106 protein-coding genes (2 of these 106 only partly in view) are annotated in these 113,587 nt (G+C 60.8%); 68 read left to right on the top strand and 38 right to left on the bottom strand.

The window, feature by feature from the left end:
- From ABWV42_RS02855 to ABWV42_RS02820, 8 genes are all read right to left on the bottom strand, one after another.
- A protein-coding gene (locus ABWV42_RS02855) for an aspartate kinase (RefSeq protein WP_255105122.1) crosses the window boundary here: on the bottom strand, window positions 1–447 show its beginning. 789 nt of this gene lie to the left of the window's left edge; only the first 447 of its 1,236 coding nucleotides appear in the window; it begins with the start codon at window positions 445–447; its stop codon lies beyond the left edge, outside the window.
- Window positions 448–610: 163 nt separating this feature from the next.
- Window positions 611–1,255: an SDR family NAD(P)-dependent oxidoreductase gene (locus ABWV42_RS02850; RefSeq protein WP_353338813.1), complete on the bottom strand. Its 645-nt coding sequence runs from the start codon at window positions 1,253–1,255 to the stop codon at window positions 611–613.
- Between the two features lie 76 nt (window positions 1,256–1,331).
- Complete coding sequence (locus ABWV42_RS02845) at window positions 1,332–1,790, bottom strand: DUF1178 family protein (protein WP_255105127.1); 459 nt, start codon at window positions 1,788–1,790, stop codon at window positions 1,332–1,334.
- Between the two features lie 80 nt (window positions 1,791–1,870).
- Complete coding sequence (locus ABWV42_RS02840; RefSeq protein ID WP_353338812.1) at window positions 1,871–2,353, bottom strand: NUDIX hydrolase; 483 nt, start codon at window positions 2,351–2,353, stop codon at window positions 1,871–1,873.
- Window positions 2,354–2,522: 169 nt separating this feature from the next.
- A complete protein-coding gene (locus ABWV42_RS02835; RefSeq protein WP_353338811.1) occupies window positions 2,523–3,629 on the bottom strand; it encodes a mandelate racemase/muconate lactonizing enzyme family protein in 1,107 nt (368 codons plus the stop codon).
- 3 nt (window positions 3,630–3,632) lie between these two features.
- Window positions 3,633–4,757, bottom strand: coding sequence for a mandelate racemase/muconate lactonizing enzyme family protein (locus ABWV42_RS02830; RefSeq protein ID WP_353338810.1), 1,125 nt, complete (start codon window positions 4,755–4,757; stop codon window positions 3,633–3,635).
- Entirely contained in the window at window positions 4,754–5,338 is a 585-nt protein-coding gene (locus ABWV42_RS02825) for a dimethylsulfonioproprionate lyase family protein (protein WP_353338809.1), read from the bottom strand. Before ABWV42_RS02825 ends, ABWV42_RS02830 begins: the two co-directional genes overlap by 4 nt.
- Window positions 5,335–6,456 carry an alcohol dehydrogenase family protein gene (locus ABWV42_RS02820; protein WP_353338808.1) on the bottom strand — a complete coding sequence of 374 codons (1,122 nt, stop codon included), beginning with the start codon at window positions 6,454–6,456 and terminating at the stop codon, window positions 5,335–5,337. The genes ABWV42_RS02825 and ABWV42_RS02820 overlap by 4 nt, the downstream gene beginning before the upstream one ends.
- 69 nt (window positions 6,457–6,525) lie before the next feature.
- Between ABWV42_RS02820 and ABWV42_RS02815 the strand changes: the two genes are divergently transcribed.
- The 9 genes from ABWV42_RS02815 to murD all read left to right on the top strand — a co-directional run bounded on the left by ABWV42_RS02815 (window position 6,526) and on the right by murD (window position 17,448).
- The gene (locus ABWV42_RS02815; RefSeq protein WP_353338807.1) at window positions 6,526–7,413 is read left to right on the top strand and encodes a MurR/RpiR family transcriptional regulator; all 888 of its coding nucleotides are present in this window, start codon (window positions 6,526–6,528) and stop codon (window positions 7,411–7,413) included.
- A 696-nt stretch (window positions 7,414–8,109) separates the two neighbouring features.
- A complete protein-coding gene (gene mraZ, locus ABWV42_RS02810; RefSeq protein WP_255105144.1) occupies window positions 8,110–8,601 on the top strand; it encodes a division/cell wall cluster transcriptional repressor MraZ in 492 nt (163 codons plus the stop codon).
- On the top strand, window positions 8,561–9,607 hold the full coding sequence (gene rsmH / locus ABWV42_RS02805; protein ID WP_353338806.1) for a 16S rRNA (cytosine(1402)-N(4))-methyltransferase RsmH: 1,047 nt from the start codon (window positions 8,561–8,563) through the stop codon (window positions 9,605–9,607). The genes mraZ and rsmH overlap by 41 nt, the downstream gene beginning before the upstream one ends.
- Entirely contained in the window at window positions 9,607–9,954 is a 348-nt protein-coding gene (ftsL, locus tag ABWV42_RS02800; RefSeq protein ID WP_255105149.1) for a cell division protein FtsL, read from the top strand. The genes rsmH and ftsL overlap by 1 nt, the downstream gene beginning before the upstream one ends.
- Window positions 9,951–11,735 (top strand): peptidoglycan D,D-transpeptidase FtsI family protein, encoded by a 1,785-nt coding sequence (locus ABWV42_RS02795; protein WP_255105152.1) that lies wholly within the window; start codon window positions 9,951–9,953, stop codon window positions 11,733–11,735. Before ftsL ends, ABWV42_RS02795 begins: the two co-directional genes overlap by 4 nt.
- 79 nt (window positions 11,736–11,814) lie before the next feature.
- Window positions 11,815–13,296: a UDP-N-acetylmuramoyl-L-alanyl-D-glutamate--2,6-diaminopimelate ligase gene (locus ABWV42_RS02790; RefSeq protein WP_353338805.1), complete on the top strand. Its 1,482-nt coding sequence runs from the start codon at window positions 11,815–11,817 to the stop codon at window positions 13,294–13,296.
- On the top strand, window positions 13,293–14,738 hold the full coding sequence (locus ABWV42_RS02785; RefSeq protein WP_353338804.1) for a UDP-N-acetylmuramoyl-tripeptide--D-alanyl-D-alanine ligase: 1,446 nt from the start codon (window positions 13,293–13,295) through the stop codon (window positions 14,736–14,738). The genes ABWV42_RS02790 and ABWV42_RS02785 overlap by 4 nt, the downstream gene beginning before the upstream one ends.
- Complete coding sequence (mraY, locus tag ABWV42_RS02780; protein ID WP_353338803.1) at window positions 14,739–15,821, top strand: phospho-N-acetylmuramoyl-pentapeptide-transferase; 1,083 nt, start codon at window positions 14,739–14,741, stop codon at window positions 15,819–15,821.
- Between the two features lie 220 nt (window positions 15,822–16,041).
- Window positions 16,042–17,448 (top strand): UDP-N-acetylmuramoyl-L-alanine--D-glutamate ligase, encoded by a 1,407-nt coding sequence (gene murD, locus ABWV42_RS02775; RefSeq protein WP_353338802.1) that lies wholly within the window; start codon window positions 16,042–16,044, stop codon window positions 17,446–17,448.
- Window positions 17,449–17,450: 2 nt separating this feature from the next.
- Here the strand turns inward: murD and ABWV42_RS02770 are convergent, their stop codons facing one another.
- Complete coding sequence (locus ABWV42_RS02770; RefSeq protein WP_353338801.1) at window positions 17,451–18,638, bottom strand: BaiN/RdsA family NAD(P)/FAD-dependent oxidoreductase; 1,188 nt, start codon at window positions 18,636–18,638, stop codon at window positions 17,451–17,453.
- Window positions 18,639–18,790: 152 nt separating this feature from the next.
- Here ABWV42_RS02770 and ABWV42_RS02765 point away from each other — a divergent pair, with 152 nt between their 5' ends.
- From ABWV42_RS02765 to ABWV42_RS02695, 15 genes are all read left to right on the top strand, one after another.
- Window positions 18,791–19,957 carry a peptidoglycan glycosyltransferase FtsW gene (locus tag ABWV42_RS02765; RefSeq protein ID WP_353338800.1) on the top strand — a complete coding sequence of 389 codons (1,167 nt, stop codon included), beginning with the start codon at window positions 18,791–18,793 and terminating at the stop codon, window positions 19,955–19,957.
- Complete coding sequence (locus ABWV42_RS02760) at window positions 19,954–21,051, top strand: UDP-N-acetylglucosamine--N-acetylmuramyl-(pentapeptide) pyrophosphoryl-undecaprenol N-acetylglucosamine transferase (RefSeq protein WP_353338799.1); 1,098 nt, start codon at window positions 19,954–19,956, stop codon at window positions 21,049–21,051. The genes ABWV42_RS02765 and ABWV42_RS02760 overlap by 4 nt, the downstream gene beginning before the upstream one ends.
- 3 nt (window positions 21,052–21,054) lie before the next feature.
- Window positions 21,055–22,452 (top strand): UDP-N-acetylmuramate--L-alanine ligase, encoded by a 1,398-nt coding sequence (murC, locus tag ABWV42_RS02755; protein ID WP_353338798.1) that lies wholly within the window; start codon window positions 21,055–21,057, stop codon window positions 22,450–22,452.
- Between the two features lie 96 nt (window positions 22,453–22,548).
- Window positions 22,549–23,736, top strand: a complete 1,188-nt coding sequence (locus ABWV42_RS02750; RefSeq protein ID WP_353338797.1) for an APC family permease — start codon at window positions 22,549–22,551, stop codon at window positions 23,734–23,736.
- Window positions 23,733–23,987 carry a DUF2484 family protein gene (locus ABWV42_RS02745; protein WP_353338796.1) on the top strand — a complete coding sequence of 85 codons (255 nt, stop codon included), beginning with the start codon at window positions 23,733–23,735 and terminating at the stop codon, window positions 23,985–23,987. Before ABWV42_RS02750 ends, ABWV42_RS02745 begins: the two co-directional genes overlap by 4 nt.
- A complete protein-coding gene (locus ABWV42_RS02740; protein WP_255105180.1) occupies window positions 23,984–24,235 on the top strand; it encodes a DUF2484 family protein in 252 nt (83 codons plus the stop codon). Before ABWV42_RS02745 ends, ABWV42_RS02740 begins: the two co-directional genes overlap by 4 nt.
- Before the next feature lie 66 nt (window positions 24,236–24,301).
- Window positions 24,302–25,228 (top strand): UDP-N-acetylmuramate dehydrogenase, encoded by a 927-nt coding sequence (gene murB / locus ABWV42_RS02735; RefSeq protein WP_353338795.1) that lies wholly within the window; start codon window positions 24,302–24,304, stop codon window positions 25,226–25,228.
- Between the two features lie 85 nt (window positions 25,229–25,313).
- The gene (locus tag ABWV42_RS02730; RefSeq protein ID WP_353338794.1) at window positions 25,314–26,228 is read left to right on the top strand and encodes a D-alanine--D-alanine ligase; all 915 of its coding nucleotides are present in this window, start codon (window positions 25,314–25,316) and stop codon (window positions 26,226–26,228) included.
- Entirely contained in the window at window positions 26,216–27,088 is an 873-nt protein-coding gene (locus tag ABWV42_RS02725) for a cell division protein FtsQ/DivIB (RefSeq protein ID WP_353338793.1), read from the top strand. Before ABWV42_RS02730 ends, ABWV42_RS02725 begins: the two co-directional genes overlap by 13 nt.
- Before the next feature lie 2 nt (window positions 27,089–27,090).
- Window positions 27,091–28,425, top strand: a complete 1,335-nt coding sequence (gene ftsA, locus ABWV42_RS02720) for a cell division protein FtsA (RefSeq protein WP_255105190.1) — start codon at window positions 27,091–27,093, stop codon at window positions 28,423–28,425.
- 323 nt (window positions 28,426–28,748) lie between these two features.
- Window positions 28,749–30,374: a cell division protein FtsZ gene (gene ftsZ, locus ABWV42_RS02715; protein WP_353338792.1), complete on the top strand. Its 1,626-nt coding sequence runs from the start codon at window positions 28,749–28,751 to the stop codon at window positions 30,372–30,374.
- 207 nt (window positions 30,375–30,581) lie between these two features.
- Window positions 30,582–31,502, top strand: coding sequence for a UDP-3-O-acyl-N-acetylglucosamine deacetylase (lpxC, locus tag ABWV42_RS02710; RefSeq protein ID WP_255105196.1), 921 nt, complete (start codon window positions 30,582–30,584; stop codon window positions 31,500–31,502).
- Between the two features lie 109 nt (window positions 31,503–31,611).
- A complete protein-coding gene (locus ABWV42_RS02705) occupies window positions 31,612–32,469 on the top strand; it encodes an outer membrane protein assembly factor BamD (protein ID WP_353338791.1) in 858 nt (285 codons plus the stop codon).
- 29 nt (window positions 32,470–32,498) lie between these two features.
- A complete protein-coding gene (recN, locus tag ABWV42_RS02700) occupies window positions 32,499–34,142 on the top strand; it encodes a DNA repair protein RecN (RefSeq protein WP_353338790.1) in 1,644 nt (547 codons plus the stop codon).
- 105 nt (window positions 34,143–34,247) lie between these two features.
- Entirely contained in the window at window positions 34,248–35,936 is a 1,689-nt protein-coding gene (locus tag ABWV42_RS02695; RefSeq protein ID WP_353338788.1) for a chloride channel protein, read from the top strand.
- Window positions 35,937–36,011: 75 nt separating this feature from the next.
- Here the strand turns inward: ABWV42_RS02695 and ABWV42_RS02690 are convergent, their stop codons facing one another.
- The 8 genes from ABWV42_RS02690 to ABWV42_RS02655 all read right to left on the bottom strand — a co-directional run bounded on the left by ABWV42_RS02690 (window position 36,012) and on the right by ABWV42_RS02655 (window position 45,069).
- Window positions 36,012–36,356: a DUF427 domain-containing protein gene (locus tag ABWV42_RS02690; protein WP_353338787.1), complete on the bottom strand. Its 345-nt coding sequence runs from the start codon at window positions 36,354–36,356 to the stop codon at window positions 36,012–36,014.
- Between the two features lie 79 nt (window positions 36,357–36,435).
- Entirely contained in the window at window positions 36,436–38,235 is a 1,800-nt protein-coding gene (locus tag ABWV42_RS02685) for an aminopeptidase P family protein (RefSeq protein WP_353338786.1), read from the bottom strand.
- A 61-nt stretch (window positions 38,236–38,296) separates the two neighbouring features.
- Window positions 38,297–40,171, bottom strand: coding sequence for a cobaltochelatase subunit CobT (cobT, locus tag ABWV42_RS02680; protein ID WP_353338785.1), 1,875 nt, complete (start codon window positions 40,169–40,171; stop codon window positions 38,297–38,299).
- Window positions 40,168–40,869 carry an aspartate/glutamate racemase family protein gene (locus ABWV42_RS02675; RefSeq protein WP_353338784.1) on the bottom strand — a complete coding sequence of 234 codons (702 nt, stop codon included), beginning with the start codon at window positions 40,867–40,869 and terminating at the stop codon, window positions 40,168–40,170. Before ABWV42_RS02675 ends, cobT begins: the two co-directional genes overlap by 4 nt.
- A gap of 19 nt (window positions 40,870–40,888) precedes the next feature.
- Window positions 40,889–41,875 carry a cobaltochelatase subunit CobS gene (cobS, locus tag ABWV42_RS02670; protein WP_255105218.1) on the bottom strand — a complete coding sequence of 329 codons (987 nt, stop codon included), beginning with the start codon at window positions 41,873–41,875 and terminating at the stop codon, window positions 40,889–40,891.
- A gap of 201 nt (window positions 41,876–42,076) precedes the next feature.
- Entirely contained in the window at window positions 42,077–42,691 is a 615-nt protein-coding gene (locus tag ABWV42_RS02665; protein WP_353338783.1) for a methyltransferase family protein, read from the bottom strand.
- A gap of 108 nt (window positions 42,692–42,799) precedes the next feature.
- Window positions 42,800–44,344, bottom strand: coding sequence for an adenylate/guanylate cyclase domain-containing protein (locus ABWV42_RS02660; RefSeq protein ID WP_353338782.1), 1,545 nt, complete (start codon window positions 44,342–44,344; stop codon window positions 42,800–42,802).
- Window positions 44,345–44,445: 101 nt separating this feature from the next.
- Window positions 44,446–45,069, bottom strand: coding sequence for a J domain-containing protein (locus ABWV42_RS02655; protein WP_255105224.1), 624 nt, complete (start codon window positions 45,067–45,069; stop codon window positions 44,446–44,448).
- Between the two features lie 74 nt (window positions 45,070–45,143).
- On the opposite strand from ABWV42_RS02655, the gene ABWV42_RS02650 reads away from it, so the two are divergent.
- A complete protein-coding gene (locus ABWV42_RS02650) occupies window positions 45,144–45,401 on the top strand; it encodes a BolA family protein (protein ID WP_255105227.1) in 258 nt (85 codons plus the stop codon).
- Between the two features lie 3 nt (window positions 45,402–45,404).
- Here ABWV42_RS02650 and ABWV42_RS02645 read toward each other — a convergent pair whose 3' ends face one another.
- The 6 genes from ABWV42_RS02645 to pepN all read right to left on the bottom strand — a co-directional run bounded on the left by ABWV42_RS02645 (window position 45,405) and on the right by pepN (window position 52,869).
- Window positions 45,405–46,217 carry a DUF4177 domain-containing protein gene (locus ABWV42_RS02645; RefSeq protein WP_353338781.1) on the bottom strand — a complete coding sequence of 271 codons (813 nt, stop codon included), beginning with the start codon at window positions 46,215–46,217 and terminating at the stop codon, window positions 45,405–45,407.
- 78 nt (window positions 46,218–46,295) lie between these two features.
- Window positions 46,296–46,781, bottom strand: a complete 486-nt coding sequence (locus tag ABWV42_RS02640) for a thioesterase family protein (RefSeq protein WP_353338779.1) — start codon at window positions 46,779–46,781, stop codon at window positions 46,296–46,298.
- A gap of 117 nt (window positions 46,782–46,898) precedes the next feature.
- Window positions 46,899–48,413 carry an Asp-tRNA(Asn)/Glu-tRNA(Gln) amidotransferase subunit GatB gene (gene gatB / locus ABWV42_RS02635; protein WP_255105235.1) on the bottom strand — a complete coding sequence of 505 codons (1,515 nt, stop codon included), beginning with the start codon at window positions 48,411–48,413 and terminating at the stop codon, window positions 46,899–46,901.
- Window positions 48,414–48,485: 72 nt separating this feature from the next.
- Window positions 48,486–49,784, bottom strand: coding sequence for a hypothetical protein (locus ABWV42_RS02630; RefSeq protein WP_353338778.1), 1,299 nt, complete (start codon window positions 49,782–49,784; stop codon window positions 48,486–48,488).
- Between the two features lie 107 nt (window positions 49,785–49,891).
- A complete protein-coding gene (locus tag ABWV42_RS02625; protein ID WP_353338777.1) occupies window positions 49,892–50,323 on the bottom strand; it encodes a hypothetical protein in 432 nt (143 codons plus the stop codon).
- On the bottom strand, window positions 50,320–52,869 hold the full coding sequence (gene pepN / locus ABWV42_RS02620; protein ID WP_353338776.1) for an aminopeptidase N: 2,550 nt from the start codon (window positions 52,867–52,869) through the stop codon (window positions 50,320–50,322). Before pepN ends, ABWV42_RS02625 begins: the two co-directional genes overlap by 4 nt.
- A 216-nt stretch (window positions 52,870–53,085) precedes the next feature.
- Here pepN and ABWV42_RS02615 point away from each other — a divergent pair, with 216 nt between their 5' ends.
- The 3 genes from ABWV42_RS02615 to ABWV42_RS02605 all read left to right on the top strand — a co-directional run bounded on the left by ABWV42_RS02615 (window position 53,086) and on the right by ABWV42_RS02605 (window position 56,562).
- Complete coding sequence (locus ABWV42_RS02615) at window positions 53,086–55,218, top strand: malate synthase G (RefSeq protein WP_353338775.1); 2,133 nt, start codon at window positions 53,086–53,088, stop codon at window positions 55,216–55,218.
- A gap of 76 nt (window positions 55,219–55,294) precedes the next feature.
- Window positions 55,295–55,720, top strand: a complete 426-nt coding sequence (locus ABWV42_RS02610; RefSeq protein ID WP_353338774.1) for a GlcG/HbpS family heme-binding protein — start codon at window positions 55,295–55,297, stop codon at window positions 55,718–55,720.
- Window positions 55,721–55,782: 62 nt separating this feature from the next.
- Window positions 55,783–56,562, top strand: a complete 780-nt coding sequence (locus ABWV42_RS02605; protein ID WP_353338773.1) for a gamma-glutamyl-gamma-aminobutyrate hydrolase family protein — start codon at window positions 55,783–55,785, stop codon at window positions 56,560–56,562.
- Here the strand turns inward: ABWV42_RS02605 and ABWV42_RS02600 are convergent.
- The 4 genes from ABWV42_RS02600 to ABWV42_RS02585 form a co-directional block, all read right to left on the bottom strand.
- Window positions 56,538–58,679 (bottom strand): Hint domain-containing protein, encoded by a 2,142-nt coding sequence (locus tag ABWV42_RS02600; protein WP_353338772.1) that lies wholly within the window; start codon window positions 58,677–58,679, stop codon window positions 56,538–56,540. The two genes, ABWV42_RS02605 and ABWV42_RS02600, sit on opposite strands and share 25 nt — an antisense overlap.
- A 230-nt stretch (window positions 58,680–58,909) precedes the next feature.
- Window positions 58,910–60,106, bottom strand: coding sequence for a kynureninase (gene kynU, locus ABWV42_RS02595; protein WP_353338771.1), 1,197 nt, complete (start codon window positions 60,104–60,106; stop codon window positions 58,910–58,912).
- Between the two features lie 149 nt (window positions 60,107–60,255).
- Window positions 60,256–60,636 (bottom strand): MmcQ/YjbR family DNA-binding protein, encoded by a 381-nt coding sequence (locus ABWV42_RS02590; RefSeq protein ID WP_353338770.1) that lies wholly within the window; start codon window positions 60,634–60,636, stop codon window positions 60,256–60,258.
- Between the two features lie 9 nt (window positions 60,637–60,645).
- Window positions 60,646–61,398 (bottom strand): SDR family NAD(P)-dependent oxidoreductase, encoded by a 753-nt coding sequence (locus ABWV42_RS02585; RefSeq protein ID WP_255105258.1) that lies wholly within the window; start codon window positions 61,396–61,398, stop codon window positions 60,646–60,648.
- 140 nt (window positions 61,399–61,538) lie between these two features.
- Here ABWV42_RS02585 and ABWV42_RS02580 point away from each other — a divergent pair, with 140 nt between their 5' ends.
- From ABWV42_RS02580 to ABWV42_RS02555, 6 genes are all read left to right on the top strand, one after another.
- A complete protein-coding gene (locus tag ABWV42_RS02580) occupies window positions 61,539–62,489 on the top strand; it encodes an MBL fold metallo-hydrolase (protein ID WP_353338769.1) in 951 nt (316 codons plus the stop codon).
- Between the two features lie 112 nt (window positions 62,490–62,601).
- Window positions 62,602–63,018, top strand: coding sequence for a rhodanese-like domain-containing protein (locus ABWV42_RS02575; protein WP_353338767.1), 417 nt, complete (start codon window positions 62,602–62,604; stop codon window positions 63,016–63,018).
- A complete protein-coding gene (locus tag ABWV42_RS02570; RefSeq protein WP_353338766.1) occupies window positions 63,015–63,467 on the top strand; it encodes a methyltransferase family protein in 453 nt (150 codons plus the stop codon). Before ABWV42_RS02575 ends, ABWV42_RS02570 begins: the two co-directional genes overlap by 4 nt.
- 134 nt (window positions 63,468–63,601) lie before the next feature.
- Window positions 63,602–65,173, top strand: coding sequence for a Re/Si-specific NAD(P)(+) transhydrogenase subunit alpha (locus ABWV42_RS02565; protein ID WP_353338765.1), 1,572 nt, complete (start codon window positions 63,602–63,604; stop codon window positions 65,171–65,173).
- A gap of 13 nt (window positions 65,174–65,186) precedes the next feature.
- Complete coding sequence (locus tag ABWV42_RS02560; RefSeq protein ID WP_255105268.1) at window positions 65,187–66,644, top strand: NAD(P)(+) transhydrogenase (Re/Si-specific) subunit beta; 1,458 nt, start codon at window positions 65,187–65,189, stop codon at window positions 66,642–66,644.
- Window positions 66,645–66,871: 227 nt separating this feature from the next.
- Window positions 66,872–68,152: a DUF3422 family protein gene (locus ABWV42_RS02555; RefSeq protein WP_353338764.1), complete on the top strand. Its 1,281-nt coding sequence runs from the start codon at window positions 66,872–66,874 to the stop codon at window positions 68,150–68,152.
- A 54-nt stretch (window positions 68,153–68,206) separates the two neighbouring features.
- Here the strand turns inward: ABWV42_RS02555 and ABWV42_RS02550 are convergent, their stop codons facing one another.
- From ABWV42_RS02550 to ABWV42_RS02535, 4 genes are all read right to left on the bottom strand, one after another.
- Complete coding sequence (locus ABWV42_RS02550; protein WP_353338763.1) at window positions 68,207–69,244, bottom strand: YeeE/YedE family protein; 1,038 nt, start codon at window positions 69,242–69,244, stop codon at window positions 68,207–68,209.
- Between the two features lie 204 nt (window positions 69,245–69,448).
- Entirely contained in the window at window positions 69,449–70,420 is a 972-nt protein-coding gene (locus ABWV42_RS02545; protein ID WP_353338762.1) for an ABC transporter permease, read from the bottom strand.
- The gene (locus ABWV42_RS02540; RefSeq protein WP_353338761.1) at window positions 70,413–71,420 is read right to left on the bottom strand and encodes an ABC transporter permease; all 1,008 of its coding nucleotides are present in this window, start codon (window positions 71,418–71,420) and stop codon (window positions 70,413–70,415) included. The genes ABWV42_RS02545 and ABWV42_RS02540 overlap by 8 nt, the downstream gene beginning before the upstream one ends.
- 128 nt (window positions 71,421–71,548) lie before the next feature.
- Window positions 71,549–73,249: a peptide ABC transporter substrate-binding protein gene (locus ABWV42_RS02535; protein ID WP_255105279.1), complete on the bottom strand. Its 1,701-nt coding sequence runs from the start codon at window positions 73,247–73,249 to the stop codon at window positions 71,549–71,551.
- A 294-nt stretch (window positions 73,250–73,543) separates the two neighbouring features.
- Here ABWV42_RS02535 and ABWV42_RS02530 point away from each other — a divergent pair, with 294 nt between their 5' ends.
- The 5 genes from ABWV42_RS02530 to ABWV42_RS02510 all read left to right on the top strand — a co-directional run bounded on the left by ABWV42_RS02530 (window position 73,544) and on the right by ABWV42_RS02510 (window position 80,450).
- A complete protein-coding gene (locus tag ABWV42_RS02530; RefSeq protein WP_255105281.1) occupies window positions 73,544–75,364 on the top strand; it encodes an ABC transporter ATP-binding protein in 1,821 nt (606 codons plus the stop codon).
- Window positions 75,365–75,548: 184 nt separating this feature from the next.
- Window positions 75,549–76,712 (top strand): acetylornithine deacetylase, encoded by a 1,164-nt coding sequence (gene argE / locus ABWV42_RS02525; RefSeq protein ID WP_353338760.1) that lies wholly within the window; start codon window positions 75,549–75,551, stop codon window positions 76,710–76,712.
- Between the two features lie 8 nt (window positions 76,713–76,720).
- Window positions 76,721–78,064: an NAD(P)/FAD-dependent oxidoreductase gene (locus ABWV42_RS02520; protein WP_353338759.1), complete on the top strand. Its 1,344-nt coding sequence runs from the start codon at window positions 76,721–76,723 to the stop codon at window positions 78,062–78,064.
- A 24-nt stretch (window positions 78,065–78,088) separates the two neighbouring features.
- Window positions 78,089–79,267, top strand: coding sequence for a M20 aminoacylase family protein (locus ABWV42_RS02515; protein WP_353338758.1), 1,179 nt, complete (start codon window positions 78,089–78,091; stop codon window positions 79,265–79,267).
- A 19-nt stretch (window positions 79,268–79,286) separates the two neighbouring features.
- Window positions 79,287–80,450: a M20 aminoacylase family protein gene (locus tag ABWV42_RS02510; RefSeq protein WP_353338757.1), complete on the top strand. Its 1,164-nt coding sequence runs from the start codon at window positions 79,287–79,289 to the stop codon at window positions 80,448–80,450.
- A 50-nt stretch (window positions 80,451–80,500) separates the two neighbouring features.
- On the opposite strand, the gene ABWV42_RS02505 is transcribed toward ABWV42_RS02510, so the two are convergent.
- Both ABWV42_RS02505 and moaA read right to left on the bottom strand, forming a co-directional pair.
- Window positions 80,501–81,778 (bottom strand): 3-deoxy-D-manno-octulosonic acid transferase, encoded by a 1,278-nt coding sequence (locus ABWV42_RS02505; RefSeq protein WP_353338756.1) that lies wholly within the window; start codon window positions 81,776–81,778, stop codon window positions 80,501–80,503.
- Window positions 81,778–82,782 carry a GTP 3',8-cyclase MoaA gene (gene moaA / locus ABWV42_RS02500; protein ID WP_255105294.1) on the bottom strand — a complete coding sequence of 335 codons (1,005 nt, stop codon included), beginning with the start codon at window positions 82,780–82,782 and terminating at the stop codon, window positions 81,778–81,780. Before moaA ends, ABWV42_RS02505 begins: the two co-directional genes overlap by 1 nt.
- Before the next feature lie 45 nt (window positions 82,783–82,827).
- On the opposite strand from moaA, the gene ABWV42_RS02495 reads away from it, so the two are divergent.
- Window positions 82,828–83,295 (top strand): hypothetical protein, encoded by a 468-nt coding sequence (locus ABWV42_RS02495; protein ID WP_353338755.1) that lies wholly within the window; start codon window positions 82,828–82,830, stop codon window positions 83,293–83,295.
- A 4-nt stretch (window positions 83,296–83,299) separates the two neighbouring features.
- Here ABWV42_RS02495 and ABWV42_RS02490 read toward each other — a convergent pair whose 3' ends face one another.
- The 4 genes from ABWV42_RS02490 to glmU are packed head-to-tail and all read right to left on the bottom strand — an operon-like array spanning window position 83,300 to window position 87,702.
- Window positions 83,300–83,977 (bottom strand): DNA alkylation repair protein, encoded by a 678-nt coding sequence (locus ABWV42_RS02490; RefSeq protein ID WP_353338754.1) that lies wholly within the window; start codon window positions 83,975–83,977, stop codon window positions 83,300–83,302.
- Window positions 83,967–84,524: a pyridoxamine 5'-phosphate oxidase family protein gene (locus ABWV42_RS02485; protein WP_353338753.1), complete on the bottom strand. Its 558-nt coding sequence runs from the start codon at window positions 84,522–84,524 to the stop codon at window positions 83,967–83,969. Before ABWV42_RS02485 ends, ABWV42_RS02490 begins: the two co-directional genes overlap by 11 nt.
- The gene (glmS, locus tag ABWV42_RS02480; RefSeq protein ID WP_353338752.1) at window positions 84,524–86,347 is read right to left on the bottom strand and encodes a glutamine--fructose-6-phosphate transaminase (isomerizing); all 1,824 of its coding nucleotides are present in this window, start codon (window positions 86,345–86,347) and stop codon (window positions 84,524–84,526) included. The genes ABWV42_RS02485 and glmS overlap by 1 nt, the downstream gene beginning before the upstream one ends.
- The gene (gene glmU, locus ABWV42_RS02475; RefSeq protein ID WP_353338750.1) at window positions 86,347–87,702 is read right to left on the bottom strand and encodes a bifunctional UDP-N-acetylglucosamine diphosphorylase/glucosamine-1-phosphate N-acetyltransferase GlmU; all 1,356 of its coding nucleotides are present in this window, start codon (window positions 87,700–87,702) and stop codon (window positions 86,347–86,349) included. The genes glmS and glmU overlap by 1 nt, the downstream gene beginning before the upstream one ends.
- A 135-nt stretch (window positions 87,703–87,837) precedes the next feature.
- On the opposite strand from glmU, the gene ABWV42_RS02470 reads away from it, so the two are divergent.
- Window positions 87,838–88,509 (top strand): HAD-IA family hydrolase, encoded by a 672-nt coding sequence (locus ABWV42_RS02470; protein ID WP_353338749.1) that lies wholly within the window; start codon window positions 87,838–87,840, stop codon window positions 88,507–88,509.
- On the opposite strand, the gene ABWV42_RS02465 is transcribed toward ABWV42_RS02470, so the two are convergent.
- The gene (locus tag ABWV42_RS02465) at window positions 88,482–89,792 is read right to left on the bottom strand and encodes an MmgE/PrpD family protein (RefSeq protein ID WP_353338748.1); all 1,311 of its coding nucleotides are present in this window, start codon (window positions 89,790–89,792) and stop codon (window positions 88,482–88,484) included. The genes ABWV42_RS02470 and ABWV42_RS02465 overlap by 28 nt on opposite strands.
- 154 nt (window positions 89,793–89,946) lie before the next feature.
- Here ABWV42_RS02465 and ABWV42_RS02460 point away from each other — a divergent pair, with 154 nt between their 5' ends.
- From ABWV42_RS02460 to nuoL, 27 genes are all read left to right on the top strand, one after another.
- Window positions 89,947–91,140, top strand: a complete 1,194-nt coding sequence (locus ABWV42_RS02460) for a DegT/DnrJ/EryC1/StrS family aminotransferase (RefSeq protein ID WP_353338747.1) — start codon at window positions 89,947–89,949, stop codon at window positions 91,138–91,140.
- A 184-nt stretch (window positions 91,141–91,324) separates the two neighbouring features.
- On the top strand, window positions 91,325–92,488 hold the full coding sequence (locus ABWV42_RS02455; protein ID WP_353338746.1) for an isovaleryl-CoA dehydrogenase: 1,164 nt from the start codon (window positions 91,325–91,327) through the stop codon (window positions 92,486–92,488).
- 49 nt (window positions 92,489–92,537) lie between these two features.
- A complete protein-coding gene (locus tag ABWV42_RS02450; protein WP_353338745.1) occupies window positions 92,538–93,038 on the top strand; it encodes a lysozyme inhibitor LprI family protein in 501 nt (166 codons plus the stop codon).
- Between the two features lie 19 nt (window positions 93,039–93,057).
- A complete protein-coding gene (locus ABWV42_RS02445) occupies window positions 93,058–94,665 on the top strand; it encodes a carboxyl transferase domain-containing protein (protein ID WP_353338744.1) in 1,608 nt (535 codons plus the stop codon).
- Between the two features lie 8 nt (window positions 94,666–94,673).
- The gene (locus ABWV42_RS02440; RefSeq protein WP_353338743.1) at window positions 94,674–95,333 is read left to right on the top strand and encodes a hypothetical protein; all 660 of its coding nucleotides are present in this window, start codon (window positions 94,674–94,676) and stop codon (window positions 95,331–95,333) included.
- 10 nt (window positions 95,334–95,343) lie between these two features.
- On the top strand, window positions 95,344–97,293 hold the full coding sequence (locus tag ABWV42_RS02435; protein WP_353338742.1) for an acetyl/propionyl/methylcrotonyl-CoA carboxylase subunit alpha: 1,950 nt from the start codon (window positions 95,344–95,346) through the stop codon (window positions 97,291–97,293).
- A complete protein-coding gene (locus ABWV42_RS02430) occupies window positions 97,290–97,949 on the top strand; it encodes a glutathione S-transferase family protein (protein ID WP_353338741.1) in 660 nt (219 codons plus the stop codon). Before ABWV42_RS02435 ends, ABWV42_RS02430 begins: the two co-directional genes overlap by 4 nt.
- Window positions 97,950–97,952: 3 nt before the next feature.
- Complete coding sequence (locus ABWV42_RS02425; protein ID WP_353338740.1) at window positions 97,953–98,618, top strand: glutathione S-transferase family protein; 666 nt, start codon at window positions 97,953–97,955, stop codon at window positions 98,616–98,618.
- The gene (locus ABWV42_RS02420) at window positions 98,611–99,468 is read left to right on the top strand and encodes a hydroxymethylglutaryl-CoA lyase (RefSeq protein WP_353338739.1); all 858 of its coding nucleotides are present in this window, start codon (window positions 98,611–98,613) and stop codon (window positions 99,466–99,468) included. Before ABWV42_RS02425 ends, ABWV42_RS02420 begins: the two co-directional genes overlap by 8 nt.
- A 40-nt stretch (window positions 99,469–99,508) precedes the next feature.
- Window positions 99,509–100,294: a crotonase/enoyl-CoA hydratase family protein gene (locus tag ABWV42_RS02415; RefSeq protein ID WP_353338738.1), complete on the top strand. Its 786-nt coding sequence runs from the start codon at window positions 99,509–99,511 to the stop codon at window positions 100,292–100,294.
- A gap of 473 nt (window positions 100,295–100,767) precedes the next feature.
- Window positions 100,768–101,133 (top strand): NADH-quinone oxidoreductase subunit A, encoded by a 366-nt coding sequence (locus ABWV42_RS02410; protein ID WP_255105337.1) that lies wholly within the window; start codon window positions 100,768–100,770, stop codon window positions 101,131–101,133.
- The gene (locus ABWV42_RS02405; protein ID WP_255105600.1) at window positions 101,133–101,657 is read left to right on the top strand and encodes a NuoB/complex I 20 kDa subunit family protein; all 525 of its coding nucleotides are present in this window, start codon (window positions 101,133–101,135) and stop codon (window positions 101,655–101,657) included. Before ABWV42_RS02410 ends, ABWV42_RS02405 begins: the two co-directional genes overlap by 1 nt.
- Entirely contained in the window at window positions 101,654–102,259 is a 606-nt protein-coding gene (locus tag ABWV42_RS02400; protein WP_353338737.1) for an NADH-quinone oxidoreductase subunit C, read from the top strand. Before ABWV42_RS02405 ends, ABWV42_RS02400 begins: the two co-directional genes overlap by 4 nt.
- Window positions 102,259–103,473, top strand: a complete 1,215-nt coding sequence (locus ABWV42_RS02395; RefSeq protein ID WP_255105340.1) for an NADH-quinone oxidoreductase subunit D — start codon at window positions 102,259–102,261, stop codon at window positions 103,471–103,473. The genes ABWV42_RS02400 and ABWV42_RS02395 overlap by 1 nt, the downstream gene beginning before the upstream one ends.
- Entirely contained in the window at window positions 103,473–104,615 is a 1,143-nt protein-coding gene (locus ABWV42_RS02390; protein ID WP_353338736.1) for an NADH-quinone oxidoreductase subunit E, read from the top strand. Before ABWV42_RS02395 ends, ABWV42_RS02390 begins: the two co-directional genes overlap by 1 nt.
- 3 nt (window positions 104,616–104,618) lie before the next feature.
- On the top strand, window positions 104,619–104,846 hold the full coding sequence (locus tag ABWV42_RS02385) for a DUF5337 domain-containing protein (RefSeq protein ID WP_353338735.1): 228 nt from the start codon (window positions 104,619–104,621) through the stop codon (window positions 104,844–104,846).
- A gap of 4 nt (window positions 104,847–104,850) precedes the next feature.
- On the top strand, window positions 104,851–106,149 hold the full coding sequence (gene nuoF / locus ABWV42_RS02380; protein WP_353338734.1) for an NADH-quinone oxidoreductase subunit NuoF: 1,299 nt from the start codon (window positions 104,851–104,853) through the stop codon (window positions 106,147–106,149).
- 12 nt (window positions 106,150–106,161) lie between these two features.
- Window positions 106,162–106,548: a hypothetical protein gene (locus ABWV42_RS02375; RefSeq protein ID WP_353338733.1), complete on the top strand. Its 387-nt coding sequence runs from the start codon at window positions 106,162–106,164 to the stop codon at window positions 106,546–106,548.
- On the top strand, window positions 106,545–106,958 hold the full coding sequence (locus tag ABWV42_RS02370) for a DUF5333 domain-containing protein (protein WP_353338732.1): 414 nt from the start codon (window positions 106,545–106,547) through the stop codon (window positions 106,956–106,958). The genes ABWV42_RS02375 and ABWV42_RS02370 overlap by 4 nt, the downstream gene beginning before the upstream one ends.
- Before the next feature lie 3 nt (window positions 106,959–106,961).
- Window positions 106,962–108,974 (top strand): NADH-quinone oxidoreductase subunit NuoG, encoded by a 2,013-nt coding sequence (nuoG, locus tag ABWV42_RS02365; RefSeq protein WP_353338731.1) that lies wholly within the window; start codon window positions 106,962–106,964, stop codon window positions 108,972–108,974.
- Window positions 108,975–108,980: 6 nt separating this feature from the next.
- On the top strand, window positions 108,981–109,397 hold the full coding sequence (locus tag ABWV42_RS02360; RefSeq protein ID WP_353338730.1) for a YNQ4 family lipoprotein: 417 nt from the start codon (window positions 108,981–108,983) through the stop codon (window positions 109,395–109,397).
- A gap of 6 nt (window positions 109,398–109,403) precedes the next feature.
- Entirely contained in the window at window positions 109,404–110,444 is a 1,041-nt protein-coding gene (nuoH, locus tag ABWV42_RS02355) for an NADH-quinone oxidoreductase subunit NuoH (RefSeq protein WP_353338729.1), read from the top strand.
- A gap of 1 nt (window position 110,445) precedes the next feature.
- Entirely contained in the window at window positions 110,446–110,940 is a 495-nt protein-coding gene (gene nuoI, locus ABWV42_RS02350; protein ID WP_255105362.1) for an NADH-quinone oxidoreductase subunit NuoI, read from the top strand.
- Entirely contained in the window at window positions 110,937–111,344 is a 408-nt protein-coding gene (locus ABWV42_RS02345) for a carboxymuconolactone decarboxylase family protein (RefSeq protein ID WP_353338728.1), read from the top strand. Before nuoI ends, ABWV42_RS02345 begins: the two co-directional genes overlap by 4 nt.
- The gene (locus ABWV42_RS02340; RefSeq protein ID WP_255105365.1) at window positions 111,341–111,949 is read left to right on the top strand and encodes an NADH-quinone oxidoreductase subunit J; all 609 of its coding nucleotides are present in this window, start codon (window positions 111,341–111,343) and stop codon (window positions 111,947–111,949) included. Before ABWV42_RS02345 ends, ABWV42_RS02340 begins: the two co-directional genes overlap by 4 nt.
- A gap of 37 nt (window positions 111,950–111,986) precedes the next feature.
- Window positions 111,987–112,292, top strand: coding sequence for an NADH-quinone oxidoreductase subunit NuoK (gene nuoK / locus ABWV42_RS02335; protein WP_255105368.1), 306 nt, complete (start codon window positions 111,987–111,989; stop codon window positions 112,290–112,292).
- Between the two features lie 6 nt (window positions 112,293–112,298).
- On the top strand, window positions 112,299–113,587 hold the 5' portion of the coding sequence (gene nuoL, locus ABWV42_RS02330) for an NADH-quinone oxidoreductase subunit L (RefSeq protein ID WP_353338727.1). The gene runs 853 nt beyond the window's last position; only the first 1,289 of its 2,142 coding nucleotides appear in the window; the start codon lies at window positions 112,299–112,301; its stop codon lies off the right edge, out of view.

Raw genomic sequence — 113,587 nt, 5'->3', positions numbered from 1 at the left:
CAGCGTGGTGATGCGGCCTTCGGGGCTGATGCCCTGGAAACCGGCGACCACGGCCACTTTCATGCCTTCGTCGAACTTGGCCATGATGTTGGCCGGCGGGATGTCTTCGATCCGTGCCTGGCTGTGCGCCGAGGTGGTCATGACCGGCACCTGCCAGCCCTGCCAGCTGCGTGCGGGCACGTTCATTTCCTGCAGGGTCAGCGCCATCAGGCCGGCGGTCACGTTTTCCCCCGAAGAGACGACAGCGTCGTATTCGCGGGCATCGAACAGCGGCGAGGTTTCATTGACCCAGCCGACCAGTTCGTTGGTCTTGCCGGACATGGCCGAGACGATGACGATGACGTCATAGCCCTTAGCCACCTCGACACCGATGCGCTTGGCGGCGCGTTTGATGCGGTCCAGGTTGGCGACGGAGGTGCCGCCGAATTTCATCACGAGAACGGGCATTGATCTTCCCTTGGTCTTTGATTGACGGGCGGTTTACGCGGATGCCGTCAGGGTGGCAAGCGCAGTTGGGGCCGTGGGTGCAATGATTGCGCTAAAAGTCGCGGCCACGTAGGTTTCTTTCGCGGAAAACCGGCCAATATTTTGGATATTTACCGTTATCGCCTCAAAAGGCGTGATCGCGCCCGTCCCAGGTGCGGAAACAGCCGGTGGTCTCAAGGTCGAGTTCATCGAACCGCCGCACCAACCCGTCGGCGCTTTCATCGACCGTGATGTCTGCGGCTTCGGTGCCCATGTCGGTCTTGACCCAGCCGGGGTGATAGATCCCCACGGCGATGCCGATATGGGCCAGATCGGTTGCGAGGTTGCGCCCCAGGTTCAGGGCCGCGGCCTTTGACGCGCGGTAGATATATGAGCCGCCCGGCGCGCGCTCTTGCGAGGCCATCTGGCTCGAGATGATCGCGATCTTCGGGGCCTTCGAGAGCTGCAGGTTCGGCAAGAGGTTCTGCACCGTGAGGAACACCCCAGTGACATTGGCCGCCATGGTCTCGGCCCACATCTCGGGCGGATAGCCATCAGCCAGACTCTCGTGCTTGTCGAAGTACACCCCGGCGTTGCAGACCAACAAATCAACCGGACGGCTGTCGAGTGTCTGGGCCATCGCCGCGTGATCGGCCTTGTTGGTGACATCCAGTGTCAGGAATTCGCCGCCCGCGCGGGAGGTGCCGGTAACCTCGTGGCCGGCGGCGCGATAGCGGCTTTCCAGAGCCTGTCCGATGCCACGGTTCGCGCCTGTGATGACAACATGCATGTGCGGTTCCTTCCTGCGGAGACTCGAAACGAGATCTCCCGCAGCTTAACCACGAAGCGACAATCAGGTGTAGGGTTTAGTTGCTTTTGCGGCCCGGACGGAACGGCAGCGGGGCCACCGGGATGCCATCTTCGATCAGCGCCTTGGCCTCGTCCGGCTTGGCCTCGCCATAGATCGCGCGTTCCGGCGCGTCGCCTAGGTGCATCGCGCGGGCTTCCTCGGCGAAATTGCCGCCGACATAGTCCGAATTGGCCTCGACCTGTTTGCGGAATTCGGCCAGCGCGGTTTCCATTTCGGTCTTGGGGCCGCTCAGCGGGGCCGGTGCGGCCTCTTGCCTGGCTTCCTGTGCAGGCTTTGCCGCGGCCTTGCGGGCGGGGCGCACACGCGGGGCCATGATCGCCTTTTCCACCTGCATATCCCCGCAGACGGCACAGGCCACCATGCCGGCCGCTTTCAGCTTGTCAAAAGCCTCTGCCGACTGGAACCAGCTGTCGAACTTGTGGTCCTTGCTGCATTTGAGCGTGTACTGGATCATGGCTGCCCGAAGTTGACCGGCCGTATCGTGGCCGTCTGACAAAGATAATGTCGGGCAGGGGGGCGATCAAGCCAAATGGATCATCGCAGGTGGCGCGCGTCGAATTTGCGCAGGATCTGGGCAAGTTCCGGCTCGCGCACCATTGCTGCCGCCTTCTTGGGGCGCATCCACTTGCGACGGCGTTCGCCGCGTTCGGGAAACTTGTCGGCGACCTTGGTGGCTTCGAGCGGGTAGACCGTGACCATCACCGGCATCATCATCTTGCCGCCGCGTGTCTTGATTTCCTTGGCATAGGTGTAAAGACCGATGGGCGCGTAATGCGCCACACCCTTCACGCCGGCCTCTTCCCAGGCTTCCTGTGCGGCGGCTTCGGCCGGGGTCAGGCCCGACATCGGCCAGCCCTTGGGGATGATCCAGCGCCGGGTCTGGCGGCTGGTGATCATCAGAACCTGGGTGCGGTCCTTGTGCACGCGGTAGACCAGCGCCCCGAATTGGCTTCGCAGGTCGGTCTTGCGTGCCGATTGCATGGCAATTGGCTTTGGTTTGTTGAGGTGCAGTGTCATGCTGTCCCCCGACTGCCCGTCTTGTTGTTCTTGTCCCAAGGATACGCCAGCTTGCCTGCCGCGCCAATGGATTCTTGGCAAGATCCTGCCTTGTGTGGCGAGGGGGCGGCATCAGGCAACCTGCGGTGCGTCGCCCAATGCCTTTGTTTTTATGGGAATTTTTGCCGCGTTAAGCCTCGTAGGTGGCGACCGGCGCGCCAAGGCTTTCAAAGTCCGGCGTGACACCAAGACCCGGCGTATCCGGTGCATATAGCTTGCCGTTCTTCACCGACGGGCCGCCGATTCCCGTGCTGCGGGTCACGTAGTGGTGCAGGTCGGTGGTGTTTTGCAGCATCTCTTCGGGGGTCGAGGTCGCGAAATGCGCCACCGCTGAAGAGGTGATCTGGCCGCCCCATGTGTCTTCGCTGATCACCGGAATGCCATGATCAATCAGGAAATCACGCACCCGGCGGGCCTTGGACAATCCCCCAAGGTTCGAGATTTTCAGACAGCAGATCTCTGCGCCGCGATCCTCCACAATGCGGCGTGCCATCTGGATGCCGGTCACGCATTCATCGAGCTTCATCGGCTGTTCGGCGACGCGGCGCACCTGCTGGCATTCCTCGTAGGTGTGGCAGGGCTGTTCGAGGATAAAGTCGAGATCGCGGGTGGCGCGGGCCACGCGGATCGCGTTGTCGACGCGCCATCCCTGGTTGGCATCCGCCATCGCCTTTTCCCCCGGTTTGAGAAGCGGCACGGCCTGGCGAATGCGGTCAATATCCGTGACCCAGTCACCGCCCACCTTGATCTGGAACTGGCGATAGCCGCTGGCCCGATGCGCTTCGAGTTCCCTGATGGTCTCGGGAACCGATTTCTGCGGTGCCACGCGGTACATCGGTGCGCCGTCGGTCAGCTTGCCCCCCATCAGCATCCAGACCGGCTGGTCCGTGGCCTTGCCCAGAATGTCCCAGAAGGCGGCATCAAAGGGGGCCTTGGCATAGCCGTGACCCTGCGTGATGCTGTCCATCAGCCGTTCCATCCGCCAAAGCTGGCGGGGGTCTTCGCCAAGAAGGCGCGGTGCGGCCAGTCGGGCAAAGGCCTCGACCCCTTCGGAATGCGCCACCATATAGTTCTCGCCACAGGGGGTGAATTCCCCACAGCCCTGAAGGCCCGCATCGGTATCCACCACCACGACCGAGGCCATGGCCGTCTCGATGGCATTTCCCGCCCCCCAAACATAGGCCCCGTCCACATAGGGCAGCGGGGTCTTGTAGATGCGAATACGGGTGATCTTCATGGCCTATGCCTCCCAAACGGCGACCGGGTCGCCCATCACGTCCATGTCCGGTGTCACGCCAAGGCCGGGGGCGTCGGGCGCTTCGGCCCCGCCGTCCTGCAGGGGCGCGTCAAAGGCGGCGGTTGTCACCGACACCATCGACCGCGTGTCCAGCGCCTGCCGCAGCATGTGGCGCGGCGTGGATTGCGCCATGTGCAGGATCGCGGCAAAGGCGATGTCCGATCCGGTGGTGTCCTGCACCGAGGCCACGAGGCCCGCCGCGCGGGCAATCTCGCGCTGGCGGCGCGTGCGGGTCAGCCCGCCCTGTTTCGAGATCTTGAGGCCGACACCGTCACAGGCATCACGATCAATCGCGTGGATGATGTCTTCCTCGCTCTGGACCAGTTCATCCAGCAGGATCGGCACGCGGCATCGCTGGCGCAGCGAAAGGGTTTCGCGCCATGTGGGGCAGGGCGCTTCCAGCACGAAATCAAGACCCTCTGGCAGCAGGGACAACAGCCGCAGCGCATGTTCCGGCGTCATGCCGTTGTTGGCATCGGCCAGAAACCATTCTCCGGGGCGACGATCTGCCAGACAGGCCTGGATGCGCTCGGCGTCGATCATCGGGCCGCCCTCTGCCTCCTCGGCACCGATCTTCACCGAATGCCCCATGAACCCCATCTCGCGATGGCGTGCCACGTTGGCCCGCATGGCCTCGGGGGTGTCGCTGCCAATCGACGAGATCATCGCGACCTTGCCGGGAATGCGCCCGCCCAGCAGGTCACAGACCGGCATGCCCGCCGCCTTGCCGAACACGTCCCAGCAGGCCACGTCGATCGGCGTCTTGGCGTGATGGTGCCCCATCAGCGCCATGTCCATCGCGTCATTGATCCGGTCCAACTGACGGGGGTCCATGCCCAGAACGGCAGGGGCCAATTCCTCAAGGCCTGCGCGTACGCCACGGGCATGGGCGGCGATATAGGTGCTGCCGAACGGCGTGCTTTCGCCCCAGCCATCGAGGCCGGTGTCGGTGACGATCCGCACGAAGGTCGCGTCGAAACTCTCGTAGGTGCGGCCCCCCGACAGGCGGTAGACGCCACCGGCATAGGGCAGGTCGACCTGATAGGCCTCAATCCGTTTGATCTTCATGCCGCATCCATCTTTGGCAGCCCCGCCAGACCGGCCCCGCGCCACAGAACAAGGGTCAGGATCGGCTGATCTGTGGTGACCATGGCATGGCTCTGGTTGGTTGCGTGGAACAGTGTTTCGCCCGCCGCCAAGTTTACCGGTTCGCGCCCCTCGGCATGGAAGGTCGCGCCGCCGGCAAGGCAGACATAAAGCTCTTCGGCCTCGTGGCGGTGCCAGTCATAGTTCAGCCCCGGCCCCCAGTAGGCGACATAGGCGCGAAGGCTGTCGCTCTGGAAATGCCCTGTCGGGCCGACCAGTTCGAAATAGCCATAGTTTTCGCGGAAATGCGCGCCGACCTCTTCCTCGGTGTAGGTGCGAATCCAGTAGCCATCCTGCGCCGCCGCCCTGATCGCGTTGACCAGGGGCTGGGTGCTGTCCGTTCCAGCACGGTCAAATGCTGCGACAATGTCGGTCGCCGGGATATGGCGCATCATCTTGCCGGTGCTGGGTGTGTCATCCGGCCAGTCGACAAAGGCCTGCATGTCGGGATGCGCCGCAAAAAGGGATTTCGCGGCGGCCAAAACACGATCCAGCCCGGTCATGGCATGACCACGATGTTGCCGGTGTGGGCTTTTTCGATGAACGCGGCCTGTGCCTCGCGCAGTTCGGCAAGCGGGTAGGTCGCGGCCAGCGCCGGTTTGATCTCGCCCGCCTCGATGTATTTCACGAGGTTCTCCGTCACCACTGGGTCGATCACGGTCGAGCCGGTAAAGGTCAGGTCACGCAGATAGAAGGTGCGCAGATCGAAGTCGACCATCGGGCCTGCAATCGCTCCGGAACAGGTGTAGCGGCCACCACGTTCAAGGATGTCGATCAGCTTGGGCCAGTAATCGCCGCCAACGACATCGGCCACCACGGTGATCTTCTCGTCGCCAAGCGCGGCGCGCAGGTCTTCGGGGCCGCGCGGCAGGATGCGATCGGGTCCAAGCTTGGCCACATCGTCATGTTTGGCTTCCGAGGCCAGCGCGATCACCCGCGCGCCCCGGCGTTTGGCCAGTTGCACCAATGCGCCGCCAACACCGCCCGATGCACCGGGCACCAGCACAGTGTCCTTGGCGCAGACATTGGCGCGGGTCAGCATGCCTTCGGCGGTCGAATAGGAGCAGGAAAAGGTGGCCAGTTCCGCGTCCGAAAGATCGGATTTCACGGCAATGACATTGGTCGCGGGAATGGTGGTGTATTCAGCATAGCCGCCATCGCATTCCGATCCGTAGTAGCCGGTCTTGTCCATGTTGGTCGGGTCTTCGGGATCGCGCAGCCAGTTGTCGGTAATGACGCGTTCGCCGATGCGCGCCGGGTCAACGCCGTCGCCCACGGCGACGATAACGCCGCAGACGTCCGCGCCCTGGATGCGTGGAAAGGTGAGGGGGCGGCCCCCCCAGGTGGGGTCTTCCTCGTTGACCTCGTCAAAGGCGCCGCCAGTGGTGGCTTCGTCCACGGCCTTGGAATACCAGCCCGAGCGCGTGTTCACATCGGTGTTGTTGAGGCCGCAGGCGCCTACCTTGACCAGCACCTCGCCGGGTGCGGCTGTCGGGGTCGGCCAGTCTTCTTTCCAGTGGTATTGATCCAGCCCGCCGTGACCCATGAGCACCATTGCTTTCATGGTTGCGGGAATGTCTGCCGCGCCGTTCCTGGTATCGGCAACGAGAGAATCTGACATGGCCTTGATCCTGTCCGTGTTTGCGTGTCTGATGGAGACGTTATTCAATCATATGTACCAAGGTCAACAATGAATGATACAAATGTATCCGACGCAGTTCTGAACCGCCTCAGTTCGGAGTGGGACGCCCTCACACCCGAAGCTCAGAAGGCGGCGCGCTACGTGCTCGAGAACCCGCGTGACGTTGGTGTATCGACGGTGCGCGAGATTGCTGAGGCGGCGAATGTGAAGCCCAACACGGTGGTGCGTATGGCGCGGCAGGTGGGGTTTGAAGGCTACGAGGATTTCCGCGAACCCTTCCGCGAGGCGATCCGCAACGGGCAGGCCTCTTTCCCGGACCGCGCGCGATGGTTGCAGGACACCCGCAAGAACGGCGCGCTGGGCGGGCTTTATGCCGATATGGTCTCGGCCGCGCTTCAGAATGTCGAGGATACCTTTGCCGGGATTGACGAGGCCGCGCTGCACGCCGCCGCCAAAACCCTGTGGGAGTCGCGCAGCGTCTATACGCTTGGGGTGGGGGTCAACAATGCCAACGCCCGCAACTTCACCTATCTGGCCCGCACTGGCATGGTGCAGTTCCACGCCATCCCGCGCCCGGGCTCTACGCCGGTGGATGACATCGCCTGGGCTGATGAACGGGACGTGCTGATTGCTATCACTTGCCATCCCTATCGCCGCGAAGTGGTTGAGGCGATGCAGGTTGCACGCGAGCAGGGGATGAAGATTGTTGGCATCTCCGACTCTCCGGCCTCGCCCATCGTGCGCAATGCCGATCACGGGTTTGTCGTGGCCGCAGACACGCCGCAGTTCTTCCCGTCCTCGGTCTCGACCATCGCCTTGCTGGAAACGCTCTTGAGTTTCGTGATCGCCACCGCCGACGACAAGATCGTCGATCGGGTCGAGAGGTTCCACAAGCGACGGCACGAGCTTGGTATCTACCAGGGCGATATCTCCTGACCCCCACGGCCCGCGATACTGCGGGCCGTTTTCGTTTGGGGGGTGATTTTGGGACGTCATGGGACGGTCGCCCGATTTTGATGGGTGTTATGGGAAATCATGGGTGAAGCCGGTCTTCTGGCAGGGTGAGTGCCGCGAATCACCTTGGTCCAGCATGGGAATTCGTGTCTGCGGCCCTGTTTCAGGGGCGCTTTGGGGTGGAAAATTTCAGCTCATCAAGATTTTTGGGAATTCATGGGACGGTCTGCGCTGCTTTCCTGATTTTGGCATATTGGGTAGTTATCTGAGATTCATGCACCAAATATGGTGTGTTGAGACTCTAATCTCGGCAATCTATCGTCGGATCGCGCCCCGATTCTGGGGGAGTCTCGGAAAAATTCCCAAACTTTTCAGTTGATTCCCATGCTTTCCCATGTCATTCCTTAATCACACGATGAGGACGGGAAATCAAAAGGGGCGACAAAGACCCCAAAGAAAATCCCAAGTCAGGTTTCATACAGGCCCCGCTTTCATCGAACCAAGAGATCCGGCGCGCGGGCGAGCAGACATCCCCCCAGGTGGCGCGCGCAGCTGGACACCCCGCTAGACGGGACGAGGGCGGCGGATTGATCAGTGGCAGCAGATCAATCCGCCGTTTCCCGTCTAAGGGGTCACGTAACAGGTAACCGGGGACAGGTAGAGAAGGGCCAGCAGGCAGTGGCACGCAGGTTCAGAGGCGAAAGCGACCACAAGGTCGACACGAAGGGCAGGGTGTCTATCCCGGCCTCCTTTCGTCGTGTGATCGAAAGCTGTGACCCCGACTGGACCGACGGCCTTCCGCCGCGCCTGATCCTTGTCTACGGCGGGGCGACCCGCGACTACATCGAAGGCTTTACCATCGAGGCGATGGATGAAGTCGATGAAAAGATTTCCAAATTCCCACGCGGTTCGGCCAAGCGTAAGGCGATGGAACGCCTCTACTCGGCGCAGTCGGTCGAGATCGTGGTCGATGACACCGGCCGCATTGTCCTGCCGGCAAAGCTGCGCGAGAAGATCGGCCTTGATGGCATGGCCCGGTTTGTCGCCTCTGGCGACACCTTCGAAATCTGGCAGCCCGAGGCCTATGACGCGTCGATAGACGAACTGGACGAAGACGGCTTCGACCCGGATGCCGATCCTTCGATCTATCTCGACGGGGACTTGGACTGAGATGGGGGCCGAACAGCCACATATCCCCGTACTCCTGACCCCCATCCTGAAAACCTGCGCCCCGATCCACGGCACATGGCTTGATGGCACCTTCGGGGCGGGCGGCTATACCCGTGGCCTGCTGGACGCAGGCGCCGACAAGGTGATCGGGGTTGACCGCGATCCGCTGGCCTTCGAGATGGCCGCGCCCTGGGTGGGCGACTATGGCGACCGGATCGAGATGGTGCAGGGCGTGTTTTCCCGCATGGACGAATATGCCCAAGGTCTTGATGGCGTGGTTCTCGACCTTGGCGTGTCGTCAATGCAGCTTGATCTGGCCGAACGCGGCTTTTCCTTCCTGCGCGACGGGCCGCTGGATATGCGGATGTCGCAGGATGGCCCTTCTGCCGCCGACCTCGTGAACGAGGCGGACGAGGCCGATCTGGCCGATATCCTGTTTCATTATGGCGAGGAACGCGCCAGCCGCCGGATTGCCAAGACCATCGTCAGGGCACGCACCGCCGCGCCGATCCGCACCACGCTGGAATTGGCCGAACTGATCGAAGGTTGCCTGCCGCGCGCCAAACCCGGCCAGTCGCACCCCGCCACCCGCAGCTTTCAGGCGCTGCGCATCGCGGTGAATGACGAATATGGCGAGCTGTTCCGCGGTCTCATGGCGGCCGAACGTGCGCTCAAGCCCGGTGGCCTTCTGGCGGTCGTGACCTTCCATTCGATCGAAGACCGCATGGTCAAGCGGTTCATGCAGGCGCGGGCCGGTCGCACCGGCAACGTCAACCGCTATGCCCCGGAAATGGAAACCGAAAAACCGGCGTTTGAGCTGATCACCCGCAAGGCGGTTGGGCCGGATGACGACGAGTTGGCGATCAACCCGCGCTCGCGTTCGGCCAAGCTGCGCGTGGCGCGGCGCACCGATGCCCCTTCGGGTGACGTGGATGGCAAACAGATCGGTATGCCGATGACCGGTCAGCAAGCCGGACAGCAAAAGGGACGGGGAGGACGCCGCTGATGCGCAGCATGATGTTTGTGATGACCGCCCTTGCCGTGATCGGCCTTGCCGTCTGGGCCTACCGTGAAAACTATCGCACCCAGCACGTGATTGACGAAACCGAGGAAATCCAGCGCGAGATCGGCACCGCCCGCGCGCGCCTTGCGGTGTTGCGTGCCGAGTGGGCCTATCTCAACCGCCCCGACCGCCTGCGCGATCTGGCCGAGTTGAACTATAACAGCCTGCAACTTTTGCCGCTGCGCGCCGAACAGTTCGGACGCGTCGATCAAGTGGTCTATCCCCAGCAGGAGCTGCAGTTCGATCTTGACGGCGCGGTGATGGTCTCGTCCGACGGGGCAGGCCAATGATCCGCACGCCGCTTCGCCCCCTGGCCCAGGTGCTCTGGGCGCGCGACACCGGCGAAAATCCGGACGTGATCGAGCGTGAAAACATCCGCCAGCGCCACGAGGAAATGCGCGGCGCCCTGCGCGTGCGCGCCGAGGGCCGCTTGCTTATCATGTCGGTGTTGTTCCTGTCGCTGTTCATCGTGGTGGGCGCGCGGATGGGCATGCTGGCCTATTCCGAGGCCACCGAACCCCGCGCCAGTGCCGCGGGTACCGCCATCGCCGCGCAACGGGCCGATATCGTCGACCGTCAGGGCCGCATTCTGGCCACCAATCTGGAAACCCACTCTCTCTATGCGCAACCGCCGCATATGATCGACAAGGAACGGGTGGCGGACGAGCTGATCAAGATCTTCCCCGATCTGGATCGCGCGCGTCTGGTGAAGGATTTTACCGGCAAGCGCAAGTTCCTGTGGATCAAGAAGAAAATCAGCCCCGAGCAGAAACAGGCGGTGCATGACATCGGCGATCCGGGCCTCATGTTCGGCCCGCGCGAGATGCGCCTTTATCCCAATGGCCGGCTGGCGGCACATGTTCTTGGCGGCTCTGGCTTTGGCCGCGAAGATGTGCGCGCCGCCGAGGTGATTGGCGTGGCCGGTGTCGAGAAATACTTTGACGAGGCCCTGCGTGATCCCTCGAACGGCGGCAAGGCCCTGACCCTTTCGCTGGACCTGACCGTACAGGCCGCAGCCGAGCGTGTGCTCTATGGCGGCATGAAGCTGATGAATGCCAAGGGCGCGGCGTCGATCCTGATGGACGTGCACACCGGCGAGGTCATTTCCCTTGTGTCGCTGCCCGACTTTGATCCCAATGATCGCCCGCGTCCGCTGACTGAAGGTGACCAGAGCGACAGCCCGCTGTTCAACCGCGCGGTGCAGGGGGTTTACGAACTCGGCTCGACCTTCAAGATCTTCACCGCCGCGCAGGCGATGGAGCTGGGTCTGCTTGGTCCGGACACTGTGATCGACACCAAGGGGCCGATGAAGGTTGGCGGGCACCGCATTGGCGAGTTCCAGAACAAGAACTATGGCAAGCTTTCGGTGACCGACATCATCGTTAAAAGCTCGAACCGTGGCACCGGGCGCATGGCGCTCAATATCGGGCCGCAACGCCAGCAGGATTTCCTCAAGAGTCTTGGTCTTTTCGAAGCGACCCCGATCCAGATCGTCGAGGCCTCGGGCGGCAAGCCGCTCTTGCCGTCGCGCTGGACCGAGCTGTCGGCGGTGACGGTCTCTTATGGGCACGGCATCTCGAGCAGCCCGATGCACCTTGCCGCCGCCTATGCAACGATTGCCAATGGTGGCCGCCAGATCAAACCGACGCTTCTGAAACAAAGTGGTCCGCAATACGGTCCGCAGGTCGTGTCTGAGCGGGTTGCCGCCGAAAGCGTGCGCATGTTGCGCAAGGTGGTCACCGAAGGCACCGCCAGCTTTGGCGAGGTCGAGGGCTATCACGTGGCGGGCAAGACCGGCACGGCGGACAAGCCCAAGCCGACCGGTGGCTACTATGACGACAAGGTCATCAACACATTTGCCTCGGTTTTTCCGGCACATGACCCGAAATACGTGCTGATCGTGACGCTGGATGAACCGGTTGAGACTTCCGGCCCCGAACCCCGCCGCACCGCCGGTTGGACAGCGGTTCCGGTGGCCGCCGAAATGATCGGCCGCATCGCGCCGCTTCTGGGGCTGCGTCCCGAAGTTGAACCCACCTCGTTGACTGGTATAACGCTGACATCGAACTAACGCATGTTGTGCGGAGGCAAACGCCGCTTTGCCGACCTCTGACATGCGATCCTCAAAAGCCGAACCAAGGGCAGAGCAGATGGCAGCAGATTCCAAACCCCTCCATGAACTCGGGCTGACGGCTGCCGCCGGACGCGATCCGCAGATCACCGGCCTTGCGGTTGACAGTCGCGAGGTGAAAGAGGGCTTCCTGTTTGCTGCCCTTCCCGGCACCCGCGTGCATGGTGGCGAATTCATCCAGTATGCACTGCGCATGGGGGCCGCTGCCGTCCTGACCGATCCCGAAGGGGCCGAGATTGCCCGCGGCGAACTCGATGCCTCTGATGCCGCGCTGATCGTGGCCGAAGACCCGCGCCAGACCCTCGCCATGACGGCTGCGCTGTGGTTTGGCGAACAGCCCGGTATCATGGCCGCCGTCACCGGCACCAACGGCAAGACCTCGGTCTCGACCTTCCTGCGCATGATCTGGCAGGAAATGGGGCTTGAGGCGATCAACCTTGGCACCACTGGGGTCGAGGGCGACTTTACCGCGCCCCTGAACCACACCACGCCCGAACCGATCACCCTGCACCGCACGCTCAAGGCCGCCTGTGAGGCGGGGGTTGAGTTTGCCGCGATGGAGGCCTCCTCCCACGGCCTTGAACAGCGCCGCCTTGACGGGGTGCAGCTGCGGGCCGCCGGTTTCACCAACTTCACGCAGGATCACCTCGACTATCACGAGACCTTTGACGACTATTTCGACGCCAAGGCCGGGTTATTTGCCCGTGTCCTGCCCGAAGACGGTGTTGCCGTGATCAACATCGACGATCCCCGCGGCGTCGACATGGCCGCCATTGCGCGCGCCCGTGGCCAGGAGGTGATCACCGTTGGCCGCGATGGGGCCGATCTCAACCTTGATGCCCAGCGTCTCGACAGCACCGGCCAGGACATCCGATTTACCTTCCGCGGCAAGGCCTATACCGCGCGCCTTAACCTGATTGGCGGTTTTCAGGCCGAGAACGTTCTCTTGGCCGCTGGCCTCGCCATCGCCTGTGGGGCCGAGCCGGAACGCGTGTTCGAAGTGCTGCACGAGCTGAAAACCGTCCGTGGCCGGATGCAGCTTGCCGCCACCCGCGAAAACGGCGCAGCAGTGTTTGTCGACTACGCACATACGCCCGATGCGGTGGAAACCGCGCTCAAGGCGATGCGCCCGCATGTGATGGGCCGCCTTGTCGCCATCGTCGGCGCCGGGGGCGACCGCGATGCAGGCAAGCGCCCGCTGATGGGGGCTGCGGCCACCGCCAACGCGGATGTGGTCTTTGTGACCGACGACAACCCGCGCACCGAAGACCCCGCCGCCATCCGCGCCATGGTCATGGAAGGCGCCCCCGGTGCCACCGAAGTGGGCGACCGCGCCGAGGCCATCCTGCGTGCCGTGGATGCGCTGCAACCGGGCGATGCCCTGCTGATTGCGGGCAAGGGGCATGAGACCGGGCAGATCGTCGGCGATGACGTGTTGCCCTTTGATGATTGTGAACAGGCAAGTGTGGCCGTCTCCGCACTGGATGGAGGGATCGCATGAGCCTTTGGACCGCGAAGGACGCCGCCGCCGCCACCGGCGGCACCGCCACGACCGATTGGGAAGTAAACGGCGTTTCGATCGACACCCGCACCATTGCCAAGGGCGATCTGTTTGTTGCCTTGACTGCGGCCCGTGACGGCCATGATTTTGTCGCGCAGGCGCTTGAGAAGGGCGCCGCCGCCGCGCTCGTGTCGCGCATCCCCGAAGGTGTTGCCCCGGATGCACCGCTGCTGATCGTCGATGACGTGCTGGAAGGGCTTGAGAAACTGGGGCAGGCGGCGCGTGCCCGCACCGATGCGCGTGTGGTTGCCGTGACCGGCTCGGTCGGCAAGACCTCGACCAAGGAAATGCTGCGCTCGGTGCTGGAGGGGCAGGGGCGCACCCATGCCTCTGTCGCCAGCTACAACAACCATTGGGGCGTGCCGCTGACGCTGGCGCGGATGCCCGCAGACACCGAATTCGCGGTGATCGAGATCGGCATGAACCACCCCGGCGAAATCGCACCGCTGGCCCGTTTTGCGCGCCCGCATGTGGCGATTGTTACCACCGTGGCCGCCGTGCACCTCGAGGCCTTTGAAAGCGTCGAGGGCATCGCCCGCGAAAAGGCGTCGATCTGTGAAGGTCTGGAACCGGGTGGCCTTGCGATCCTGAACGGCGACGTCGACACCGCCGCGATCCTGACCGACACCGCCAAGGCACTTGGGTTCGACGCGCAGACCTTTGGCGAGGCCGACACTGCGACCCACCGCGCCACCGAGATCACGCTACAGGACGACACAACCGTGGCCCGCGCGGTCACCAGCGGCACCCCGATCCTGTTCAAGGTCGGCTCTGCCGGTCGCCACTTTGCAATCAACGCCCTTGCGGTTCTGGCCGCAACCGAAGCCATGGGTGGCGATCTGGCCAGGGCCATCATCGACCTTGGCCATTGGCGCCCCGGTGGCGGGCGTGGCGCACGCGAGACCATCCTGCTTGATCCGGTGGAAACCGACCGGACGCTGACCCTGCTGGACGATGCCTATAACGCCAACCCCACCTCGATGGGGGCCGCGCTTGAAGTTCTGGCTGCCGCCGAGGTCCAGAACGGCATCGGCCGCATCGGCAAGGGACGCCGCATCGCCTTTGTTGGTGACATGAAGGAACTGGGGCCGCAGGAAAACGCCATGCACGCGGCACTTGCCGATCTTCCGGCGATGGATGCCATCGACACCGTGCATTGCATTGGTCCGCTGATGAAACATCTCCACGACGCGCTACCGATGGACAAACGCGGCGAATGGCGAGAAACCAGCGCAGAACTCGCGCCAAAGGTGCGAAATCTGCTTGATGCAGGCGATTGTGTGCTTGCCAAGGGCTCTTTGTCGATGGGGCTTGCGCAAATTGTTGACGCGATCCGCAAATTGGGTCATCCCGCCCCGCAATCGAATAACGAGGACGCATAAATGCTCTATTGGCTCACCGAATTGTCGGATGGCGGCGATTTCTTCAATCTGTTCCGCTATATCACCTTCCGCGCCGGTGGTGCCTTCATGACAGCCCTGATCTTCGGCTTCATCTTTGGCCGTCCGCTGATCGACGTGCTGCGCCGCAAGCAGGGCAAGGGTCAGCCGATCCGCGAAGACGGCCCAGAGGGCCACTTTGTCAAGGCAGGGACGCCGACGATGGGCGGCTTGCTGATCGTCGGTGCGCTTGTGACCTCGACGCTGCTGTGGGCGCGGCTGGACAACGGGTTTGTCTGGATGGTCCTCTTCGTGACGCTGGCCTACGGCCTGATCGGCTTTGCCGACGATTACGCCAAGGTCTCCAAGCAGAACACCGCCGGTGTTTCGGGCAAGGTACGTCTGGCGCTTGGCTTTGCCATTGCCGCGCTGGCGGCGTGGTGGGGCACCTACCTGCAACCGGAAGAGATGCAGATGCACCTTGCGCTGCCCTTCTTCAAGGACGCGCTTATCAACCTTGGCTTCTTCTTTGTGCCCTTTGCGATGATCGTGATCGTTGGGTCGGCCAATGCCGTGAACCTGACCGACGGCCTTGATGGTCTGGCCATCATGCCGGTGATGATCGCCGCAGGCACGCTGGGCATCATCGCCTATGCCGTGGGCCGCGTCGACTTTACCGAATACCTTGACGTGCACTACGTGCCGGGCACTGGTGAAATCCTGATCTTTACCGCAGGCATTGCCGGCGGTGGTCTTGGCTTCCTGTGGTACAACGCACCGCCCGCCGCCGTCTTCATGGGCGACACCGGATCTCTTGCTCTGGGCGGTGCCCTTGGTGCCATCGCCGTGGCCACCAAACACGAGCTGGTTCTGGGCATCGTCGGCGGCCTCTTCGTGGTCGAGGCGCTCTCGGTCATCATCCAGGTGCTCTATTTCAAGCGCACCGGCAAACGGGTCTTCCTGATGGCCCCGATCCACCACCACTACGAGAAAAAGGGCTGGTCCGAACCGCAGATCGTGATCCGTTTCTGGATCATCGCCCTGATCCTCGCGATGGTCGGATTGGCAACGCTGAAAGTACGGTAAAGATACGGGCGGGGTTTCCCGCCCTTTTCATTTCCATATCCCTGCGCACGCCCGATTAACCCGCTGTTGGAACGGTCCCCGCACCTCCGCAATACCGACGTTATACCGACGCAAAACCGATGCCCGTTTTGCAGAAATGCAGCCCGTTAACTTGCGTCCCTGCGCCGGGGCGGGCATTGTCTCGGCCAAGACAAACACGGCAGGACAAGAGGGCCAGACCATGATTCCAGTCACCGGCTACACAGGTGCAAACGTTGCGGTTCTGGGCCTTGGCCGCTCGGGCCTCGCCACCGCGCGGGCGCTGCGCGAAGGCGGTGCGATCCCGGTCTGCTGGGATGACAATCCCGCCGCCCGCGAGACCGCAGAGGGCGAGGGGTTCACCTGCCAGAACCTTTTGAAACAAGGCGCGTTTGACGACATCGCCTGCCTGATCGTCAGCCCCGGTATCCCGCATCTCTATCCCGAACCGAACCCCGTGGTCGCCGCCGCCCTTGCTGCGCGCGTGCCGGTCGACAACGACATCGGCCTGTTCTTCCGCTCCTTCGCCACGCGCGAGTGGGAAAACTATGACGTCACCCCCAAGGTGGTCGCGGTGACGGGATCGAACGGCAAATCCACCACCTCTGCGCTGATCCATCACGTGCTTGATCAGGCCGGTCGTCGCACCCAGTTGGCTGGCAACATCGGCCGTGGTGTGCTGGATATCGAACCGGCCGAAGACGGTGAAGTCGTGGTGCTGGAGCTGTCCTCATACCAGACCGATCTGGCCCGCCACCTGACGCCGGATATTGCCGTGTTTTCAAACCTTTCACCTGATCATCTGGATCGCCACGGCGGCATGGGTGGCTATTTCGCCGCCAAGCGCCGCCTGTTCGCCGAAGGTGGGCCGGACCGTGCCATTGTCGGCGTCGACGAGATGGAAGGCCAGTTCCTTGCCAACCAGCTATCTATGGGGCCCGCCGACGACCGCGTGATCCCGATTTCCGTCGAACGCAAACTCACCGGCCCCGGCTGGCAAGTGTTTGCGAAAAAGGGCTTCCTGTCCGAATACCGCAAGGGCCGTCAGGCGGGGTCCATCGACCTGCGCGCCATCAAGGGGCTGCCGGGGGAACACAACCACCAGAACGCCTGCGCCGCTTATGCAGTCTGCCGTGCGCTTGGCCTTGCGCCACGGGTGATCGAGGCGGGTTTTGCCTCGTTCGGAGGCCTGCCGCACCGCTCGCAGATCGTGGCAGAGGCGGGGGGCGTGACCTATGTCAACGACAGCAAGGCGACGAACGTGGACGCGGCGAGCAAGGCCCTGAAGGCGTTCAAGAAGATCCGCTGGATCTGTGGTGGTTTGGAAAAGGAAGGCGGGCTTGGCGACCTTCCGGACCATGCGGGCGAGGTGATCAAGGCCTATGTGATCGGCCGCGAAGCCGCCGGTTTTGCTATGCAGCTGAAAGGGGTCGAGGCCGAGGTTTGCACCACGATGGACATCGCCGTGGCCCGCGCCGTCGAAGATGCGCAGGACGGCGAGGTTGTCCTCCTCGCTCCGGCGGCGGCCAGTTTTGACCAGTACAACAGCTTTGAACGGCGCGGCGAGGACTTTGTCCGCCTCGTTAAGGAGTTGGTAGGCGGTTCGTGATCTTATGATGCGTGTTTGGTTCGGATGGCCGTTCCGGCGGCCCAGCCCGAACTCCACGCCCATTGAAAGTTGAAACCGCCCAGCCAGCCGGTGACATCAACCGCTTCGCCAATGGCATAAAGGCCGGGAACGGTTTTGGCCTCCATGGTTTTTGACGACAGGGCATCGGTGTCGATCCCGCCCAGCGTGACTTCGGCAGTGCGATATCCTTCGGTTCCTGCGGGCGTCATCTCCCAGCCGTGCAACTGATCTGCCAGCGCCTGCAACGCCTTGTCGGACTGATCGGCAAGGTTGCCTTTAAGCGCCCAGACCTCGCCCAGATGATCGGCAAGACGCGCCGGAAGCAGATGGCCCAGAACCGTGTGCATCTGCCGCCGCCCGTCTGTCTGCCGCTTGGCTTTCAGGGCCTCAAAGGCGTTCCCGTCCGGAAGAAGGTTGACCGTGATCGCTTCGCCCTCGCGCCAGTAGGAGCTGATCTGGAGCATCGAGGGGCCGGACAGGCCGCGATGGGTAAACAGCAGCGCCTCGTCAAAGCTCTTGCCACCCGCCGAGGCACGCACGGGCAGGGCCGTGCCGGAGAGGGGTTTGAACCGCCCGTCAGGAAAGGTAAACGGCACCAGACCGGCCCGCGTGGGCAGGATGTTCAGCCCGAATTGCCGTGCAATATCATAGGCCAGACCGGTAGCGCCCATCTTGGGGATGGATTTGCCGCCGGTGGCCAGAACAAGGTTGGTGGCCCTGAATGTGGCGGGCTTGCCGTGCTGTTCGGTTTCCACAACAAAGCCCGACCCATCCTGTGTCACGGCCGTGATCGTGGTCTCAAGCCGCAGTTCGGCCCCGGCCTTGGTCATCTCATCCCGCAGCATGGCGATGATGTCCTTGGCGCTGTTGTCGCAGAACAGCTGACCAAGGGTTTTTTCGTGATAGGCGATCCCATGCCGCGCGACGAGGTCGATGAAATCCCATTGCGTATAACGGCTTAGCGCGGATTTGCAGAAGTGCGGGTTGGCGGAGAGAAAGTTCTCGGGGCCGGCATACATGTTGGTGAAGTTGCAGCGCCCGCCGCCGGAAATGCGGATCTTTTCGCCTGGCGCCTTGGCGTGATCCAGCACAAGCGTGCGCCCGCCCGTGTGGGCCGCGCACATCATGCCGGCCGCACCGGCGCCAAGGATGATCGTGTCATAACGCATGGGCGCGGCCTGCCTGATTGGCGGGCGCGGGTCAAGGGGGCGGAGAATTGCCTTCGTTACAAAGCGATTCTTTGCTTTGGCGAATCGCCGTGGTATGATCCCGCACAGACCCGGAAAACGGGCGTTTTGAGGCACAGATCGGCAGGTTTCCGATGACAGAAATGGTATATGGTTCGCTCCCCGTGCAACGCGGTGAGCCGGTTCTCCCGAAATGGTGGCGGACGCTGGACAAGTGGACACTTGTCGCGATCCTGCTTTTGTTCGGGGTTGGTATCCTGCTTGGCATGGCGGCCTCGCCGCCGCTGGCCGCCAAGAACGGCTTTTCGGCCTTCCACTACGTACAGAAACAAGTGATCTTTGGCGGCATGGCGCTGATGGCCATGCTGATCACCTCGATGATGAGCCCGACCCTGGTGCGGCGTCTCGCGGTGATCGGATTTATCATTACATTCATTGCCTTGCTGGGGCTGCCGTTCTTTGGCACCGACTTTGGCAAGGGCGCGGTACGGTGGTATTCGCTTGGCTTTGCCTCGCTTCAGCCTTCGGAGTTCCTGAAACCCGGTTTCGTGGTGGTGGCTGCCTGGATGATGGCCGCCAACGAAGAGATCAATGGCCCTCCGGGGCGGCTCTGGTCGTTCATGCTGATGGTGACGATCGTGATCGTCCTCGCCCTGCAACCCGACTTTGGCCAGGCCTGCCTGATCCTGTTTGGCTGGGCGGTGATGTATTTCATCTCCGGTGCGCCGATGCTGCTGATCGTTGGCATCATCGTGTCGATCTATCCGGCCGCGCGCTTTGCCTATAACAACTCGGAACACTTTGCCCGCCGCATTGATGGCTTTCTGGACCGGTCCATCGACCCCACGACACAGCTTGGCTATGCGACCAACGCCATCCGCGAAGGCGGTCTTTACGGTGTCGGGGTGGGCGAGGGGCAGGTGAAATGGTCACTGCCCGATGCGCATACCGACTTTATCATCGCGGTTGCGGCAGAAGAATATGGCCTGCTGCTCGTGCTGGCGATCATCCTGCTTTATGCCACCATCGTTGTTCGGTCATTCTTCCGCCTGATGCGCGAACGCGATCCCTTTACCCGCCTTGCAGGCACCGGCCTTGCGGCCATGTTCGGGGTTCAGGCCTTCGTCAACATGGGCGTTGCCGTGCGTCTTTTGCCCGCGAAAGGCATGACTTTGCCGTTCGTAAGCTATGGCGGCTCATCTTTGATCGCAGGTGGTATTGCAGTCGGCATGCTTTTGGCGTTTACCCGCACCCGGCCTCAGGGCGAGATCGGTGATATTCTGCGGGGACGTGTGAGATGAGAAAACAGCCATTGCTGGTCATTGCGGCGGGCGGCACCGGGGGGCATATGTTCCCGGCGCAGGCGCTGGCCGAGGTGATGCTGCGCAAGGGGTGGCGGGTCAAGCTGACCACGGATGCCCGCGGCGCGCGTTATACCGGCGGCTTTCCGCATACTGTCGAGATCGAACAGGTGTCGTCGGCGACCTTTGCCCGGGGTGGGGCGCTGGCGAAACTGGCCGTGCCGTTCCGCATTCTGGGCGGTGTTCTTGCGACTTCGTTCAAACTCTACCGCGACCGCCCCGAAGTGGTGGTCGGCTTTGGTGGCTATCCCACCATTCCGGCGATGGGCGCGGCCTGGCTGTTGCGTCTTCCGCGCATGATCCACGAACAAAACGGCGTTCTGGGGCGTGTGAACCGCCTGTTTGCCTCGCGTGTGCATGGCGTAGCCTGTGGCACCTGGCCCACCGATCTTCCCGAAAACGTTGAGGGCATCCACGTTGGCAATCCGGTGCGCGGCGCCGTGCTTGAGCGTGCCGGTGCGGGCTATATCAGCCCCGGTGACTATCCGATGTCGATCCTCGTGATCGGCGGCAGCCAGGGCGCGCGCATCCTGTCCGACACGGTGCCGGGCGCGATTGCCTCCCTGCCGCCGGAAATCCTACGCAACATTCGCGTGGCGCATCAGGCGCGTGACGAGGATGGCGAGCGTGTCGCCGCATTTTATGCCGAACACGGCATCAGCGCCGATGTGCAGCCCTTTTTCCATGACGTGCCCGCCCGCATGAGCGAGGCGCAGCTTGTCATCTCGCGTTCGGGCGCATCGTCGGTGGCGGATATTTCTGTCATTGGCCGCCCCTCCATCCTGATCCCCTTTGCCGCCGCCACCGGCGATCACCAGACCGCGAATGCCCGTGGCCTGGTCGAGGCAGGCGGGGCCATTCGTATCCCTGAAAGCAAGCTCACCGTCGAGGCGCTGGCCGAACAGATCGCCCTGATCATCGGCAATCCGCGTGGCGCCACCCAGATGGCGCAGGCCGCCCTGTCGGTGGGCAAACCCGAGGCGACAGACAACCTTGTCGCGCTTGTGGAAATGCTGGCAAGCAAGGAAGAGTAAGACATGAACGCAGCAACCAAACTTCCCGGTGACGTCGGTCCCATCCACTTTGTCGGCATCGGCGGGATCGGTATGTCGGGCATCGCCGAGGTGCTGTTGAACCACGGTTATACCGTGCAGGGGTCTGACCTGAAGGCATCAAAGATCACCCAGCGTCTGGAAGAACACGGGGCCAAGGTCTTTGTCGGACAGGTGGCCGAGAACCTGCAAGACGCCGAAGTTGTTGTCATTTCCTCTGCGATCAAACCGGGCAATCCCGAGTTGGACGAAGCCCGTCGCCGCGGGCTTCCGGTGGTGCGCCGCGCCGAGATGCTGGCCGAGTTGATGCGCCTGAAGTCGAACATTGCCGTTGCGGGCACCCACGGCAAAACCACCACCACAACCATGGTCTCTGCGGTGCTGGACCACGGCAAGTTTGATCCCACCGTCGTCAACGGCGGCATCATCCACGCCTATGGATCGAATGCACGCGTTGGGGATGGCGAATGGATGGTGGTCGAGGCCGATGAGAGTGATGGTACCTTCAACCGCCTGCCGGCGACGATTGCCATCGTGACCAATATCGACCCTGAGCACATGGAACACTGGGGCACCGTCGAGGCGCTGCACAAGGGGTTTTACGACTTCGTGTCGAACATTCCCTTCTATGGTCTGGCGGTCTGCTGCACCGATGATCCGGATGTTCAGACCCTTGTGGGCAAGATTACAGATCGCCGTGTCGTGACCTTCGGATTCAATGCGCAGGCCGACGTGCGGGCGGTGAACCTGACCTATAAGGCCGGTGTCGCGCATTTCGACATCCAGCTGCAGAACGAAGGCACCGTGATCGAAGGTTGCACCCTGCCGATGCCGGGGGATCATAACGTTTCCAACGCTTTGTCGGCCGTGGCCATTGCCCGCCACCTTGGCATGAAACGCGCCGAGATCCGCGAGGCGCTGGCCAAGTTCGGTGGCGTGAACCGCCGGTTCACCAAGGTTGGCGAGTGGAAGGGTATCCCGATCATCGACGACTATGGCCACCACCCGGTTGAAATCGCCGCTGTTCTCAAGGCCGCGCGACAGGCCAGCGAGGGGCGCGTCATCGCCGTGCACCAGCCGCACCGCTATACGCGTCTGTCTTCGCTGTTCGAGGATTTCTGCTCGTGTTTCAACGAGGCGGATTTTGTCGGCATCGCCGAAGTCTTTGCCGCCGGTGAGGCACCCATTCCGGGGGCGACCCGCGATGATCTGGTGGCGGGGCTCGTGGCGCATGGCCATCGCCATGCGGTTGCGATCAACAATGAAGATGATCTTGAGGCGCTGGTGCGGGACAAGGCACAGCCGGGCGACATCGTTGTTTGCCTTGGGGCCGGTACCATCAGCGCATGGGCCAACGGGCTGTCCAAACGTCTGAACGGTTAGGCAACAATGTGGCCCACGCCGCCGCGTCGCCCTTGCATACCTTGATCGCAATCGAGAGACTTGCAGCAAGGGAATTTGGGCCAAGCGGGGCATGTGATGGCAGAGCACCTCAAACGGCGGATCGGTCTTGGGCTTCTGACAGCTTATGGTGTCGGGGTGATGATCGGGGCCGGTATTTACGTGTTGGTCGGCGCGGTTGCCGCCGACGCGGGCATCTGGGCCCCCTTGGCCTTTCTGGTGGCCGGTTTGATCGCGGCTCCGACGGCGCTGAGTTATTCCGAGTTTTCGACGCGTATTCCTGAAGCTGCCGGTGAGGCGGCCTATGTTGGCAAAGGGCTGAACTCACAGGTTTTGGCGGTCGTGATCGGTCTGGCCATCGTTGCGGCAGGCACCGTTTCCGCCGCAGCTGTGTTGCGGGGCGGCGTGGGCTATCTGACGCTTGTCGTGGATGTGCCCTATGTCGCGGCGCTTGTGGCAATCGCGCTTTTGCTGACGGGGGTGGCCGTGTTTGGGGTGATGGAAAGCCTTGCATTGGCTGCGATCTTTACGGTGATCGAACTGGTCGGGCTGGGTCTGGTGGTCTGGGCCGGAACCGCGGCCGAGCCGGTTGCCGACTGGGTCTCGCAGCCGGAGATTGTCTGGAGTGGGGTCGGGGCAGGGGCGGTTCTGGCCTTTTTTGCCTTCATCGGTTTCGAGGACATCGTGAACATGGCCGAGGAGGTCTCGGAGCCGGAGCGCACCATGCCACGCGCCATACTGATTGCGCTGGTTGTGACAACGATCATCTATGCCGTTGTGGCCTGGGTCACGGTGCGGGCCGTACCACTGGAGGCGCTTGGCAGCAGTGAACGCCCCTTGGCGCTTGTCTGGCAGGCGGGCACCGGCGGGGATGCCAAGTTCCTTTCAACGATTGCGGTCTTTGCGGCGTTGAACGGGGTTCTGGCGCAGATCGTCATGGCCTCGCGGGTTCTGTTCGGACTTGGCAAGCGCAATCCGTCGCTTGCCATCTTTCACCATGCGAACCCACGCACCGGCACACCTGTTCTGGCGACGGTTCTGGTTGGTGGCATGGTCCTGATCGGGGCGCTGGTTCTGAATGTCAGCCAGCTTGCGGAAATGACATCCTCCATCCTTCTGTCGGTCTTCGTGATCGTGAACCTTGCCCTGATTTTCGAGAAGCGTCGCAATCCCGAGGCACCGTTCCGCGTGCCGATGATCGTGCCCGTCGCGGGCCTTCTGCTGGCAGGGGCGGCGCTTGTCTTCAATATCCAGAGCGCCCTATGAGCCTGACCCTGATCCTTGCCTGCCTTTGGGTGCTTGCGGCGACGGGTGTCGCCGTGCTGCCGATGCGGCACCAGTATGCTCCGGGTGTCGGTCTGCTGATCCTCGCGCCGGTTCTGATCGGGGTGATCTGGTATGAGAACGGCATCTGGCTTGCGCTGGTCGCCGTTTTCGGATTTGTCTCTATGTTCCGGCGGCCGCTGCTCTATTTCTGGCGCAAGGCCCGCGGGGAAACATCGGAGACACCTGAATGAGCACACCTTTCACACTTGCGCTGATCTGGATGTTGGTTGCCAACGTCCGGGCCATGTTCCCAAGCAAGGATCACCACTGGCGGTTCGCCTATGCGATGATTGCGATCGGTCTGCCGATCCTGGCATGGCTCTGGTATGAAAACGGCGTGTGGATGGCGTTGGTCTTCCTGTTGGCGGGCATGTGGATCATGCGCTGGCCGGTGATCTATCTCTGGCGATGGGCAAAGCGGCAATTTGGGGCCGAATGAGCCTTGAGGGGCTTGCCTTGACCGGATCATTTCGCGCAAAAGGGCGCGAGTTTTCGGAGAGATTGCATGACCCAGATGCCCAGCCCGCGCGGCAAACTGACCCCAAACCGTGTGCTGGCTGATCTGACGTGGCTCCGCGTTGGCGGCGAGGCCGACTGGCTGTTCCAGCCTGCCGATGTGGAGGATCTCGCCGCGTTCCTGCGCGACTTGCCGGACGGGATCGAAGTGTTCCCGATGGGCGTGGGGTCGAACCTCATCGTGCGGGATGGTGGCTTGCGGGCTGTAGTGGTGCGCATGGGGCGTGGGTTCAACCAGATCGAGGTTGCGGGAAATCGGGTCACGGCGGGTGTGGCGGCGCTGGATGCGCATGTTGCCCGCAAGGCGGCAGAGGGCGGTGTCGATCTGACCTTCCTGCGCACCATCCCCGGCGCAATTGGGGGGGCTGTGCGGATGAACGCAGGCTGCTATGGCAGCTATGTTGCCGACGCTTTTGTCAGCGCCAAGGCCGTGACGCGCGCGGGCGAGGTTGTGACGCTGACGGCCGAAGACCTGAATTTCCAGTACCGGCAGACGGATTTGCCCGAGGGTTGGGTAATTGTTGAGGCCACGTTTGAAGGCCCGTCGGGTGATCCCGAAGAACTGGCGCAGCGCATGGAAGATCAACTGGCCAAGCGCGATGCGACCCAACCCACCAAGGACCGCACCGCAGGCAGCACCTTCCGCAATCCGGCGGGTTTTTCGTCAACCGGACGGGCGGATGACGTGCATGATCTGAAGGCCTGGAAGCTGATTGACGATGCCGGGATGCGCGGGGCGCAGGTTGGTGGCGCGCAAATGTCCGAGAAGCATTCCAACTTCATGATCAACGTCGGTGGCGCAACTGCCGCGGATCTGGAAAATCTTGGCGAAGAGGTTCGAAAAAAGGTTTTCCAAAACAGCGGAATAACGCTAGAATGGGAAATCAAGCGTGTTGGAGAACCGCGCGCACGATAATCCCCGGCCACAGGCACAATAACAAGGCCGGAATTGCAGAAAAAACAGGGCCTTAAGGTCCGGGGAAAACGAGGCACAGTCGGGTATGTCGAGCAGGGCAAACCCCAAAGTGGCGGTATTGATGGGTGGCCCCTCGGCCGAACGCGAGGTGTCACTGACGTCGGGTCGCGAATGCGCCGCCGCACTGCGGGATGGTGGATATGAGGTAATCGAGGTCGACGCCGGCCGCGATCTTGCCTTGCAGCTTTCTGAAATCAAACCTGATGTCGCCTTCAACGCGCTGCATGGCCGTTGGGGTGAAGATGGTTGTGTGCAGGGCATCCTTGAATGGATGGGTATTCCCTATACGCACTCCGGTGTGCTGGCTTCGGCCCTTGCGATGGATAAACAACGGTCGAAGGATGTGTACCGCGCCGCAGGTTTGCCCGTTGTCGATAGCGTGATCTGTCCCCGCGAAGAGGTGAAAGCGCGCCACGTGATTGCGCCGCCCTACGTGGTCAAGCCCAACAACGAAGGGTCGTCGGTTGGTGTCTACCTCGTCAACGAGGCCGCCAACAGCCCACCACAGCTTGCCGACGACATGCCGGATTTCGTGATGGTCGAGACCTTCGCGCCGGGGCGCGAGATGACAACCACCGTGATGGGGGATCGGGCGCTTGGGGTGACCGATATCCTGACCGACGGCTGGTATGACTATGACGCCAAGTACAAGACTGGCGGATCACGGCACGTGCTGCCCGCGGAAATTCCCACCGAGATTTACGACGCCTGCATGGACTATGCGGTGCGTGCGCATGAGGCCCTTGGCTGTCGCGGTGTGAGCCGCACCGATTTCCGCTGGGATGAAGAGCGGGGGCTTGAGGGTCTCATTCTTCTCGAAACCAACACCCAGCCCGGCATGACGCCAACCTCGCTGGCGCCGGAACAGGCGCAGTTGATTGGCATGAGTTTCAGCGAATTCTGTTCGTGGATGGTGGAGGACGCGTCTTGCAACAGGTAGGCGCCAAATGTGATCCGGCCCCATCCCGCTGGGTCTATCGCTACGAGCGGTTGATGCTGACGCCGCTGTTCCGCCTGTTTCTTCGGGCGGTTTTGCCGTTTGTCGTGGTGTTTGGTGCCGGCGCGATCTGGCTGTCGAGCGAAGAGCGCCGTGATACCCTGAATGCAGCGATCCACGATATCCGCACCAGCATAGAGACCCGCCCCGAATTCATGGTCAATGTCATGGCCATTGATGGCGCGAGTGCGGGCATTTCCGAAGATATTCGGGAAATCCTGCCAATCGACTTTCCAATCAGCTCGTTTGATCTGGACCTTGCGCAAATTCAGGACAGCATTTCGGGCCTGCCCGCCGTTGCCGGTGCAACCGTGCGTATCCGCCCAGGCGGGATCATGCAGATCACTGTAACCGAGCGTGATCCGGTGATCCTCTGGAGGTCGCAGGATGGTCTGGAACTGGTCGATAACGAGGGCTTTGTTGTGGCTCGCGCAGATAGTCGCGCCGCCCATGGCACCCTGCCGTTGATGGCCGGGAAGGGGGCGGAGAACCATGTTCCCGAAGCCCTGGCGCTTTACGATGCCGCGGGGCCGCTGTCGGGCAAGATGCGCGGCCTTGTGCGTGTGGGCGAGCGGCGCTGGGACGTGGTTCTGGAACGCAACCAGCGCATTCTTCTGCCCGAAGTGGGCGCCGTACAGGCGTTGGAACGCGTGATCGCACTAAATCAGGCGCAGGATCTTTTGGAGCGTGACCTTGCGATTGTCGATATGCGCATCGCGTCGCGCCCGACCATAAGAATAGCCCAAAGGGCAGTGGAAGAGTTGTGGCGTATTCGCCAGCTGCAGGTTGAAAAGAAAGAATAATAATGATCGAGCTTTACGAGTCCCAGAGAGCGATGCGCAACATGCGCAAGGCCGCAATGCAACGCGGGGTCGTTGCCATTCTGGATGTGGGAACATCCAAGATTGCCTGTCTTGTCCTGCGCTTCGATGGCACCGAGCGCCTGTCCGAGGTGGAAGGCATTGGTTCTATGGCGGGGCAAAGCGGGTTTCGTGTGATCGGTGCTGCGACAACCCGGTCGCGTGGCGTGCGGTTCGGCGAAATCGACGCGATGCAGGAAACAGAACGCGCTATCCGCACAGCCGTTCAGGCGGCGCAGAAGATGGCCAAGATCCGTGTCGATCACGTGATCGCCTGTTTCTCCGGTGCCGCGCCGCGCTCTTATGGTCTGGCGGGCAAGGTTGATCTTGAGGGACAGGTTGTCAGCGAACAGGATGTCGCGCGCGTTCTGGCATCCTGCGACGTGCCGGACTATGGCGATGACCGCGAGGTGCTGCACGCGCAGCCCGTGAACTTTGCGCTGGACCATCGCTCTGGCCTGTCCGATCCGCGCGGCCAGATGGGCCAGCAACTGACCACCGACATGCACATGCTGACGGTTGATGCGCCGGCAGTTCAGAACCTTGCGCATTGTGTCAAACGCTGTGATCTGGAACTGGCCGGTATTGCTTCGTCTTCCTATGTGTCCGGCATGTCGGCGCTGGTCGAGGACGAACAGGAACTTGGCGCGGCCTGTATCGACATGGGTGGTGGGTCGACGGGCTTGTCGATCTTCATGAAAAAGCACATGATTTATGCCGATGCGGTGCGCATGGGCGGCGATCACGTGACCTCAGACATTTCCATGGGCCTTCAGGTGCCTGCTGCTGCGGCGGAACGGATCAAGACCTTCTATGGCGGCGTGCATGCGACCGGCATGGATGATCGCGAGATGATCGAGCTTGAAGGGGATACCGGCGACTGGGAGCACGATCGTCGCACGGTGAGCCGCGCCGAGTTGATCGGGATCATGCGTCCGCGTGTCGAGGAAATCCTCGAAGAAGTACGCGCGCGTCTGGATGCGGCGGGGTTCGAATACCTGCCCAGCCAGAAGATTGTCCTGACCGGTGGCGGCAGCCAGATCCCGGGGCTGGATGGGTTGGCGTCAAAGATCCTTGGCCAGCAGGTACGCCTTGGGCGACCGATGCGTGTGCATGGTCTGCCGCAGGCGGCAACCGGTCCCGGATTCGCCAGTGCGGTTGGGATGTGTCTCTTTGCAACACATCCGCAAGATGAGTGGTGGGATTTTGACCTTCCGGTCGAACGTTACCCGGTTCGTTCGCTGATGCGGGCCATGAGATGGTTCCGGGATAACTGGTAACGGCGAATTTCCGCCCGTTGTCGCCGCTATGCCGGATTGGGCGAAATTGCGGGCGGAAAAATACATAATATCCTAGAGGGTTGCGCGAAATAGCTGATCTAAAAGGTTAAGATTTTTCCGCCAATTTTCCCGACTCCAGATATCGTCTTTCGAGCTAAATAGCGGGGCTTGAAGGGAAAAATCTCTATATTTTGCGGTGCTACGCGCTTTTTTGACGTGACGATTCCTGCTGCTTTGGATAATATCGCAAGCGAGTAGGGATAATAATCACCCGGAATTCGGGGCACATCACCCGAACACGGGAACAAGACAGGCGGAAAACCATGACTCTGAATCTGACTATGCCCGAGCAGGCGGACCTGAAGCCGCGCATCTCGGTTTTTGGTGTTGGTGGCGCAGGCGGTAACGCGGTCAACAACATGATTGAAAAGGCGCTGGAAGGTGTCGACTTTGTTGTCGCTAACACCGACGCGCAGGCGCTTCAGCAAAGCCGCTCCAAATCGCGCATCCAGCTTGGTGTGAAAGTCACCGAGGGCCTGGGCGCGGGCGCACGGGCAACCGTCGGCGCTGCGGCAGCCGAAGAAAGCATCGAACAGATTGTTGACCAGCTGGCCGGCGCGCACATGTGCTTTATCACGGCCGGTATGGGCGGTGGCACCGGTACCGGCGCGGCTCCGATCATCGCGCAGGCCGCGCGTGAGTTGGGTGTTCTGACCGTGGGTGTTGTCACCAAGCCGTTCCAGTTTGAGGGTGCCAAGCGGATGCGTCAGGCCGAAGAGGGTGTCGAAGCCCTTCAGAAGGTCGTGGACACGCTGATCATCATCCCGAACCAGAACCTGTTCCGTCTTGCGACTGAAAAAACCACCTTCACCGAGGCGTTCTCGCTTGCCGATGACGTTCTGTATCAGGGTGTGAAGGGCGTAACCGACCTTATGGTTCGTCCGGGCCTCATCAACCTCGACTTTGCCGACGTTCGCGCCGTAATGGACGAGATGGGCAAGGCGATGATGGGCACCGGCGAAGCCGAAGGCGAAGATCGTGCGATCCAGGCGGCCGAAAAGGCCATTGCCAACCCGCTGCTGGACGAAATCAGCCTGCGTGGCGCGCGTGGTGTTCTTATCAACATCACCGGCGGCCACGACCTGACCCTGTTCGAACTGGACGAAGCGGCCAACCGTATTCGCGAAGAGGTTGATCCCGACGCCAACATCATCGTGGGTTCGACGCTGGATGACACTCTGGATGGTGGCATGCGGGTTTCTGTGGTTGCGACCGGCATCGATGCTTCGGAAGTTCCGGCAGAACTGCCGGTGCGCCGTCCGATGTCCAAGCCACTGGCGACCCATGTTCTTGAAGAGCCCAAGGTTGAAGCTGCCCCGGTCGTAGAGGAAACCCCGGCCGTTGCCGAGGCTCCGGTTGAGGAAGAGCCCTCGCTCTTCAATGCGCTGGACGCAGAGCGTGCCGCGGCAGAAGACCAGATGGAAGATATCTTCGAAGAGGCTCCGGCCGCCGTGCAGCAGGATGATGATCTGCCGCCGCCCGCGTACCAGCCGCAGGTTGCCAGCTTCAACCCGCAGCCTGAAGCCTATGAAGAAGACGAACCCGAGACTTTCGTGGCACCCAAGGCCCGCCCTGTCGGCACCCCGTCGCCAGAAGTTCTTCAGCGCCTTCGCGCCGCTGCTGAAAAGGCACCTTCGGCCCCTGCGGCCCGCCCTGCGGCAGCTGTTGAACCCGAAGCCCCACTTCAGCAGCCGCGTGCTGAAGAGCCGAAGCGAGGTGGTTTCGGCCTGAACTCGCTGATTGGCCGCATGACCGGACACGGTGCGGAGACCGCGCCTCAGGCCGCACGTCAGCAGCCGACGGTTCAGGCAGTACAGTCGGAGCCCGAGTATGACGAGGATCAGGAGCGGATCGAGATCCCCGCTTTCCTGCGTCGCCAGGCAAACTAACGTAAAGAAACTACATTGAAAGGGCCGCCAAATTGGCGGCCTTTTTCTTTTCGTTTCAGGTGTTTACATGGGTGTGAGCGGCGATTTGCCGATTTGTTTCAGCGATGTTTCAGTCCGTTACAATGTTTGAATTGTGAAGCACTGCGCGACCAAGTAGGTCAGGATTGCGGTACCACTGGGGGCGTATCGCGCCATTCGGAGAAAAGCGTGCAACACACGGTCAAATCATCCATTCGCTTTACAGGGACAGGCCTGCACTCGGGTAAACCGGTTCACATGACGGTTCATCCGGCGTCTGCCGATTACGGCATCTGGTTCCGTCGGACGGATATTTTGATTGGTGACGCAATGATCCCCGCCCGCTGGGATGTGGTTGAACAAACCGCTCTGTGCACGCGGATTGTGAATGACGCTGGTGTGACCGTTTCCACCATCGAACACATCATGGCTGCACTCGCAGGTACCGGCGTTCACAATGCGCTGATTGAAATTGACGGCCCCGAGGTCCCGATTCTCGATGGCAGTTCGGCCGAGTTCGTTCGCGGGATCCTGCGTGCGGGCCTTGTTGGTCAACGCCAGCGCACCCGTGTGATCGAAATTCTCAAGCCGGTTTCCGTGACCCGTGGTGATGCGACTGCCTCGCTTGCACCGGCAAACGAAATGAAAATCGATTTTCACATCGATTTCGAGGATGAGGCCATCGGCGTTCAGGACAAGTCGCTTGTCATGGCCAACGGCAGCTTCGTACGCGAGCTTTGTGATAGCCGCACATTCTGCCGCAAGGCCGATGTCGACATGATGCACGCCAATGGCCTTGCCCTTGGAGGCACGCTGGAAAACGCGGTTGTGGTTGATGGTGCAGATGTTTTGAGCCCGGGTGGCCTGCGTCACCGTGACGAGGCCGTGCGCCACAAGATGCTGGATGCCTTGGGGGATCTGGCTTTGGCGGGGGCGCCGATTGTTGGTCAGTACGTTGGCCATCGTGCAGGCCACGCCCTGACCAATGCTCTCTTGCGCGAGCTTTTTGCGCATCCGGATGCGTATCGTTTCGTTGAAGTCGACGAAATGACGGCTGCGCGTCTGCCCGGTGCCGGCGTGCATATCGCAGAAATGCCTGCCGTCGCCTGAACTTGTCTGCGATTTCCTGCCAAAGACGTTTTGCACCGCGATTTTCTGTGCTAACAGCTTTTGAAAGGGCAGTGTTGGTCTGCCTTAACCGGATAAGAGGTTGTGCAGTATGACAGGTGTCGGATCGCGTTTGGGAGTTTGCGGTGCGATTCTCGCAACAACTTTGCTTGCCGCCTGTGGCAAAGGAAGTGTTGCCGATCAGGTGAAACGGGGCGAGTTGCCAATCGAATCGTTCTCGGCGGAACAGATTTATGAGCGCGGCGAATATGAGTTGACTGAAAACAACGAGGAAACCGCTGCCTTCTATTTTTCGGAAGTGGAACGTCTTTATCCCTATTCAGAGTTGGCCAAGCGGTCTCTGATCATGCAGGCCTTTTCCTACCACGAGGCTAAAGAATACGAGGATAGCCGCTCTGCCGCGCAGCGTTTCATCGACTTTTATCCGGCGGATGACGACGCGGCCTACGCGCAGTATCTTCTTGCCCTCAGTTATTATGACCAGATCGACGATGTTGGACGTGATCAGGGTCTGACCTTCCAGGCGCTGCAATCGCTGCGCACAGTGATCGAGAACTATCCCGACAGCGGCTATGCCAAGTCGGCCAAACTCAAGTTCGATCTCGCCTTTGACCACCTCGCTGGCAAGGAAATGGAAGTGGGGCGCTACTACTTGCGCCGTGACCACTTTGGTTCAGCCATCAAACGGTTCCGTGTTGTTGTTGAGGACTTCCAGACCACAACCCACACCCCCGAGGCGCTTCACCGTCTGGTCGAAGCCTATCTGTCTCTGGGCCTTGATGCAGAAGCCCAGACCGCTGGTGCAATCCTTGGTCACAACTACCGTTCGACCGAATGGTACGAAGACAGCTACAAGCTGCTGACGGGCCGTGGTCTCGAGTTGGAAGCGGCAAGCGATGGCTGGCTGAAACAAGTGTATCGCCAGACCGTGCAGGGCAGATGGCTCTGATCAACCCGGACAGGATCTGAGGTTGTCCCATGCTGCGTTCGCTTGATATTCGCGACATGCTGATCATTGACCGGCTGGACCTTGGGTTCCAGCCGGGTTTGAATGTGCTGACCGGGGAAACTGGGGCTGGCAAGTCGATCCTGCTGGATTCACTTGGCTTTGTTCTCGGCTGGCGAGGACGTGCCGAATTGGTGCGCTCCGGGGCCGAGCAGGGCGAGGTTGTCGCCGTGTTTGATTTGCCCGAGGGCCACGCAGCCCATGCCATCCTTGAAGAGGCGGGGTTGCCGGGTGGCGATGAGTTGTTCCTGCGCCGTGTCAACGGACGGGATGGGCGCAAGACGGCTTGGGTCAATGATCGTCGCTGTTCAGGCGAAGTGTTGCGCCGTTTGTCCGAAACGCTGATCGAACTGCATGGACAACATGATGACCGTGGCCTTCTGAACCCGCGCGGGCACCGCGACCTTCTGGATGAATTCGGCCGCCTTGAAGGTCTGCGCAGTGATACGCGTGCGGCGTGGGCCGGCGTTTCCAAGGCCCGCAAAGCCCTGAGTGCAGCGGAAGAGGCGCTGGCCGCTGCGCGTGCGGAAGAAGATTTCCTGCGTCATGCTGTTGGCGAGCTGGATCAACTTGATCCGCAACCGGGCGAAGAAGCCGACCTCGATTCCCGCCGCCGCCTGATGCAGGGCGCTGAAAAGGTGCGTGAAACAGTGACGCTGGCGCATAACGCTCTCTCTCAGGGCGCAGAGAGTGCGATGGGGGATGCGCTTCGTTGGTTGGAAAGCGCAACAGAGGGCACCGAAGGTCGCCTTGACGGGACACTGGCGGCGCTTGAGCGTTCGATGAACGAATTGGCCGAGGCCGTTGATGGCGTCGAGCGATGCCTCGAAGCACTCGATTTCAATCCGCACGAGTTGGAGCAGGTCGAGGAACGACTTTTCGCAATCCGGGCATTGGCGCGCAAACATGGTCAGGCTCCGGACGAACTGGGCGCTTTCGCCGATGACCTGCGCCAGAAACTGGCGGCGCTGGATGCGGGCGAAGGCAATATAGACGCATTAAGCAAGGCGGTGAGCGCGGCTGAGGCGACATATGAGGCAATGGCGGCCAAACTGCGTGCAGCGCGTACAGAGGCGGCACAGCGGCTTGATGTTGCGGTGTCAGAGGAGCTGGCACCGCTCAAGATGGAGCGAGCGGTCTTTACCACGCAGGTGAGCGAGGCCGAGGCCGGGCCTGATGGTACGGAAACCGTTGCCTTTACCGTTGCGACGAACCCGGGCGCGCCCGCGGGTCCACTGGCCAAGATCGCCTCTGGTGGCGAACTCAGCCGATTTCTTCTGGCGCTCAAGGTATGTCTATCGGCTGGCACCACCGGTATCACCATGATCTTTGACGAGATCGACCGTGGCGTTGGTGGGGCCACGGCCGATGCAGTTGGTCGCCGTCTTGCCGCCCTGTCTGAAGGTGGGCAGGTGCTTGTTGTCACTCACTCGCCGCAAGTGGCGGCGATCGGCGCGCATCACTGGCGCGTGGCCAAGCGGGTTGAAAACGATCAGACGCTGTCCGAGGTGACACCGCTGTCCGAGGGCGAACGCGTGGATGAAATCGCCCGCATGATCTCGGGCGACAGCATCACCGATGAAGCACGTGCCGCGGCGCGGTCGTTGCTGGGCTAACTTGCCCAAATTTTCCGTTTCGCAAGAAATCGTTACGGCCGCCCCCTTTGCCTTTTGCGGTGAAACCCCTAAAGCTGGGAGAAACCTTAGCAAAACCATTGGCTCATGGCGAAAACCACGCGATCCTTTCTGGCCCAAAGTGCCCGTGAAGCTGTCACGACCTGTCGGGGTGGATGGAAGGTTCTGGTCGAGAAAGGGCCGAGCCAGTTCCAATTCTGGCTGATCGCGCTGCTGATCGGGATAGCCGCCGGGTTTGCCGCGCTGTTCTTCCGCAAGGGCATCACCTGGCTACAGTCCACACTTTACGGCACTGAAGATGTGAACCTCCTGCACAGTTTTGCGGGAACCTTGCCTTGGTACATGCTTTTGGTGATCCCTACGGTTGGCGGCCTGGTGGTCGGGCTGATCTTGCACAGGTTCACGCCGGACGGGCGCGTGCGCTCGGTCGCTGACGTCATCGAAGGCGCGGCGTTGCTGGAGGGGCGGGTCGAAAAGAAAGAAGGTATCGCCTCGGCCTTTGCCTCACTCATTACCCTGTCTTCGGGCGGCTCGACCGGGCGGGAGGGACCTGTGGTGCACATGGCGGCGGTCATCTCGTCTTGGGTCAGTAATCGGATCAAGGCTGACGGGATCACGGGGCGCGATTTGTTGGGCTGCGCTGTGGCGGCGGCCGTGTCCGCGTCTTTCAATGCGCCGATTGCGGGTGCCCTGTTTGCTCTCGAGGTGGTTTTGCGGCACTTCGCGGTGCACGCCTTTGCCCCGATCGTGATCGCCTCTGTTGCCGGAACAGTTATCAACCGGCTGGAATTTGGGGATGTTACCGAATTTGCGCTGCCCACGTCCGGGGCCCTACAGTTCTATCAGGAGCTCCCGGCATTTCTCATGTTGGGAGGACTTTGCGGTTTTGTCGCCGTGGCCCTGATGTGGACGATCTTCTGGGCCGAGGACATGGCCACGCATATTCAGGACCGTACCCGGATGCCGCGTTGGCTGCGTCCAGCGGTGTCTGGGGCCTTGCTTGGCGTACTCGCGATATGGTTCCCGCATATTATCGGTGTCGGCTACGAAACGACCTCTGCGGCGCTGACAGGCAAGCTGGTGCTGCACGAGGCTGTAGTCTTCGCGATATTGAAGGTTATTGCCGTGTCCATCACCATGGCCGGGCGCATGGGGGGCGGCGTGTTTTCACCTGCGCTGATGGTTGGGGCGCTTACCGGGTTGGCCTTTGGTCTGATCGCGACGGGGATCTTCCCCGAGGTGTCCGGCACGGTGACCCTTTATGCTCTTGCCGGCATGGGGGCGGTGGCCGCGGCGGTTCTCGGGGCACCGATCTCGACAACGCTGATCGTGTTCGAACTGACCGGGGACTGGCAGACTGGTCTGGCCGTGATGGTGTCGGTGTCCATCTCGACAGCCCTTGGGTCGCGGTTGGTGGATCGCTCGTTCTTCCTGACGCAGCTGGAACGGCGCAATGTGCATGTCGCTGCGGGCCCCCAGGCGTACCTATTGTCCATGTTCCGTGTGGCGGGCGTGATGCGATCCAAGGATGATCCGCGAGCAGCCTCAGAGGACACCTGCTGGGAGATGATCGCGGATGGCATCTATGTCGACGGAAACGCCACGCTCGAATCCGCGATGCCGATCTTCGACAAGGCTGCCGTGCCCTTTATCCCTGTTGTCACGATAGCGGGCGAGGGGCAGCCGCCGGAACTCTGGGGGGCACTGTTCCATGTGGATGCCCTCAAGGCCTACAACCGCGCCTTGGCCGCGACGGCAGCGGAAGAGCACAGCTGAAATGAAAATTGCGCCGGTGGCACCGACGCAATACCGACGGAATACCGCCGTGATACATATGGCTGTTTTGGGCGCTTAGATACGCTCTACGGTGACGCCGTCACCCGTGTAGAAAGCCAGGTGATCCTTGATGCGCGCGACGTCTTCAATCGGAGCCTCATAGCTCCAGACGGCGTTCTTAAGTGTCTGGCTTTTGGTCACAATCGAGAAATAGCTGGCATCGCCTTTCTTGGGGCAATGGGTGCTGTGATCGCTGTCGTCCAGGAACGCCATCGCGATGTCTTCACGCGGGAAATAGATCACCGGCGGCAGGTCACCCTCGCTCAGCTCAAGCGCATTCGAGCTCTCTCCCAGAATCGCGCCCCCTGCGCGAACAGTCCAGTTTCCTTCCGCTTTGCGGATCGTGATATTGTTGCCCATGCTTGTCCCCTTAAAGTCTTGCGACATCCTTTCGGATGCGTATGACACCGATGTGTCATCCTCCCGAGCGCGTACTGTGTCACAGTGGCGCGGTCGCGCGATCCAACCACATCTGTACTTCTTTGGGAAGCCTTGGTCCCAGAACGTGACGACACGTCTCATGATAGGTGTCGATCCAAGCGCGTTCTTGGTCGGATAACAGCGATGTCTCGATCATGCGACGGTCGATCGGGCACCAGGTCAGGGTGCGGAAGCATAGGATGTCCCGGTGAGAATCACCTGTTGGCAGTGCAGGAGCATCTTCGACGACGATGAGATTCTCGATGCGGATACCGAACGCGCCGGGGCGATAGTAGCCGGGTTCGTTAGACAGGATCATTCCCGGTTTCAGGGGCACATCGCTCAGGCGGCTGAGGCGTTGCGGGCCTTCGTGGACGCAGAGATACGAGCCGACACCGTGACCGAGGCCATGGTCGAAATCCTGTCCTGCCTGCCAGAGCGGCACGCGACCGATGGCTTCGAGATGCATCCCGGCAAGGCCCTTGGGCCAACGTAGTTCGGAGATCGCGATCATGCCTTTCAGAACGCGGGTGAAGGCCTCGCGTTCGTCCTGCCCAACCGCGCCGACCGGAAGGGTGCGGGTGATATCGGTGGTGCCGTCGCGATACTGGCCGCCGCTATCGAGGACAAGAAGGTCGCCCGATGCCAGGGTGCGGTTGGTGTCTTTGGTCACGCGGTAATGGATCACGGCACCATGCGGACCGGTTCCCGAGATTGTCTCGAAACTGATGTCGAGAAGCGCGTTGGTGTCACGGCGGCACTGTTCGAGTTTTTCGACAACGTCGATTTCGGTGATGCCCGTTTCCGCGTTTTCGTCATACCAGTGCAGGAAATGGCACATGGCCGCGCCATCTCGCAGGTGGGCTTCGACGCTGCCAGCGACTTCTGCGGGATTCTTGCAGGCCTTGGGAAGCGCGCAGGGGTCATCGCCCCATTGGATCTCGATCCCGGCGGTTTCCAAGGCGTGCGCCACCTTGTAGGGGGTTGTCGCCTTGTCGAGCCGGATTGGACCCGCCATGGAAATCAGCAGTTTCAGAAGCAGGTCTGGCGCATGAACGCGGATATCCGGGCCAAGATGATCGGCCACGTCTTCGAGTTTGACCGGATCCATGAACAGATCAACGGTCGCGTCGTCATTCAGCAGGGCCATTCCGTGTGCAACGGGATTGCGGGGGATGTCTGAGCCGCGAATGTTGAGCAACCAAGCGATGCTGTCGGGTTGGCTGATCAGGGCCGCGCGATGACCTTTTTGGACGAGTTCCGAAGCAAGGCGTGCACGCTTGGAGCCATGCTCTTCACCTGCGAATTCAATGGGTTGCGTAGAGGCGCGGGCACGAGGTGGATCGGGTTGATCCTCCCAGACGCGGTCAACCATGTTGTCACATGCCACCAGGGTGATGCCGCTGCCTTGTAACTTCGCTTCGAGGGTTTCGATCTGTCCGACAGTATGCAGCCACGCGTCATAGCCGATCACACCCGTGCCCTTGACATTGTCCAGAATCCATTGCCCGAGAGACACCTCGGGCCAGTCAACGGGCGTGAAGTCATCCGCGACCTGTGCCTTGACCTGGGTGCGGTAGCGGCCATCAACGAACACGCCAGCACAGTTTGCCAATGCGATACAGTAGCCCGCGGAGCCCGTGAAACCGGTCAGCCAGGCGAGGCGCTCGTCGCGGGGGGCGACGTATTCGCCCTGATAGACATCGGCACGGGGGATGATGAAGCCGTTCAGCCCTTCGCGGGCGAGTTCCTGGCGCAGGGCTGCGAGACGGGGCGGACCTTGTTCCGGGCGCGCCAATACATTGAAATCCTGGAACACAGGCTTCCCCTTCAATCAATTTCTCAAGGGTGCCCTGTTGGAATGGGCACCGAAAGACGTATTAGCCGACTTTGCGCATTCCCAGAACGCGGGCGCGTTTGCGCGGGTCGCTGTCAAACAGGCTTGCCAGTTGTTCGGTCATGGCACCGGCCAGCTGCTCGACATCGGTGATCGTCACCGCGCGTTCATAGTAGCGGGTCACGTCGTGGCCGATACCGATGGCCAGCAGTTCGACCTGACGGCGCTTTTCGACCATGGCAATCACGTCGCGCAGGTGTTTTTCCAGATAGTTGGCTGGGTTGACCGACAGGGTCGAGTCATCCACGGGCGCACCATCCGAGATCACCATGAGGATCTTGCGCGCCTCGGGGCGGCCGATCATGCGGCGGTGTGCCCATTCCAGTGCTTCGCCGTCGATGTTCTCTTTCAAAAGGCCCTCTTTCATCATCAGGCCAAGGTTGTCGCGCGATCGGCGCCACGGGGCATCGGCCCCCTTGTAGATGATGTGGCGCAGGTCATTCAGGCGACCGGGCTGCTGGGGGCGGCCTTCGTTCAGCCATGCCTCGCGGCTTTGGCCGCCTTTCCACGCGCGGGTGGTAAAGCCGAGGATTTCGACCTTGACGTTGCAGCGTTCCAGCGTGCGGGCGAGAACGTCGGCGCAGATTGCGGCGATCGAAATCGGCCGGCCGCGCATCGAGCCGGAGTTATCGAGCAGCAGCGTCACGACGGTGTCGCGGAATTCGGTGTCTTTCTCGACCTTGAACGAAAGTGGCGTTGTCGGGTTGGCGACCACGCGGGCCAGACGGCCGGCATCGAGGATGCCTTCTTCGAGGTCGAATTCCCACGAGCGGTTCTGCTGGGCTTGAAGGCGGCGTTGCAGTTTGTTGGCAAGGCGGCTGACGGCACCTTTAAGCGGTTCAAGCTGCTGGTCGAGGTAGGCGCGCAGGCGTTCCAGTTCCACTGGCTCGGCCAGTTCCTCGGCCTTGATCTCTTCGTCGAACTCGGTGTTGAAAACACTGTAGTCCGGATCGGCTTCGGAAATCGGCTGCGGGGCAGGCGGCTCAAGCGGGGCCTCGCCGTCGGGCATCTCGACATCTTCGCCCAACTCGTCCTCGGCCATCTCGTCCATCGAGACCTGGGCCTCGGACATATCCTGCTGTTCTTCCTGCGACTGTTCCGGATTGGCCTCGGCTTCGTCGTCCTGGCTGTCGTCCTGGCCGCTGCTGTCGGGATCGGGCTGTTCTTCGGAATCCTCTTCCGCCTCGTCCTCCTGATCCTCTTCCTGATCCGGATCGTCGCCAAGCTGATCGCCATAGCCAAGGTCTTCGATGACCTTGCGGGCGAACTTGGCAAAGCCCTGCTGGTCAGACAGCAGTTCGTTCAGATCGCCAAGGGTGTCGCCAGCCTGCTGTTCGATATAGCCCTGCCAGAGTTCCATGACATTGCGGGCGGCATCGGGCAGATCGCGGCCGGTCGCAAGGTGACGAATGAGATAGCCTGCGGCGACGGGCAGGGGGGCGTCGGACGAACTCTTGATCTGGTCATAGCCCTTGCCACGGGCCTCGTGTTCGATCTTGGCGTCGATGTTGCCGGCGGTACCGGGCATGTCGCGCGCGCCCATCGCTTCGCAACGGGCGGTTTCCATCGCCTCATAGAGGTCACGCGCCATGCCCTGTTGCGGGGCATAGCGTGCGTGCATGCCGTCGTCGTGGTACTTGAGACGCAGCGCCAGCGCATCGGCGGTGCCGCGGGCCAGCAAGACCTCGTCGCGGGTCATGCGGCGCGAGACCTGCGGCAGACGCACCTGATCGCCGGAGACACCCGAAGGATCAACGGTGTAGGTCACCGACAGATCGGGTTCGTCGGCCATGACCTTGGTGGCCTCGGCCAGCGCCTTCTTGAACGGATCGGCGGGGTTGTCGTTAGTTTTTTTCATCGCGTCTTCGTCACTTCATCCAAGCTGATCCGGCCAGTCGCAAGATCCGACAGGACCGCCACATGCACATCCAGCGCATCAATTACTTTATATCCCGGTTCCTGACCGTCAAAGGCCAGATTGAGATCCGTTCCCGCAAGTACAACTGCTTCGGCGCCCAGTTCCTTTGTCATACGCCGCCCCGCATCGAGAAACATGGCGCGTTGCTCTGGCGTGCAATGGCCTGCGACTGCCATGTCTTGATAGGTTTGACCTAGTTCATCGACTTCCGCATCCAAGGCGACTGCCCGTGTTTTGACAAGCTGCCCATAAAGGCGTGTCTGCATGACAACGCGGGTTCCGAGCAGTCCCACACTCTCGATCCCTTGTTCAGAGAAGTACTTGTCGAGAGGGGCAACGGCGGAAACAAGCGGGAGCGCAGAGAGCGGTACTGTTTCGTCAAAACAGAAATGCCCACCCAAAGACGTTATCGCTGCACAATCGCATCCAGCAGCTTTCAGCCTGTCGATCAGCTTTGCGTAAACCGCCGCTTGCGGGGGCCGGTCATCTGCAAGGTTGTTGCGGATCAGCTCATGCACATCGGCGTGGACGATGGTGAGGTCTAGTGTGCCACCTTTCGCCTCTACCGCCGCAACGAGGCGCTGGTAGTAGACGACGGTCGCGGCAACGCCGATCCCACCAATCAAACCTATGTGCATGGGCTCATTCCCGAACTGATTACCCCAGGCTCACGCTTGCGGCGCTTTCCGGCAGTTCTTCGTCGAACAGGCGCTGGTAGAATTCGGCCACGGTCTGGCGTTCGAGTTCGTCGCATTTGTTGAGGAAGGTCAGGCGGAAGGCATAGCCCACGTCACGGAAGATTTCCGAGTTTTCGGCCCAGTTGATCACGGTCCGCGGCGACATCACGGTCGACAGGTCGCCGTTCATGAAGGCGGTGCGGGTGAGGTCGGCAACGGTGACCATCTGCTTGACGATCTTGCGGCCCGCTTCGGTGTTGAAATGCGGGTTCTTCGCCAGAACGATGTTGGTTTCGGCGTCGATCGAGAGATAGTTCAGCGTGGCGACCAGCGACCAGCGGTCCATCTGGGCCTGGTTGATCTGCTGGGTGCCGTGATAGAGGCCGGTGGTGTCACCAAGGCCCACGGTGTTCGCGGTGGCGAACAGGCGGAAATGCGGGTGCGGCTTGATGATCTCGTTCTGGTCCAGAAGGGTCAGCTTGCCGTCGGTTTCCAGAACGCGCTGGATCACGAACATCACGTCGGCACGGCCCGCGTCGTATTCGTCAAAGACGATGGCGACAGGGTTGCGCAGTGCCCAGGGCAGAATGCCTTCGTGGAATTCGGTGACCTGCTTGCCGTCGCGCAGTTTGATCGCGTCTTTACCGATCAGGTCGATCCGGCTGATGTGGCTGTCGAGGTTTACACGCACGGCGGGCCAGTTCAGGCGCGCGGCAACCTGTTCGATGTGGGTCGATTTACCGGTGCCGTGGTAGCCCTGGATCATCACGCGGCGGTTACGGGCAAAGCCTGCGAGAATCGCCATCGTGGTGTCCGGATCGAACTTGTAGGTCGGGTCCACTTCGGGCACACGGTCGCTGCGCTCTTCAAAACCTTTCACGGTCATGTCGGTGTCAAAACCGAATACATCGCGGACCGAAATCGTTTCGGTGGGTTTCGCGTTCATGTCGAGCGTGCCGTCAGCCATGCCTATTGTCCTTATGCCTTGCCCTGGGTGAGGGGTTCAAACCCGCACTTCGTGCCTGATCTTTGGAACGTTAGCAAGAGGAAGAGCGCGGAATGTGAACGTGACGTGGTGAATGTTCCAGAACTGGATATATAACGCGATCCCGGCATTGCAAAAGCGCCCCCGGATTGAGGACGCTTCGGGCATTTTTGCAAAGCGCGATCAGAGTGACAGGCGCAGGTCGTTGCGTGCACGCATCAGGCTGCGTTCGTCAAGAAAGCGGGGTGTTGAGCGCATGTAGTCGTGAAACGCCTGTCCGTAGCCCTTTACCAGCCAGCGTTCCTCGTTGAGGACAAAGAGGAAATAGAGGGCAAAGAGGGTGGCGGCGAAGGCAAGTGTCAGGAAAGAGCCGCTGGTGATGCCAAGGCCGACGGTGGCCAGAACCGAGGTCACGTATTGGGGGTTGCGGGAATAGGCGTACATGCCACCCGTGACGAGGCCGCCGCTCTCGCAATAGGTGTTGTCGAGGCCAAGAAAGCGATAGCCCCAAAGTGTGATGCCAAAGGCCGTGACCATGATCGGGAGACCCACGGCATAGCGCAGCCAGTGGCCCCATCCATTCACGCCGATTTCGCAGAGCGCAAAGACCACTGTCGCGCCGCAGAACAGGCGGAACAGGCCAAAGGCGAGGTGGTGGCGCCAACCATCAGAGGCGGGCCAGAGGCCAAGGTCCGGGCGTGCGAGGCTGAGCGAGAGATGACCGCCGAGGGCCAGCGCAGACAGGATTGCGGTGATGAGGGAAATCGTGTGGGCAGTGGAGAAAATGTCGAACAGCACGGCAAGAGGACTCCTTTGAATGCGCCCGGCACGGTGCCTGTGCCCGGCATCTTCAAATCGGCTAGCAAGCGGATGTAACAGTTCGTTTTCGGTTTGGTGACGCTTGCGTCACCCTGCATCTTGCGTTTTGTGCAACGCCTCGTGAACGGCCTGGGCCACCTTTTCACGCATGGTTTCGCTCATCCCTTCAAGGTCCACGACAAGTTTGTCGCCCTTGGGAACAGGGGCCGTTCCTTTTGCCTTGCGCAGAACGCGGTAGGGGGTGATGTCACGGGCAATGCCCTTGAAACGTGTCGGCTCAAGGGCTTCGGCCTCGATCAGGTCGCGGACATGGGCGTAGGTTTCATAGCTCATGACAATGCCGCCGGGTTCGGCGATGCCCTCAAGGCGGGCCGCCAGGTTCGCCTCGGCCCCGATGATGGTATAGTCCATCCGCGCGTCAGACCCGAAGTTGCCCACGTTGCAGTAGCCGGTGTTGATGCCCATGCGTGCGCGGAAGGGGTGTTCCAGTCCCTTGGCGCGCCAGACATCGTCCAGTTCGTCAAGCCGCGACTGCATTTCGAGTGCCATACGAACGCAGGCACGGGCATCTTCGGCGGTGCCATTGGTGGTTGGATCGCCAAAGAAGGCGACGATGGCGTCTCCGATGAACTTGTCGATAGTCGCGCCGTGGGCTTCGGCGATCTTGCTCATTTCGGTGAAATACTCGTTCAACAACTCGGTCAGTTCTTCCGGCTGCAAGAGTTCCGTTGTGGCGGTGAAATCCTTGATATCAGAAAAGAAAACCGTGAGTTTCTTGCGCTCGGTCGAGATGGTGACATCCTTTTCACCGGAAAAGATCGAGCGGTAGACCTGTGGCGGCAGATACTTGGAAATCTTAAGCGACACATCGGCAAGGAAGCTGTTGTTCGCGGCCAGTTCGTTGTTCATCTGGCTGAATGAGCGGGCCAGACGAAACTGCATGGCAGCGAAAACAAGGCCTGCCGTTCCGGCAAGCGCGAGGTAGGTGAGCATCCAGCGAAAGGCCCAGAGGTTGCTTGCGATCGGTTGGTTGATGGTAACGCTCTGAACGCCACGCACGTCGCCAACGGCCCAATCCTTGTGCGTGCTTTCCGGGTGGGCGTTGTGGCAATCGACGCAGGCCTGTTCCATCAGGATGGGCGTGGCCAGTGTCAGGGTATGGTCGAAGAACGTGGCGCCGCCCATGGTGACGATTTCACGGGCCTCGGGGTTGGTCCGGAAGGTTTCAAGCGCTTGGCTTTCGAATGGAGAGAGTTCGTGAGCGGTGCGGTTCATGAAGGGAAAGTCCGAGACAAACCGGTACGTGACCGCTTCCTCTGCATCGGCGACGAGTTGGCCGAGTTCAATCGAAAGCGTCGCAGGAATCGGGATGGCGCCGGGCGTATCTCGGTAATTGTGCATCGCGAGTGAATTGCCATCGTGCAGTTTGACCGGATCGACGACGTTTTCGGCATAGTAGGCGCGCACAGCCGACAGGATGGCGTTCATGCTCTGGGTCTGGCGTTCCATGTGGTTGTCGGACAGGGCGTCCATGTCCTGCCAGAGGGCCAGCGGCAGCCCGGCCAGTGCGGCCAGAACAAGGCCAAGCACCCACACGGGGCGATCAATGAAAAATCTTCCAAGCCGTTCCATGAAAGTCTCCGTCCATCCTTGTCCTAAGGGATAGGGCAGGGGCAGGTTTCAAATCAACTATACCAAAAGAAAGGGCGACCATTTGGCCGCCCTGTCGAAACTCATTTGAAGTTCCGGCTGTCCTTGATCTGGTCCCATGCCCAGACAACCTCTTGAAGCTGTTCTTCCTGGCTGCGGTCGCCGCCGTTCATATCCGGGTGCAATACCTTGATCAGCTTCTTGTAGGCCTTGCGCACCTCGGCCTTGGTCCAGGTGTCCTTGGCTTCGAGGATCTCGATCGCGCGGCGTTCCGTGGGCGGCAGACGACGGCCAGCGCCGGCACCCTTGCCGGGGTTCTGTGTCGCGTTGGCGCCAAGAACCTGATGCGGGTCTTCGATGCCGAGACGGGCCCAGGCACGGGCTTCGGGGTCGGTGAATGTCTTGGTTTCACGCTCCCACACCTTGTCTTTCGACTTCTGGGCATTCATCTCGGCTTCGGTCTTGCCGTCGAAGAAGTTCCATTTCAGGTTGTATTCGCGAACGTGTTCCTTGCAGAACCACTTGAATTCATCCAGCACGTCTGGCGCCCTTGGGGCGCGATAGAGGCCAGGTTCGTTGCACCCCTCATGTTCGCATACACGGGTCGAGGTTTCACTGGCTCCAGACATGCTGCGCCGCCCGCGCGGGTTCTTCTTCTTGGCAGAAGACACGGACATATCGAAACCGAATGGATCTTCTTTTGGCATGGACTCACCTTTTCGACTCAGGGCGCAGAGTTTAGTCTAACCGGCGGCAGATAGAAGAGGCTGAGGGTAAAAAAATGTCAGTGACACAGGAAATTCATACTCGGCTGGAAGCGGCCTTTGCGCCAAGCGAGTTGCAGGTCGTTGATGATAGTGAACGTCATCGCGGTCATGCGGGCTATCAGGAAGGTGGCGAAAGTCACTTCAATGTCAGGATTCGGTCTTCGGCCTTCGAGGGGCTGACGCGTATTGCGCGTCACAGGGCCGTTCACAAGGCGCTGGGGGCGGAACTGGTGGCGCGAATCCATGCGCTGGCGCTGGACATCGACGTCTGAGGGCTATTCGGCTGCGAGGTCGGATTTCTTGTCAGGCTTGCCCTCTCCATCGTCTGAAACGCGTCGCGCGCGCGCCAGGAGAGCGGCAGGAAGAGCATTCGGGAACGGGTCATCGCTGCCTTCGTCTTCATCTGGAACAAAGCGGGTGGAGGCTGCCGCATCTGAGACAAACGCCTCTTCTTTCGGAGCAGCTTTGGGCGCAGGCTTTTCGGGTATCGAAACAGGGTCCGTCAGCATCAAATGCCCGTCTTCGGGGGATCTTTGCCAGTCGAACTGCTCGGGCAGCTGGTCTTCTGGAAGGGTCGAATTCCAGGGGAATTGGTTAGGTGTCTCGGTTTCGGCGGTTTCGAGGGCTTCGATTTCCTCGTCTTCCGGGGGCTGATGTGGCGCAGTTTCGGCCTCCGCCGCCTCGGGAGTACGCTCTTCGGGCGGGAGAGCTGGTGTTTGCACGTCCTGCTCTGATGGCGTCTCTTCGGTGAGGTGATGTTCCGGAATTGACGGCACTGGCACCGCTGGCAACGCATGGCGGGCAACAGCCTCGGCCAGTTGTTCGAAGGGGGCCTGTAGGTCCTCTGCCTCGGCCGACGTTGAACGGCGGAATATCAGGATGGATTTGTAGGATGTCCGGCTCGACGTCAGACCGGTTCGTTCCTCGCATGGCAGCGTATCCGAGCGCCAGTATTCCCAGCCATCAGCGGCCAGTTCGTTCATCACACACTCAAGCGCATGGGCAAACCGCCCATCCGTGCCCTTTACCCCACGCGCCCGTTTTCCCCGGTCCGGGGCAGGCACAACTTTGTACTCGTAGTTCGTCATTCCGAAATCGGCTCAGTCACTTAATGACATGACTATAGCAGGCGGAAGTGTGTCCGTCTGCATCCGAGTTTCGGTGGTTCACGTTGGTTTCTTGGGAATTCCCATTGGTCTTCCGACGCGGTCGGGCACGGGCAGGTCGGCATGTGCTTTCGCCAAAGCGCGCATGTTTTGCCGAATGTCTTCGGGCATGGGGGCGACTTTTGGGCCGCTCATGTCGATGTGCAGGCCAAGGCCCTCGCCGGTGGCGGAAATCCAACCGTCTTCGTGGATCAACTCCTGATAGAAGTGAAACCGTTTCTCATCGTGATCCAGAAGCTGGAACGAGGCCCGTACGCGGCTGCCAAGGTGCACCTCGCGGAGATAGCAAATGTGGAACTCCGCCGAGAAGGTGGTAAAGCCCCGTTTCTCGCGGTACCCGGCACCAAATCCCAGACGCTCCCAGATCTGATCGACACCACGGTCAAACAGCACGCTGTAATAGGCCATGTTGAGGTGGCCGTTATAGTCGATCCAATCTTGTTCGAGCTCCATGAAGTCAGAGAGGAAGGGGGCGTCGAATTGCATGAGAAGCCTGCTTTGGTTGATCTCTTGCCGTCACGTTAGGGAGAAACCGGGGACGGCGCAAAAAAATATCGCGCCGGTGGGGCACCGACGCGACGTGACTTTTCTTGGGGCGTGAAATCAGGTGTTCAGCTTTTGGGCGACCAGCTGGTTTACAGCCTTCGGGTTGGCCTTGCCGCCGGTGGCTTTCATGACCTGACCCACGAACCAGCCCGCGAGCTTGGGGTTCACCTTGGCTTTTTCGACCTGCGCCGGGTTGGCGGCGATGATCTCGTCCAGCGCCGCTTCGATGGCGCCGGTGTCGGTCACCTGCTTCATGCCACGCTCTTCGACGATCTGCTCGGGGTCGCCGCCTTCGGTGTAGACGATTTCGAACAGGTCCTTGCCGATTTTGCCCGAGATGGCATCCGACTTGATCAGCTTGATGATACCGGCCAACTGAACGGGCGACACCGGGCTTTCGGTGATGTCGTGGTCTTCGCGCTTGAGGCGGCCGAACAGTTCGTTGATGACCCAGTTGGCAGCCTGCTTGCCGTCACCTGCTTCGCTGGCAACCGCTTCGAAATAGACGGCGTTTTCGGCTTCGGCGGTCAGAACCGAGGCGTCATAATCGCTCAGGCCGAAATCTTCGAGGAAGCGGGCCTTCTTGGCGTCGGGCAGTTCCGGCAGGTTGGCGGCGATGTCGTCGACCCAGCCTTGCTCGATCTCGAGCGGCAGAAGGTCGGGATCGGGGAAGTAGCGATAGTCGTGGGCTTCTTCCTTGGAGCGCATCGAACGGGTTTCGTTCTTGTCCGGATCGTAGAGGCGGGTTTCCTGTTCGACTTCACCACCGGCTTCGACGATTTTGATCTGGCGCTCGGCCTCAATCATGATCGCCTGCTGGATAAAGCGCATGGAGTTCATGTTCTTGATCTCGCAGCGGGTGCCGAGATGGCCGAAGTCACCGGTTTCGCGGTATTTCTCGTAGGCGCCGGGCGAGCAGATCGAGACGTTGACGTCTGCGCGCAGGTTGCCGTTTTGCATGTTGCCGTCACAGGTGCCGAGGTAGCGCATGATCTGGCGCAGCTTGGCGATATAGGCGGCGGCTTCTTCCGGTCCTCGGATGTCAGGGCGGGACACGATTTCCATCAGCGCAACGCCGGTCCGGTTGAGATCGACGAAAGACATATGCGGGTCCATGTCGTGGATCGACTTGCCCGCGTCCTGCTCAAGGTGGATGCGCTCGACGCGCACGTTGCGTGCGGTGCCGTCGCCCATTTCGACCAGCACTTCGCCTTCGCCCACGATCGGGTGATAGAGCTGCGAAATCTGGTAGCCCTGCGGAAGGTCGGGGTAGAAATAGTTCTTGCGGTCGAAAGCGGAGAACAGGTTGATGTCCGCCTTGAGGCCAAGACCCGTGCGCACAGCCTGTGCGACGCATTCCTCGTTGATGACCGGAAGCATGCCGGGCATGCCCGCGTCAACGAAGGCCACGTTCGAGTTCGGCTCGGCGCCGAACTTGGTGGATGCACCCGAGAACAGCTTGGCATTCGAGCTGACCTGCGCGTGGACCTCCATACCGATGACCAGTTCCCAGTCCTGCTTGGCGCCAGCGACGATCTTGGGCTTGGGGGATTCATATGTCAGGTCGAGCATGCCAGACTCCTTTGAACGCAATTGGATCGCGTTCTAGGGCAGAGCTTGGACAGGAGCAAGAGGGCAGGCGGCTCAGGAGTTGCTTTGGGTGATGCCATCCGGGCCAAAAGTGACCGTGTGCCCTTCCTGAAGGCGCTTGAGGAAGGGCATGGCCACGGCCTTGAGGGCGGTTTGGCGACCCTTGTCGGCGAGACGCTCTTCCGAAATGATCCGCGCGGTGTTTTCGAAGCCGATTTCCGCGTGGCCCCAGATGAGCGGATGCACCTCACGCAGGTGATGCGTGATGATGTCTTCGAACCCCTGTCGCAGGTTGGCCGCGATCTCGGGGTTTTGGCCCGTTTCGTTGTAGCGCGAGCGCGCGATCTGCCAGCTTTGATAGAGGTGGGCCGCAAGCAGGTTGGCAACGTGCTGGTCCTGACGGCGGGCGAGGATGTCGCGCACACCATCGAGGAAGTAGTCCATCTCGATCATGTCAAAGCCGTCGGGATCGACCAATACGGCATCGAACCAGACCCAGGTATAGGCGCCAGCGCCCCAGTCTTCGTAGGTGCGGGCTGCCGTGCGGCGGGCTTCGAGATCGAGGGCCTGAAAATCTCCGTACCAGCGCGGCAGGAGGTAGTTGCCAAGCGCCCGCATGTGGCGCGGGTTCATCGGATCAAGGTCAATCAGACGTTCGAACTCGCGCGAAAGGTACAGCGCGGGGTTGGTCTGACCGGGTAACAGGGCACAGCGGGCGGCAGACAGGGCAGGTGATCCCTGTGCTTCCGGGCTGAAACTGTCGAGGATGGTCTGGGCGCGTTCGAAATGCGCCTCAAACGCTTCGCGATTTATCGGGTGAATGTCTTCATTGGATTTCGCACCACGCCATGCCCAGCCAATATCGATGTGCATATGAGCAACAACGAGGGCCAGCGGATAGCAGTCGGGATGGTCTTCAAGAACGGACTCGAGGGCCTCTACGCCATGAAAGAATTGTGAGTCATTGGCGGGGCGGCCATGCAGAAGCGAGTGTTCGGCGGCGCGCACCACATCCGAGCGCGCACCATAAGCCAGCAGTTCGGCAATCGCGAGGCCGGCCTGCGTTGTATCGCGGCACTGGTCAGCGTCATAAATCCGGTTGGCCAATTCGCCCCATTCCTCCTGACGGGCGCAGCGTAGGCCAAGCTCTTGCGCAATAACGCCTTCCTTCTGGTCCTTGGGTGCCGAAATCACGGGAATATGCAGTTGTCCGAGCATCTTACGGTAGGTCACGTTGCCGGGGGCAAGGGCGGGGCCGGGTACGGAAACTTCAGGGGGCTTGCGCGAAAATGCACGCAATGAGGGCGACAGCAGGTCGGCAATCTTGGACGTTGGTTTAGAAAACAGTGACATTCGGGTTCAGGCTCCATCCGTTGCGATACAACTTGACGGAGCATTCAGGCCGAAACATGGCACCTTGTGGGAATGTTGCTGGCGATTTTGGCGTGCAAATGGCGCAGTCAGATCACCCTGAAATGGTGTCTCTCTACCTTGATGCCACGTGCTTTCATCGCCTCTTCAAGGATTTGATGCGGGGGCGTCGCATTCTGGGGGATGCGTTGTTTGCGCTTGCCCGCAAGGATCAGGGTCACGCGCACCGAGAAATCCCAGCGGGTATCGAAACGGGCCTTTTCGATATGGGAGAGACCGACTTCTGCATCCTGGCCCGGTGCCTGCCACAGGATGGCCGTGTCATTCAGTTCGAACCGCGTGGTGGGGTTCTTCACCAGATCCCAGATCGCCGGAAGGATCGGAAGCGCAAATAGAACCAGAAGCCAGGGCAGTGTCCCGACCGAATAGAGACCGGCGAGGATCGCAAGGGCGAAGAGAACGGCAATCCAGGTGCGGGGCGTGCGGCCTGACGAAGTGTGGACAAGGGGAGGCTTGGTCATCCCAGAATCCGCGTGATCATTTCGTTTGTGTCGCGGCTGAGGTTCGGCGTTGCGAGAATGCGCTCCAGCTCTGTCTTGATCCGCGACTGGCGCGTCTCGTCATAGCGCCGCCACGTCTGGAACGCGGAGCACATGCGTGCGGTTGTCTGGGGGTTCAGCGGGTCGAGTTTGATCAGCCAGTCGGCCAGCAGGGTATAGGCCGCGCCGTTGTCGTGATGGAACCCTGCGTGCTGCATCTGCATCGCGCCCATGACGGCGCGGAACCGGTTGGGGTTCTTCATGTCGAAATCGGGATGCGCGGTCAGGGCGCGGGTTGTGGCGGCCACGGCCTCGGGTTTGGCCTGAATGATCTGCAAGCTGAACCATTTGTCCATGACAAGGCGGTCGTGCTTCCACTGGGTTTCGAAAGCGACCAGTTCGTCCTGGCCCTTGCCGGCGTCCAGAAGGGCGCTGAGGGCGGCGAGTTGCAGGGTCATGTTGTCTGCGGCCGCATACTGTTTCGCCGCCGCCGCGCCACCATCCAAACGGGTCAGGAGAGAGAGGGCGGCGTTGCCAAGGGCGCGTTTGCCGGATTGTTCGGCGTCCGGCGCGAACGGCGCGGTCACGGTGTTGTCGCTATAGAGATCGGGCAGAATGTCAGCCAGCGCAGACGCCTTGGCGTCGCGTAGGGCTTCGCTTGCGAGGTGGATTTTGGCCGGGTCAGGGGTGACGCCCTGTTCATGCAGAAGCGCGGCCAGTTCCGATTGCGTCGGCTGCCCAAGCATCAAGGCGCGGTAGGAGGCGTCAAGGTTGGCATCGCGCACGACGGCCTTGAGGCCTTCAAGGTAGGCCGGATTCGGGGCTGCGTCGTTGATGATGGCATTCAAGAGTGAGTCGCGCGCCAGCATCCGGCCCGCTTCCCAGCGGTTGAACGGATCGGTGTCATGCGCCAGCAGGAAGGCGCGGCGGTCATTGTCGATATCCTGCTCGAGCGTAACGGGAGCCGAGAAGCCGCGCAGGACCGAGGGGATCGGGCGGGTTGCGTGGCCGGTAAACGCAAAGCTCTGCTCTGCCTTGTCCAGTTCCAGCACGCGGGTTTCCATCACTTCGTCGCCATTGGGGTTCAGAAGACCGACGGCAACGGGGATGACTTGTGGGTGTTTCTCTTCCTGCCCCGGAGTGGGGGCAGAAGTCTGCGTCAAATGCAGGGTGAAAGTGTCCCCTTCATATTCCTCGCGAACAGCAACCCGTGGCGTGCCGGACTGTGAATACCACAGTTTGAATTGCGTCAGGTCGCGCCCGGTGGCGTCCTCAAATACTTTCAGCCAGTTTTCGATGGTTGCGGCGTCACCGTCGTGGCGGTCGAAATAGAGGTCGAGGGCCTTGGCATAGTCTTCGTCACCGACAAGCGTTTTCAGCATACCGATGACTTCGGCACCCTTCTCATAAACAGTCGCCGTGTAGAAATTGTTGATTTCCTGAAAGCTCTCCGGGCGTACGGGGTGGGAAAGCGGCCCTTGATCCTCGGGGAACTGACGGCCACGCAGGGCCAGCACGTTGTCGATGCGCGCCACCGGGGCTGAGCGCATGTCAGCGGTGAACTGCTGGTCGCGGAAAACGGTCAGGCCTTCTTTCAGGCAGAGCTGGAACCAGTCGCGGCAGGTAATTCGGTTACCGGTCCAGTTGTGGAAATACTCGTGGGCGATGATGGCTTCGATGCGCTCAAAGTTGGCATCGGTCGAGGTTTCGGGTGAAGCCAGAACGCAGGACGAGTTGAAGATGTTCAGCCCCTTGTTTTCCATCGCGCCCATGTTGAAATCGTCAACCGCAACGATGTTGAAGATGTCGAGGTCGTATTCACGGCCGTAAGTGTCTTCATCCCACTTCATGGATTTCTTGAGGGCTTCCATTCCGAAGGCACATTTGTGCTCGTCTCCGGGGCGGACATAGATGTTGAGCGCGACGGCGTTGCCCGACTTGGTCGTGAAGCTGTCGGGATGCGCGACAAGATCTCCGGCCACAAGGGCAAACAGGTAGGCGGGTTTGGGCCACGGATCGGACCACTCGGCAAAACCCTTGCCGCTGGCACCGGGATTGCCGTTGGACAACAGAACAGGTTCTTCGCCTTCGATACGCACGTTGAACGTGGCCATGACGTCGGGGCGGTCGGGGTAGAAGGTGATCTTTCGGAACCCTTCCGCCTCGCATTGGGTGCAGTACATGCCATTTGACATGTAAAGACCTTCGAGGGCGGTATTGGCTTCGGGGTTGATCTCGACTTCGGCCTCCCATGTGAATGGGGCGTCAGGGGCGGTGACTTCGATGCCGCCTTCGACCTTCATGGGCGAAACCTCGGTGCCGTCAATCTTTGCCGAAATCAGCTCAAGTTGTTCACCATGCAGGAAAAAACGCCTGTCATTGGCATCCGGGTTCGGGCGGAAACGGATGGTGCTGAGGACGCGGGTCTTGGTGGGATGCAGGCGGAAGACCAGATCGACGCTGTCGATCAGATACCCGAAGGGGGTGTAATCCTTGAGATAGATCGTCTGAGGGGCCGCATCGCGCATCGGGAACTCCTGAGTTGTGGTTGCGTTGAAACCTAATGGAATAGAGCGCGGCTTCAAGCGGCGAAAATCGGCTGTTTTGAATTCAAGGAGAGTGTTTGATATTCGCTTGAAAATTTTGAAGGTAACTTTGGTAAGAAAAAATAACCAATTTTGTTGCCTATAGGAAACTTCTGTTCTACATCGGATCGCGAGAGAGTGGAGTTGGAAGGGATAGTCATGTCCGAACGTATCGAGAAACATGGGCTCAGGGTCGATCCGGCCCTTGTGGCTTTCATCGAAGAACGTGCTTTGCCGGGGACCGGCGTATCGGCTGATGCTTACTGGTCGGGCCTGAGCGCACTGGCGCACGAACTGGGGCCGGAAAATCGCAGGTTTCTGGCGGTGCGGGAAGAGGTGCAGCAGAAACTTGATGCCTGGCACATGGCCCGCAAGGGGGCAGAGCATGATGCCGAGGAATACAAGGCGTTTCTGAAGGAAATTGGCTATCTGGTCGAAGAAGGCGCGGACTTCGAGATCGAAACCGCCAATGTCGATCCCGAGATTGCCAAGGTTCCCGGGCCGCAGCTTGTGGTGCCGATCACTAATGCCCGCTTTGCACTGAATGCTGCGAATGCGCGCTGGGGATCGCTTTATGATGCGCTTTACGGCACCGACGCGCTGGGCGACCTGCCGACCGGAAAGGGCTATGACGCAGACCGTGGTGCGCGGGTGATCGCATGGGCCAAAGGGTTCCTGGATGATGCGATTCCGCTTGCCTCGGGCTCGTGGAAAGATGTGTCGGGCATCTCGGTTGAAGGGGGTGTTCTGGCACCGGCGTTGAAGTCGGTTGACCAATTTGCGGGTTACGTTGGCGACGCGGCGGCACCAACGCGTGTTCTTTTGAAGAACAAGGGTCTGCATGTCATCCTTGAAATCGACGCCAGTGGTGCGATTGGTGCGACCGATCCCGCAGGCATCAATGATGTGACATTGGAATCTGCCCTGTCGACCATCATGGATTGCGAAGACTCGGTTGCCTGTGTTGATGCCGAAGACAAGGTCGTGGCCTATGGTAATTGGCTTGGCCTTATGAAAGGCGACCTTTCGGAAGAGGTTTCCAAGGGCGGCAAGACCTTTATCCGCGTTCTGAATGATGACGTTGCCTACATTACGCCGGAAGGTGAGGAGAAATCGTTAAAGGGGCGTTCCCTGATGCTGGTGCGCAATGTGGGGCACCTCATGACGAACCCTGCTGCGCTTGATCGCGAGGGTAACGAAATCGGCGAAGGGCTCATGGATGCCCTGACCACCGTGATGATCGCGATGCACGATTTGCAGCGCGACAGCGGGAACTCGGTGCATGGCTCGGTCTATGTCGTGAAGCCGAAGATGCACGGGCCGGAGGAAGTGGGTTTTACCGATCGCATCTTTGACAAGGTTGAAGACATCCTTGGCCTGCCGCGCCACACCGTGAAGATCGGCATTATGGATGAGGAACGCCGCACCAGTGCCAACCTGAAAGAGTGCATTCGCGCCGCAAAGCATCGCGTTGCCTTTATCAACACCGGTTTCCTTGACCGGACGGGCGACGAAATCCATTCCTCGATGGAAGCCGGTGCTTTCCTGCGCAAGGGTGCGATGAAAACCACGCCCTGGATCCTGTCTTACGAGGATCGCAACGTGGACATCGGTCTGGCCTGTGGTCTGCAGGGCAAGGCGCAGATCGGCAAGGGCATGTGGGCAATGCCCGACATGATGGGCGCAATGCTGGAACAGAAGGTCGGCCACCCGAAATCCGGTGCGAACTGTGCTTGGGTGCCTTCGCCGACGGCAGCGACGCTTCACGCGACGCACTACCATGCGATTGATGTTCTGGCCCGTCAGGACGAGATCAAGGCCGGTGGTGCACGTGGGACGCTGGATGATCTGCTGACCATTCCGGTCATGAGCGGTGAAAACCTGAGCGACGCCGAGATCCAGGAAGAGATCGAGAACAACGCCCAGGGTATCCTTGGATACGTGGTGCGCTGGGTCGATCAGGGTGTTGGCTGTTCCAAGGTGCCGGATATCCATGACGTGGGCCTTATGGAGGACCGCGCGACCTGCCGGATTTCTTCGCAGGCGCTGGCGAACTGGCTGCATCACGGTGTGGTCAGCGAGGCGCAGGTCATGGAGGCCATGCAGAAGATGGCCGGTGTCGTGGACCGTCAGAATGCCAGTGATCCCCTGTATCGTGCGATGGCGCCGGGCTTTGATGGCGTGGCGTTCCAGGCGGCCTGCGACCTCGTGTTCCGTGGGCGGGTTCAGCCCTCGGGGTATACCGAACCGGTACTGCACGCGCGCCGCCTTGAGCTGAAGGCCAGCTTGTAACGCAAAAAATCACAAAGGAGGGTGCGTGCCCTCCTTTTCAACATGTTCAAATCTCCGTTGAAGGGACACAAATCTCATGGCCATCTCACTCCGTAAGGCCCGGACAATCATTCGTAAGGCGCTTGAAAAAGGGCGCGAACTGGAACTGAAACCGCTTTCGGTTGTCGTGCTGGATGCCGGTGGAAACGTACAGGCGTTCGAGCGTGAGGATGGGGCAGCTCCCGGGCGTTTCGCGATTGCGCACGGCAAGGCCTATGGCTCGGTCATGCTGGGGATGGCGGGCACGGCGCAGATGGCGCGTGCGGAAGGCCAGGCCTATTTCATGGCAGCGGTTAACGGCGTTTACGGCGGTCAGGTGATCCCTGTGCCTGGTGGCGTTCTTGTCCGTGACAAGAAAGGCGAGGTAATCGGAGCGGTTGGGGTGACCGGTGACACCTCGGACAATGACGCGATTGCCGCTCTTGCAGGCATCGAGGCGGCAGGGCTGACCGGCGAGGCCTGATCCCCTTTGCCATTCCGGCGGGGCGTGCTTATGTTGAGAGCGACTAAAGGCGCGAGGACACCATGACACGGCCCGTCGTAGGGATTATCGGCAACCAGTATCTTATCAATGACCAGTACCCGGCGCATGCCGGAGGCACCATGAATTCCGAAGCGATTTCAGGGGTGTCTGGCTGTATGCCGATTTTGGTTCCGGCTGATCCACGTTTTGTTTCCGTAGATGAACTGCTGAACATCTGTGACGGTTTCCTGCTGACCGGGGGGCGTCCGAACGTGCACCCCGAACATTACGGCGAGGTGGCGACAGATGCGCATGGCGAATTCGACCGTGCGCGCGATGCCATCACCCTGCCGCTAGTGCGGGCCTGCGTTGAGAGCGGGCAACCGTTTTTCGGGATTTGCCGTGGCTTTCAGGAAGTGAACGTCGCCATGGGGGGATCGCTTTATCCGGAAATCCGCGATCTGCCGGGGCGTGACAATCACCGGATGCCGCCCGATGGCACGCTGGAAGAAAAATTTGCGCTGCGCCACGTGGTGACCTTCTCGGAAGGTGGGGTGTTCCACGAGTTGATGGGGTCGCAGAAGGTGATGACCAATACCCTGCACGGGCAGGGGATCAAGCGGGCTGGTACCCGTGTTGAAGTGGACGGTCATGCGCCGGATGGCACGCCGGAGGCAATCTATATCAAGGATGCGCCGGGCTTTACCTTGTCGGTGCAGTGGCATCCGGAATGGGATGCCGCCAACGATCCGGTGTCTCGCCCCCTGTTTGAGGCGTTTGGATCAGCAGTGCGCGCTTGGGCCGAAGAACGGCGGCCTCAGAAGGTATTGCGCAGCGCCTGACCTGTGTCGGGTTGTTGCGGGGCATTTGCGGGAAACAGCAGGCGGGCCTCGTGCGCCTTGAGACAGGTCCGCGCGGTCGGGCCATAGGCCGAAACATCCCCACGCAACTCTGGAAACGCCGAGAACATGGCGTCGCGTGTCGCGGGCCCCATGCCTGACAGCGCATAGTCGGCAGCATGGAAGCTTTCGGTAGCGACGCCCTCGGCATAGACGATCTGGTGCCGGTCGAACATCATGTGGATATAGGTCACCTTGGGGCAGGGCAGTTGCATCACGCTGTGGTCGTTGATCATGTGCTTGGCGGCAACCAGAACCTCTTGTTCTGCAAACAGAAGATCCGCGTGCCAGTCGTCGACGAGGAAGCGGTGTTGCGGCGAGACGATCAGCGGGCGATTGGCGCCTTCAAGGGCATCCTGGCCAAGGTAGATCGGGGCAAAGGCGCCCTGGCCTTCGACGGTGGTGGCCCCGATCCAGCGGATCGGTTGCAGTCCGTCGTCGCGGGTCAGGACAAGGTCGCCTGCCTGTAGGCTTTCGATCGGGCGTTCGCCTTTCGCCGTCAGGATGCGGGTGCCGGGGGTGAAACAGACGACAGACTTGAGGTTTTCATCGAAGATATTCTCGATTTCCGAGAAGGTGACGACGGTTCCGTCATTGAGCTGGATGGTGCCGCTGTAGCCGCCTGCAACGCTGTCTTCGGATGTGATGACGAGGGTGCTGACGTCTGCGATGTCGCCGAGGTATAGGAGATCGCCGCCGGTTTCGTCGCCTTCGCCGCCGGTGATGGAGATCCCGTCGGTGTTGCCTTCGCCAAGGTCCAGAAGCAGGAAGACGTCATCACCGTCGCCCCCCTCGACCGTGTCGCCGTGGCTGACTTCGAAACGGTCATCCCCGGCGCCGCCATAGGCCTGATCCGCACCTGTGCCGCCGACCAGCGTGTCGTCGCCGTCCTGACCATGCAGGATGTCGTCGCCTTCGCCGCCGTCGATAGAGTCATTACCGTTGCCGATTTCGACCATCGTGGTGAAGTGGACGTCACTGACCCAGAGGGCCTGGCCGGAGGAACCGCCGTTTTCATAGATGATTTCGATCGAGGACACAGGACCCGCGATTTCGATCAGGGCGGAACCGTTGGCGCTTGAGCTGCTGTCCGAGGAGGCCCCTGCGGTTATGGTGTTGCCGGACAGGGTTTCGTTGCCGTCCAGCGAAATGGTGACAGGGACGGGGTTTCCCTCGGCGTCAAAGGCGTTGACGGTGACGATGTCCTGCCAGCCGGATTGGTCGATGTCGTTGATCCGGAAGGAAACGTCCTGAACCGAGTCGCTGATGCCATCGGTGTTCGAGGAAAAGTCGATGTTTGTCGTCGAGGTGGTGCCAACGCCCGATCCGGTCAGGCTGAGGTTTGAGTTGGCGTCGAAGGGTTCGCCGGTCTCGGTATAGACAGTGTCGGTGCTTTCGACCGTGATACCAGTGGTTTGCGCTGTGGTGTCAAAGCTGACGGCGACATCCATGTCGCCCGTGGTTTGCGTAAAGCCGCCGCTGAGGTCGCTCTCGTCGGCCCCTGCGGCATCCCAATTCAGGCTTTCCGCGGTGCCACTATCAAAGCCGTCGCCGTAGAGAACGTCATCCCCGCTGCCGCCGTTGATGACGTCGTTGCCTTCGTCGCCATAGACGGTGTCATTGCCCGCTCCGGAAGAGATCGTGTCGTCGCCATCCGCGGCGCGGATGCTGTCGCCAAGCCCGCCGGTACCTGATCCGGTGCCGCCGTCGACGCTGTCTCCGTCGGCGTCAGAGTAGGTGGCGTCGATGGTTTCGCTTGCGTCGGTGCCGTCGATCTCGCCGTCCGTGGTACTGAAGGTCGGAGCACTTGTGACCGAAGCACTGGTGATGGTGTCGACCGGGCCATAGTCGGGGACGAAATAGACGTTTCCGTTGGTCGCGAGGTAGTAGACGCCGGGCTCCGAGGTGTTGGTATAGGTGGTGCCGGCATAGGTGCCGGACCAGACCCAAGTGCCTGACCCCAGAACGCTATCGGTGGAAAAGGAAACCAGACCGCCGCCGATGGAATCGGTGGGGTCGAGGCTGCCGTTTTCCAATGTGACGAGATAACCGTTTGGCATCTTCGCTCGCGCTCCTTCGGGGGACGGGATCGTCCGATTGTTTCCAAATTGGTAACGGAGCGTTTTGGCGGAAAACGGAGAGTATTAAGGAAAGATTAAGGTTTGTGCCGCGGATTGCGGCAAAAATGGGGCCACGGCCTAAACCGTTCAGAGTTTCCGGATGTTGTTTTCTTGGGGGTGGCTGATTGGCCTTAAACCCGTGAGGCGAGATTAAGGCGCAGGGTTTAACGTTAGGTTACTTTCGAGCGCGTCTTGAACTCGGGGCGATCCCAGAGGGCATTGGTCATGACGTCTTCGAGGATATCAACGGCCGCGCGAACGTCTGTTTCGTCGATGTAGAGTGGTGTGAAACCAAAGCGCATGATGTCGGGGGCGCGGAAATCACCGATCACGCCGCGCGAGATCAGGGCCTGCATGGCGGCGTAGCCCTGTTCGAAGTGGAATGAGACCTGGGAGCCGCGTTTGGCGGGATCCCGAGGGGTGGCCAGTTGCAGTTGGGGGCACCTGCTTTCGACCTCGGAAATGAAAAGGGCGGTCAAGTCTTGGGATTTCTGCCGAACGTCGGAGATCGTGGTCAAGTCCCAGATATCCAGTGCTTTTTCCAGGGCGGTCAGGGCAAGAACCGGTGGTGTGCCGACCCGCATGCGTTCGATGCCTGCGCCGGGGCGGTAGTCGAGGTCGAAGGCAAAGGGGGCGTCGTGGCCAAGCCAGCCGGAGAGGGCAGGGCGGGCGGTGTCGGCGTGTCGCGGGGCGACATAGATGAATGCGGGCGCTCCGGGGCCGCCGTTGAGGTATTTGTAGGTGCAGCCGACAGCAAAGTCTGCGTTGCACTCGGACAGGCGGACGTCGGTGGCGCCGGCGGTGTGGGCGAGATCCCAGACCGTGACGACGCCTTTCGCGTGGGCGAGGGTGGTGAGGGCCTTCATGTCGTGCAGGCGACCGGTGCGATAATCGACCTCGGTCAGCATCAGAACGGCGACATCTTCGGTGATGTTTTCGGCCACGTCTTCGGGCGCAACGATGCGCAATTCGTGGTTTTGTTTCAGGGACTTGATAAGCCCGTCTGCCATGTAGAGATCGGAGGGGAAGTTGCCGGAATCCGAGAGGATGACCTTGCGGCCTTCTGGGGCGAGGTCGAGGGCGGCGGCGAGGGCCTGATAGACCTTGATGGACAGGGTATCGCCCATCACGACGTGGCCGGGTTCCGCGCCGATCAGGCGGGCGATGCGGTCGCCGACGCGGGTGGGCTGATCCATCCAGCCGGCCTTGTTCCAGCCGGTGATCAGCATCTCACCCCATTGATTTTGCATGACGTCCTGCATGGCGGCAGAGGCGGCCGAGGGCAGGGGGCCAAGCGAATTCCCATCAAGATAGATAAGGCCCTCGGGCAGGTCGAACATGGCCTTGGTGGCTTGGAAATTCGTCATCTTAGGCTCCCTCACTCGCAAGGCATCACACTATCGGTTAACCGGTGTGGGGCAAGGCAAAACCAACGTCGGTATTACGTCGGTATCGTGTCGGTATTGCGGAGGTGGCGATACCGACGCATCGCGGTTTTACACCGGTTGCCAGAGGGTTAATCTGACGGGTGCGGGAATTCGAGGGGGATACCGAGTTCGATCCGTTTTTTCCTGGACAGCCCCTTGGAGACGAGTTCGTAGCTGATCGCGATGTGCCGGCGCAGCTCTTCGTCGGAGAGGCCGGGGGCCGCATAGTGTTGCAGCCACTTCATGCCGCGCGAGGCAAGATAGGGGGCGGGGCGAATGCCGGGGGTTTCCTGGAGCACTTCGAAAGCGATTTCGCTGACCTTGAAGGTGAAGGCATCCACCTTGTCTGCCCAGCCACAGATGGCAAAGACCTTGTCCGCGACTTTCCAGACGTCGGAGTTCCCCCACTGCACCACATGGGATGTTGCCGGGAAGGTGGCGCAGTAGGTGTTGAACTCGTCGCGGGTCATGGGGCGAGGTTACATCTCGCCGCCGGAGATTTGAATGGTCTGTCCGTTCATCGAGCCGGAATTCGGCGCGCAGAGGAACATGGCGGCTTCGGCGACCTCTTCCGAGGTGATCAGCCGGCCATGCGGGTTGACGCCAACCATCAGCTTGTGGGCTTCCTCTTCGGAGAGGCCGGTGCGCTGCATGATCTTCTGTGTGTTGGAGGTCACGATGTCGGTGTCGACATAGGCGGGGCAGAGCGAGTTGAAGGTGTAGGGCTTGCCCGCATAGTCGGCCGACAGCGCCTTGATGAGGCCGTTCAGCGCATGTTTCGAGGCAGAGTAGCAAGGCGCGCCCTTGAGACCGCGCAGACCCGCGATCGAGGAGACACCGATAACGCGGCCCCAATCTGTCGTGACCATGGACTTGAGGCTTTCGCGGATGGTCAGGAACGCGCCATCGACGTTGATACCCATCATGTGACGCCATTCGTCCAGTGTGGATTTGTGCAGGGCTCGGCCTTCGGCGACGCCGGCATTGGCGACACAGATCTGGATGGGTCCACGGGCTTCAACGGCGGCGGCAACGCCGTTCACTACCGAGTCTTCGTTGGCCACATCCATCTGAAGAGCGTGCAGACCGTTGCCCGCGTTTTCCTCGAGTACGCTTTGACGGCGGCCCGTGATGGTGACCTGCGCCCCTTCAGCGGCCAAGGCGCGGGCAATGGCGAGGCCGATTCCGGTGCCGCCGCCGGTGACAAGTGCATGTTTTCCTTGCAGATGCATATCTCTCTCCCTGTTTTGAAAGCAGGGTACATACCCGTCGGTATGTTTCAAGGTGCGCCGTTCCGTCACTTTATTACTTATTCACAGTTGCGAATTTGTACATTATTGCTTTGGGAATGACATTTTCAGGGAGGGCGAGGATGACTCGTTTTGCAGTTTGGGCCGCCGCGATGGCGTTTGGCACCGCGGCGTTGGCCAGTGAGGACATTGCCGATCAGTATCCGCAGTCAGAGCTTTATTCGAAGCCGGTCGAGGTAATCCCGCACGTGTTCTCGGCGATCGGGGCGACGGCACCGCCGACCTACGAGAACTCGGGGCATAACAACAACCTGTCCTTCGTGGTGACGGACGAGGGGGTTGTCGTGGTGAATGGCGGGGCGTCGGTGCGGCTTGCCAAGGCGCTGCATGACGAGATCAAGGCGGTGACGGACCAGCCTGTGAAACTCGTGATCAATGAAAACGGGCAGGGGCACGCGATGCTGGGCAATGCCTATTGGATGGACCTTGGGGTCGACATCCTTGCCCATGTGGATGCCATCGAGGCCTTTACCTCGGAAGCGGATTTCATCCTTCAGGGCATGGAGCGTTACAACCGCGACAAGGCGGAAGGCACGCGGACCGTCACGCCGAACCTGTCGTTCGAGGACGAGTACAAGTTCACGCTGGGCGGGGTTGAGTTTCATGTCATGTACATGGGCCCCTCGCATGATCCGGGTGACGCGCAGGTCTGGTTGCCGCAATGGGGTATGCTGATTGCGGGGGACATTGCCTTCCACGAGCGCATGTTGCCGATTTTCGAAGGCATCTGCACCAGCTGCTGGATCGAGACATGGGATGAAAAGCTGGAACCGCTGGCACCGACTTATGTCATTCCGGGGCACGGCCACCCGACCAACCTGGCGCAGGTGCGCCGGTATACTCGCGACTATCTGGTGGATCTGCGCGAGAAGATTGGCGCGCATATCGATGAGGGTGGTGACCTTGCCGGGGCCTATTATGTCGACCAGGAACGCTGGAAAACGCTTGATACCTTCGAGGAACTGGCGACCAAAAACGCGGGCCGCGTGTTCGAAGAGATGGAATGGGAGTAAATCCCGAAACGCCCGTACCAATGCTGTGGCACGGGCGTAACTTTTTCCTTTTTGTTGCGCAGGGTCAAAATACGACATTGCGGACGCTGTAAACGTCGTTAAAGGAGATGTCATGAAACGACTGGTGTCGGCAGTTCTGGCTTTGGCCTTGGCCATGCCCGCTTTGGCGGACGAGGAAATCGTTCTCGAAGCGGTTCAGGACTATATGGATTTTGCCACCTATGAGGCGGGTATCATCCTTCCTGCACAACTGACGCAGGACGTATTCGAAGCTGCGACTTTTGTCGATACCCGTGATGCCGAACAATTCGAGTCCGGCCATATTCCGGGCGCCATGCATATGGAATGGCGCGAAGTGGCTGCCCGTCTTGACGAAATTCCGGACAGCGGAATGGTGGTTTTTTACTGCAATACCGGCACCTTGTCATCGCAGGCCACTTTCGCGGCGCGTCTTTTGGGGCGGGAGAACGTGGTTGTGTTGCAGACCGGCATGAGAGGCTGGTCAGAGACGGCGGCGTATAAACCATGAAGCAGTGGATTGATCTTCCTCCCGTATGGCTGGCGGGTGCGCTGGTGCTTGCCTGGCTTCAGGCCAGCCACTATGCGCTGGGCCTGTCCTTCGGGCCGGTCTGGGCCGACCTTGTTGGCGGGCTTTGCGTGGGCGGCGGGATTGTCCTGATGCTGCTTGCGGTGACGGAAATGCGCCGCCAGAAAACCACGCTGATCCCGCATCGCGACGCGGATCGCCTGGTTCAAAGCGGGATTTTCTCGCGCACGCGCAACCCGATCTATATCGGTGATGCGCTGATCCTGTTGGGATTGATCCTGTACTGGGACGCTGTTCTTGCGCTGCCGCTGGTGCCGATCTTCGTCTGGGTCATCGAAAAGCGCTTTGTCATCCCGGAAGAAAACCGTCTGCGCCGCAAGTTCCGTGCGGATTTCGCCCGCTATTGCCAGAAAACACGGCGGTGGGTGTGATGACGTGGCGGCGCAGAAATCGGGGAGATGCCATTTTGCTTGTGCAGCATTTGGGATGTCGTTAAAACTTTTCGCAACCGCAGCATGGGTTGCGCGAAATAATCTTGCTCTTTGACCGAAGGGGGATAGGAAACGTGAAAATCGGTACACCAAAAGAGGTGTTTGACGGGGAAAACCGGGTCGCAATGACACCGGACTCTGCCAAGCAGCTTCAGAAACTGGGTTACGAATGTGCCATTGAGACCGGCGCCGGTTTGGCAGCCGGGTTCTCGGATGCCAGCTATGAAGAGGCGGGCGTCGAGATCATCAAGACCCCGGCTGCTTTGTGGAAAGCGGTTGATATCGTGGCCAAGGTGCGTCAGCCGAATGAAACCGAGCTGAAGCGCCTGACCAAGGACAAGACGCTGATTTCGTTCTTCAACCCGGCAGGGAATGAAGACGGCATGGAAGTGGCCAAGTCCAAGGGCGCGAACGTGATCGCCATGGAAATGGTGCCGCGTATTTCGCGTGCGCAGAAGATGGACGCGCTTTCGTCGATGGCCAACATCGCCGGTTACCGCGCGGTGATCGAGGCGGGCAACAACTTTGGCCGTTTCTTCACTGGCCAGATCACGGCGGCGGGCAAGGTTCCCCCGGCCAAGGTTCTGGTTGTGGGTGCTGGTGTTGCCGGTCTGGCAGCGATTGGTACCTCGACCTCGCTTGGCGCGATCACCCTGGCATTCGACGTGCGTCCGGAAGTGGCCGAGCAGGTTGAATCGATGGGCGCCGAGTTTGTCTACCTCGACTTCGAGGAAGAACAGCAGGATGGCGCGGCGACCGGCGGTTACGCCTCGGTGTCGAGCCCTGAGTTCCGCGAAGCTCAGCTGGCCAAGTTCCGTGAATTGGCGCCGGAAGTCGATATCGTGATCACCACGGCCCTTATTCCGAACCGCGAAGCGCCGGAACTGTGGACCGAGGACATGGTTGCCGCGATGAAACCGGGTTCGGTAATCGTCGACCTTGCCGCCGAGAAGGGTGGTAACTGTAAGCTGACCGTCATGGACGAGAAGATCGTGACCGAGAATGGCGTGACCATTATCGGCTATACCGACTTCCCGAGCCGCATGGCAGCGCAGTCGTCTTCGCTTTATGCCACCAACATCCGTCACATGATGGCCGACCTGACCCCCGAGAAGGACGGTCAGATCAACCACGACATGGAAGATGACGTGATCCGCGGCGCGACCGTGACCTTTGAGGGTGACATCACCTTCCCGCCGCCGCCGCCGAAAGTGCAGGCGATTGCCGCCAAGCCCAAGGCCGAGGTCAAGGAACTGACCCCGGAAGAGAAGCGCGAGCAGGAAGTAGCGGCCTTCAAGGCGCAGACCAAGCAGCAGGTGACCCTGCTGGCGGTAGGTGCGGCGCTGATGATGGGCGTGGGTCTCGTGGCCCCGGCAAGCTTTATGCAGCACTTCATCGTGTTCGTTCTGTCGGTCTTCGTGGGCTTCCAGGTGATCTGGAACGTCAGCCACTCGCTGCACACCCCGCTGATGGCCGTGACCAACGCGATTTCGTCGATCATCATCCTGGGTGCCGTCCTCCAGATCGGGTCGGGCAGCTTCCTGGTGATCCTGCTGGCCGCGATTTCGGTGTTCTTTGCCGGGATCAATATCTTCGGCGGCTTCCTCGTAACACGGCGCATGCTCGCCATGTTCCAGAAATCTTAAGGAGGCCGGGACTATGGAATTGGGCTTCACTACTGCCGTTTACGTTGTTGCGGCTGTTCTTTTCATCCTCAGCCTGGGTGGCCTTTCGGGGCAGGAAAGCGCGAAACGTGCCGTTTGGTACGGCATTGTCGGCATGGCGCTGGCGGTGTTTGCCACGCTGATCGGCCCCGGTGCCGGCCTGTGGTGGCTGTCGGTCATCCTGATCGCCGCCGGTGGCGTGATCGGTTATCAGCTGGCGTCGAAGGTCGAAATGACCCAGATGCCGGAACTGGTTGCCGGTATGCACGCGCTGGTTGGTCTTGCGGCCGTGTTCGTTGGTTTCAACGCGCACTTCGAGCTGGGCAACGTCATGGCTATGAGCCCCGACGGCACCCTGCCGCTGAGCAAGGATCTGGCCAAGGGGCTTGAGGGTTTCGCGGCGCTTCTGGCCAAGAAGACCCCGGTTGAGATCAACATCCTGCGTGTCGAGGCGAGCCTTGGTATCTGGATCGGTGCCGTGACCTTTACCGGGTCTGTCATCGCCTATGGCAAGCTTTCGGGCAAGGTGACGTCGGCGGCGACCAAGCTGCCTGGTGGTCACGCGCTGAACGCAGGCGCGGCGGCGATCTCGCTTGTCTGCCTGATCTGGTACCTGAACTCGGGCAGCCTGCTGCCGCTGCTGATCCTGACCATCGCGGCGCTGTTCATCGGTTATCACCTGATCATGGGTATCGGCGGTGCTGACATGCCGGTGGTTGTGTCGATGCTGAACTCGTATTCGGGTTGGGCCGCGGCCGCGATTGGTTTCTCGCTGGGCAACGACCTGCTGATCGTGGTGGGTGCGCTTGTGGGTTCCTCGGGTGCGATCCTGTCCTACATCATGTGTAAGGCGATGAACCGTTCGTTCGTCAGCGTTATCCTTGGTGGCTTTGGTGGCGCGGCTGGTCCGGCCATGGAAGTGGAAGGCGAACAGATCGCCATCGACGCAGACGGCGTGGCAACCGCGCTGGAAGAGGCCGACAGCATCATCATCATCCCGGGCTACGGTATGGCCGTTGCGCAGGCTCAGCAGAACGTGGCGGAACTGACCCGTCGTCTGCGTGCCAAGGGCAAGACCGTGCGTTTCGCGATCCACCCGGTTGCGGGCCGTCTGCCGGGCCACATGAACGTGCTTCTGGCCGAAGCCAAGGTGCCTTATGACATCGTTCTGGAAATGGACGAGATCAACGAGGACTTCCCGGAGACCGATGTTTCGATCGTTATCGGTTCGAACGACATCGTGAACCCGGCGGCACAGGAAGACCCGAACTCGCCGATCGCAGGCATGCCGGTTCTGGAGTGCTGGAAGTCGAAGCAGGTGTTTGTTTCGAAGCGTGGTCAGGGCACCGGTTACTCGGGCATCGAGAACCCGCTGTTCTACAAAGAGAACACCCGCATGTTCTATGGTGACGCGAAGCAATCGCTGGATACCCTGCTGACCATGATCAACTGATCCGGTTGCAGAAAAGACAGGAAAGGGCGCCCGTTGCGGCGCCCTTTTTGTTTTGCGGGTGTGGGCGCGATTTGACCGAATGGTTGGGCATTGGGGGAATATGCTTGTTTTTTAGGGTGTTGAGGCGGTTTGTATACCATTGCATTCGCGTAACATGTTGAAATAAAACATTTTTGTTTACATGTGGTCAAAATTGGCTAGGGTGCGGGGACTTCAGGAGAGTGCCCATGGCCCCGATTGCCGATCACCCGCTGCGATACAAGCTGACCAACGAGTTGCACGCGCGCCCCTTCCCATCGCTGGAGGAGCCCTGCACGGCGGTGTTCATAGCCATCAAGAAGCCGGTCAACGCGGTGGGGCGGGACCGGGGCGAGGACCTCGCGCATCTGTGCGATCTTCTGGATCGTCACGGGGGGGCGCATCCGCAACCGGGGGCTACGCATTACTCGGGGCAGATCGGGCGTCATGCGCTGAAGTGGGAGCAGCACACGGAGTTCGTGACCTACACGGTGTTCACACCGGGTCTGAGTGCGCGGCCGTTTGATCCCGCGGAATTCGAGGTGTTTCCGGAAGACTGGCTGGCGCAGGCGCCCGGTGTGCGGGTGACATCGGCGTTGATCCGGGTGGAGGAGCGGCCGGAGGAAGAGGTGATCATCCGGAGCCTGCGGGACTGGTTTGTACCCGAAAGCCTGGCGGTCTCCGAAGTGCTGGATGGCTCTGCCGTGGTGGGAACGGACTTTCGGATCAACCCGTCAGGACATATGCGGATGGGGGTTTTTGTAACGCCGGGTACGGGTGCGCGGCGGATCGGGCGGATCGTGCAGCGGCTGTGCGAGATCGAGACCTACAAGAGCATGTCTATGCTGGGCTTCAGCCGCGTGCGGTCGATGACGGGGCCGCTTGGGGCGCTGGAGAGCGAACTGACCGCCTTGATGGGGGAAATCAGCCGCGGGGATGCACCGCCGGAGGAGACGCTTGAGCGTCTGTTGCAGGTCTCGGCGGAGCTGGAGAACATGATCGCAGAGAGTGCTTTTCGGTTTGGAGCCACGGGGGCTTATGAGACCATCGTGCACCAGCGCATCGAAGTCATGCGGGAAGAGCGTTATGACGGGCGCCAGATTTTCTCGGAATTCATGATGCGCCGCTATGATCCGGCGATGCGGACGGTGGCCTCAACGCAGAAGCGCTTGGAAGACCTGTCGCAGCGGGCGACGCGGGCGGGCGAGTTGCTTAGGACCAAGGTGGATGTTTCGCGGTCTGCGCAGAACCAGGCCTTGCTTGAGAGCATGGACCGGCGGGCGGATCTGGCGCTGCGCTTGCAGGAGACGGTGGAAGGCCTGTCCGTGGTCGCGATCAGCTACTATGCGGTGTCGCTGGCCTCATACGCGGTGTACCCGCTGGCCAAGAGCCTTGGTCTCAGCAAGGGCGAGGTGACGGCGGCTTTGGTTCTGCCGGTGGTTGGCCTTGTCTGGTGGATGGTGCGCCGTATCAAGCAGAAGATGCACTAGGGGCAAAACCTTCTCGAAGGTTTTGCCCGGGGAGATTTTTCCCGAAAAATCTCGTTACTCGGCAGGGATGGCCGCGGTACGTGGGCTGGCGGTCAGCAGGCTATGTGTGACCAATGCGCCAGCGACGATGGCCGCCACCGCGGTGATAGCCGAGAGCGAGAGGGTCGGGATGCCCGACAGGCCTGCGCCGACGGTGCAACCGCCTGCCAGTACACCACCGAACCCCATGAGCGTTGCGCCCAACAGGTAACGGCCGGTTTGCGCCGGGGTTTCGAAACTCTGCCAGCGGAAGCTGCGGAAGGCGAGCGAGGAGAGCAGGCTGCCCGCGAGCACGCCGCCGATCAGGGCTGCTCCGAAGTTCGCAGAAACCGCGCTGGAGGCCACCGTGAAGAACAGGGCGTCTGCGGCGGGGGCGGTGAAGGCGAGGCTTTCGAAGGGGACGGGATCAAAGTCGTCGTAGAAGACAAAGCCGGTGCCAACCCATGCCAGCGGCACCAGTGCGCCGATCAGGGCCGCGCCTAGGAGGGTGGCGGGACGGTTGCCCGAGCGCAGCGCGATGAAACCTGCCGCGCCGACAATGAGCGCAACCCAGATTGCTGAAGGGCCGGGGAGTGAGGTGGCCTCGAGCGGGAGGGTATAAGCGCTGATCGACAGGCGCAGGGGCGCAAGCACCCCTTTCATGGCCGCATGGGCCACGAAGGCAAAGACGAGAAGGACAAGGGCGGCGCGCAGGTTGCCTGTGGCCGACAGAACGGTCAGGCGCGAGGCACAGCCGCGGGTGAGGACCATGCCAGCCCCGAACAGGCCGCCACCGATCAGAAGGGCTGCCAGCGGCAGGTCGGGCGACAGGAAGCGGTGCTCGGCAAAGGAGATCAAACCGGCCTGTACTGCGGTCTGGGTGCCGAGAACGGCCACGGCAAGAGCGGTGAGCCAGACACCGAGGGCGGCGCGGCGGTCTTCACCGGCGATACCCCGGCGGAAACAAAACTTGGTGCGCTCGGCCAGTGCGCCGAAGGCAAGGCCAAGGGCGAGTGCGAAGAACACGATTGCCTCTGGGGCGGTGAGCGTTTCGAAACCGAGGGACTCGAACATGGTGTCGTCTCATGCATTGGAATTTTTTCCCAAATGCAGACGAATTCAAATATGATCAAGTGTTGTTGCATTGCCGCAGGGGCAGGGTTTCGGGACGCTGTTCCGTTAGGATGTCGACGGGGAGGAACAGGGTTCCGATAACGGCAAAGGCCGGATCAATTGACCCGGCCTTTGGAGGAATCCAGACTGGATGTCCTTATTTCGTTAGCGACCCCGGATGCGCGGGTCGAGCGCGTCGCGCAGGCCGTCGCCAAGGTAATTCACCGACAGAACCGTCAGCGAGATGGCCATGCCCGGCAGGACCACGCGTTCGGGGTATTGGTCCATGCGCGGTACGGCATCGGCCAGCATCTTGCCCCATGTCGGGAAGTCGGGCGGGAAGCCGACACCGAGGAAGGACAGGGCGCTTTCGGTGATGATCGCGGTGGCAAGTCCGAGGGTGGCGGAAACCATGATCGGTGACACCACGTTGGGCAGCAGGTGCCGGCGGATGATTGCGCCGGGGGTGGTGCCGATGGACCTTGCGGCGAGGATGAACTCGCGCTCTTTCAGCGCAAGCACCTCGGAACGCACGATCCGTGCGGTCTGCATCCAGGATGTCACGCCCACCACGCCAACGATCAGGATGAACATCCCGGTCTCCGGCCCGAAGGCGGCGCGGAGCTGATCGCGGAACAGGGTCACGGCAACCAGCAGGAGCGGCAGGATCGGCAGTGACAGCACCAGATCGGTAAAGCGCATCAGCGGGCCGTCGAGCTTGCGGAAGAACCCGGCCAGAACACCGATCGAGGTGCCGATGCTGAGGGCGAGGATCATAGCAACCCAGCCGACGGCCATCGAGGTGCGGCCGCCCACGATCATGTTGGCCAGCGCGTCACGCCCGAGGTTGTCGGTGCCCAGCGGGTGTGCCCACTGGACCTTGGCATCGCCATCCCAGATCGCGGTGTAGATCGGGCGGACATCCTTGTTACGGATGTCGAGTTTCTGGGGATCGAGGGTCCAGATGTATTCGCCGAACAGGACACCGAGGGTGATGAACAAGAGGAAGGTGCCGCCCATGAGGGCGCCCTTGTGTTTCTTGAACTGGTCCCAGACGTCTTTCCACTGCGAATGCGGCGGTTCGGTCGGCACCTTGTCCTGAAGCGGCTCGATCTTATTTGCGGTCGACTCAGTCATAGCGGATCCTCGGGTCGAGCACGCCGTAGAGAATATCGGCGATGAGGTTGAAGACGACGATCAGCACCGCGATCATGAAGGCGAGTGTCTGAACCGAGGGAAGGTCATTGGCAAACAGGGCGTTCAGCAGCTGGTCACCGATGCCGTTCACTTTGAAGACCACTTCGGTGATGATCGCGCCGCCGAAGATGCCGGGGATGCCAAGGGCGATGGCGGTAACCACCGGGATCATCGAGTTGCGCAGCACGTGCACCATGACCACGACCTTTTCGGGCAGGCCCTTGGCGCGGGCGGTGCGGACGTAGTCCTGGTTAAGGTTGTCGAGCATCGAGGCGCGCATGAAGCGGCTGATCTGGGCCGTGGTCTGTAGGGCCAGAACCATGACTGGCATGATCATCTGGCGTAGCTGGACGACGAAGCTGTCCCAGTCGTTCACCACGTGGGTGGTGTCATAGACCGAGGGGAACCAGCCCAGTTGCACCGCGAATATCATGATCAGCAGCGGGCCGGTGAAGAAGGGCGGGATCGAGAAACCGATCATGGTGATGAAAGTGCCCGACTGGTCGAAGATCGAATACTGGCGATAGGCCGAGTAGATGCCGATCGGCAGGGCAATCAGGATGCCGACGATGTAGGACATGCCGACAACCCAGAGGGTCTGGGGCAGACGCTGGGCAACCATGTCCATTACGGGCGAGCGGGTCTGCCAGCTCAGGATGCGTTGTTTGCCTTCGGCGAAGGTGGTGCCGAACATGTTGTCGAATAGGACCTGGGGTTCGATCCAGAAGAACTGAACCAGCCATTTCCAGTAGCGGACGTGAAGGGGTTCGCCGAGACCGAGCGCTTCGCGCATCTTGGCCTTGACTTCGGGGGGCACGGTCAGCGGGACCTGGGCCATCGGATCACCGGGGGCCAGTTCAAGCAGCAGGAAGATCACCAGGCTGATGAACAAAAGCGTCGGGACCGCGAGGATAAGTCGTCGGATCGTGAATGTGAGCATGATCGGCGCCTTTGTAGAGCAGTCTTTTTCTATTTTTGGCGGGAATGCACCGCCTTTGGCAAGTGGCGGCGTCTTTATGTGTAAAGACGCCCCGGTGCAACGACCGGGGCGTCCTGTTTCGCGTCAGTTTACTTTACGCGATGCCAGTCGGCGATGTTCCACAGTTCCGAATCCCAGGTGTTCAGAACCACGCCACCGAGGGTGTTCGAATGTGCCGAGACGCGACCACGGTCCACCAGCGGAAGGATGGTGTAGGTTTCCTTGGTCAGCATGTCGTTCATCTTCTTGGCGAGTTCGTAACGCTTTTCGAGATCCGAGGTGCGCGACAGTTCGTCGATCATCGCATCGTAAGCCGGATCACAGAAACGGTTGATGTTCTCACCCTGCCACTGCGATTCCGGCTTGGGCTCGTTGCCGCAGCGGTACATCGACAGGTAGGCCTGCGGATCGGTGCCGTCGAAGTTGTTGGCGTACATTTCAACGTCGGCGTAGAACTTCTGGAAGGTGTCCGGCGAGCCCGGGTCACCACCGAAGAAGACCGATGCGTTCAGGTTGCGCAGTTCGGTTTCAACACCGATCTCGCTCCACCACTGTTTGATCAGGGCCTGGAAGTCCTGACGAACTGCGTTGGTCGAGGTTTGATAAAGGATCGAGAGGCGCACGCCGTCTTTGGCGCGTACACCGTCAGAGCCTTTTACCCAGCCGGCATCGTCCAGCAGCTTGTTCGCGCCGGCGATGTCCTGGGTCAGACAGTCGGTGTTGTCGGAAGCGTAAACCGCCGGTCCGGGAACCAGGTTACAGGTCGGGCGACCGGCCTGGCCGTAGCCGACTTCAACCAGCAGTTCACGGTCGATGGCCATCGACAGGGCCTTACGCACGTTGATGTCCGACAGGAACGGGTGCGGTGCCTTGCGGGTCGAACGGGTGTCGGCGTCGAGCGACGGCGACGGGTCGGTCATGTTCATTTCCAGACGCTCGACCAGCGAACCGAAGGCCGCGATCGGGGTTCCTTTGCCGCCTTCAGCCATCTTGGCCAGAACGTCGGGGGCCAGTTGGAGGTTCCAGGCGTAGTCAAATTCGCCGGTTTCCAGAACGGCGCGGCCTGCTGCGGTCGCGTCACCACCACCTTTGAAGGTCAGGGTTGCGAAGGCAGGCTTCGATGCGTCACGGTAGTTCGGGTTGGCTTCCATCGAGATCACGTCGTTCGGTTTGAACTCGGTGACGACGAAGGGACCGGTCCCGATTGGGCCAAAGTTGGCGTCGGTACATTCCGGGGCCTTGGCGCCCATGCAGTTCTCGAACTGGGCTTTCTGGATAATCGGCGACTGGCCGCCCATGAACGGACCGTAGGGGTTCGGCTTGGGCTCGGAGAAGTTCACCTTGACGGTGAGGTCGTCGATGATCTCGACGTTATCGACGCCGTCGAACTTGGCCAACTGGGCGCAGCCACCTTCGGGGTGCATACAGTAATCAGCCGTGAATTTCACGTCAGCCGAGGTCACGGCGGACCCGTCCGACCATTTCAGGCCCGACTTCAGTTTCCAGGTGATCGACTTGAGATCTTCGGACACACCGCCGTTGGCGACGGTCGGGATTGCTTCTGCAAGGTAGGGGACAAGTGCGCCATTGGGATCGTAGCGGCCGAGGGGCTCGATAACGAGCGATGCCGATTCGATGTCCTTGGTGCCGCCCGACAGGAACGGGTTCAGGATCGAGGGCGCTTGCCAATAAATAATGTTGACGTGGCCGTCCGAACCGCGTTCTGCCATTGCCGCAGGGGCCATGGCAAATGCGGCGGCAGCGCCTAGCATAAGTGATTTAACCTTCATGGTTCACTCCTTGTTGCGCACAAAATTGTGCTTATTACGCGACGGCCTTGTCAGCCGTTCGCTTGTTGGTTGTCACGTGAGAAAACAGATGAGGCGCCGTATAAAAACGGTTCTCAAAAATATATCCCCTCTCGACTGAGGGCATCACAGACCAAGGTGCGACAAATTGCAAGCCTAGCGTTTCGGTTTACGCTGCGGCAGCGGGAAAGAATTCTGCCTCCTGTTTGACAGTTGGGCGTTGCTGTCGTTAGCGTCACCATATTCTAGGGTAGCTAAAAATGGGGTGAGCGATCCATGTTGGATAACGCCATCGCGTCAATCGAAAACCTTCGCGTCGAGTTCCAGACCAAGAGCGGTCCGGTAGTCGGCGTCGAGGATGTCTCGTTCAAGGTCAATTCGGGCGAAACGGTTTGTATCGTTGGCGAATCCGGGTCGGGAAAATCAGTTTCGAGCCTGTCGTTGATGCGGCTTGTGGAGTTCGGAGGCGGGGAAATCGCCGGCGGTCGCCTGTTGTTCGATCGCCGTGATGGTGGCGAGACGGACCTTGCCGGAACCGAACAGGATTTGATGCGGACGATTCGCGGTAATGAAATCGGAATGATCTTTCAGGAGCCGATGACAGCATTGAATCCGGTGTTCACTGTTGGTCGACAACTGACCGAAGGCCTGCGGTTGCACAAGAAGATGAGCAAAGACGCGGCCGAGGCGCGGGCGCTGGAACTGCTCAAGCAGGTGCGCATTCCTGAGCCGGAGCGCCGCATGAAGCAATATCCGCACGAATTGTCGGGCGGGATGCGTCAGCGCGTGGTAATTGCCATGGCGATGGCCTGCGAGCCGCGCCTGTTGATCGCGGATGAACCGACCACTGCGCTGGACGTGACTATCCAGGCGGAAATCCTTGCGCTGATGGACCGCCTGAAGCGCGAAACCGGGACGGCGGTGATGTTCATCACGCACGACATGGCGGTTGTGGCGCAGATGGCGGACCGCGTTGTTGTCATGTTCCGTGGTAACAAGGTGGAAGAGGGGACGGTCGAGGAAATCTTCGAGAACCCCAAGCACGACTATACCAAGGCGCTTTTGGCGGCGGTTCCCAAGCTGGGCGAAATGACGGGAACGGATTTGCCGCGCCCGATGAAACTTTTTGGTGTCGAGGGGCAGAACCTCGATCCGATTCCCGGTGTCGACGAGCCCATTCTTGAAGTGAAGAACCTCGTGACGCGCTTTCCGGTTCAGGGCGGGCTGTTGCGCCGGACCGTGGCCAATGTACACGCGGTCGAAGATGTATCCTTTACGGTGAACAAGGGGCAGACCCTGTCGCTCGTGGGCGAGTCGGGCTGCGGCAAATCAACGGCGGGCCGCTCAATCCTGCGTCTTGTGGAGCCGATGGCCGGGGAAGTCCTGTTCGACGACGTGGATGTGATGTCGCTCAACCAATCGCAGTTGCACAAGGTGCGCCGCGATATGCAGATGATCTTTCAGGATCCCTTTGCCTCGCTCAATCCGCAGATGCAGCTGATGGAGCAGGTGGCGGAACCGATGCGCAACTATGGCACCCATTCGGGAAGCGAGTTGCAGGATCGCGTGGCGCATCTGTTTGACCGGGTGGAACTGCCGCGCAGTTTCATGAAGCGCTATCCGCACGAGTTGTCGGGTGGTCAGCGCCAGCGGATCGCGATTGCCCGTGCGCTTGCGTTGAACCCCAAGCTGATCGTGGCGGACGAAGCCGTTTCGGCGCTGGACGTGTCGGTTCAGGCGCAGGTTCTGAACCTGATGATGGAGTTGCAGGCAGAATTGAACCTGTCCTACCTGTTCATCAGCCACGACATGGCTGTCGTGGAGCGGGTGAGCCACTATGTCGGGGTGATGTATCTGGGGCGGATCGTGGAACTGGGGCCGCGGCGTGCGGTCTTTGAAAATCCGCAGCATGCTTATACACAGGCCCTGATGAAGGCGGTTCCGATTGCCGACCCACGGCAGCGCAAGTCCGAGAAGGACCTGAACTTCAAGCCTATCCCATCGCCGATTCACCCGATTGGTCACGAGCCGGGGCCGTCTGAGTATTTCGAGGTGACGCCGGGCCACAAGGTTCTGCGTTCGGACAGCGGGTACTGACATTTTCGGAGGAAGCGTGGCTGAGTGCTGTGCTTCCTTTTTTTTGTGCATCGACGTTGCCTCTGAACGCTCCCGGCCAGAAGTGAGTTTGGGGGCATCGAATTTGGTGGGATACGGGTGATCTTTTGACATTTTCCATTTGGTCAAAACGCTCTAGGCTCCCTTCGAATCCAGCGAGGGAAATATGGGTGAGCGACTAACTCCTAGGGAGATTCTTGATAAGCTCGTGGGCTTTCCCACGGTCAGCCGTGACAGCAACCTGCCTTTGATCGAGTGGGTGGATGACTATCTGACGAGCCACGGCATCGAGGCGCATCGTCATTATGACGAAACCAATGAAAAGGCAGCGCTTTTTGCCCATGTCGGCCCGTTGGAAGAGGGCGGCGTGGTGTTGTCGGGGCATACGGACGTGGTGCCGGTGGATGGCCAGCCCTGGGGCACCGATCCGTTCAGCGTTGTTGAAAAGGATGGCAAGCTTTTCGGGCGTGGCACCTGTGACATGAAGGGTTTTGACGCGCTTGCGATCTGGGCGCTTGTCGAGGGGCATTACAGTGACCTCAAGCGGCCGCTGCAACTGGCGTTGAGCTATGACGAGGAGATCGGTTGTCTTGGGGCGCCGCCGATGATCCGCGCGATGCAGCCGATTGTGCCCAAGGCCAGCGCGGTCATTGTCGGGGAGCCGTCGATGATGCAGGCGGTGACCGGGCACAAGGGCGGCTTTGGCTATCACCTGCATGTGCAGGGCTTCGAGGTGCATTCGTCGATCCTGCACACCGGGGTGAACGCGATCCTGTATGGGGCGAAGATCATCGAGTGGGTGAACGAGATGAATGCCGCCAATATGGCCGCCGAGCCGGGCGAGATTGCCGCGATGTTCGATCCGCCGTTCACCACATTGCATGTGGGAACGATCAAGGGCGGCACAGCGCATAACATCACTGCCAAGGATTGCTGGTTCGGTGTCGATTTCCGGGTGGTGCCCGGTGATGACGTCGAAGACTGGCGCAAGCGGTTCCTGGCCAAGGTGGCCGAGGTCGAAGCGCTGATGCAGGCCGTGGTGCCCGAGACCAAGATTGCTCTGGAAGAACGGTTCCAGCTTCCGGGACTGGTGCCGGAAGAGAACGGCGAAGCGGAAAGCATCGTGCGCCGTCTGACCGGAGACAATGCAAGCCATGTTGTCAGCTATGGCACCGAGGGTGGTCAGTTCCAGGAAGGCGGCTACTCTGCCGTGATCTGTGGACCGGGTGACATTGCGCAGGCGCACCAGCCCAACGAGTACCTGACGGTGGCGCAGTTCGAGGCCGGACAGGGTTTCATGGCACGATTGCTGGATTTGTTGCAAGGATGACGGGGCAGATGGCAGGCTTTCCGATTTCCATGGGCAATGCGCCCGAGTTTGAAGGGGCGCTGCCAGAGGCGGCGGATGTCGTGATCATCGGTGCCGGCGTGATCGGTATCGCCAGCGCCTATTACCTTGCCAACAAGGGGCTGAAACCGGTTGTCGTCGAGAAGGGCCGCGTTGCGGGGGAGCAGTCTTCGCGCAACTGGGGCTGGATCCGGCAGCAGGGGCGTGACCTTGCCGAGATCCCGATCATGGTGGAGGCAAACCGCCTTTGGAAAGAGATCGCCGAGGCGGTTGACGAAGACATTGGTCTGAATGTCTGTGGCCTGACCTATTTTGCCGAGACGCAAGAGGCGCTTGCGGTCTACGAGGACTGGCTGGAGCAGGCGCGCCCGCTTGGTGTGGACAGTGTGATCCTGTCGCCCGCCGAGATCGAGGCCAAGTTTCCCGGCATGACCAAGAGCTATGTCGGTGCGTTGCATACGCCCTCAGATATGCGGGCCGAACCGTTTCTGGCGGTGCCTGCGCTGGCGCGGGCGGCTGTTGCGGCGGGGGCGGTGATTGTCGAGGACTGCGCGGCGCGGGCGCTTGAGCGGGAAAACGGCCGTGTGAGCGGCCTTGTGACCGAGAAGGGCATCATTCGCACGCAGGAGGTGATCGTTGCGGGGGGGAGTTGGTCTTCGTTGTTCCTGCGCAACGAAGGGGTCAATATTCCCCAGCTTTCGGTGCGTGCGACGGTGGTGCAGACCGGCGCGGTTCCCGATATCCATCAGGGCGGTGCCAATGGGTCCAAACTGGCGTTCAGGCGGCGGGAAGACGGGGGCTATACGCTGGCGGCGTCGGGGTTCCATGAGACGTTTGTCGGGCCGGACTGTTTCCGGCATTTTCGCACCTACCTGCCGCAGTTGATGGAAGCGCCGTTTTCACACAATTACCGCCCGATGTCGCCCAAGGGATACCCTGATGGCTGGGGGACCAGACGGCGGTGGCGTGGCGGGGACGTGACGCCGTTTGAGAAGATGCGCATTCTTGATCCGGCGCCGAATGCCCGCAAGGTCGAGGAAATCCGCGCGCGGTTTGAGGCGCTGTTTCCGGCGCTGGGCAAGGTCGAGGTTGAACGCAGCTGGGCAGGCATGATCGACGCGACACCCGACGTGGTGCCGGTGGTGGACCGTGCCCCTGTCGAGGGGCTTTCTATCTGTACCGGCATGTGCGGGCACGGGTTCGGGATTGGTCCGGCCTTTGGGCGGATCATGGCGGATATGGTGACCGGCGGCGACGTGGGGCATGACCTGCATCGCTTTCGATTGTCCCGTTATTCGGATGGCTCAAAGTTGATCCTTGGGCCGGATCTCTGATTTGCAGTTTTGAGGGGGTGTGCAATGGCTGTAAGAAATCGTTTGGCAGAAATGCATGAAGAAATCACCGGATGGCGGCGGCATCTGCATGCCAATCCGGAGCTGATGTATGACGTGCACGAGACCGCGGCCTTTGTTGAAAGCCGTCTGAAAGAGTTTGGTGTCGACGAGATCGTGCCGGGCGTTGGCCGCACAGGCGTGGTGGGTGTCATCAAGGGGCGGAGCGATGCCTCGGGGCGTGTGATCGGGCTTCGCGCTGACATGGATGCGCTGCCGATCGAGGAGGCGACGGGGCTGGATTATGCCTCGACCGTGCCGGGCAAGATGCATGCCTGCGGACATGACGGGCATACGTCGATGCTTCTTGGCGCGGCCAAGTACCTTGCGGAGACCCGCAATTTCGATGGCACCGTCATCCTTATCTTCCAGCCTGCCGAAGAAGGCGGCGCTGGCGGCAAGGCCATGTGTGACGACGGGATGATGGATCGTTGGGGGGTGCAGGAGGTTTATGGCCTGCACAACTATCCCGGCCTGCCGGTGGGCGAGTTTGCTATCCGGCCCGGGCCGTTGATGGCGTCGGCGGACGAGTTCGAGATCGTGGTGACAGGGCGCGGAGGCCATGCGGCGGCCCCGCATGAGGCGATTGATACCACCCTCGTGGCGTCGCAGATCGTTGTGTCGCTGCAAAGCATCGTGGCGCGTACCGTTGATCCGGTAAAGCGGGTGGTGGTGACCGTGGGAACATTCAACACCGACAGCAACGCGTCGAACGTGATTGCCCACACGGTGCGGATGAAAGGCACGGTGCGCACGCTTGATCCCGAATATCGTCAGATCGCCGAAGAGCGTATCCGGGCTATTGCCGAACATACCGCCCTGGCCTATGGGGCGACGGCCAAGATGACCTGGACCGATGGATACCCCGTGACGGTGAATACCGAGGAGCACACGGGCTATGCCGCCGAGGCCGCGCGCGCGGTGGCCGGGGACAGCAAAGTCGATGACATGACCGCGCCGGTGATGCCGGCAGAGGATTTCTCGTTCATGCTTGAAGAGCGTCCGGGAGCCTATATCTTCCTTGGGAATGGCGACACGCAGATGTGCCACCATCCTCAATACGTATTTGATGACGACGCGATTCCGGTTGGGTGTAGCTGGTTCGCGGAGTTGGTTGAGCGGCGGATGCCGCTTACCAAGGACTGACCAGAAAAGGAGCGAACAGATGCCAGTCAAAAACCGTTTTGCCGAACTGCAGGCAGAGATTACCGAATGGCGGCGGGACATTCACGAGAACCCCGAGATCCTTTTCGAAACCCATCGCACCTCGGCTTTGGTGGCCGAGAAACTTGAGGCCTTTGGCTGTGACGAGGTGGTCACGGGCATCGGGCGCACCGGCGTTGTTGGTGTGATCAAGGGCAAGGCGACCGGATCGGGCAAGGTGATTGGTCTGCGCGCTGACATGGACGCACTGCCGATCCATGAGCAGACCGGCCTCGGCTATGCCTCGAAGACGCCGGGCGCGATGCACGCCTGCGGCCATGACGGGCACACGGCCATGCTTCTTGGTGCGGCCAAGTACCTGTCGGAGACCCGCAATTTTGACGGCACCGTGGTCGTGATCTTCCAGCCCGCCGAAGAAGGCGGCGGTGGCGGCAAGGAAATGTGTGATGACGGCATGATGGACCGCTGGGGCATTCAGGAGGTTTATGGCATGCACAACTGGCCGGGCAAACCGGTTGGGTCCTTTGCCATCCGTCCGGGGGCGTTCTTTGCGGCGACCGATACCTTTGACATCGTGTTCGAAGGCAAGGGTGGCCACGCGGCGAAACCGCAGGAGACGGTGGACACGACGGTGATGACCGCGCAGGCGGTGCTGGCGCTTCAGACCGTGGCAAGCCGCAACGCCGATCCGGTGGACCAGATCGTTGTGTCGGTTACGTCGTTCGAGACCTCTTCGAATGCCTACAACGTGATCCCGCAGAAAACCCATCTGAAGGGCACCGTGCGCACCATGAGCCACGCGATGCGCGACCTTGCCGAAACCCGCATCAAGGAAATCTGCACTGGCATCGCCGGCACCTTTGGCGGTTCGGTGGCGGTGGATTACCACCGAGGCTATCCGGTGATGGTGAACACCGAAGAGCAGACCGAATTTGCCGCGGATGTGGCGCGGGCCGTCAGTGGCCAGTGTGATGACGCGCCGCTGGTGATGGGCGGTGAGGACTTTGCCTTCATGCTGGAAGAACGCCCCGGCGCCTATATCCTTGTCGGCAACGGCGATACAGCGATGGTGCACCACCCCGAGTACAACTTTAACGACGACGCCATTCCGGCGGGGTGCAGCTGGTGGGCAGAGATTGTCGAGCAGCGGATGCCTGCCGCGTAAGCGCTTGAAATAAGAACGTTTTGAGGGGGTCGCGCCGCGAGGTGCGGCCCTTATTTCATGAGGTCCAGCAGATCGCGCAGGACGTCCTGGCGGATGTTCTGGGCAGAGGCCACATAGGCGCGGGCGTTGTCTGCGAGAGCTTTCTGCTGAGGGCCGTTCAGAAGGCGGGCGACGGTCGTGCCAAGCGCCTGGGCGTCCGCGACCTCAAGACAGGCCGCGTGGTTTTTCATCTCGCCATAGGCAAGGCTGAAGTTGGCGTATTGCGGGCCGTGCAGGATGGCGCAGTCGAAATGGGCGGGTTCGTAGGGGTTGTGCCCGCCAACGGGCGTGAACGATCCGGCGATAAAGGTGATGGGCGCGAGGTGATACCACAGTCCGGTTTCGCCCAGCGTGTCGGCGAGGTAGATCTGGGTGTCCGGGCTGGGCGTTTCGCCCCGGCTGCGCCGTGCAATCGTCCAGCCTTCGGAACGCAGCTGCGCCTCGATCTCGTTGCCCCGGTCCGGATGGCGCGGGACAAGGATTTGCAGGGCATCGGGGTATTGGGCGGTGACGGCGCGGTGTGCTTCGGTCACGAGGGGCTCTTCCCCCGGATGGGTCGAGGAGGCAACCCAGATGGGGCGCGTGCCGATCTGCGCTTTCAGCTTTGACGCCTCGTCTGCATCGAAGGGCAGGGGGGCGGAGGCGGCTTTCATATCGCCGGTGGTACGCAGGGCGCTGCGCGGTGCGCCGAGGAGTTCGAGGGCCTGTTCGGTGCCGCGCACCTGACAGAGGATACAGTCGAAGCGGGTAAAGAGGGCGCGGGCGGTGGCCGAGAGTTTCTGCCATTGGGTCAGAGACTTGGCCGACAGGCGGGCGTTGATCAGGGCCAGCGGAATGTCCCGCGACTTGGCCTGAAGGATCTGGTTGGGCCAGATTTCGCTTTCGACAAAGACCGCGAGGTCCGGTTTCCAGTGGTACAGGAAGCGGCGCACGGCCTGTGGCGTGTCGATGGGTGAGAACTGGTGCAGGGCACCCTCGGGCAGGCGCTTGTCGGCGAGGGCGGCGGCGGTTCCGGTGGTTGTCGTGACCAGAACCTGATGGCCGGATTCGGTGATTTCCCGGATGAGATCGAGGACCGACAGGAATTCACCGACGCTTACAGTGTGCATCCAGACCAAAGTGCTCTGGGGGCGCGGTTTGGAGGCGTGGCCATTGCGTTCGCGCAGGCGATCAAGCGGGGCGTTGGTGGAGATGAAACGGCGGCGCGCGGCGCGCATGGCCAAGGGCGCGGCAGCAAAGGTCAGCGCCTGATAGAGGCGCGTGACAAACGTCAGAGGGGCGGGAGGCATCAGCCGCCTGTGTGGCTCATGTGGCGCGACATCTGGCCATCGGCACGCTGGCGCGAATAGTCAAAGTCATGGCCCTTGGGCTTGAGACGGATCGCGGCGCGGATCGCCTCTTCGAGAACCTCGGGATCGGTCGAGCTACGCAGCGGTTCGCGCAGGTCGTACATGTCTTCCTGTCCAAGGCACATGAACAATTGGCCGGTGCAGGTCAGGCGCACACGGTTGCAGCTTTCGCAGAAGTTATGGGTCAGCGGGGTGATGAAGCCGATCTTCTGACCGGTTTCTTCCAGCCGAACATAGCGCGCCGGACCACCGGTGCGTTCGGCAAGGTCGGTCAGCGTGTATTCTTCGCCAAGACGCGCGCGCAGATCCTTGAGCGACCAGTACTGGTCAAGACGGTCTTCATTGCCGAGGTCGCCCATCGGCATGACCTCGATCCATGTGAGATCCATGTCGCGCTCGGCGCACCAGCGAGTGATCGGGATCATTTCGTCTTCGTTGAAGCCCTTGAGGGCGACGGCGTTGATCTTTACGCGCAGCCCTGCCTTCTGGGCGGCGTCGATGCCGCGCAGGACTTGGGGCAGGCGGCCCCAGCGGGTGATTTCGGCGAATTTCTCTTCGACGATGGTGTCGAGGGAGATGTTCACGCGGCGCACCCCGGCGGCATATAGCTGATCTGCGTATTTTTCGAGCTGCGAGCCGTTGGTTGTGAGTGTCAGTTCCTTGAGCTTGCCGCTGTCGAGGTGGCGGGTCATGCCCTGGAAGAACGTCATGATGTCACGACGTACCAGCGGTTCTCCGCCTGTAATGCGCAGTTTCTCAACACCAAGGTCGACAAAGGCGGAGCAGAGGCGGTCCAATTCCTCGAGCGTCAGGAGTTCCTTTTTGGGAAGGAAGGTCATGTTCTCCGACATGCAATAGACGCAGCGGAAATCGCAGCGGTCGGTGACGGAGACGCGCAGGTAATTGACAGCGCGCTGGAAGGGATCGATCAAGGGTGCAGTCATAGCGTTATAGGTAGTGTGAGTTTGGTGGCGGGGCAAGGGCGGAAGATGATGGACAATTCTTGGAAGTTTGGAATTTGCGGGCTGGCATTGCTGGGGCTGACGGCCTGCGAAGGTGGGCTGTCGCAGGTGAAGATGCCGGACTGGCCCGTGCTGGACCGATTTGGCAAGAAGTCAGCCCCCGAGGAAACGACCGAAGTTGAGCCCTTAGAAGAGGACGGCGCAGCGGGGGAAGATGCCGAGGTTGCCCCCATCAGCGCGATTGGTCCCAAAGGGGAGTTGGGCAAGACCGTCGTGTCTCTGGGTACGGCGACCGAGCCGGGGCTGTGGTTGAAGACTCCGCTGGCCAAGGTGCCGGGACCGGGGCGGGTGCGTTATGGCGGGCAGAGCGTGGAGGTGACGTTGATCCCGCTGGTGGCAGAGGACACCGCCGGCTCCCGCCTGTCGCTTCAGGCAATGCAGGCCTTGGGCATTCCGCTGACCGAACTGGCAGAAGTGTCTGTCTCAGGCAGTTAAGGCGCTATTTCAGATATTTGCCAGCTTCCTTGCGGGCAAAGGGCTTGAGGCGGTCGCCGTAAGTTTCGAGGAAGGCGCTGGCGCGGGGGACATCGTGTTTGGAGAGGTCGCGCACCCACCATGCGACGGCCTTTTGAATGAACCATTCGGGATCGTCGACATATGACGCTGCCCAGCCGAGCACGCGGTCGCGGGCTTGGAGTTCGGCCGGTTTGGGAAAGTTCTGCTTGGCCCAGGGCAGGGTGATCACGAGGGCCGCGCGGCGTGTCCACATGTGATCCGACGTTGTCCATGCCTCGACGGCATCAAGGCGGGAAGGATCGGCCACAAGGCGTTTCTGACCGGCCATGCAGACGTGATCGGCAATGGCCCAGCTGTCGAAATCGGGCACCCAGGTCTGGATCAGCTTCCAAGCGGCATCATCCGGACGGATGCGGGCCTGTGTCAGGAGTTTGGCCGCCGCAATGCGCCCTTCGAAGATGTCGGTTTTCCAGAGGTCTGCCGCGAGAGCGACGCGCTCATCCACCGTCAGGGTCTGACGCCAGGCTTTTGTCACGTCGTTCAGGGCCGGATTCGGGATGCCGAGAACCTCGCGGGTCTGCTTGTGATAGGCCGCCATCTGCTCGGCGCGGCCGGGTTCAATGTGGGATTTCAGCTCTGCAAGCGCGTCGTCACGTGTCATCGGAAGGCCCCAGAATGTCGGTTGGCAACCCGTCGATGGTGTGCTGGTTGCGCTCTTCCCAGTAGGTGCGAATGCCGTCCGCCCCGCGATCCTCGGCCCATTTGGCAAGGGTGTCGCGTTCGCCGACGTGGTCATAGAAGGGCACGGCATAGCCGCAGGAGGTCTGCACCATGTCGACGGTCATGTCATAAATCTGGCGGGCGCTGACGATCTCGGGGAACATGGCGTTGAGCTCGTCAAATTCGGCGTCGCGGCGGTGCAGGGTGCGGGCGCTGCCATAGGCGCGCAGGATCATCGGGCGTTTTTCGAAACCGCACCACATGAGGGTCATGCGGTTGGCGAGCTTGAGATGGCCGGCGGTTTCATTGCCGCTGCCGGTGAGATTGCGCCAGATGATGCGGTTTTCCCCCAGCACCCTCAGGCTGTCCATGCCCTTGGGCGAGATGTTGACGCGGCCCGAGGGGGCGGCGCTGCCGACAAAGAACATGTGCTGCGCTTCGATGAAGGCGCGGTGCGGGGCTTCGATGCTGGGGAACTGTTTGGCCATTATTCCACCGTCACGGATTTGGCGAGGTTGCGTGGCTGGTCAACGTCGGTGCCTTTGGCAACGGCGGTGTGGTAGGCCAGAAGCTGCGCCGGGATCGCGTAGAGGATGGGCGAGAGGATCGGGTCAACCTCGGGCAGGGTGACAACCTCCCAGGCCCCTTCGGCCCCTTCGTCTGCACCGAGGGTATCGGTGATCAGGAGCACCTTGCCGTTGCGGGCCATGACTTCCTGCATGTTGCTGACGGTCTTGTCGAACAGGGCGTCACGGGGGGCGAGAACCACCACGGGAACATGTTTGTCGATCAGGGCGATGGGGCCGTGTTTCAACTCGCCGCTGGCATAAGCTTCGGCGTGGATGTAGCTGATTTCCTTGAGTTTCAGCGCACCTTCAAGGGCCAGCGGATACATCAGGCCACGGCCAAGGAACAGAATGTCGCGCGCCTCGGCGAGCTTGCGGGCAGCTGACTGCAGCTTGCCTTCGCGTTCAAGCGTGGCGTTCAGGATGCCCGGCAGGGTGCGCAGGGCCGAGAGTTTGTCCTGAATGTCCTCTGCCGACATGACGCCCCGGTCGGATGCGGCCTTGAGGGCAAGCATCAAAAGCACCGTCAGCTGGCAGGTGAAGGCCTTGGTCGAGGCGACGCCAATCTCGGTGCCGGCAAGAATGGGCAGGGCGAGATCGCTTTCGCGGGCGATCGAGCTTTCGGGAACATTGACGACCGAGACGATCTTGTCGGCCTTGCCGTCGCAGTAGCGCAGGGCGGCGAGTGTGTCGGCGGTTTCGCCGGACTGGCTCACGAAAAGGGCCAGGGTGCCCTCGGTGATCGGCGGCTCGCGGTAACGGAACTCGGAGGCGATATCCACCTCGACAGGCAGCTGCGCGACCTGTTCGAACCAGTATTTCGCGGTCAGGCAGGCATAGTAGGCGGTGCCACATGCCACCATTGTCAGGCGGTTCACCTTGGTGAAATCAATGCCATCGCCGGGCAGGGCGACCTTGGCGCCATCGCCGGACAGGTAGTGGCGAACGGCCTCGCCGATGACGGTGGGCTGTTCGGCGATTTCCTTGGCCATGAAATGCTTGTGGCCGCCCTTGTCGACCCGGGCCTGATCAATGCGGATGGTGCGCATCTCGCGGTTGGCAATCTCGCCGGCCTCATTGCGTATTTCCAGAGAGGTGCGAGTGAGAACGGCGCTGTCGCCTTCCTCGAGATAGGTGATCCGGTCGGTCAGCGGGGCCAGCGCGATGGCGTCGGAGCCGACGAACATCTCTCCGTCCCCATGGCCGATGGCGAGAGGAGAGCCCTTGCGGGCAGCAACGATCAGATCTTCCTCGCCCTCAAAGAGGAAGGCGAGGGCAAAGGCCCCCTCAAGGCGGGCAAGGGTTGCGCGGGCGGCGTCGACGGGCGACAGGCCCTGTTCGATGTGGTGCTGCGTCAGCAGGGCGACGGTTTCGGTATCGGTCTCGGTGGCAAAGTCGATGCCGGCCGTGGACAGTTCGGCCCGCAACTCGCGGAAATTTTCAATGATCCCGTTGTGCACCACGGCGACGGGGCCAGCGCGGTGGGGGTGGGCATTGTCAACCGAGGGCGCACCGTGCGTGGCCCAGCGTGTATGGCCGATGCCGGCCTTGCCGCGCAGGGGATCATGCACAAGCAGGTCGGAGAGGTTGACCAGTTTGCCAACGGCACGGCGACGGGCGAGATCGCCTTCGTAAACGGTGGCGATCCCGGCGCTGTCATAGCCGCGATATTCGAGGCGTTTCAGGGCTTCAACAAGGATTGGGGCCGCTTCGTGGTTTCCGAGAACCCCTACAATACCGCACATTATTTGGCCTCCATGTCGCGTTTGGCTTTCTTGGACTTTAACAATTCGAACAATTTTCGCGCCAGCCCCGGTTTGTTGACCTGTTCGGCGCGAGCAAGGGCCAGGGCCTCGGAGGGCACGTCCTTGGTGATTACCGAACCGCTTGCCGTCATCGCGCCATCTCCCACGGTGACCGGGGCGACCAGCATGGTGTTAGAGCCGATGAAGGCATTGGCGCCGATGGTTGTCTTGTGCTTCATGACGCCATCATAGTTGCAGGTGATGGTGCCTGCACCGATGTTGGACGCCGCGCCGACCGAGGCATCGCCGATATAGGTGAGGTGGTTGACCTTGGCACCGGCATCCAGCGTGGCATTCTTGATTTCGACGAAGTTACCGATCCGCGCGTCTTCGGCCAGTTCCGCGCCAGGGCGCAGGCGGGCGTAGGGGCCGACAATTCCGCCGCGGGAAACGTGGCAGCCTTCGAGGTGCGAAAAGGCGCGGATGTGGGCACCGCTTTCGATGGTTACGCCGGGGCCAAAATAGACATTGGGTTCGATCACCGTGTCACGCCCGATCACCGTATCGTAGGACAGCATGACGGTGTCCGGCTGTTGCAGGGTGACCCCCATTTCCATCAGCTCGGTGCGGGCGCGGGACTGGAAAACCGCTTCGGCCTGCGCGAGGTGCAGGCGCGAGTTGATGCCAAGGGTTTCCGCCTCGTCGCAGGCAACGGCCGTCACCGAAAGACCGCGTTCGCGGGCAATTCCGACGATGTCGGTGAGGTAGTATTCGTCCTGTGCATTGTTGGCCTCGACCGCGTCGATCATCGAAAAGAGTGCGCTTTTCTCAACCAGCATTACGCCGCTATTGCAGAATGTTATAGCGCGTTGCTCATCTGTCGCATCAGCGAATTCAATGATGGCTTCGAGGCTGTCGCCCTGCATCACGAGACGCCCGTATTTGCCGGGGTCGGCCGCTTCAAAGCCCAGAACCACAACCGCGTTGTCTTGGCGGGCGGCGGCCATGCGTTCAAGGGTTTCGGGCTGCACAAAAGGCGTGTCCCCGAAGAGGACAATCACGTCGCCTTCGAAGTCTTCAAGTGCCGCGCGTGCGGCGTCGACGGCGTGAGCGGTGCCCTTTTGCTCTTCCTGAAGGACGACCGTTGCCTCGGGGTCATATGCCTCGACACTTGCCTTGACCGCGTCGAACCCGTGGCCCGCGACGATGATAGTGCGGGCGGGTTCGAGAACCGCGCCGGACTGCATCGCATGGACGAGCATCGGCGCGTTGGCGATCTGGTGGAGGACCTTGGGTTGGTCCGAGTTCATCCGGGTGCCTTTGCCTGCGGCAAGGATGACGAGGGCAATGCTCATGTGTTTTCTCTTTGAATTTGTGTTGTGCCCGTTTTATCCGTTCACGGTATCGACGCAAGGCCGAGGCCCATCAAAAGGCATTACGGCGTGTAACAGCGTTGGGCGGAAATATGCCATTTCGAGGGGTAAGGGCAGATGCGAACAGTGGTCTTTGATCTGGATGGCACCTTGGCCGACACGAGCGGTGATCTTCTTGCCGCTGCCAATGCCTGCTTTCGCGATATGGGCGAGGGCGATGTTCTGAGCGTTGAGACCGACGCGGGCACGGCGCTGCGGGGGGGCAAGGCAATGCTGACCCTTGGCCTGACGCGGATTGGCCGGATGGATCAGGCAACGGTCGAGAAATACTATCCGGTGCTGCTGGAGGCTTATGGCGCGGCGATTGATACGCATACGGTTATGTACCCCGGTGCGATGGAGGCCGTGGGTGTGTTGAGCGATATGGGTTATGGCGTCGGGATCTGCACCAATAAGCCCGAACGCCTTGCCGAGCAGTTGATGGCATCGCTTGGGGTGCGGGATGCGTTTGGCGCTTTGATCGGGGCTGATACGTTGCCGGTGCGCAAGCCTGACCCTCTGCCGCTTGCGGAAACCGCGCGGCGGCTTGGCGGAGATCCGGCGCAGACCGTTCTGATCGGAGACAGCGTGACCGACCGCGAAACCGCGCGAAACGCCGGTGTTCCCTCGGTTCTGGTGACTTTTGGCCCCAGCGGCGAAGATATGGCGGCGCTGGAGCCGGAAGCCCTGCTGCAGGACTATGCAGACCTTCCCGCGTTGGTTCAGGCCTTGATTGGCGTGAACAGCTGATCCGTCAGGGGCGCGAGGCCGGTTTCGGCCAGCCTCATGATCGCCGTTTCCAGGGCGGTGGAGCGATCCTTTCCAAATACCGGCTCCGTGAGGCCGTGGAACTTGTCGATCAGGTCCTGTGCCGTGGGCGGATTGGTGTGATCCCAGCGCGGTTCGTTCCAGTCGCCTTCGTGCCGTGTGCCGTCTTTCAGGACCAGAGCCACGCGGGCAAGGCGCTTGGCGGGGAAGTGTTCGTTGGCATGGTTGGCCTCCTGCATGTCCATTGCATCCGACAGGCGCAGGATTTCCGGGTCAAACAGGGCGTCGCCCTCAAGGTGTTCCGGGCGCACGGTGCCGTGCACGGCGGCAACTGCGGTGGGGAAGGACGTTGAGTATTGCGCCTCATCACCAGTTTGCGGGCGTTTCATGGCCAGACGCACGGATTCGTGGAAGGTGTGGACTTCGATTTTGGCAATCTGGTCGGCGGTGACGTCATGTGCCTTTTGCAGCGCCATGGTGCCTTCCATCGGGGCCTGGGCCCAGCGGCAGACGGGGTAGGGTTTGTAATACTGCTCAAGGCAGTACCAGCGAGAGCCAAGGTCGGTCCAGTAGTCGGATGCGTCCTCGACAGTGATGGCCGGCGCGCCGGTGAAACCCTTGGCGGCAAGGCGTGCAGCAGAGATGCCGCACATTGATCCCCAGCCGGCCCCATCCTTGACCATTGTCGGAAAGTCGATGCAGCGCATCATCTGGCTGCGCGGGCCGTGGTATTCGGCGATGCCAAGGGCGTGGCGGGTGGTTTCGCGGTCCAGCCCCATGAGGCGGGAGACGGCTGCTGCTGCGGCGACAGCCCCCCAGCTGCCCGAGGTGTGGTAATCGGGGGCGGTGGCGTGCTGGGCCATGGAGGTGCGGGCGCCGATCTCGTAGCCGACCACGATGGCTTCGAGAAGCTGTTTTCCCGATGCACCAACTTCATGCGCGGCAGCGAGGGCGGCGGGGATCATGGGGGCGGCGATGTGGCCCTTGGCCGGGTTGAAGCCGTCGTGACCATCAACCGAGTCGATGGTCATGCCCGCGGCCAGCGCAAAGCCGAGCGGGCTGCTCGTGCGGCCGTCGAACATCAGGGGGATTGTGCCGCCGAAATCCTCGTGTGCGTGGGCGCAGATGATAGCAGATGTCTGGGTCTGGCTGCCGGCAACCCCGACGCCCAGAACATCAAGAAGGTTCAGGTGGGTCTGGGTGCGCACCTTTTGCGGCAGGTCTTCCCAAGTCAGCGTGTGAATGAAGTCAATTTGGTCAGCCATCGTTTTCTCCCTCTAATAAGGGGAAGCGTAGCAGCCCATCGTGAGTCCAGAAGTCTGTTCGCGACATGCAGATGTGGTTTTCAAGGCGGTTTTCGCCGATCTTGCGGTGGAATGGACGTTGACGGCGTGCGGGAAGGGCGACAATGCTGCGTCCATGACTGAGATATTCGAAGGCAATTTCACCCAGCAGGAACCGATCCCGGACGAGGCGATCGAGGCGGCGCTGCGCGTGATGCAGAGCGGACGTTTGCACCGCTATAACGTGGGTCCGGGCGAAGATGGCGAAGTGGCGCTGCTGGAGCAGGAGTTCACGGAGCAGATGGGCGCGAAATACTGTCTTGCGGTGGCGTCTGGCGGGTATGCCATGGCCACGGCCTTGCGGGCATTGGGTGTGAAACCCGGAGACCGTGTGCTGACCAATGCCTTTACCCTTGCGCCGGTGCCGGGGGCGATTGCCAGTGTTGGTGCGGTGCCGGTGTTCGTCGGGGTGACCGAGGCGCTGGTGATTGATCTTGATGATCTGGAGGCCAAGGCAGGGCAGGCGGATGTTCTAATGCTCAGCCACATGCGCGGGCATCTGTGCGACATGGATCGCCTGATGGAGATTTGCGACAGCCACGGCATCAAGGTGGTCGAGGATTGCGCGCATACGATGGGCGCCAAGTGGCGCGAGACCCTTTCGGGGCGTTACGGTGTCTTTGCCTGTTATTCCACCCAGACTTACAAGCACGCCAATTCGGGCGAGGGCGGTTTGCTGATCTCGGATGACGACCTGTTGATGGCGCGGGCGATCATGTTGTCGGGGTCTTACATGCTGTATGAACGTCACCTTGCGCGGCCGCCGGTCGAAGTGTTCGAGCAGGTGAAATACGTGACGCCCAATGTCTCGGGGCGGATGGATCATCTCAGGGCCGCCATTCTGCGGCCGCAGTTGCGCGATCTGGGCACACAGGTTGAACGCTGGAACGCGCGGTACCGCGTTGTCGAGGAAGGTCTGCGCGATACGCCGGGCCTTACGGTTGTCGAGCGTCCGGAAGAAGAGACCTATGTCGGGTCTTCCATTCAGTTCCTTTTGCTCGACTGGAGTGAAGAGAAGATCGCCGAGGTGGTGAAACGCTGTGCGGCACGGGGTGTCGAGGTCAAATGGTTTGGTGGTTCTGAGCCTGTCGCCTTTACCTCGCGCTATGACAGCTGGCGTTACGCGCCCTCCGAACGGATGCCGAAGAGTGATCGCGTTTTGGGCGGGATCATGGACATGCGCATTCCACTGACGTTCAGCCTTGAGGATTGCGCGCAGATCGCGCGGATCATCCGGGCCGAGGTCGGGGCGGTTTTTCAGGGCGCTTAACGGGCGTTTCGCAATCGGTTTCATTGAATGGTGTCTGTTGGACCGGTCCGCTTTGGCGGGCCGGTCTTTCGCATTCTGCGTGACCCAACGTCGTAGTTATACGGGAGTCGGAATATTTCTTGAACGGAATCGGCTTGTCGCGTAGTTATATGAACAAGCGTTCAATAATGGGAGACTTTGAGCGATGTTCATGCACACAATGAATTTTGATCTGGGTGAAGACGTCAACGCGATGCGCGAGATGGTGCATCGCTTCGCCCAGGAGCGGATCAAGCCGATGGCCGCGGACGTCGATTTGAAAAACGAATTCCCCAACGAGCTTTGGAAAGAGTTTGGCGAGCTTGGCCTTCTGGGTGTCACGGTGCCCGAGGAATACGGTGGGGCGGGCATGTCCTATCTTGCACACGTCATCGTTGTCGAAGAGATCGCCCGGGCCTCGGCGTCGGTTTCGCTGAGCTATGGTGCGCATTCGAACCTCTGCGTGAACCAGATCAAGCTGAACGGCAACGAAGAACAGAAGCAGAAGTATCTCCCACGTCTTCTGTCGGGTGAACATGTTGGCGCGCTGGCCATGTCGGAGCCGTCGGCAGGATCGGACGTGGTGTCGATGAAGCTGCGTGCGGAAAAGCGCAATGACCGCTTTGTCCTGAACGGCAACAAGTACTGGATCACCAATGGTCCGGACGCGGATACCCTCGTGGTTTATGCCAAGACCGATCCGGATGCGGGCCCCAAGGGCATTACCGCCTTCCTGATCGAAAAGGAAATGAAGGGTTTCTCGACCTCGCCGCACTTTGACAAGCTGGGGATGCGCGGGTCGAACACCGCCGAGCTGATCTTTGAAGACGTGGAAGTGCCGTTCGAGAATATCCTTGGCGAAGAAGGCAAGGGCGTGAAGGTTCTGATGTCGGGCCTTGATTACGAGCGTGTGGTTCTTGCCGGGATCGGCACCGGGATCATGGCGGCCTGCCTGGACGAGGTGATGCCCTACATGGTCGAGCGCAAGCAGTTTGGTCAGCCGATCGGGAACTTCCAGCTGATGCAGGGCAAGATTGCCGACATGTACACCAAGATGAACTCGTCCCGTGCCTATGTTTACGAGGCGGCCAAGGCCTGTGACCGTGGCGAGATCACCCGTCAGGATGCCGCGGCCTGCTGTCTCTATGCCTCTGAAGAAGCGATGGTTGTCGCGCACCAGGCGGTTCAGGCCTTTGGCGGTGCCGGTTACCTTTCGGACAACCCGGTGGGCCGTATCTTCCGCGATGCCAAGCTGATGGAAATCGGCGCGGGTACGTCGGAAATCCGCCGGATGCTGATCGGTCGCGAACTGATGGCGAAACAGGCGTGATCTGGTGGCGGGGAGACCCCGCCATCAAGACACTTGCGGAGGCCTAGCGATGAGACTCAAAGCCCTGATTTTTCTGCCGTTTATGGCGATGCCTGCCATGGCGCAGGAGATGGTGTTCTCGGCTGCGGCGACGGAAAGCTGTCTTGCCGCACTTGATGAGACGGGTGACCCCAAAAGCTGTATCGGGTCTTCGGCCAATGCCTGCATGGAGGCCACCCCAGGTGGGTGGTCGACCGTGGGTATGGGGGGCTGTCTGGAACAGGAGCGCCTCTATTGGGATGCGCGCCTGAACGCGGCCTACAAGGCGGTTCGTGCTGGTGCCAAGAGCGTGGATGCGGAGATGCGCGAAATCGGGGCGAGCGCCCCGTCGCAGGCCGAGGCGTTGCTGGCGATGCAGCGGGCCTGGATCGCCTACCGCGATGCCTCCTGCGATTATGAACGCTCTCTCTGGGGCGGGGGGACTGGCGGTGGCCCGGCAACCGTGTCCTGCCACATGTATCTGACCGGCGAGCAGGCGCTTTACCTAGAAGCGCAGCTTGTTGTGAACTGAATTCGAAGGATTTGAAATCATGGCGAAAATCCAATCCAAGGCTCTGACCACGTCAGACGATTTCCAGGCCAACCGCGCCGCGCATCTCGAGGCGCTGGGCGTGGTGGCGGAAGCGGCGGCCAAGGCGACCCAAGGCGGCGGCGAACGCTCGCGCGAGCGTCACGTCAGCCGGGGCAAAATGCTGCCGCGCGAGCGGGTGGCGAACCTGCTTGATCCGGGCTCTCCTTTCCTTGAGGTCGGCGCCACGGCGGCGCATGACATGTATGGCGATGCCGCGCCCTGTGCCGGTGTGATTGCCGGGATTGGCCGGGTTGAAGGCCAGGAAGTCATGGTGGTCTGCAACGATGCCACCGTGAAGGGCGGCACCTATTATCCGATGACCGTGAAGAAACACCTGCGGGCGCAGGAGATCGCGGAAGAATGCAACCTGCCTTGCATCTATCTCGTGGACTCGGGCGGTGCGAACCTGCCGAACCAGGACGAGGTGTTCCCCGATCGCGAACACTTTGGCCGCATCTTCTTTAACCAGGCGAACATGAGCGCCAAGGGCATTCCGCAGATCGCGGTGGTGATGGGGTCGTGTACGGCAGGGGGCGCCTATGTGCCGGCGATGTCGGACGTGACAATCATCGTGAAAGAGCAGGGCACCATCTTCCTTGCCGGCCCTCCGCTGGTAAAGGCCGCGACGGGCGAGGTTGTGTCTGCCGAAGACCTTGGTGGTGGTGATGTCCACACGCGCCTGTCGGGCGTGGCGGATTACCTGGCCGAGGACGACGCCCACGCGTTGGCGCTGGCGCGGCGCGCGGTGAGCCACCTCAACCGCACCAAGCCGCAGACCGTGCAATGGCAATCGCCAGAGGAACCGGCCTATGACCCCGAGGAAATCCTTGGTGTTGTTCCGGCAGGGCTGCGGACGCCTTATGACATCCGCGAAGTCATTGCCCGCACCGTGGACGGATCGCGGTTCGACGAATTCAAACCGCGCTTTGGCGAGACGCTGGTGACCGGTTTTGCCCATGTCAAAGGTTGTCCGGTTGGCATCGTGGCCAACAATGGCGTGCTCTATTCCGAAAGTGCCGCCAAGGGTGCGCATTTCGTGGAACTGTGTTCGCAGCGGGGTATTCCGCTGGTGTTCCTGCAAAACATCACCGGTTTCATGGTCGGGCAGAAATACGAAGCCGAAGGCATTGCCCGCCATGGCGCAAAGATGGTGACCGCAGTGGCCACCACCAAGGTGCCGAAGATCACCATGCTGGTGGGCGGCTCTTTCGGGGCAGGCAACTATGGCATGGCCGGTCGCGCCTATAGCCCGCGTTTCCTGTGGACCTGGCCGAACAGCCGGATCTCGGTGATGGGTGGCGAACAGGCTGCCGGTGTTCTGGCCACCGTAAAACGCGACGCCATCGAACGGCAGGGCGGAGAATGGTCGGCCGAGGAAGAGGCCGCCTTCAAGCAACCCACGCTGGACATGTTCGAGCACCAGAGCCACCCGCTCTATGCGTCGGCGCGCCTTTGGGATGACGGCATCATCGACCCGCGCAAGACGCGTGACGTGCTTGCCCTGTCGCTGTCGGCTTCGCTCTGTGCGCCGATCGAAGAGACCAGGTTCGGCGTGTTCCGGATGTGAGGCTATCAATGCTGTCTTTTGGAAAACGTCTGTTGAATCAGTTACCGGATTTGAGCCTTCCCGAGATGACTCGGGAAGTGGAAATAGCGGTGTATCTGGTTCACAACTCGACGGACCCGGAAGATTACTTCTTTCTGTTCGATTTCGAAGAGTTTGTTGAAAAGTCCAAAGCTGGCCTGTTCGTACGGCCGGTAATCAGGATTTTTGCGGGTCGCGACGACTTTAGCAGGACAATCTTTGCCCGTGAGTTTCGAGAGGTCTTTTCGCGAGAGTTCGACCGAATGCGCGCGGAACTCGCTGCAAAGAAGAACAGGTTTGGATGGCTGAGTTTCGGAACAGCTTTTGACCTGCTGAGCGGGTTTGTTTCGAGCATCGTGCTTTCCATAGCTTTGTCTGCGGGCAACAAAATCCTGGAGAGGATCGGCGTTGGTGCATTGCTCAAAGGCAAGAGCGACGGCGCAAAGCTCAGAGATGAAATTGAGAAAACGAAGTCACAAGTCGAAACCGCGCTTCAACGGATAGAAATCACGATCCATCGCGAGTTGTACGACTATGCCTATCGCGATGGCTTCATGGGCAAAATAAGTGGAATGGACCGGGAAGCATGGCCGCTTCCGCATTACGTCCGTTCACATTTGGACAAGGGCGAAAGCAGCTCTTGGTGGTGAGGAAACTGATATGTTCAATAAAATCCTGATTGCAAACCGTGGCGAAATCGCCTGCCGCGTGATGGAAACCGCCCGTGCGATGGGTGTGAAAACCGTGGCTGTCTACTCGGATGCGGATGCGCTTTCGAAACATGTCGCGATGGCGGACGAGGCCGTGCATATCGGCGGATCGGCGCCTGCTGAAAGCTATCTCAAGGGCGATGTGATCATTGCTGCCGCGCAGGAGACCGGCGCGCAGGCGATCCACCCCGGCTATGGGTTTCTCTCCGAGAACCCGGACTTTGTGGACGCGGTTGAAAAGGCCGGTCTGGTCTTCATCGGCCCCTCGGCGGAGGCGATCCGCAAGATGGGGCTCAAGGATGCCGCCAAGGCGTTGATGGAAGAGGCCGGTGTTCCGGTGGTGCCGGGCTATCACGGCGACAATCAGGATGCGGCGTTCCTTGCCGCAGAGGCCGAAAAGATCGGCTATCCCGTCCTGATCAAGGCGGTTGCCGGCGGTGGCGGCAAGGGGATGCGCCTTGTCGAGGCACCCGAAGAGTTCGCGGATGCGCTGGCCAGTGCGCAGGGCGAAGCCATCACGGCCTTTGGCAATGCGGATGTTCTGATCGAGAAATACGTGACCCAGCCGCGCCACGTCGAGGTGCAGGTCTTTGGTGATGGCACCCATGCGGTGCATCTGTTCGAGCGGGACTGTTCGTTGCAGCGTCGCCACCAGAAGGTGATCGAAGAGGCCCCCGCGCCGGGCATGAGCGCCGAGGTGCGCGAGGCCATGGGGCAGGCCGGTGTACGTGCCGCCGAGGCGATTGGCTACAAGGGCGCGGGTACGGTCGAGTTTATTGTCGATGGCTCAAACGGGCTGCGGGCGGATGGGTTCTGGTTCATGGAAATGAACACCCGCCTGCAAGTGGAGCATCCGGTGACCGAGGCGATCACGGGCGTTGACTTGGTGGAATGGCAGCTGCGGGTTGCGGCGGGGGAAAGCCTGCCTGCGAGCCAGGAAGAGCTGACGATCTTTGGTCACAGCTTCGAGGTGCGCCTTTATGCCGAAGACGTGCCCAAGGGCTTCCTGCCTGCGACGGGCACCCTGAGCCATCTGGATTTCCCGGAAGGGGCGCGCTCGGACAGCGGGGTTCGGACCGGCGATACGATCAGCCCGTTCTATGACCCGATGATTGCCAAGATCATCACCCATGGGCCGACCCGAGCTGTTGCGCTGTCGCGGATGCGCACGGCACTTGCCGAGACGCAGGTTGGCGGCACGGTGACCAACCTCGCCTTCCTTGGGGCTTTGTGTGACCACGCAGGCTTTGCCGCGGGCGAGGTGGACACGGGCCTGATTGCGCGGGATCTGGATGATCTGGTGCAGGAGGTGGCCCCGACGGCGGCCCAGACCGCCTGGGCGGGAATGGTTGCTTTGGGTCTGAACGCGGCATCGGCCCCGGAGGGCGGGTTCAATCTCTGGGGACCGCTGGAGCGCAGTGTCACCATCGCGCATGGCGATGAAGAGGTCGTGGTCAAGGTGATGATGGATGGTGCCGACAAGGCCGAGGTTCTGGTAGGTGAGACAACTGTTGTTGCCGAACGCATCGGTGGCGGCTGGCATCTTGATGGCAAGCGTGCCGCGCCCGTGGGCGTAAGTGACGGCAAAGTCAGCGTTTTTGCCCGCTACGGGATGGAGTTCGACGTGGTCGATCCGCTGGCGCGGGATGCCGATGGTGGCGCGGCGGGCAACGTGATTGCAGCACCGATGCCGGGCTTGGTGAAGGCGATCTTTGCCGAGCCGGGACAAGAGGTGAAGGAAGGCGATCGCCTTGCCATTCTGGAAGCGATGAAGATGGAACACTCGCTTTTGGCCGCACGCGATGGCATCGTGGCCGAGGTTCTGGCCCATGCTGGTGATCAGGTGCAGGACGGTGCCGCGCTGATCCAGCTGGTCGAGGAGGACGAGGAGGCCGCATGATCCTGTTGCACCACATTCCGTTTTCGCGATCGTTCCGCGTGCTCTGGCTTCTTGAGGAGATGGGGCTGCGCGCGGAGCTCAAGCATTATTCCATCACCGATGGATCGTTGCGTGCGGCGGAGTTCAAGGCGATTTCTCCGGTGGGACGTGTGCCCGCGCTGGAAATTGACGGGATCACCATCTTCGAAAGCCCGGCCATCATCGAATACCTTGCCGAGACCCGGCCCGAGCACGGGCTGGGACGGATGCCGGGCGATCCCGAGCGGGTGGCGTATCTCGAGTGGCTGGGGTTTGGGGAAACGCAGGCCAGTATACTCGGCTCGCTCAACATGCAGCATCTGTTCATGGGGGATCCGACGCCGGCCTCTCCGGTGATGATGAAACTTGAGGCGGCCCGTCTTGGTGCAACGCTGAAGGCCATGGACCGAGTGCTTGCGGATCGCGAATGGCTGTTGCCGTCGGGGTTTTCGGCCGCGGACACGATGATGGGGTTCAACCTGTTCTCGGCGCCTTACTATGTGCGGCTTGACCGTTTCCCGAATGTGCAGGCCTATATCGCGCAGATCGAAGCGCGTCCGGCCTATCAGAAGGCCCGCGAACTGGATGGGCAGCAGGAGTTCTACAAGCAGGACTTCTACGACGTGCCGGAGGCCTGAAAGATGAAGATCGTTTTGCATCATGCGCATGAGGCGCGTTCGATGCGCGTGCTTTGGATGCTGGAAGAGTTGGGCGTGCCCTATGACGTGGTGTTGCACAACTTTTTCGACAAATCGCTGCGCAGCCCGGATTATCTTGCCATCAACCCGGCGGCACGGGTGCCTGCGCTGGAGATCGAAGGGCAGGTTATCTGCGAAAGCGGGGCGTCCATTGAATACCTATGCGAGCTGTTTCCCGAAAAGGGGCTTGGTCGGCCCGCTGGCGATCCGGAGAGGATGGCGTGGCTGGATATGCTGCATTATGCCGAAAGCATTGGGCAGCATGTGGCGAACCTGACCCAGGCGCATATTGTTCTTTACAAGCCGGACATGCGGTCTCCAACCCAGATGAACCTCGAGGCGCGGCGTTTGCTGAAGGTTCTGGGACGGCTGGAAGACCGGCTTTCGGATGGGCGTGAGTTTGTCATGAAAAGCGGCTTCAGCGGTGCCGACTGTGCCGTCGGCTATGGCGTCGACGTGGCGCGCCGCTTCGTGGCCTTTGACGCATTGCCGCGTGTTGCGGCTTACCGAGATCGTCTTGTGGAACGCCCCGCATTCAAGGCTGCTCTCCCTCCAGAGGGGGTGCAGCGCATCTATACCCAGGATTTTTATGAGGCACCGGATGTCTGACTTTGTCGAAATCTTCGAAATGGGCCCACGTGACGGGCTTCAGAACGAGAAGCGTCTGATCCCGACCGAGGAGAAGATCGCGCTGGTGGATAGCCTGAGCGAAGCCGGGTTCAAACGGATTGAAGTGGCGAGTTTCGTGAGCCCGAAATGGGTGCCGCAGATGGCGGATTCCGCCGATGTTCTGGCGGGTATTTCGCGGGCCGAGGGCGTGTCTTACGCGGCACTGACCCCGAACATGAAGGGGTTTGACGGCGCGGTTGCGGCAAAGGCGGATGAGATCGCGATTTTTGGGTCGGCGTCTGAAGGGTTTTCTAAGGCCAACATCAACGCGACGATTGCCGAATCCATTGAACGCTTTGTTCCGGTTGCCGAAGCCGCGAAGAACATTGGCCTGCCGGTGCGTGGCTATGTCTCCTGCGTGACGGATTGCCCTTATGACGGTGCGACACCGCCGGAACAGGTGGCACGGGTCGCTAGGATGCTCGCCGATCTGGGATGCTATGAGATTTCGCTGGGCGATACCATCGGGCAGGGCACGCCAGAGACCATTCGCGCGATGCTGGAGGCGGTTCTTCAAGAGGTGCCAGCCGCGAAGCTGGCCGGACATTACCATGATACCGCGGGGCGGGCCTTGGTGAACATCGAGGCCTCGCTCGACCTTGGGCTGCGGGTGTTTGATGCGGCCGTTGGCGGGTTGGGCGGTTGCCCCTATGCGCCGGGGGCCAAGGGCAACGTGGCAACAGAAGCGGTGCACGAGCGCGTGCGTGCGCTTGGGTTTGATACCGGTCTGGATGCGGCGGTTCTGGCCAAGGCCGGAGCCATGGCGCGGGCGATGCGGCAGGAGGGGTAAGTGCTCTGCCTGAAGAATTCTCATCACGAGGGGAAGATGAATGTTTGAAACAGTGACCATTGAAACGGATGCACGTGGTGTCGCGACGCTGACGCTGAACCGGGCCGAAAAGCACAACGCGATGTCCGGCGAGATGCTGGTGGAGTTGAAGGCGGCGGCCGAGCAGCTTGCCGCCGATGATGCGGTGCGCGTGGTGATCCTGACCGGGGCGGGCAAGTCGTTCTGTGCCGGTGGTGATCTGGGCTGGATGCGGCAGCAGATGGAGATGGACGCCGCGACCCGGGGCAAGGAGGCTCGCAAACTGGCCGAGATGTTACAGGCTTTGAACACGCTTCCCAAGCCACTGATTGGTCGTGTGCAGGGCAATGCGTTTGGCGGCGGCGTTGGCATGGCCAGCGTGTGTGACGCGACAATCGGTGTCGACAGCCTGACGATGGGTCTGACCGAGACGCGGTTGGGTCTTATCCCGGCGACGATTGGCCCCTACGTGGTGTCGCGCATGGGTGAGGCGATGGCGCGGCGGGTGTTCATGTCGGCGCGCCTGTTCAAGGCGGAGGAGGCAGTTACACTTGGGCTCTTGGCCAAGGCGGTTCCGGCGGAAGAACTGGACGCGGCTGTCGAGGCGGAAGTGGTGCCGTATCTTTCGTGCGCACCGGGGGCGGTGGCCTCGGCTAAGGCGCTTGCACGGGCCTTGGGCCCCCGGATCGATGACGAGGTGATCGACATGACGATCGCAGCCTTGGTCAAGGCCTGGGAAGGGGACGAGGCGCCGGAAGGCATCGCGGCGTTCTTCGAGAAACGGAAGGCTGCCTGGATATCGTCGTAAGCGAACCCCTAAAATTTCTTACCCGCGCCGCCCTAACATCGGGGCGGCGTTTGCCGTTTTGCGCCCTGTTGCAGGGGCGGTTTCTGCAAAGAATGAGTCTCTGGCGTTCAATTCGTGCGGACCTTGGCTTTGGTTGTCGATAAATTGATCGCCAAGTTGACGCAGGGTGCCCAAGAAAATTAATTTCGCATTTTTCCTACATCTTTGGGCTTGCGACGCGGCAGTGTGGTCGGCTTGGCGCATCAGCCGGTAAAAACGCCGTATTTCTTTATGAAATGGGGGTCGACCAATTGCCGCAGGATGGTTGAACAGAGAGTGTATACCTTTGTATGCAAGGGCGATGCGCCTTAATTTCATATTATTGAATGTGTGCGCGCTTGGTTGACCCTGCCAAGGGGCAGGGGTAAACCCGCTCTAGTAAATACAGCCATCTGACTGCACGAATTTTTCAACGTGCATGAAAGGAGCCACCTGTGGAAGAGATGCTGAGGGAATACCTTCCCATCCTCGTCTTTCTGGCCATCGCCGTTGCCCTTGGCCTCGTTCTGATCCTCGCAGCTGTCGTTCTTGCCGTACGCAAGCCTGATCCTGAGAAGGTGAGTGCTTATGAGTGCGGTTTCAATGCCTTTGATGACGCGCGGATGAAATTTGACGTCAGGTTCTACCTGGTATCGATCCTGTTCATCATCTTCGATCTTGAGATCGCGATGCTGTTCCCCTGGGCCGTTGGCTTCAAGGACATCTCGATGGTCGGCTTCTGGTCGATGATGGTTTTCCTGGCTGTGCTGACCATCGGCTTTGCCTATGAATGGAAGAAAGGGGCGCTCGAATGGGAGTGATGACCGGAGCGAACACCGCCGGAGCGGACCGTGAGGTCGCCACCCAGGCGCTGAATGCCGAGCTTCAGGACAAGGGCTTTATCCTGACCTCGACCGAAGACATCATCAACTGGGCGCGTACCGGTTCGCTGCACTGGATGACCTTTGGTCTGGCCTGCTGCGCGGTTGAGATGATGCAGCTTTCGATGCCGCGTTACGACCTTGAACGTTTTGGCACCGCACCGCGGGCTTCGCCGCGCCAGTCGGACCTGATGATCGTTGCGGGAACACTTACCAACAAGATGGCACCCGCGCTGCGCAAGGTTTACGACCAGATGCCCGAGCCGCGTTATGTGATCTCGATGGGCTCCTGTGCGAACGGCGGCGGTTACTACCACTATTCTTACAGCGTTGTGCGTGGCTGTGACCGGGTTGTTCCGGTCGACGTTTACGTACCGGGCTGCCCTCCGACCGCGGAGGCCCTGCTTTACGGCATCATGCAGCTGCAACGCAAAATCCGCCGCACGGGGACGATTGAACGATGAGCGAAGCCCTTAAAGAACTCGGAGCTCAGATCGAGCTCAAGCGCCCGGACTGTGTTCTGGGATGGGATGTGACCTACGGCGAATTGAACATTGACGTGGCCCCGGCGAACATCGCCGGGTTCGTCGAGTTTCTGAAGTCTGACACGAACTGCAAGTTTACCCAGCTTCTCGACATTGCCGGCGTGGACTATCCCGACCGTGCCAAGCGTTTCGACGTCGTGTATCACCTGCTGTCGATGACCCAGAACCAACGCATCCGCCTGCGTGTGAGCGTGCGCGAAGACGAGATGGTTCCCTCGGTGACCGGCGTGTTCGCCTCGGCCAACTGGTATGAGCGCGAAACTTTCGACATGTACGGTGTGATCTTCTCGGATCACCCCGACCTGCGTCGCCTGCTGACCGACTATGGCTTCCGTGGCCACCCGCTGCGCAAGGATTTTCCGACCACCGGTTATACCGAGGTGCGCTATGACGAAGTTCAGAAGCGCGTGGTCTATGAGCCGGTGAAGCTGCCGCAGGAATACCGCCAGTTTGATTTCATGAGCCCGTGGGAAGGTGCGCAGTACATCCTGCCGGGTGACGAGAAAGGGGAGGCGAAGTGATGGACGGCTCCAAAGGTTTCGAAGACGCCCTGACCGGCGAACAGAAAATCCGCAACTTCAACATCAACTTTGGCCCGCAGCACCCTGCGGCGCACGGCGTGTTGCGTCTGGTGCTCGAGTTGGACGGCGAGATCGTGGAACGCTGCGACCCGCATATCGGCCTGCTGCACCGTGGCACCGAAAAGCTGATGGAAAGCCGCACCTACCTGCAGAACCTGCCGTATTTCGACCGCCTCGATTACGTGGCGCCGATGAACCAGGAACATGCCTGGTGTCTGGCCATCGAGAAGATGACCGGCACCGAGGTGCCGCGTCGCGGCCAGCTGCTGCGCGTGTTGTGGTCGGAAATCGGCCGTGTGCTGAACCACCTTCTGAACATCACCACGCAGGCGATGGACGTTGGTGCGCTGACCCCGCCGCTTTGGGGCTTTGAAGAGCGCGAAAAGCTGATGGTGTTCTACGAGCGCGCCTGTGGTGCCCGTATGCACGCCAACTATTTCCGCCCCGGTGGTGTTCACCAGGATGTGCCGGACGCGCTTCTGGATGACATCGAAGAATGGGCGATCGAGTATCCTGCGAAGATTGACGATATCGACGGCCTTTTGACCGAGAACCGGATCTTCAAGCAGCGTAACGTTGATATCGGTGTCGTGACCCAGCAGGACGTGCTTGATTTCGGTATGACCGGCGTAATGGCGCGCTCAGCGGGCCTTGCCTGGGACCTGCGTCGCTCGCAGCCTTACGAGTGCTATGACGAGTTCGACTTCCAGGTGCCTGTTGGCAAGAACGGTGACTGCTATGACCGTTACCTGATGCGCATGGAAGAAATGCGCCAGTCGACGTCGATCATCCGTCAGGCCATTGTCAAGCTGCGCGAAGCGACGGGTGACGTCATGGCACGTGGCAAGATGACCCCGCCCAAGCGCGGCGAGATGAAAACCTCGATGGAAAGCCTGATCCACCACTTCAAGCTCTACACCGAAGGGTTCCACGTTCCGGCTGGCGAATGTTATGCCGCCGTCGAAGCGCCCAAGGGCGAATTCGGCGTTTACCTCGTTGCCGATGGCACCAACAAACCCTACCGCGCCAAGATCAGCTGCGCCGGCTATCGTCACCTTCAGGCCATGGACCACATGGCCACGGGTCACCAGCTTGCCGACGTCGCCGCCATCATCGGCACGATGGACATCGTTTTTGGGGATATTGACCGCTAATGCTTCGTCGTCTTCATTCTGAACAACCCGAGAGCTTTGCCTTTAGCCCGGCCAACCAGGCCTGGGCGGAAGCGCAGATCACGAAATATCCCGAAGGCCGTCAGGCAAGCGCGGTTATTCCGCTGTTGTGGCGTGCACAGGAGCAGGAAGGCTGGCTGACCAAGCCCGCGATCGAAGGCATCGCCGACATGCTTGGCATGGCCTACATCCGCGTGCTGGAAGTGGCGTCCTTCTACTTCATGTTCCAGTTGCAGCCGGTTGGGTCGGTGGCCCACATCCAGATCTGCGGCACCACGTCCTGCATGATCTGCGGTGCGGAAGACCTGATTGCCGTGTGTAAAGAGAAGATCGCCGAGAAGCCGCACCAGTTGTCGGCGGATGGCAAGTTCTCGTGGGAAGAGGTCGAGTGCCTTGGTGCCTGCACCAACGCACCGATGGCCCAGATCGGCAAGGACTACTACGAAGACCTGACCGCTGAAGGTCTGGCTGCGATGCTGGACGAGATGGCGGCTGGCAAGGTGCCGGTTCCGGGGCCGCAGAATGGCCGGTATGCAGCCGAGCCGCTCTCGGGTCTGACCTCGCTGACCGAATATGACAGCGGCAAGACCCAGTATAACGCTTCGGCACAGCTGGCGACCGACATCGGTGACAGCATCAAGCGGATCGACGGCACCGAAGTGCCGCTGCGCACGCCTTGGGTTGGCGCGGATGGCACCGTTGCGGGCCGTAGCCCCTCGAAGCCGCAGGCCCCGGCCGAGCCGGAAGCGCCGAAGCCTGCCGTGAAGCAGGCCGAGGAGGCCAAGAAGGCGGGGGCTCCGAAAGAGGAAGCGCCCAAGAAGGCAAAACCGAAGGCCGAGAAGAAGGCGGCTGAAGCCCCTGCGGCGGATGCGGGTGTGGATGATCTCAAGCAGTTGAAGGGTGTTGGTCCGAAGCTGGAAGAGAAGCTGCACGCCGCTGGCGTGACGACCTTCGCGCAGATCGCGGCCTGGGGGCCGGACGATATTGCCGAGATGGACGACAAGCTGTCGTTCAAGGGCCGCATCGAGCGGGACGGCTGGGTCGACCAGGCCAAGACGCTTGCCGAAGGTGGTGCAACCGAGTTTTCGAAACGCGTCGCCAAGGGCGGGGTCTACGAGGACTAAGACATGACGGGTGGGCAACAGGAACAGTATCTGGCAAAGCGGGGCCGCGTCGTGGCCATCGTGATTGCCGCGACGATGCTGATCTGGATGGCCGCCCAGTGGTTGGGACAGGCGATGGGGCTGCCGGGACGGTATGCGCTGTTGTTCGATTTCGCCGCGATTGCCGCGCTGATTTGGGCGGTGGTGAACATTTATCAGATCTGGCGCCTGCGCCGGGAAATGCAAGGGTAACAAGATGCTCAAAGACCAGGACCGTATCTTTACCAATCTCTACGGTATGCACGATCGCACGCTGGCGGGCGCAAAGGCGCGTGGCCATTGGGATGGCACCGCGAAGATCATCCAGAACGGATGTGACTGGATCATCGACCAGATGAAGGCCAGCGGCCTGCGTGGTCGTGGTGGTGCGGGCTTCCCGACCGGTCTCAAGTGGTCCTTCATGCCGAAAGAAAGCGACGGACGTCCGGCCTACCTGGTCATCAATGCCGACGAATCCGAGCCGGGCACCTGTAAAGACCGCGAGATCATGCGCCATGATCCGCATACCCTGATCGAAGGGGCGCTGATCGCCTCTTTCGCGATGAATGCCAACACGGCCTATATCTATATTCGTGGTGAATTTATCCGCGAGCGTGAAGCGCTGCAAAACGCCATCGACGAAGCCTATGACGCCGGTCTTCTGGGCCGGAACGCTGCTGGCTCGGGCTGGGATTTCGATCTCTTCCTGCACCACGGGGCAGGGGCCTATATCTGTGGTGAGGAAACCGCGCTTCTGGAGAGTCTTGAGGGCAAAAAGGGTATGCCGCGCATGAAGCCGCCGTTCCCGGCGGGTGCGGGCCTTTATGGTTGCCCGACCACCGTGAACAACGTGGAATCGATTGCCGTTGTGCCGACCATCCTGCGCCGTGGCCCGGAGTGGTTCACCTCGTTCGGTCGTGCGAACAACGCGGGCACCAAGCTGTTTGGTATTTCCGGCCACGTCAACAACCCCTGTGTTGTCGAAGAAGCGATGTCGATCTCGTTCGAAGAGCTGATCGAAAAGCATTGCGGCGGTATCCGTGGCGGCTGGGACAACCTGTTGGCCGTGATCCCCGGCGGATCGTCGGTGCCCTGTGTACGCGGTGAGAACATCCGCGACGCCGTGATGGATTTTGACTATCTGCGCAACGAGCTGGGTTCGGGTCTCGGGACCGCTGCCGTGATCGTGATGGACAAGCAGACCGATATCATCAAGGCGATCTGGCGTCTGTCGAAGTTTTACAAGCACGAGAGCTGTGGTCAGTGTACGCCGTGCCGCGAAGGCACCGGCTGGATGATGCGCGTGATGGATCGCCTTGTGAAGGGCGAGGCCGAGATCGAGGAAATCGACATGCTTTGGGATGTGACCAAGCAGGTTGAGGGCCACACGATCTGTGCCCTGGGCGATGCGGCTGCCTGGCCGATCCAGGGTCTGATCCGCAACTTCCGCGAAGAGATCGAGGATCGCATCAAGGCCAACAAAAACGGGCGCATGGGCGCCATGGCGGCCGAATAAGGAATGTCGGGTATGATGGGGCAGGACAACAAAACCAAATGGAACACACGTGCGCGTGTTGCGGTAATTGGTGTGGTAGCGCCATTGTGTCTTGCACTTGGGCTTTCTGCATGTGGACGCTTCTCGGATGAGAATGCGTTGACCTTCGACGGCTTCTATTTCCGCACGGACGTAGACTTGTTCGAGCGCAAGGTGCGCGATCACTTCCGCGTTGAAGTGCGCAATCCCCAGCAATCGCTGGCCGGTGCGCGCGAGGCCGGTCGCCATGAGGCGATCAGCCACTGTATCGAACAATATGGTACTTCGGTCATTGAGTGGGTCGACGGCCCTGACGTGGAAGATGCAGAGTTGATCTTTGACAAGGATACCCTGGTATTCGAGGGGTATTGCAGGCCATGATCCGTCGTCTCTCGCATATGTTTGCCTGCGCCGCAGTGGCAGCCCTTGTTGCAGGGGCTGTTTCCGCGCGTCCGCATCTGAGCGAGGTTGACGAAATCAACGACGGTCTGTTCGTGATCGCCGTGGCCAAGGAAATCCGGGATTACTGTCCGGAGATTTCGGCACGCACCCTGAAAGCCTATGATTTCCTTTGGAAATTGCGCAAACAGGCGCGTGAAATGGGATACTCGGATACCGAGATCAAGGCCTATATCGGCGACGATAAGGAAAAGGCCAAGATGCGCGTACGTGGTGAGGCGTATCTGAAGAAACACGGGGTCACCTATGAAGACCCGCAAACCTTTTGCGCGCTTGGGCGCGTGGAAATCGAAAAATCGAGCCGGATCGGCGCGCTGTTGAGGGCGAAATAAGAGATGTCTGACCTACGCAAGATCGTTATCGACGATACTGAAATCGAGGTGGAAGGGGCGATGACCCTGATCCAGGCCTGTGAAGAGGCTGGGGTCGAGATTCCGCGCTTCTGTTATCACGAGCGCCTGTCGATTGCTGGCAACTGCCGCATGTGCCTTGTCGAGGTCGTGGGGGGGCCGCCGAAGCCGGCGGCGTCCTGCGCGATGCAGGTGCGCGACCTGCGCCCCGGGCCGGAAGGCCAGCCGCCGGTGGTGAAAACCAACTCGCCGATGGTCAAGAAGGCGCGTGAAGGCGTGATGGAATTCATGCTGATCAACCACCCGCTGGATTGCCCGATCTGCGACCAGGGCGGTGAGTGCGATCTGCAGGACCAGGCCATGGCCTATGGTATCTCGAACACCCGCTTTTCCGAAGCCAAGCGCGCGGTAGACGATCTGGATCTCGGGCCGCTGGTGGCAACCACAATGACCCGCTGCATCAGCTGTACCCGCTGTGTGCGTTTCACCACCGAGGTGGCGGGGATTGCCCAGATGGGCCAAACAGGCCGTGGCGAAGATGCGGAGATCACCAGCTATCTGAACCAGACGCTGGATTCGAACATGCAGGGCAACATCATCGACCTGTGTCCGGTTGGTGCTCTGACGTCCAAGCCCTATGCTTTCTCGGCCCGTCCGTGGGAACTGACCAAGACCGAAACCATCGACGTGATGGATGCGCTTGGGTCGAACATCCGCGTCGACACCAAGGGCCGCGAAGTGATGCGTATCATGCCGCGTAACCACGATGGCGTGAACGAAGAGTGGATTTCGGACAAGAGCCGTTTTGTCTGGGACGGCCTGCGCCGCCAGCGTCTCGACAAGCCCTATGTGCGTGTTGATGGCAAGCTGAAGCCGGCGACCTGGGGCGAAGCTCTCGCCGCCGCGGCCGAAGCCATGAAAGGCAAGAAGGTTGGCGCGCTGGTGGGCGATCTTGCTCCGGCCGAAGCCGTCTTTGCGCTGAAGCAGATTGTTGATGGTCTGGAAGGCAATATCGAATGCCGCACCAACGGTGCGGTGCTGCCTGCCGGCAACCGCTCGGCCTATGTGGGCACGGCGGCGATTGAAGACATCGACAGCGCCAAGGCGATCTACCTGATCGGAACCAACCCGCGTGACGAGGCACCGGTGCTGAACGCGCGTATCCGCAAGGCGTGGGCCAAGGGTGCCGACGTGATCGTTGCGGGTACCAAGGGCATGGATCTGACCTATGACTATTCCTATGCCGGTCCGGGCCGTATGCCGCTGAACCGTCTGGCTGACGAAGCCGTGGCGCGCGAAGGTGCCATCGTGATCGTGGGGCAGGGTGCCATCTGCGAAGGCGACGGCATTGCGGTTCTTGGTCAGGTGATGACGCTGACCGAAAAGCTGGGCGGCAAGATGATGGTTCTGCACACCGCAGCAAGCCGTGTTGGCGCGATGGACCTTGGGGCCGTGACCGAAGGTGGTCTGGACACCGCAATGGAAGGTGCCGAGGTGGTCTTTAACCTTGGTGCAGACGAAGTGGAGATCGCGGACGGTCCCTTCGTGATCTATCAGGGCAGCCACGGCGACCGCGGTGCACACCGCGCCGACGTGATCCTGCCAGCCGCGGCCTATACCGAGGAAAACGGTCTGTTCGTGAACACCGAAGGTCGCCCGCAGCTTGCGATGCGTGCCGGGTTTGCGCCGGGTGAGGCCAAGGAAAACTGGGCCATCCTGCGTGCCCTGAGCGCGGAGCTGGGCGCGACGCTGCCTTATGACACGCTGGCGCAGCTGCGTCAGGCGATGGTTGCCGAGGTGCCGCATTTCGCGCAGATCGATCAGGTGATCGACAATGGTTGGGACGCGCTACCGGGCAAGGAACTGGCGAAGTCGCCGTTCCAGGTTGCGGTCAAGGACTTCTACCTGACCAACCCGATTGCCCGTGCAAGCGAGCTGATGGCCGAGTTGAGCGCCAATGCCAAAGGGCGCAACGAAGCAAAGGTTGCGGCAGAGTAAGCACATATGCATTTGAACGCCTTCATATCCCCAGTTCTCCCGGCGCTTGCGCTGGGGGTAACTGCGTGCGCACCCGTTGATGGCAACGGCGTGACACGTAACGGGGGTGTTGCGGATCTGGATTACATCGGTGTGGAAACCCGTCTTCTAGAAGACGACCTGGTCAATTTCCGCGCCGCTCTGTCCGGTTCCGAAACGGGTGAGGACGTGCGTGCCTATGCCGAATGCGCTGCCGCGCAATACGCGTTGATCCGGGGATTTGGATTTGCCCGGCATCTGCGCACGAATGTTGAGATTGAAAACGGAATCTGGCGGGGTGACGCGGTCTATGTCATCTCGGCTTCGCTTCCCCGTGGTCTCAAGACGATCGACGCTGAGGTGATCGTCTCGAACTGCGAAGAGAACGGAATACCCACGGTGTGAGGACCCATGACTGAATTCTTTACCACCACCTACCTGGGGATCTTCCTGCTGATCGTAGGACAGGTTCTCCTGATCGTCGTGCCGCTTCTGGTGGCGCTGGCGTTCCTCCTTTACGCCGACCGTAAGATCTGGGCCGCCGTCCAGATGCGCCGTGGCCCCAACGTGGTGGGCACCTTCGGTCTGTTGCAGAGTTTCGCGGACTTCGTGAAATACGCGGTGAAGGAAATCGTTTACCCCGCGGGTTCCGACAAGGTCGTGTTCCTGCTGGCCCCGATGGTATCGCTGGTCATGGCGCTGATCGCCTGGGCGGTGATCCCGTTCAATGATGGGTGGGTGCTGTCGGATATCAACGTCGCGATCCTCTATGTCTTCGCGGTCTCGTCGCTTGAAGTTTACGGCGTGATCATGGGTGGCTGGGCGTCGAACTCGAAGTATCCGTTCCTCGGCTCGCTGCGGTCTGCTGCCCAGATGATCTCGTACGAAGTGTCGATCGGCCTGATCATCATCGGTGTGATCATCTCGACCGGTTCGATGAACTTTGGCGACATCGTGCGCGCCCAGGATGGGGCATATGGCATCTTCAGCTGGTACTGGCTGCCGCACTTCCCGATGCTGTTCCTGTTCCTGATCTCGGCCATGGCGGAAACCAACCGCCCGCCGTTCGACCTTCCGGAAGCGGAATCGGAACTGGTTGCCGGTTATCAGGTTGAATATTCGTCGACCCCGTTCCTGTTGTTCATGATCGGCGAATACGTGGCCATCGTTCTGATGTGTGCACTGACCTCGCTCCTGTTCCTTGGTGGGTGGCTGTCGCCGATCCCGGGTCTGCCGGATGGCATCCTGTGGATGTTCGCCAAGATCGGTTTCGTCTTCTTCATCTTCTCGATGGTGAAGGCGATCACCCCGCGCTACCGCTATGATCAGCTGATGCGTATCGGTTGGAAAGTGTTCCTGCCGATGTCGCTGGTCTGGGTTGTTGTCGTGGCGTTCCTTGCAAAATTCGAAGCCTTCGGCGGTGCGTATGCACGCTGGGCGATTGGAGGCTGATATGGCGAATATCGATTACAAACGCGCCGCAGGCTACTTCCTGCTCAGCGATTTCATCGGTGGCTTCAAACTGGGCCTGAAGTACTTCTTCGCGCCCAAGGCCACGATCAACTATCCGCACGAGAAAAACTATCTCTCGCCGCGCTTCCGTGGGGAACACGCCCTGCGCCGCTATCCCAACGGGGAAGAGCGATGCATTGCGTGTAAACTCTGCGAGGCGATCTGTCCGGCACAGGCGATCACCATCGATGCGGAACCGCGCGAAGACGGCAGCCGCCGCACCACGCGTTACGACATCGACATGACCAAGTGCATCTACTGCGGTTTCTGTCAGGAAGCCTGCCCGGTGGACGCAATTGTTGAAGGCCCGAACTTTGAATTCGCAACCGAAACCCGCGAAGAGCTTTTCTATGACAAGGAAAAGCTGCTTTCGAACGGGGAACGTTGGGAAGCCGAGATCGCGCGTAACATCGAACTGGATGCGCCGTACCGATGACCGATAAGACGAACCCTTTTGAAGCGATGATCCAGCAGGCACAGGAGATGGCCAAGGCCATGAATCCTGCGCTCGAGTCCTTCACTCCGAAGGGGTTCGAGAACCTGTGGCCGACGATGCCCAAGGACATGATGGAAATGTTCTTTGGCAACACGCTGAACAAGGACGGGCTTGATGCGAAAACCCGTCTTCTGCTGACGCTGGCGGCCCTGACGGTTCTGGGTGCGCAAGCCGACGCACAGATCAGAATGACCGTGCGCCACCTCATCGAGGCGGGCGCCACGAAACAAGAAATTGTCGAGACCATCGGCCAGATGTCGATGTTCGCAGGCATCCCCGCCATGACCCGCGCCCTGGAACTTGCGCAGGATGTCCTGGCCGACCAAGAGGAAAGTGACACATGACCATCGCAGCGCTGGCCTTCTATCTGTTTGCGATCTGCGTGATCGCCGGCGGGCTGTTCACCGTCATCAGCCGCAACCCCGTACACTCGGTTCTGTGGCTTATCCTGGCCTTCCTGTCCTCGGCGGGACTGTTTGTCCTGCTGGGTGCAGAATTCGTCGCCATGCTTCTCATCATTGTCTACGTCGGTGCCGTTGCGGTGCTGTTCCTGTTCGTGGTGATGATGCTGGATGTCGACTTTGCCGAGCTGAAAGCGGGCATGGCACAATATCTGCCGCTTGGCCTTCTGATCGGTGTGGTTCTTCTCATGCAACTGGGCATGGCCTTTGGTGTGTGGCAGGCCTCGGACGTCGCCGAAGCACAGCGCGCCGCCGTGACGCCCGAAGGTGTCGAGAACACCGCCGCCCTAGGCCTTCTCATCTACGACCAATATTTCCTGCTGTTCCAACTGGCAGGCCTGATCCTTCTGGTGGCCATGATCGGTGCCATCGTTCTGACCCTGCGCCATCGCAAGGACGTCAAGCGTCAGAACGTGCTCGAGCAGATGTGGCGTGATCCGGCAAAGGCCATGGAACTGAAAGACATCAAACCGGGGCAGGGCCTTTAATGGCCCGCCTCTGGAAGAATAAGACCGAGGGACGAACATGATCGGACTTGAACATTATCTAGGGGTGGCAGCGACGCTGTTTGTCATCGGTATCTTTGGCCTCTTCCTGAACCGGAAGAACGTCATCATCCTCCTGATGTCGATCGAACTGATGCTGCTTTCCGTCAACATCAACCTGGTCGCTTTCTCGAGCTTCATGAACGATCTGGTCGGGCAGGTGTTCACCCTGTTCGTTCTGACCGTTGCCGCGGCAGAGGCCGCGATTGGCCTGGCGATCCTGGTCTCGTTCTTCCGCAACCGCGGCACCATCGCGGTGGAAGACGTCAACGTAATGAAAGGCTGATCGGCAATGGAAAAGATCATTCTATTCGCACCGCTTGTCGGCAGCCTTATTGGCGGCTTCGGCTGGCGCTATATCGGGGAGAAGGGCGCGCAATACGTCACGACCGGGCTTTTGTTCCTGGCCTGCGCGCTGTCGTGGATCGTGTTCCTGACCCACGGGCCGGAAACCCAGCACATCCATATTCTCGACTTCATCCGCTCGGGATCGCTTGATACCTCGTGGTCGATCCGTCTGGACCGCCTGACCTCGATCATGCTGATCGTTGTCACCTCGGTTTCGGCGCTCGTGCACCTCTACAGCTTCGGCTACATGGCGCATGACGAGAACTGGAAAGAGGGCGAGAGCTACAAGGCGCGCTTCTTTGCCTACCTGTCGTTCTTTACCTTTGCTATGCTGATGCTGGTGACCTCGGACAACCTTGTTCAGATGTTCTTTGGCTGGGAAGGCGTGGGCGTCGCGTCCTATCTGCTGATCGGCTTCTACTACAAGAAACCCTCGGCCAATGCGGCGGCCATCAAGGCGTTTGTCGTCAACCGCGTGGGTGACTTTGGTTTCGCCCTGGGTATCTTCGGCCTGTTCTTCCTGACCGACAGCATCAACTTCAACGATGTCTTCGCGGCCGCACCGGCGCTGGCGGAAACCCAGCTTCACTTCTTGTGGACCGAATGGAACGCGGCAAACCTGCTGGCCTTCCTGCTGTTTGTTGGCGCGATGGGTAAATCGGCCCAGCTTCTGCTGCACACCTGGCTACCGGACGCGATGGAAGGCCCGACCCCTGTTTCGGCCCTGATCCACGCCGCAACCATGGTGACCGCGGGCGTCTTCCTTGTCTGCCGCATGTCGCCGCTGATGGAATACGCGCCCGAAGCCACGGCCTTTATCACCTTCCTTGGTGCCACCACCGCGTTCTTTGCCGCGACCGTGGGCCTTGTTCAGAACGACATCAAACGCGTGATCGCATATTCGACCTGTTCGCAGCTTGGCTACATGTTCGTAGCGGCGGGCGTCGGTGTCTATTCGGTTGCGATGTTCCACCTGTTCACCCACGCCTTCTTTAAGGCGATGCTCTTCCTGGGCGCCGGTTCGGTGATCCACGGTATGCACCACGAACAGGACATGCGGAACTATGGCGGCCTGCGCAAGAAACTGCCCTATACCTTCTGGGCGATGATGATCGGGACGCTTGCCATCACCGGTGTTGGCATTCCGCTGACGCATTTCGGTTTTGCCGGCTTCCTGTCGAAAGACGCAGTGATCGAAAGCGCCTATGCAGGCACGGCGGGCGGCTATGCCTT

Origin of the sequence: Pelagimonas sp. KU-00592-HH (assembly GCF_040369695.1) — a bacterium.
In the GTDB taxonomy this organism is placed as follows: Bacteria; Pseudomonadota; Alphaproteobacteria; order Rhodobacterales; family Rhodobacteraceae; genus Shimia.
The sequence above is the reverse complement of the archived record's forward strand: the minus strand, read 5'-3'. Positions and strand labels throughout refer to the sequence as shown.

Excerpts from the sequence above, each read along its gene's own strand:
- ABWV42_RS02730 (WP_353338794.1), top strand. The coding sequence starts at position 25,314 with ATGTCGAGCAGGGCAAACCCCAAAGTGGCGGTATTGATGGGTGGCCCC.
- ABWV42_RS02655 (WP_255105224.1), bottom strand. The coding sequence starts at position 45,069 with ATGCCAAAAGAAGATCCATTCGGTTTCGATATGTCCGTGTCTTCTGCC.
- ABWV42_RS02690 (WP_353338787.1), bottom strand. The coding sequence starts at position 36,356 with ATGGGCAACAATATCACGATCCGCAAAGCGGAAGGAAACTGGACTGTT.
- ABWV42_RS02530 (WP_255105281.1), top strand. The coding sequence starts at position 73,544 with ATGTTGGATAACGCCATCGCGTCAATCGAAAACCTTCGCGTCGAGTTC.
- ABWV42_RS02560 (WP_255105268.1), top strand. The coding sequence starts at position 65,187 with ATGGAATTGGGCTTCACTACTGCCGTTTACGTTGTTGCGGCTGTTCTT.
- ABWV42_RS02645 (WP_353338781.1), bottom strand. The coding sequence starts at position 46,217 with ATGACGAACTACGAGTACAAAGTTGTGCCTGCCCCGGACCGGGGAAAA.
- ABWV42_RS02420 (WP_353338739.1), top strand. The coding sequence starts at position 98,611 with ATGTCTGACTTTGTCGAAATCTTCGAAATGGGCCCACGTGACGGGCTT.
- ABWV42_RS02630 (WP_353338778.1), bottom strand. The coding sequence starts at position 49,784 with ATGTCACTGTTTTCTAAACCAACGTCCAAGATTGCCGACCTGCTGTCG.
- ABWV42_RS02850 (WP_353338813.1), bottom strand. The coding sequence starts at position 1,255 with ATGCATGTTGTCATCACAGGCGCGAACCGTGGCATCGGACAGGCTCTG.
- moaA (WP_255105294.1), bottom strand. The coding sequence starts at position 82,782 with ATGACTGCACCCTTGATCGATCCCTTCCAGCGCGCTGTCAATTACCTG.
- ABWV42_RS02740 (WP_255105180.1), top strand. The coding sequence starts at position 23,984 with ATGAGCACACCTTTCACACTTGCGCTGATCTGGATGTTGGTTGCCAAC.
- ABWV42_RS02785 (WP_353338804.1), top strand. The coding sequence starts at position 13,293 with ATGAGCCTTTGGACCGCGAAGGACGCCGCCGCCGCCACCGGCGGCACC.
- pepN (WP_353338776.1), bottom strand. The coding sequence starts at position 52,869 with ATGCGCGATGCGGCCCCTCAGACGATCTATCTCAAGGATTACACCCCC.
- ABWV42_RS02540 (WP_353338761.1), bottom strand. The coding sequence starts at position 71,420 with ATGCTCACATTCACGATCCGACGACTTATCCTCGCGGTCCCGACGCTT.
- ABWV42_RS02705 (WP_353338791.1), top strand. The coding sequence starts at position 31,612 with ATGACAGGTGTCGGATCGCGTTTGGGAGTTTGCGGTGCGATTCTCGCA.
- ABWV42_RS02575 (WP_353338767.1), top strand. The coding sequence starts at position 62,602 with ATGAAACGACTGGTGTCGGCAGTTCTGGCTTTGGCCTTGGCCATGCCC.
- nuoI (WP_255105362.1), top strand. The coding sequence starts at position 110,446 with ATGGCGAATATCGATTACAAACGCGCCGCAGGCTACTTCCTGCTCAGC.
- ABWV42_RS02430 (WP_353338741.1), top strand. The coding sequence starts at position 97,290 with ATGATCCTGTTGCACCACATTCCGTTTTCGCGATCGTTCCGCGTGCTC.
- ABWV42_RS02760 (WP_353338799.1), top strand. The coding sequence starts at position 19,954 with ATGAGAAAACAGCCATTGCTGGTCATTGCGGCGGGCGGCACCGGGGGG.
- ABWV42_RS02795 (WP_255105152.1), top strand. The coding sequence starts at position 9,951 with ATGATCCGCACGCCGCTTCGCCCCCTGGCCCAGGTGCTCTGGGCGCGC.
- ABWV42_RS02445 (WP_353338744.1), top strand. The coding sequence starts at position 93,058 with ATGGCGAAAATCCAATCCAAGGCTCTGACCACGTCAGACGATTTCCAG.
- ABWV42_RS02490 (WP_353338754.1), bottom strand. The coding sequence starts at position 83,977 with ATGACACGTGACGACGCGCTTGCAGAGCTGAAATCCCACATTGAACCC.
- murD (WP_353338802.1), top strand. The coding sequence starts at position 16,042 with ATGATTCCAGTCACCGGCTACACAGGTGCAAACGTTGCGGTTCTGGGC.
- ABWV42_RS02400 (WP_353338737.1), top strand. The coding sequence starts at position 101,654 with ATGAGCGAAGCCCTTAAAGAACTCGGAGCTCAGATCGAGCTCAAGCGC.
- ABWV42_RS02830 (WP_353338810.1), bottom strand. The coding sequence starts at position 4,757 with ATGAAGATCAAACGGATTGAGGCCTATCAGGTCGACCTGCCCTATGCC.
- ABWV42_RS02640 (WP_353338779.1), bottom strand. The coding sequence starts at position 46,781 with ATGCAATTCGACGCCCCCTTCCTCTCTGACTTCATGGAGCTCGAACAA.
- nuoK (WP_255105368.1), top strand. The coding sequence starts at position 111,987 with ATGATCGGACTTGAACATTATCTAGGGGTGGCAGCGACGCTGTTTGTC.
- ABWV42_RS02770 (WP_353338801.1), bottom strand. The coding sequence starts at position 18,638 with ATGCGTTATGACACGATCATCCTTGGCGCCGGTGCGGCCGGCATGATG.
- nuoH (WP_353338729.1), top strand. The coding sequence starts at position 109,404 with ATGACTGAATTCTTTACCACCACCTACCTGGGGATCTTCCTGCTGATC.
- ABWV42_RS02505 (WP_353338756.1), bottom strand. The coding sequence starts at position 81,778 with ATGCCTCCCGCCCCTCTGACGTTTGTCACGCGCCTCTATCAGGCGCTG.
- ABWV42_RS02510 (WP_353338757.1), top strand. The coding sequence starts at position 79,287 with ATGCCAGTCAAAAACCGTTTTGCCGAACTGCAGGCAGAGATTACCGAA.
- ABWV42_RS02625 (WP_353338777.1), bottom strand. The coding sequence starts at position 50,323 with ATGACCAAGCCTCCCCTTGTCCACACTTCGTCAGGCCGCACGCCCCGC.
- kynU (WP_353338771.1), bottom strand. The coding sequence starts at position 60,106 with ATGACGAATTTCCAAGCCACCAAGGCCATGTTCGACCTGCCCGAGGGC.
- murC (WP_353338798.1), top strand. The coding sequence starts at position 21,055 with ATGAACGCAGCAACCAAACTTCCCGGTGACGTCGGTCCCATCCACTTT.
- ABWV42_RS02495 (WP_353338755.1), top strand. The coding sequence starts at position 82,828 with ATGATGGACAATTCTTGGAAGTTTGGAATTTGCGGGCTGGCATTGCTG.
- ABWV42_RS02435 (WP_353338742.1), top strand. The coding sequence starts at position 95,344 with ATGTTCAATAAAATCCTGATTGCAAACCGTGGCGAAATCGCCTGCCGC.
- ABWV42_RS02750 (WP_353338797.1), top strand. The coding sequence starts at position 22,549 with ATGGCAGAGCACCTCAAACGGCGGATCGGTCTTGGGCTTCTGACAGCT.
- ABWV42_RS02535 (WP_255105279.1), bottom strand. The coding sequence starts at position 73,249 with ATGAAGGTTAAATCACTTATGCTAGGCGCTGCCGCCGCATTTGCCATG.
- glmS (WP_353338752.1), bottom strand. The coding sequence starts at position 86,347 with ATGTGCGGTATTGTAGGGGTTCTCGGAAACCACGAAGCGGCCCCAATC.
- ABWV42_RS02450 (WP_353338745.1), top strand. The coding sequence starts at position 92,538 with ATGAGACTCAAAGCCCTGATTTTTCTGCCGTTTATGGCGATGCCTGCC.
- ABWV42_RS02615 (WP_353338775.1), top strand. The coding sequence starts at position 53,086 with ATGTCCGAACGTATCGAGAAACATGGGCTCAGGGTCGATCCGGCCCTT.
- ABWV42_RS02815 (WP_353338807.1), top strand. The coding sequence starts at position 6,526 with ATGAATGATACAAATGTATCCGACGCAGTTCTGAACCGCCTCAGTTCG.
- nuoG (WP_353338731.1), top strand. The coding sequence starts at position 106,962 with ATGTCTGACCTACGCAAGATCGTTATCGACGATACTGAAATCGAGGTG.
- ABWV42_RS02675 (WP_353338784.1), bottom strand. The coding sequence starts at position 40,869 with ATGCACATAGGTTTGATTGGTGGGATCGGCGTTGCCGCGACCGTCGTC.
- ABWV42_RS02790 (WP_353338805.1), top strand. The coding sequence starts at position 11,815 with ATGGCAGCAGATTCCAAACCCCTCCATGAACTCGGGCTGACGGCTGCC.
- ABWV42_RS02600 (WP_353338772.1), bottom strand. The coding sequence starts at position 58,679 with ATGCCAAACGGTTATCTCGTCACATTGGAAAACGGCAGCCTCGACCCC.
- argE (WP_353338760.1), top strand. The coding sequence starts at position 75,549 with ATGGGTGAGCGACTAACTCCTAGGGAGATTCTTGATAAGCTCGTGGGC.
- ABWV42_RS02465 (WP_353338748.1), bottom strand. The coding sequence starts at position 89,792 with ATGGCTGACCAAATTGACTTCATTCACACGCTGACTTGGGAAGACCTG.
- ABWV42_RS02555 (WP_353338764.1), top strand. The coding sequence starts at position 66,872 with ATGGCCCCGATTGCCGATCACCCGCTGCGATACAAGCTGACCAACGAG.
- ABWV42_RS02585 (WP_255105258.1), bottom strand. The coding sequence starts at position 61,398 with ATGCATCTGCAAGGAAAACATGCACTTGTCACCGGCGGCGGCACCGGA.
- cobT (WP_353338785.1), bottom strand. The coding sequence starts at position 40,171 with ATGAAAAAAACTAACGACAACCCCGCCGATCCGTTCAAGAAGGCGCTG.
- ABWV42_RS02415 (WP_353338738.1), top strand. The coding sequence starts at position 99,509 with ATGTTTGAAACAGTGACCATTGAAACGGATGCACGTGGTGTCGCGACG.
- ABWV42_RS02695 (WP_353338788.1), top strand. The coding sequence starts at position 34,248 with ATGGCGAAAACCACGCGATCCTTTCTGGCCCAAAGTGCCCGTGAAGCT.
- ABWV42_RS02385 (WP_353338735.1), top strand. The coding sequence starts at position 104,619 with ATGACGGGTGGGCAACAGGAACAGTATCTGGCAAAGCGGGGCCGCGTC.
- nuoF (WP_353338734.1), top strand. The coding sequence starts at position 104,851 with ATGCTCAAAGACCAGGACCGTATCTTTACCAATCTCTACGGTATGCAC.
- ABWV42_RS02545 (WP_353338762.1), bottom strand. The coding sequence starts at position 70,420 with ATGACTGAGTCGACCGCAAATAAGATCGAGCCGCTTCAGGACAAGGTG.
- ABWV42_RS02470 (WP_353338749.1), top strand. The coding sequence starts at position 87,838 with ATGCGAACAGTGGTCTTTGATCTGGATGGCACCTTGGCCGACACGAGC.
- gatB (WP_255105235.1), bottom strand. The coding sequence starts at position 48,413 with ATGCTCGACCTGACATATGAATCCCCCAAGCCCAAGATCGTCGCTGGC.
- ABWV42_RS02390 (WP_353338736.1), top strand. The coding sequence starts at position 103,473 with ATGCTTCGTCGTCTTCATTCTGAACAACCCGAGAGCTTTGCCTTTAGC.
- ABWV42_RS02650 (WP_255105227.1), top strand. The coding sequence starts at position 45,144 with ATGTCAGTGACACAGGAAATTCATACTCGGCTGGAAGCGGCCTTTGCG.
- mraY (WP_353338803.1), top strand. The coding sequence starts at position 14,739 with ATGCTCTATTGGCTCACCGAATTGTCGGATGGCGGCGATTTCTTCAAT.
- ABWV42_RS02835 (WP_353338811.1), bottom strand. The coding sequence starts at position 3,629 with ATGAAGATCACCCGTATTCGCATCTACAAGACCCCGCTGCCCTATGTG.
- ftsZ (WP_353338792.1), top strand. The coding sequence starts at position 28,749 with ATGACTCTGAATCTGACTATGCCCGAGCAGGCGGACCTGAAGCCGCGC.
- ABWV42_RS02370 (WP_353338732.1), top strand. The coding sequence starts at position 106,545 with ATGATCCGTCGTCTCTCGCATATGTTTGCCTGCGCCGCAGTGGCAGCC.
- ABWV42_RS02590 (WP_353338770.1), bottom strand. The coding sequence starts at position 60,636 with ATGACCCGCGACGAGTTCAACACCTACTGCGCCACCTTCCCGGCAACA.
- ABWV42_RS02745 (WP_353338796.1), top strand. The coding sequence starts at position 23,733 with ATGAGCCTGACCCTGATCCTTGCCTGCCTTTGGGTGCTTGCGGCGACG.
- ABWV42_RS02570 (WP_353338766.1), top strand. The coding sequence starts at position 63,015 with ATGAAGCAGTGGATTGATCTTCCTCCCGTATGGCTGGCGGGTGCGCTG.
- cobS (WP_255105218.1), bottom strand. The coding sequence starts at position 41,875 with ATGGCTGACGGCACGCTCGACATGAACGCGAAACCCACCGAAACGATT.
- ABWV42_RS02395 (WP_255105340.1), top strand. The coding sequence starts at position 102,259 with ATGGACGGCTCCAAAGGTTTCGAAGACGCCCTGACCGGCGAACAGAAA.
- ABWV42_RS02405 (WP_255105600.1), top strand. The coding sequence starts at position 101,133 with ATGACCGGAGCGAACACCGCCGGAGCGGACCGTGAGGTCGCCACCCAG.
- ABWV42_RS02425 (WP_353338740.1), top strand. The coding sequence starts at position 97,953 with ATGAAGATCGTTTTGCATCATGCGCATGAGGCGCGTTCGATGCGCGTG.
- rsmH (WP_353338806.1), top strand. The coding sequence starts at position 8,561 with ATGCCGATCCTTCGATCTATCTCGACGGGGACTTGGACTGAGATGGGG.
- ABWV42_RS02460 (WP_353338747.1), top strand. The coding sequence starts at position 89,947 with ATGACTGAGATATTCGAAGGCAATTTCACCCAGCAGGAACCGATCCCG.
- ABWV42_RS02580 (WP_353338769.1), top strand. The coding sequence starts at position 61,539 with ATGACTCGTTTTGCAGTTTGGGCCGCCGCGATGGCGTTTGGCACCGCG.
- ABWV42_RS02820 (WP_353338808.1), bottom strand. The coding sequence starts at position 6,456 with ATGTCAGATTCTCTCGTTGCCGATACCAGGAACGGCGCGGCAGACATT.
- recN (WP_353338790.1), top strand. The coding sequence starts at position 32,499 with ATGCTGCGTTCGCTTGATATTCGCGACATGCTGATCATTGACCGGCTG.
- murB (WP_353338795.1), top strand. The coding sequence starts at position 24,302 with ATGACCCAGATGCCCAGCCCGCGCGGCAAACTGACCCCAAACCGTGTG.
- ABWV42_RS02550 (WP_353338763.1), bottom strand. The coding sequence starts at position 69,244 with ATGTTCGAGTCCCTCGGTTTCGAAACGCTCACCGCCCCAGAGGCAATC.
- glmU (WP_353338750.1), bottom strand. The coding sequence starts at position 87,702 with ATGAGCATTGCCCTCGTCATCCTTGCCGCAGGCAAAGGCACCCGGATG.
- ABWV42_RS02515 (WP_353338758.1), top strand. The coding sequence starts at position 78,089 with ATGGCTGTAAGAAATCGTTTGGCAGAAATGCATGAAGAAATCACCGGA.
- ABWV42_RS02360 (WP_353338730.1), top strand. The coding sequence starts at position 108,981 with ATGCATTTGAACGCCTTCATATCCCCAGTTCTCCCGGCGCTTGCGCTG.
- ABWV42_RS02840 (WP_353338812.1), bottom strand. The coding sequence starts at position 2,353 with ATGACACTGCACCTCAACAAACCAAAGCCAATTGCCATGCAATCGGCA.
- ABWV42_RS02520 (WP_353338759.1), top strand. The coding sequence starts at position 76,721 with ATGGCAGGCTTTCCGATTTCCATGGGCAATGCGCCCGAGTTTGAAGGG.
- ABWV42_RS02660 (WP_353338782.1), bottom strand. The coding sequence starts at position 44,344 with ATGGAACGGCTTGGAAGATTTTTCATTGATCGCCCCGTGTGGGTGCTT.
- ABWV42_RS02345 (WP_353338728.1), top strand. The coding sequence starts at position 110,937 with ATGACCGATAAGACGAACCCTTTTGAAGCGATGATCCAGCAGGCACAG.
- ABWV42_RS02455 (WP_353338746.1), top strand. The coding sequence starts at position 91,325 with ATGTTCATGCACACAATGAATTTTGATCTGGGTGAAGACGTCAACGCG.
- ABWV42_RS02765 (WP_353338800.1), top strand. The coding sequence starts at position 18,791 with ATGACAGAAATGGTATATGGTTCGCTCCCCGTGCAACGCGGTGAGCCG.
- ABWV42_RS02485 (WP_353338753.1), bottom strand. The coding sequence starts at position 84,524 with ATGGCCAAACAGTTCCCCAGCATCGAAGCCCCGCACCGCGCCTTCATC.
- ABWV42_RS02440 (WP_353338743.1), top strand. The coding sequence starts at position 94,674 with ATGCTGTCTTTTGGAAAACGTCTGTTGAATCAGTTACCGGATTTGAGC.
- ABWV42_RS02340 (WP_255105365.1), top strand. The coding sequence starts at position 111,341 with ATGACCATCGCAGCGCTGGCCTTCTATCTGTTTGCGATCTGCGTGATC.
- ABWV42_RS02845 (WP_255105127.1), bottom strand. The coding sequence starts at position 1,790 with ATGATCCAGTACACGCTCAAATGCAGCAAGGACCACAAGTTCGACAGC.
- ftsL (WP_255105149.1), top strand. The coding sequence starts at position 9,607 with ATGCGCAGCATGATGTTTGTGATGACCGCCCTTGCCGTGATCGGCCTT.
- ABWV42_RS02375 (WP_353338733.1), top strand. The coding sequence starts at position 106,162 with ATGATGGGGCAGGACAACAAAACCAAATGGAACACACGTGCGCGTGTT.
- ABWV42_RS02610 (WP_353338774.1), top strand. The coding sequence starts at position 55,295 with ATGGCCATCTCACTCCGTAAGGCCCGGACAATCATTCGTAAGGCGCTT.
- ABWV42_RS02605 (WP_353338773.1), top strand. The coding sequence starts at position 55,783 with ATGACACGGCCCGTCGTAGGGATTATCGGCAACCAGTATCTTATCAAT.
- ftsA (WP_255105190.1), top strand. The coding sequence starts at position 27,091 with ATGATCGAGCTTTACGAGTCCCAGAGAGCGATGCGCAACATGCGCAAG.
- ABWV42_RS02825 (WP_353338809.1), bottom strand. The coding sequence starts at position 5,338 with ATGACCGGGCTGGATCGTGTTTTGGCCGCCGCGAAATCCCTTTTTGCG.